The organism is Rhodococcus sp. IEGM 1366 (assembly GCF_033142425.1).
GTDB classification, from domain to species: Bacteria; Actinomycetota; Actinomycetes; order Mycobacteriales; family Mycobacteriaceae; genus Rhodococcus_F; species Rhodococcus_F globerula.
In genome coordinates, this window is sequence record NZ_JAWLRZ010000008.1 from 166,160 (window position 1) to 279,539 (window position 113,380).

Genomic DNA, 113,380 nt, shown 5'->3' on the forward strand with positions numbered 1-113,380 from the left:
CGGCTCGTCCGCTCGTCCTTCGGCGCGGGGGCGGGCCCGGACGGGGGCCTCCTGGGGGGCGGCGGGCGTGGGCGCGCGGGGGGGGGTGCGGGGCCCCGCCGGGGGCGCGGGGGGGGGGGGGGGGGCCGCGCCCCCCCCGCCGCTCGACTCGGAAGACACAGGGGTAGTGCAGGAAGCCGAGGCCATCGTGGAAGAAGCGACGCTGGCTGACCAGTTGGCAGAACGCACTGCAGACCTGCAGAGCTTGCAGGCACAGTTCATGAACTACAAGCGCCGCGTCGACCGCGACAAGCAGGTCGACATCGCCAACGCGAAGGCCTCCGTAGTGGGAGTGCTCGTCCCGATCCTCGACGATCTGGATCGTGCACGCGCACACGGAGACCTCGAAGAGGGTCCCCTGCGAGCCCTCGCGGACAAGCTCAACACCACCCTCACGGGTCTCGGCTTGAGCGAGTTCGGCGCCGTGGGAGACGCTTTCGATCCCGAACTGCACGAAGCTGTGCAGCACGAAGGTGAAGGAGCCGACCCGGTCCTGAGTGTGGTCATGCGTAAGGGCTACAAGTTCGGTGACCGCGTCCTGCGACACGCGATGGTAGGCGTTGCCGATCGAGTGGGCGAGCAGCCTGCCGACGGCAGCGCAGGCGCAGAAGAAGAATCAAAGTAACAGCGAGAGGAGGAGACGCCCAGTGAGTCAACGGGAGTGGATCGAGAAGGACTTCTACAAGGAGCTGGGCGTCTCGTCCTCAGCTTCGGCCGACGAGATCAAGAAGGCGTATCGCAAGCTGGCTCGGGATCTGCATCCCGATGCCAACCCTGACGATCCCAAGGCCGAAGAGCGCTTCAAGGCTGTCAGTGAAGCGAACACGATCCTGTCGGATCCGGAGAAGCGCAAGGAATACGACGAAGCCCGAAGGCTCTTTGCCAGTGGCGGATTCGGCCCCCGGGCGCAAGGCGGCGGTGGCGGATTCAACCCCGGCGCCGGCGGCTTCGACATCAACGACCTGTTCGGCGGCGGTGCCGGCGGTCAGGATTCGGGTCTCGGCGACATCTTCGGTGGATTGTTCAACCGCGGCGGCGCCGGTCAGCGAACCTCGTCCGCTAATCGTCCGCGTCGGGGCAAGGATCTCGAAACCGAAACCACACTCGGGTTCCGCGAAGCGGCGCTCGGTGTCACGGTTCCGCTGAGGATCACCAGCCCGGCGTCGTGCACCACCTGCCACGGCAGCGGCGCAAAGCCGGGCACCAGCCCGCGAGTGTGCCCGCACTGCAACGGAACCGGTGTCATCAACCGCAACCAGGGTGCTTTCGGATTCAGCGAGCCGTGTGACGATTGCCGGGGAACCGGTTCCATCATCGACTCGCCCTGCGAGGACTGCCACGGCAGCGGCGTCACCAACCGCACCCGCACCATCACGGTGCGCGTGCCGTCCGGCGTCAGTGACGGTCAGAAGATCAGGCTCAAGGGCAAGGGTGAAGCGGGACTCCGCGGCGCTCCCGCCGGCGACCTGTTCGTCAACATCCGGGTGCGTCCCGACTCCGTGTTCGGACGCAACGGCGACGACCTCACGGTCACTGTGCCGGTGAGCTACGGCGAACTGGTTCTCGGCACCACACTGTCGGTACCGACGCTGGAAGGCCGTGTCGGCGTCAAGGTTCCACCAGGAACTGTGGACGGGCGTGTTCTGCGGGTTCGCGGACGCGGTATTCCGAAGCGGCCTGAAGGAGCCGGCGATCTGCTGGTCACTGTCAAAGTGTCCGTCCCGCAGAAGCTGGACGACGCGGCGATCGAAGCGCTCGAGACCTATCTCGAAGCAGAGAAGGCGAGCGGATTTGATCCACGGGCCGGGTGGGCCGGTGTGTGATGACCGAGCAGCCGAAGAATCAGAGAGACGTATCGCTTGACCCCGATGCTCAGATCTTCGTAATTTCCGTGGCCGCCGAATTGGCGGGCATGCATGCGCAGACCTTGCGCAACTACGACCGTCTCGGTTTGGTGACCCCGCACCGCACCACCGGTGGCGGGCGCCGTTACTCCCCGAGAGATGTTGCGCTTCTTCGTGAGGTGCAACGCCTTTCGCAGGATGAAGGCGTCAATCTTGCCGGAATCAAGCGGATCATCGAGCTGACAAATCAGGTCGAGGCTCTGCAGCATCGAGTTCGGGAAATGGCTGAAGAGATCGCCAAGGTCCATGCCGGCTACCGCCGGGAACTGGTGCCGATACCGCGCAACAATGCGTTGGTGGTGTGGAAACCGCGTAATCAGCGGTAGCGCGTAGCAGCACGAACTTACGGCCCGGTGGCCTTTCGAATCACAGGATTCGCAAAGGTCACCGGGCCGTTTTGCTGCGTTCTTTTGATGATTTTCATGTACTTCCACCCAGCGGGAATTACCCTGTCGAGACGGCCTGAATGTGCATAGCGTTCGCCTGGATGGCCCGTTTGACGTTAGCCAGATCACATCCTATGCTTCGAACCCAAGCAACCGCTTGCTGGATTATCAAGCGGGTGCTTGGTCGACTGATGCCTAAAACGGGGTGTGTCCATCGGTCGGGCTAATTCCACGTCAGGTATTCGCCTGACGTTCGATACAAATGGGTTCTAGGAGTGCGGACATGAAACGTCGGCCTATTCTTGTGGCGGCAGTTGCTGCGACGGCGGCTCTGACTCTCGCGGGTTGCAGTGGCTCCACCGATTCGGAAGGCGGAGCGGACTCGCCCTATCGGGTTCTGCTGACCGGTGGTATCAGTGCTCAGGGCGTTCTGGCGGCGAACTCACAGACGTCGCTGCTCGCGACCAAGGCCGGCGTTCAGGTCCAGAACGCGGCCGGCGGTATCGATGGTCGTCAGATCGAGTTGACGACGGTGGACGATGCAGGCGACGCGACCATCGCGGTGACCAAGCTGCGTGAGGCGATCAACTCGGGCAACAAGCCGGACCTCTACCTGAACTCCGGCCCGTCGTCCATCGCGGCTGCGGTGCTGCCGATCCTCAAGCAGAACAACATCCTGTCGATGAGCATGGCGCCCTCGCCCGATTCCACGGACCCCGCGAAGTTCCCGCTCAACTTCGACCTCGCCCCTGGTGCGACGGATACCGCTCGCGGAATCTCCGAGTACGCAAAGACCAAGGGCTACACCAGTGTCGGAGTTCTGCACGGCAGCACCGCCTACGGTGAGCTCTTCGGCGAGGAGATGACAACCGAGCTCGGCAATGCCGGGCTGAAGGCCGCCGGAAACGAAGAGTACGACGCTGCCGCTCTGGACATGACGGCGCAGTTGCAGTCGCTCAAGAACTCCGGGGCCACGGCCATTGCGTTGGACGCGTACGGCGCCCCGCTCGGATACGTCCTGCAGAGCCTCGAGCGTCTGGGCTGGGACGTACCACTGATCGGCAACACGTCGGTCTCCGCGACCAACCTCATCGCCAATGATCCGCCTGCCGGCGTCCTCGGCACTCCGCAGGTGAAGAACCTGGTGACGCAGGTGTTCACCAGCACGGTGTTCGATCCGAACAACGAACTGGTCAACACGATGGTGGACACGATGGCATCGCTGGGTTCCATCCCGTCCACGCTGATTCTCGCGGACAACTACGACGCGTTCCCCCTGGTTGCGGCCGCAGCGGAGAAGGCCGGCAGTTCGACCGACCCGAAGAAGCTTGCCGAAGCACTGGAAACCTCTGAGGTCCAGGAGAATGCCAAGACGGCGTTCCTCTCTCGCTACAATTTCAGTGCCGACAACCACGGTCCGAACCCGAATACCAGTGAGCTGCAGTTCATCAGCCCCACGAAGATCCTCAACGGCCAGTTCGGAAACCCGGCCGCCTCATGACAATTCTGTGGTCCGGGTTGGCGCTCGGCGCGGTCTACGTGCTCGTCGCCATCGGATACAACATCGTTTTCGTTTCCTCCAACACGTTCAACTTCGCTCAGGCTCAGCTGATGATGGTGGGCACGTTTGTCGCCTACACCGGGTTGGTCACTCTGAAACTCCCCGTACTCGTGGTGGCGGTCATGGCCACCGTGACGGTGATGCTGTTGGCAGCAGTGGAGGAGATCATCGCGATCAGACCGGTCGCCGATCATCAAAATCAGTTGGTGACAACACTCGGCGTTGCCACCCTGCTCAACGGTGCGACGCAGTTGATCTGGGGCAGTGAGCCTCTCACGGTTCCGTTCTTCGGCTCCAACGATCCCATCACCTTGCTCGGCGGCCGTACCTACCCGGTGGAGATCGCCCTGCTGGTCGCGGCGATCGCACTGGTCATCGGCTTGAGCTACGTCTCGAAGAAGACGATGACGGGTCTGGCGCTGATCGGAATCTCCGAAGACCGTGAAGCGGCGATGCTGCGCGGAGTCAACGTACGACGGCTGGCACTGGGAGCGTTTGCGTTCTCGGGCGCCTTGGCAGGTGTCCTCGGACTCCTGGTCGGTCCCAAGACGTTTGCGGTCGCGACCTTGGGTGCCGCGCTGGCACTGAAGGGGTTCGTGGCGTTGGCGATCGGCGGATTCGGCTCTCTGCCAGGCGCTTTGATCGGCGGGCTGACCGTCGGTCTGGTGGAATCGTTCACCGCGCTGTGGGCGGGCAGCCAGTACAGCAATATCGCCGTCTTCACGGTGCTGATCGTCATCTTGATGGTCAAACCGGCCGGATTGTTCGGCAATGTCCGAGAACGGGTGGTATGAAATGGTAAGCGCGTGGCGGACTTTCCGTTCTCTTCCGAGTTGGATCCTCCCGCTGGTCCTGGCCGTGGTGATCTTGCTGCTGCCCGTGATGGGGCTCGACCTGTCGACGTCGCGGCAGATTCAGTTGGCGTGCATCCTGGCGCTTGTCGTCAGTGGCTTGAACCTGAGCCTCGGCTTTGCCGGTGAACTGGCACTCGGGCAGGCCGCGATGTACGCGGCCGGCGCCTACACCGCGGGTCTGATGTCGCAAGCCGGTCACACCGACATCCTGGTGCAGCTCGCTGCGTCCGGTGCGGTGGCTCTGGGCGTCGGCATTCTGACCGGTGTTCCCGGTCTGCGCCTGGGCAATTGGTCACTCGCCATGACGTCGTTCTTCCTGGTGCTGCTCGTGCCCGACGTACTGGCGATCTTCGGCGGTAAGACCGGTGGCCGAAACGGCCTCACCGGCATGGAGCCGCCGACGCTCTTCGGTTCCGAACTCGACACCCAGCAGTACTACATGGTGGTCGTCGTCGTGACCGTTCTCTGGTTCGCGGTGATGCGCAACCTCGTGGTCTCACGCCACGGCATCGCGTTCCGCACGCTCAAGCAGTCGCCGGTGTTGGCGTCCTCGCAGGGTGTGTCGGTGTTCCGGATGAAACTGCTCGGCTATGCGATCGGCGCGTTCCCGGCCGGTCTGGCGGGTGCGTTGTTCGCCAACACCGACCTGTTCATCTCGCCGGAAGCGTTCGGGTTCACCTTTGCCACAGCAGTTCTGGCGGCATCGATCCTGGGCGGCGCGGCAAGTGTGTACGGCGCCGTGGTCGGTGCCGCGATCATGCAGCTCGGCCCCAACCAGTCGACGGCGTTCCAGGAGTACTCGCTGATCTTCTACGGCGGTTTCCTGATCATCGGTGGTGTGTTGCTCTCGGGCGGTTTGACGAAGGTCGGCCGCTCGCTGGTCTCGAAACTCGATCGCAGGGCGGGTCTGGGCGCCGTAGTTCCGAAGGAGGATGGCAGCGCCGCAGTCGAACTGGCGCCGATCAACGGTGCTCGGTTGGTGGTCGACGGGGTATCGAAGGCGTTCGGTGGCAACCAGGCACTCAACGCTGCAACCCTGAGCGCGGAGGCCGGTAAGGTCACCGCGTTGATCGGACCCAACGGTTCGGGTAAGACGACCATGCTCAACATGATCTGCGGGTTCTACACCGCAGATGCCGGCGTGATCACGATCGGTGACACGGTGGTCTCCCAATCCTCACCGCACACGGTGGCGCGTGTCGGTGTCGCTCGAACGTTCCAGACTCCGACGATTCCCGAGAACATCACGGTCCTGGAAGCTGTTGCCTCCGGACGCTATTCGGTGCACCGCGCCTCGATGGCGTCGGCTGTGCTGCGGCTACCCAGCTTCCGCAAGGTCGCGAAAGCAGACATCGTCGAAGCTGAGCGGGTGCTCGAGTTGGTCGGGATGTCGCACCTGCGCAACGAGATTGCGACGTCGTTGCCCTTGGGTATGCGTCGTATGCTCGAAGTTGCCCGCGCCGTCGTCGCCGAGCCGAGAGTCGTCCTCTTCGACGAGGTGGCATCGGGACTCGACGAGGACGAACTCGAACGTCTGGCAGATCTGATCCGGGTACTGCGCGATGCCGGTGCCACAGTGGTGTTGGTAGAGCACAACTTCCGGCTCGTACTCTCGCTCGCCGACGAGATCGTGGTGTTGGCGCAGGGTCAGGTGATCGCCACCGGCGATGCTGCGGCCATCGAACATCACCCACGCGTGCTCAGTGAGTACCTCGGGGTGAAATCCGGTGACGAACAAGCGCTACTCGAAGAAATCGGTGCCGTCGACCATCAGAGCAGTGAGGTGAAGTGATGGAACCGATTCTCAAGGTCCGCAACCTGCAGACCGGGTACGGCGATCTGCGGGTCGTCTGGGATGTCTCGTTCGACGTCTATCCCGGCCAGGTCACGGCTCTGCTCGGCCGCAACGGCGCCGGCAAGACCAGCACGTTGCGCGCTCTGTCGGGGCTCAACAAGGTGGCGTCTGGAACCGTCGAGATGGACGGCGCCGACATCACCGGAGTTCCCGCGCACAAGCGGGTGCGCCAGGGGATGGCCTATGTGCAGGAAGGCAAACGGGTCTTCCACAAACAGACCGTCGAGCAGAACCTTCTCCTCGGCGGGTACACCCGCAAAGTGAAACGCGGCGAACTCATGGAATCCGTGGAATCCATGTACGAGATGTTCCCGATCCTGGGGGAGAAGCGTGCGCTTCCCGCCGGTTCCATGTCGGGCGGCCAGCAGCAGATGCTCGCGATCGGCGCAGCGCTGATGGCGCAGCCGAGGTTGCTCCTGCTCGACGAACCTTCGGGCGGTCTCGCTCCCGTGATCGTCGGTGAGGTGATGGACCGCGTCCAGCAACTCAAGGAAACCGGGTTGGCGGTCCTGCTGGTGGAGCAGGCCGTCGAAGCGGCGATGAGCGTCGCCGATCACGTGACGGTCCTCGATATCGGCAAGGTGGTTCTCGACGCCGACGCCAAGGACATCGACGACCTGGCAGTTCTCAAGGACGCGTACTTCGGACGCGTCTGAACAGCAGCGAAAAGGACTTCAGCCCGGCCACCACGGCCGGGCTGAAGTTGTCTCCCGCTCCGTGGCACGGCCCGTAGCCAGCCGTCGAGCATGCGCCTACCGTCGTCGAACAACTCCTGTGAGAGGCAAACTCGATGACTGCTCCTGATGTGCTCGCTCCGGCAAAGCTCGGTCCGGTGACCCTGCGAAACCGCATCATCAAGTCCGCAACGTTTGAAGGCAAAACTCCCGATGCACTGGTCACTGACGACCTGATCGAATTTCATCGGCGCCCGGCAGCAGGCGGCGTTGGAATGTCTACCGTCGCGTACTGCGCCGTTGCGCCCGAGGGGCGCACGGAATACGGCCAACTATGGATGCGGCCCGATGCCCTGCCTGGACTGCGACGGCTCACCGACGCGATTCACAGCGAAGGTGCGGCCGCGTCCGCTCAGCTCGGACACGCCGGCCCGGTCGCGAATCAGAAGTCGACCGGACTGCCCGCACTTGCACCGTCGAGCTCATTTAATCCGTTGAGCATGAGAATGATTCGCACCGCCACCACCGCGGACATCACCCGCATTGCTGCCGCACACGGCAGCGCCGCACAACTTGCTGTCGAGTCAGGATTCGACGCAGTCGAAATCCACTTCGGCCACAACTACTTCGCGAGCTCGTTCCTGAGCCCGAAACTGAATCGTCGCAAAGATTCCTACGGTGGATCGCTCGAGAACAGGGCCCGGGTTGTTCTCGAGACCGCGCGCAGCGTTCGTGACGCTGTCGGCGACAAGATTGCGATCTTGGCCAAGCTCAACATGGATGACGGTGTGCCAGGCGGATTCTGGGTGGACGAAGCGATTCAGGTGGCGCAGTGGCTGGAGGCGTCCGGCAGTGTCGACGCGTTGGAATTGACCATGGGTAGTTCGCTGCTCAATCCGATGTACCTGTTCAAGGGCGACGCGCCGATCCGTGAGTTCGCTGCCGCGATGCCGCAACCGGTTCGACTGGGTGTGCATCTCGTGGGTAAGAGCATGTTGCATGCGTATCCCTACAAGCCGCTGTTCATGCTGGAAGAGGCTCGGCAGATCCGTGCTGCGGTGAAGTTGCCGCTGGTGCTGCTCGGCGGTGTCACGGACAAGGCGGGGATGGATACCGCGATGGCGGAAGGATTCGAGTTCGTCGCGATGGCCCGCGCCTTGCTCCGTGAACCCGACCTGGTGAATCGGATTGCGGCAGAATCGGATACCCGATCGCTGTGCATCCACTGCAACAAGTGCATGCCGACTATCTTCAGCGGTGCGCGCTGCGTGCTGGTCGAGCGCGCCTGAACGCTCCAGAACGGCCGCGACCCGACATCTTCGTGATGTCGGGCCGCAGCCGTCCGAAGGGTGAATTTACTCGGCTTCCTTGATCCAGTCCGTGGCATACATCGTCATGGGACCGAAGAACTCGTGAACGACGTCGTTGACCGCTTCGAGTCCGCTTTCGCTGTTTGTCATGATCACAACACTGCGACCTGTCTCGGGGTAAGCGATGAAGAAGGCTTTGAACGCGCCGTTGTCGCCCCAGTGCCAGATCGCCTTCCCGAGTTCATTTTCCTGCAGTCCGATGCCGAGGCCCCACTTGATGTGGTCGATCGCGTCTTTGTTGCTGCCACCGTGGTCAGCGCTGCCGGCAGCGGTGAACATCATGTCCCGAGTGGCAGGTTCGAGTCCTTCGCCTGCGAGAAGTGCTCCGCGCAGGAACTTCGAGTAGTCGCCGGCCGTCGTCTTCAGGGTGTACGCGACGTTTGCCCGGGGAAAATTGCGCAGGGCCTTTGCCGTGCCGTCGGCGGTATGACCGACCGCGGTGACGGCCTCGAAGGCCGGGTTGGTCAGTAAGTCGCTGCTTGTCATTCCGAAACGCTGGAAGACGCGCTGCGAGGCAAGTTCCGCAAACGGTGTGCCGGTGAGCGACTCGACGGTCTTCTGCAGGTAATAGAAGCCTTCACCCGAGTATGACCACTGGGTCCCGGGTTCGAAAGTAGTACTGACCGGCGTGGTCTCGAACTCTGCACTCGATGGGCCCGTCGCCCAGTTGGGCAGGCCGGTGGTGTGCGTCAGCGCCATTCTGGCGGTGATCTTGTGGGCTGCAGGATCGGCCGCGATGCGTGGGTATTCAAAATACTCGGACAGTGGCCGATCGAGATCGATGACACCCTCGTCCACCAGTTGGAGGACAACGTACGACGCCACCACTTTGGTCAGCGAGGCGGCCTCGAAGACGGTATCCGACGTGACGGCGTTGCCGGTCTCGACGCTCGAGACACCGTAGTTGAACTCCTGTCGTCCCTTGCCGTCCGTGTACACGACCTGTGCTCCGGGAATGCCATGCGCGGCAAATGCTGCGTTGATTCGCTGCGCTAGCGCGGGATCCGTGCTTCCGCTCAGGGAACCGGTATCGAGAAAGGCAGATCCGGTGGTAGGGAAATTGATCGGCTGAGCCCCGGCGCCGACTGCGGTCGAGATAACGATTGCTATGGAAAATGTTGCGGAAAGTGCAGGTATTAAAACCTTGCGTTGAGCGGACTTCACAAAGACCTTCTTCGAATACAGGGCTGATGGGACTCCCGAATGTTAGGAGACCCGTTTGCCTGTTTTCCCAGGTGTAACTGCGGGGGCATTAACTCTCAACGCGATTGAAACGAGTCAGGCGTGATCATGACTGCCCATCCACCGGGAGAAGCCGTTCCGGAACCGATGGAGCAACTCGTACCGTTTTCAGCATGACCGATCCTGATATCTCCACCGCACCACTCGACGTCGTAGTCATCGGCGCCGGCGTCGCAGGCCTGTACGCCATGTACCGACTCCGCAAGCAGGGACTGCGTGTCCACGGCTTCGAAGCCGGCTCCGGAGTTGGTGGAACGTGGTACTTCAACCGCTACCCGGGGGCTCGCTGCGACGTCGAGAGCTTTGATTACTCATTCTCATTCTCCGAAGAGCTGCAACAGGATTGGGACTGGAGTGAGAAGTACGCTGCGCAGCCCGAGATTCTCGAGTACCTGGACCACGTGGCGGATCGGTTCGACCTGCGGAGCGGGTTCACCTTCGACACGCGAGTGAAGAGCGCGCAGTTCGACGAGGAATCGGCACTGTGGCGGGTACACACAAACGCCGGGCACGACGTCACCTCACGTTTCGTCGTGTGCGCCACTGGCAGTCTCTCGACAGCGAACATGCCAGACATCGACGGGCGAGATTCCTTCGCGGGGGATGTTTTTCACACCGGGTTCTGGCCGCACGAAGGCGTCGACTTCACTGGACAGCGAGTGGGTGTCATCGGCACCGGATCGTCGGGAATCCAGTCGGTGCCTCTGATCGCCGAGCAAGCCGATCATCTGTATGTGTTCCAGCGATCGGCGAATTACAGTGTCCCGGCTGGAAACACACCTCTTGACGACGCACGCCGCGCCGAGATCAAGGCAAGCTATGCCGAGCGTCGTGCGCTCAGCAAGCGCAGCGGCGGCGGCTCACCGTTCATCTCGGACTCGCGAAGCGCGCTGGAGGTTCCCGAAGACGAGCGAACCGCAGCGTACGAGGAACGTTGGCGCCTCGGGGGAGTGCTGTTCGGCAAGACATTTGCCGATCAGACCAGCAACCTCGAAGCCAATGACACGGCACGCGAGTTTGCCGAGTCCAAGATCCGTTCCGTTGTGGAAGACCAGTCGATCGCGGATCTCCTGATCCCGAACGACCATCCGATCGGTACCAAGCGCATTGTGACGGACACGAACTACTACCAGACGTACAACCGGGACAACGTCACCTTGGTCAACCTGAAGAAGGCCCCGATCGAAGCGATCGACGCGACCGGGATCAAGACCACCGAATCTCACTACGACCTGGATGCGCTGGTGTTTGCCACCGGATTCGACGCGATGACCGGTGCACTCGACCGAATCGACATCCGTGGACGCGGCGGGGAAACGTTGCGTGAGAACTGGCATGCCGGGCCGAGAACGTATCTGGGACTCGGGGTCAACGGATTCCCGAACCTCTTTGTCGTGACCGGACCAGGCAGCCCGAGCGTTCTGTCGAACATGATCCTCGCGGCAGAACAGCACGTCGACTGGATTGCGGACGCAATTGCCCATCTCGACGCGAATAATCTGACCACCATCGAACCCAGCGTCGAAGCAGTCGACGGATGGCTCGAGGAGTGCTCACGACGAGCGTCGGCCACACTGTTTCCTTCGGCCAACTCCTGGTACATGGGTGCAAACATTCCTGGCAAGACGCGGATCTTCATGCCCTTCATCGGTGGGTTCGGCGTCTACAGCGACATCTGCGCGGACGTTGCGGCGCAGGGATATCGAGGCTTCGAACTGAACAGCGCGGTCCACGCATGAGGCGGCTCGAGGGCGCGCGGGTACTGGTGACCGGGGCGGCCGGCGGCATGGGGCGTGCGCACTGCATTCGGCTCGCCGAGGAGGGTGCGTCGGTGATCGCGTTGGATATGGCGGCGTCCGGACTCGATGAAACAGCTTCGGCCGTGCGTGATCTCGGCGGCGCGGCGGTCACGGGCATTGCCGACATCCGCAACTACGAGGAACTCGCAGCAGTGGTGGCGGACTGCGTCGCCGAAATCGGCGGACTGGACGTCGTTGTTGCCAACGCAGGCGTCTACGACACGCCCGGACCTACGTGGACCATCGACCCGTCCGTGTGGAACCGTTCGCTCGACGTCAATCTGACCGGAACCTGGCACACCGTGAAAGCGTGTGTTCCGCACTTCGGTAACGGCGGATCTGTTGTTCTGGTCAGTTCGACGGCAGGAATCAAAGGCATTGCCGGAGCGGGTCATTACAGTTCCGCCAAGCACGCCGTCGTCGGACTGGCTCGAACCCTGGCCAACGAGTTGGGAGCGCAGAGTATTCGCGTCAACTCAGTGCATCCGGGTTCGGTGCGAACACCGATGATCATCAACGAACGGGTATTTGCGAACCTGTGTCCGGGCATCGAGAATCCCACGGAATCCGACGCCGCGGCCGTCCTGAGTGCTCGAAACTTGTTGCCAGTGCCGTGGGTTGATCCGGTGGACGTGAGCAACGCCGTGCTGTTTCTTGCGTCCGAGGAGTCCCGCTACATGACCGGTTGTCAGTTGGTGGTCGACGCCGGCCTGACCCAGAAGGTGTGAACTGATGAGACTCGAGGGAAAGATCGCGCTGGTCACCGGTGCGGCAAGGGGAATCGGACGGGCTCAGGCCGTGCGTTTTGCCGAAGAGGGCGCAGACATCGTCGCGGTCGACGTGTGTGCCTCGGTGGACACGACGCTCACGCCGCCGTCGACCGAAGCTGATCTTGCGGATACCGTCGCGCAGGTAAGGGCTCTGGGACGGCGCATCGAATCAGCGGTGGTGGATGTTCGTGATCTCGAGGCGCTGCGAAGTGCTGTCGATTCGGCGGTCGGATCACTCGGTGGACTCGACATCGTCTGCGCAACAGCGGGTATCACGTCTTCGGACAGTGCCTTGGCGATGTCGGAAGACATGTGGCAGACGATGCTGGACGTGAACCTGACCGGCGTGTGGCACACCACTGTCGTCGCAGCGCCGCATCTGATCGCGCGGGGTGGGGGATCGATGACGCTCACCAGTTCCATCGCCGGGCTCAGAGGGCTCGTAGGTGTTGCGCACTACACGGCAGCCAAGCACGGCGTCGTGGGCTTGATGCGGTCACTGGCAAAGGAATTGGCGCCGCACAACGTGCGGGTCAATACGGTGCACCCCACCAACGTGGATACTCCGATGATTCAGAACCCGGCGGTGAGCAGTAAGTTTCGCCCCGATCTGGAAAATCCGACGCGCGAAGAGTTCGCCGAAGCAGCGATGACGATGAACATGCTCGCGATACCGTGGATCGAGCCGGTGGACGTGGCAAACGCCGCGCTGTTCCTCTCCTCCGACGAGGCCCGCTACATCACGTCCGTCGCATTGCCCGTGGACGCGGGTAGCTCGTCCCGTTGAGATCCGTCACGGTGTGTAGCGTCGGTTCCACCTAACCGAAAGGCACACACCGTGACGGAACGACGCTATCTCGAAGTGACAGTCGGGTCGAACATCATCCTGGTGCTCGACCACCGCACCGTCGAGGTGTTCGACCGGACCGCGGCGAGCACCAGTGAGGTATGCCGCTGGCACGTCGAACACATTGGGGTTAAAGCAAAGCCGACGAAGTCAGGTCTGAAACTGACGATCGGCAATCGGCTTGCCGACGACTCCATTGCCGTCGCCGGAGCGCGTGCTTCTCTGACGGTTCCGCCGGACGACGAGGCGGCCGTGATCGCGTTCTTCGACGCGGTCAAAGCCGCCCGCTCCTAGCTCAGGCGTCCGCACTGACCCGGGTGGCCGCATGGGCACCGGCAACACGACCGAACGCGAGGGCGTCGGCGATGTGGAACCCGCCGTCTTTGGCTGCGCTGTACGTGGAACTGACGGTGCCTGCCGCGTAGAGTCCGGAAATCGGATTACCGGCGGTGTCGAGTACACGCGAGTGGCCGTCGCGGCGAGGGCCACCGTTGCTCCACCCCAGGAGCGGCGGCCCGGATACGGCGTAGAACGGCGCAGTGACAACGGGAGCCAACGTCGCGGGGTCCCGACCGAATGACTCGTCGACACCAGCAGTGCATGCCTCGTTGTAGCGTCGCACACTCGTTTCCACGACGGCGGGGTCCAGGCCCAGCTTGTCGGCGAGTTCGGCGAGTGTGTCCGCCTTGACGATCCACCCCTTGTCGATCTCGGTTTGGTTGTCTGCGCTCCACTCGTAGCCCTCGTCGAGAACTAGACGCCCGACAGCCAGTACGTCGCGGCCGGGGCTCAGTGGCCCGGCCAACCTCATGGATTCGTCGAACACGATGTTCATCGACCGGACCGGAAAGTGTTGGTAGGAACCTTCTTTGAACACATGGCCGTGGCGCATTTCGGCCGACTCGCAGGTGAATCGGCGTCCCTCCTGGCTGAGGAACACGTAGTTGTGTGCGTTCCACAATGCGAGGTAGTGCCCGGACGGATCGTCTGTGTCGCCGGAGATTCCGGTAATGGTCATCATGTTGTTCATGTGCCACAGGTCGGCACCAACTGCCTGGGCCATGCGATGGCCGTCGCCGGTTGCCGACGGTGATCCCCAGATTTTCGGGTTCTCGAGGCGGAGGTAGTCGCGGACCATGGCCGGGTTGGCCTCGAAGCCGCCGGTCGCCAGGATGACACCCCGACGCGCGTACATCTGCGAAGTTGTTCCACCCGAGACGGTTTCGACTCCGATCACTGCTCCGGACTCGTCCGTCAGCAGTGCGGTCGCCTCGGTGTCGAATAGTGTTGTGATGCCGCGTTCCGCGAGGGCCGAGACGAGGAAGCGGTAGAGCAGTTCGTTGCCCATGGCCCCACCGATGGTGTCCATCCCTGCGTAACAAGAACTTCCGTCAAGTTCGGCGTACTCCGCCGTGGAATGGAACTCACCGGACATCGATACCGGTGCATCCAGCTCGCGCAGCCAGTCCGAGAGCCCGTGTGTGTTCTCGGCCCACGCGTCGATCACGTCGTCGGCGACGGTGAACGAGCCGTTCAAGGCGCGCAGGAACGTTCGGGCTGCAGCGGGATCCTGGTTGACGAACCATCCACCGCCGGACAATCGGGTGTTACCGCCGGCGTTGTCAGGTTCGCACTTCTCCAGGATCACCACTGATGCGCCGTCAGCGTGTGCTTGCAAAGCTGCAGCCGATCCTGCAGCTCCCGAACCGATGACAATTACGTCGAAATTGTTATCCATGTCACAAAGCTATGGCGCCTGAATTGCGTCGTACATGTAGCTTCCCAGTGAGCGAGAGAAGTCCTGTTCAGTACAGGGAGCCGGGAACGGGATAGCTGCGCTCGCTCATTTCGACGGCTCCGGCGTCGGCAAGGTCGTTGATGGTCTGACGCAACGACGAGCACGAACGCTGTGCATACGGATTATCCGACGGGCGCGCAAGTTCCGGGCAGACCTGCTCGGAATCCTCGAGCCACTGCACGCTGGTGTGCGCGTTGCTGTACTTCTCGATGAGTACTCGGTTGCCGCAATTGCGGCAGCTGACCTGCCGCATCAGCGTACGGCCATGTCCGACATCGCCCAGAACGCGCGCGTGCTGGTGATCTTGGCGTTCTCGTCGAAGGTCATCACGTCGATGGGGGAGACCTCGTAGATCTTGTCACCCATCGGTGTCACGACGCGGAAATGGAACGCCGCGCTGGAACCGCTGACGCGCAGGGTCAGGAGTTCGATCTCCTGCGTGCGACCTTCGAGGGCACCGAAGAATGCGGCAATCGCCTCGCGGCCGACAACGGGTTCGCTGCCCACGGGATCCTCGAGAGTTCCGTTCTCCGCGTACAGGGCTGCGATGTCTGCGCTCGATCCGCGGGAAACCGCGTCGAGGTACGCGGTGACGGTCGCGGTGATCGCAGCGGTGATATCTGGTTCGACAGTAGTCATCGTCGTAATCCGATCAGTTGTGTCCCGGTGAGGCCGGCGGTGGGCGCCGACCTCACCGGACGTTATCGCTTCTGATCGTCCCTATCGCCGATGTCTCCCACGCAGCGGGACGCCCAGTTCAGACGTCGGTGGCTTGTCGGAGGCTTATGCGTCGAAGCGACCGAAACCGCCACGGTAGAAGAGCAGCGGGCCGTCGTGGCGCAGCACGGTCAGATCCGTGATGCGTGCAACGACGATCGTGTGATCGCCTGCATCGTGCTCGTTTTCGATGGTGGCTTCGATACGGGCCAGGGCGCCGTCGAGGGCAGGCGCGCCGTTGGAGCCTGCTTCCCAGTCGACACCACTGAACTTGTCAGTGCCGCCGCGAGCGAAAGCCGAGCACATGTCCTTCTGATCGTGCGCAAGAACGTTGATGCAGATAGATCCGGCTTCACGCAGTTTCGGCCAACTCGTCGACGTCTTGGCCGGGCAGAACGACAGCAACGGAGGATCGAGAGAAACCGAGACCAAGGACTGGCACGTGAATCCGAGTGGGGATTCACCGTCGTGGGCGGTGATCACCGTGACGCCGGTGCAGAAGTTGCTCATCACGTCGCGCAGTGTGCGCCCGTCCAGCGCCGGCGGTGCGGCATTTTCTACGGACATGTGTCTCTCCTCGATCAAAGCTCTGCAAACAGGGTGTGAGTCCCTACGATGTGGGGCAACGGCGAGGTAATCCAGCGCCAGTCCCACTCAATGGCAGCAAGAACACTTCTGCCCAGGATCCCGCTCCACCCGGTCGACTCAGCACTCCCGGTCAGTAGAAGCGCTGCCCTACGGGTTCGGGATGAACCCGTCGAGTCCGCCGGACGGTGCAATCAGTTCGAGTCCGTCCGGCAGCGTCGGGTTGATCATCGGCGCGAGTGGCGCAACAGCCGTCGACGTCATGACGCCCAAGGTCGAGAAGATTCGTCCGTCCGGAGTGACCGCCAGAATCCCTTCTGTGGTGTCGGTGGCGAAGCCGATGTTGCGCATGCCCTTTCCGGTGGCCGGATCGATGTCGACGATGGCGGACTTCACCGGCACCGAGACGGGGTAACCCTGGATCGGGACGTCGTAGCCGTAGAAGACTTCGATCAGAATTGAGCCGTTCACAACCGTCGGGTTGCCGTTGCCGCGCACGATGGGCGCGCCGTACACGTCGCTGACCGGGAGCGTTGCGTTTGTCAGCTCGCTGAGATCGGCGTCCCAGAGCTTTGCGCCTGCGGCACTGTATGCCGAGAGGACGCCGGGGTTGGTGAGTGCGTAGATAGATCCTTGCGCGTCCACGGCTACCGCGGCAGCGGCAGCGCCGGACGGAGCGTTCCAGAGTTCCTTGCCGGATGTAGCGTCGAACGCATAGAGGAGTCCCTCGTCGTCACACGTGTAGACGGTTTTGCCGTCGGGCGAGATAACGGGACTCGAACCGCTACCTGGGCCCATCTGCGCCGCAAAGGCAATGGAAATCGAGCCGGGGGCACCGTTCTTCGGTGGGGTGATGTCGAGGCCGTAGAGCGCGCCCTTGTCTTGTTCCTTGTCGGTTGCCGCGACGTAGACGCGTCCGGTCACCGAGTCCACTGCGGGAGTGTTTGCGCTCTGGACTATGCCGCCCATGATGATCTGGAAGATGGGATCCTTGATGACAGGGTCCATCATTCCGCCGGCCCACATGTTCGGTGACATCGGAGTTTTTGTGTGCCGCTTGGCTATTGAGCCGGGAAGCTGGAACACGGGTGCGCGCAGCTCTCCGGTGGCCCGATCGACCACCATCACCTGACCGAACACGGTGGTGCCGAAAACTGCACCGTCCTTGGTGAAAGCGGCTGTGACAAAGGGATTGATCGCCCGCGATCCGTCGGCAAAGGGGTTGGGGCTGGGCGCTGCCGGTAGGTCGATGACCCAACGCAGGGCGCCGCCACTGGTGTACGACCACAGTTGATCTGCGTCGCTGACAAAGATGTTGCCGTCGGCGTCGATGATGGGGGAGGAGATGATCGCGGCCGAGTCGACGCCGGTCTTGCCGCTCCACGCCGGCGTTTCCCAGACGATGGTGCCGAACTTGTCGAGCACGTGGAGGTTGGCGCTGCCCTCGGCCTTGCCTGTGGTGATGGCCAGGTTTCCGTTGGGCAGCATTGTGGGAGCGGTGAGAATCGAGGCACCCTGCAGAGCTGTCCACCGGGTGTAACTCTGCGCGGGTTGAACCCCCAGTTGCTGACGACGATTGCTCGAATCGCCGTGCAGGGTAACCCAACCTGTGTCTGCGTAGACAGATGTGTCGGGTTCGAGGCTTCCGTCGATACTTCCGGTGCTGCTTCCGAACCCTGTCGCGAGCACCGTCGTAGCGGCAACGAGTAGGGATCCGAACCTGGCCGGGGTCATTGATCTCAAGGGGCTCATTAATACTCCTTATTAGTAGTAATCGGAAAGGTACACTAAGCGCCATGAGTACGGGAGAGCTCTCGACCAAACAAAAACTTCTCGAAGTCGCGGAAGAACTCTTTGCCACGAAAGGGATTGAAGCGACCCTGGTCGGTGACATCGTTTCGGGTGCGGGTCAACGCAATCCGTCGGCGTTGCGGTATCACTTCGGCTCCCGCGAGGGCATACTCCAGGCGATTCGGGAGAAGTATCTGGTGCAGTTGGAGTCTCGACGAACCGTGATGCTGGCAAACTGGCAAGGCGATGTCACCCCGCGTGAGTGCGTCGAACTGATCGTGGCGCCGCTGGGGGAGATGCTCACCAGCGAAGCGGGCCGCAGATACCTGCGCATTCTCGGCCAGACCATTTATCAGCTCGAACCCGAGCAGATAGATCAGGTACCGCCGAAGTATCCCAGCCTCGTCAGATCCATCGAGTTGCTGCGCGAATCCATCGGCCACCTGCCCGGCCCGCTGGTGGACGAGCGTGTGCGCGGCGCAATTCTGCTTGCCACCGCAATGCTTGCCGTCCGGGCACGTGATCTGACCGGGCGCCGCCGATTGCCGCTCTCGGCGGCGGACTTTCAAGTGAACGTCATCGACATGACGACAGCAGCCTTGACCGCCAATTCGTGAAACTCTCCCGCTAAGCGGGCACCTCGGTTTGTGATGCACCTCACCTGGTCGTTCGATTGTTAGACTCCTGTCCGTGTCCGCAACCGAAGACGTGTCCAGAGGACTTCCCGCAACGAGTTGGGCGGTCCTCGGAACGCTCACGTTCGGTGAGGAGCTGACAGGCAACGATCTCAAGAAATGGGCCGACTGGAGTGTCGGGTTCTTCTACTGGAGTCCGTCCATCAGTCAGGTGTATGCCGAGCTCAAGAAACTCGAGAAAATCGGGTTCGTGGAATCGCGGGTCGTATCCGAACCGGGAGTGCGGGGTCGGCGCCTGTACGCGATTACCGAATCCGGAACCGAGGCAGTGCGCACCTGGTCACGCGAAGCTCCTGTGGAGGTTCCCGTACTCAAACACGGTGTCATGCTTCGACTTTGGATGGGGCATCTCAATGACCCGCCACGGCTCAAGGCACTTGTCGGTGCGCATATCGCCAATGTGGAGGAGCAACTACGACGCGCGGAACTTCACGCAGACCACGCAGAAAACGAGCCCGCGTGGGCGTACTCCGTCATGACATTGCGTTGGTCGGTACGCTACTTCCGGGCTGAAATCGACCTTGCGCGTGAACTACTCGACGATATCGACCGGGCGTCGGCAGAATTTGCCAAGGTCGCCGAATATGATCCCCTCGGGTCACCGATCCCGGTGTCGCCTGGCCGATGGAAGGACATCGAAGATCATGTCCTCTCACTCACCCAGGATCAGCGCGATATCTGAGTAACCAGCTGCCCTCGGTCATGACCAACGTGTTGCTCACGCCCTGGCAGCGGTGGGCAGGTTTCGCAGCAGCTGCCGACGCTGCAAAGTCGGTGTGACAGTGTGAGATCCACCGTCGATGGCACGCCAGATCGCAGACGCGGCCATGCGGACGGGTGCTGCACTGATGTGATCGTTACGTAGCGCCTTCGTCGGCCCACAAATCGACACTGCGGCAACTGCCCGTCCGGGCAGTCCGATCGGTGCCGCCAGACAGCTGAAGCCGGCCAACCCACTCCCACTTTCGAAGGCCACACCGGCCTCCCGAATCCGGGCACGCTGGGGATGCGTTGTGGATTGTGACTCGAATGCGAGCAGCGCCTGCCCCAAGGCAGTCGTGGGAGCATGACGCCGTTCCCCGACGCGCGTCGGGACAGCGGCGGCCAGGCGCCCGCCGATCTTCTCGAGATACACCACATCGGAGCCGTCGAGAATGCCGAGGTGAACAACAAATCCAGTGACGCGATACAGCTCGTGCAGCAGTGGCAACGCAGCTGTGTGCAGGCGATCCTGGTGTACGGCGAGTGAGCCCAGCTCGACCAGGCGCATACCGAGCTCGTAGTCGCGGCCGTCGCGCCGTAGCCATCGCATCGAGACCAGCCGCTCGAGTAGGCGGTGGGCGGACGACCGAGGAAGGCCGGTGCGGCGAACAATCTGGGCGAGTGTGAGGCGGCCAGGACCGTCGAAGGTGTCGAGGACGAGTGAGACGCGGTCGAGAACGGCAGTGGGTGTCGAGTCAACCCCCAGGTCGGCGGAATCTAGCTTCACGGTCGCTACTTGGGACTCCAGTGCCATAGTCATCGCGTCCACTACTCCTCTTCGATGAAAATCTGTGAGCTGGCTATTTCAATTAGAAATAGTGTCATATGACTCGCGATTTGTGAAGTGAATCACGTAAACGTCCTGCATCTGGGCGTAGGGGCGTGGCGCGCTCGGGTTTTTGTGGGCGCCATTCCTGTCGACTGGGTGATCCGGCGCGCATGCGTGTCGCTTCGGTTTCAGATGTGCCCGATATGTCTCTTGATTCGAATAAGTGTTCGAGTATCCTTGTGGTCAAGGGTGGGGAGGCTCTGATGACCACGGTCAGCGATTTTGTTTCGGTGGGGGATGTTGTAGCCGGTTCGGCTGCGGGTGTGCGTTGCAGGTTGTGGCAATTGCGCCCGGCGGAGGTTCGTGACGTTGCAGTCTGTGTTTCTGCGGAAATTCTTCGGTTGGAAGCGATTCGGGTTGCCGCAGTCGATGAGTTGGCACTCAACCCGGATGAACAGGTGCTGTGCTACCGCGGTGTTGGTCGCTGGTTGGCGGCGAACACGATGCTGCAGAACGCAGCCGGCAACAAAATTGCCGCCCTCGGTGCCGCGTTGCGGGGGTTCCCGGACATTACTGCCCAATTCGAGGCCGGGGATCTCTCGCTCGATCATGCGGCAATAATCGCCTCGTTCTGCGAATCACCACCAAAAGGTATGCCGGAGAAGGCTCTACCGTCCTGCATGGCAACCCTGCTCGCCGCGGCATCCGGGGTGGAGGCGACCACCCTCAAACTGCGGTACGCGATTGCAGTTCTCGAGCGGATCTTCGAATCCGACGACACCCCGCCCGGTGAGGACGACGACCTCAACGTCTTGCGCATCGCTCCGACGCTCAACGGTCGGGTCGCGATCAAGGGCGATTTCGATGCACTCACCGGTGAAATGTTGTTGTCGGCACTCTCGGGTTTGTCGATGCCGAAACCGGCCGCGGATGGGACCCCAGATCAGCGGTCGGCTGCCAAGCGCACCGCCGACGCGTTCACGGAGTTGATTCGCCGGTATCTCGACAATGCCATGACCGGGGTTGATGGTGGGCAGCGTCCGCACGTGAACGTGCAGATCACCGCGAAAGACCTTGCCGAGCATCGGGAATGCACCACCATGCGCAGCGATATCGCACCGGATTTCGATGAGCCTGATGTCGAAGATCTGGACGTCGGATACATGCCCTGGATGGGACCACTGAGTGTGAGCCTTACCCGAATGCTCGCCTGCGATTGCATGCTCTCCACCATGTTGATGGACGGCAACGGCGCACCGCTGGATGCGACCCCACACAAACGCCTCGTCACACCCGAGCAACGCACCGCGTTGATTGCCCGGGACAAAGGCTGCGCCTTCCCCAACTGCGATGCCGTACCGGCCTGGTGCGACGCCCACCACATAAAACCCTGGTCAACCGGAGGCTTGACGGTGATGGACAACCTCACCCTCCTTTGCCGTAGCCACCATCGGTTGATCCACAGCACCAGCGGGTTCCGCGGCATCTGGGAAATCAAGATGGGCGATGATCACAAACCGTGGTTCATCCCGCCGGCCGCGATCGATCCGAAACAACGTCGCCGACGCTCCACCACCCGCCAGGGACCAGTCCACCGAGACTGAATTCGGCTCTGCCGGAACTGAATACCGTGTGTGAGCTTCGCATCACCAGGAAAGACGATGTGAAGCCAACACGCATGCCTACGGGGTCCGAACACAGGAAAAGGGCTTGCGCACAAATGTGCGCAAGCCCGTCCCGGTAAAAATTTACATCGCTTGCAATTTACATCGCTGCCAGCGGTTCGCTGCCCGACCAGTCATGGCCCCAGTAACTGTCGGCGGTGATCTCCTCTGCCGAGTAGGAGTCCTGATCCACCTTCGATCCCTCGGTGCCGAACTCGATGTCCCAGCCGCCTGGTGCCCGGACGTAGAACGAGACCATCTTGTCGTTGGTGTGTCGACCCAGGGTCGAGGACACCGAGAATCCGTCCTTCACCACCCGGTCGAGTGCCTGGCCGACGGCGTCGAGTGTGTCGACCTCGACCATGATGTGGATCAGGCCGGGCGCGCCGCCGTGCGGGGCAGGGCACAGCGCCAAGCTGTGGTGGCGTTCGTTGACCCCGAGGAAGCGGATGCGCAGGGGGCCGAACTCCGGCGGCGCGGGCAGGCGGAATGCGCCACGCGGATAGAAGCCGAGAACATCGGTGTAGAAATCGAAGCTCGCAGCGCTGTCCATGACCGGGAGAACAACGTGGCCAAGGCCCTGTGAGCCGGTGACAAATCGAGAGCCGAACGGTGTGACTACCGGGCTGTGATCGAGGATCGCGCCGTGGAAGATTTCCACCGTTGCGCCGCCGGGATCGGTGAAGGTGATGACCTCTTCGACTCGGCGTGCGTCGGCCTCGGCCAGGGGAAGTTGCTCGACCGCGGTGCCGAACTTCTCCAGTGCGGCCTGAACGCGTCGTAGCGCGTTGCGATCGGCCACCTCCCAGCCGATGCTGACGATCTCGTCGCGTTCGCCCTCGACGATGACGATGCGGGCGGCGCGCTCGTCGAGTCGCAGGTACAGCGCGTTCTCGTCCGGTCCGCTGCCCTTGGCGAAGCCAAGAACGTCGAATGCAAAAGTGCGCCAACGGTCCATGTCGTTGGTGGAGATCTTGACGTAGCCAAGTCCCTTGATGTCGGTGTGCGTCATCGTGTGTTGTTCCTTATGTCAGATCATCGCCCGCAGCGGGCCCTGCGGATCGGCGCCGAGGCGGCTGAGGGAGGCAGCGTGGAATACGGTGCCGGGGACGTGGATTGCGTGATGCTGGCCGGCATGGGCGTCGCGCCAGAAGCGCTGCAGTGGCTTGTCCATGCGAAGAGCGTTGCCGCCGCAGCGCGGGTAGACCTGGTCGATGGCATTGATGGCGCGCCACGCAGCCTGAACCTGGGTCTGCCGACCTTCTGCGCGCTGCTCGAACGTCACTTCCTTGCCTGCGTCCACGCGATCCCACATGCGATCGACATTGGCCAGCAAGGTGTCTCGCGCCGCGCGAATATCGGCTGTTGCCTGGCCGATGGCGAAGAGCGTGTACGGATCATCCTTGATCGCGGTGCCCTGGGCATTGATGCGATCAGCCTGGTATTCGTTGGCGTGGAAAAGCATTCCCTCGCAAATGCCGATGGTCGCGGCTGTGATCCCGAGTGGGAACATGTTCGACCACGGCATCAGGTACAGCGTCTCGGTGCGTCCGTACTTGCGTACAGCGGTACCGTCGATGACCTCGTCGCAATCCATGACGCGGTAATCGGGAACGTACGCGTCCTTGACCACAAGATCTTTCGACCCCGTGCCGCGCAAACCCATGGCGTCCCACGAGTCTTCGATGATCTCGTAGTCGGTGCGCGGAATGATCACGTGCAGCATGCGGGGCGGCATTTCCATGTTGCCGTCCTTGTCGCAGGCCATAGCGCCGAGGAACGCCCAATCACAATGGTCCGTACCGGAGGAAAACTGCCAGCGGCCGGAGAACTTGTACCCACCGTCGGTGGGAATACACATGCCGCCGGGCATATAGGGAGAGGCCATCCAGGTATCAGGATCGGAACCCCAGATTTCCTGCTGAACCTTCGGATCGGCAAACGCCAACTGCCACGGGTGAACTCCGACGATCCCGTGGACCCAACCAGCCGACGGATTCAGCGACGCCATCCGCATTACGGTTTCCGCGAACTCGCGCGGATGTGCCTCCATGCCGCCGTATTCCTTGGGCTGCAACATCCGGATCGACCCGGCGGCCTTCATCTTCTTGGCGGTATCGTCGGCCAACCGTCCGATTTTCTCGGCCTCGATACCTTCTTGGAAGATGTCGTCGGCCATCAAGTTGATCTGTTCGAGCACTTCGTAACTCATGGTCACCCTATGTTGTGTTGTGTCGTGTGGTCTCGGTCAGCACGGGCTCTGATCAGGACGTGGTCTGAGGTGCCTGGGCTTCCCGGGCTGCGACGTTCTCGGCAACTTCCTGCTTCCAGCTCGCCACCGCTCGGGTGGTGTCGATCTCGAACTCGAAGCGCTTGGTCATGTCTTCGGTGACGTCCTCGACATCGGTGTAGAACTGGTTGTACCAACGCCGCAACTGATATACCGGGCCGTCTTCTTCGGAGAGAAGTGGATTGTCGATGGGAGCCTTGTTCTTCCAGATCTCCACGTCCTGAAGGAATCCCGTCTCGACGCCCTCGGTGAACTGCGCGGCCATAGCCGCAGTGTCCTCGTCGCTCATTCCGGGAAGCTTCTTCACCATGGCGCCGTACTGCAGCACGAAGGCGTTGTTCGAGATCGGGTAGTGGCAGTTGATCAGAACGGTCTCGATGATCTGACCGTTGGCCTCGCTCTTGAGCCAGTCGATCATGTACGACGGACCGAAATACGACGCGTCCGAACGAAGAACAGCGTTGGGATCGCCGTAGTTCGTGCCGCTGATGACATCCTCACGTCCCACCGACTCCATGTACTGGCTCGCGACATGACCTTCGAAGATGTTCTTGAAATACCGGGGGAAGGAGTAATGGATGTAGAAGAAGTGCGCCATGTCCACGACGTTGTCCACGATCTCGCGGCAATGCGAGCCTTCGATGGTGAGCGTGTTCCAGCTCCAGTCGCTCCACTCGCTGCTTCCGAACCCCTCGATCTCGGGGATGGTGACTTCTGCGGGTGGGGGATTGCCCTGGGGATCGTTCCAGACGAACAGCTGGCCGTTGCGCTCGAGTGTCGTCCATGCACGGGTCTTGGCCAGCGGCGGAACGCGTCGTGCGTACGGAATGTCCGTACATTTTCCGTTGCCGCCCCAACGCCAGTCGTGGAACGGGCACGCGATCGAATCGCCCTTGACCGTGCCCTGCGCCAGGTTGCCGCCCATGTGACGGCAGTAGGCGTCGAGGATCTTGATGTCGCCCTTGCTGTCGGCGAAAACAACCAGGCTGGTGCCGAAGATTTCGATCTGGTGTGGCGTTCCGTCGCGATACGTCTTGCTGAGTCCGAGGCAATGCCACCCCCGAGCAAATCGCGCCGGGGGAGCCGCCGCCTCGATTTCGCGAATTTCCTCGTCTGCCGTTGTGGGTGAGTCCGTGCTGAGCGACATGTCTTCCTCCGAGCCGCGTCCGACGACGCTGTCAGTGATGTGATCCACCCCATAGAACCGTTGGCGTGGTTGCCTCGGATACGGGCATTCCCGCTGGATGGAACACTTACTCTTGGGACCGGAAACTCGCCCCGCGTCGCATGATGTGGGAGCGATCGAGTTCGGCGATCTCACGTACGCCCATGAGCGTCAGAGTCCGAGCGATCTCCTCGCGGAAAATCTCGAGAACGTGCGCGACGCCGTCCTCACCGCCAACCGCCAATCCATACACGTACGGTCGGCCGATTCCGACCGCGGTCGCGCCGAGTGCAAGTGCCTTCACCACATCGCTGCCACGACGAATGCCGCCGTCCAGGTAGACGGGAACGCCGCCGGATCCGCCCACTCGATCAACCACCGCAGGCAGTGCTTCGATGCTCGAGAGCGCGCTGTCGAGTTGGCGTCCACCGTGATTCGACACGACAATTCCGTCGGCACCCAGTCGGACAGCAGCAGCGGCATCATCCGGATCGAGAATGCCTTTGACGTACATCGGACCGTCCCACAGATCGCGGATCTTCGCCAAGTCGTCCCAGCACAGTTCCGGTCGCAGGAGACTGACCTGCTTCTGCGCCGATCGCACTGCGGCGGCGGCGCCTCGCTCGTCGACCAACATGCGCGACGAGATTCGCTGGTGTTTGAGGAAGTTGTAGGCCCAGCGGGGTTTGCGGGCCGCGTCGAGGACGCGGGACGGCGAGAGAGTGGGCGGAATCCCCATGCCTCGCTTACGCTCCCCCTCCCGGTTTCCGGTCACCGGAACGTCAACCGTCACGAACAACGCGCTGTACCCGGCGTGGTGTGCGCGGTCGATGAATTTCTTCGCCAACGATTCCCCGGTGCGGACGCTGGTCCACGGGTAAAGCTGGAAGAAATGGTTCTCGGAGGTCGCGTCCGCGATCTCCTCCACTGTGTAACTGGATGCCGTGGAGATAACCGCTCGCGTGCCAACGCGTTCGGCTGCCCGAGCGGCAGCTCGTTCACCGGTCCACTGGATCAGTCCGGTCATTCCGGTGGGAGAGAGGAAAACCGGGAGATCGAGCGCTGTGTTCCCCACTTTGGCGGACAGCCCTTGACCTTCGTTTCCGGTCAAAACCCGTGAGCGAAGCGCCCACTTGTCGAAATCATCGACGTTGGCGCGCAGCGTCAGCTCGTCCTCGGCGCCGCCGTCGACGTACGCCCAGATCATCGCGGGCAGTGCCTTGCGGGCACGTTCGCGGTAGTCAGCGACGGTTATCGGTGACGTACGTGAGGACAGAGTGAATGCAATGGCCGACATGGAGACACTCAATCACCGGAGAATCGCCCGGTTACTGCCTGATCCCGCTCGGTGGAACTTACCGATCCGAGTGAGCAGTCTCTGCCACGGTGACCCACGCCCTGCCCGCGGTTACGCCTGCGTCATCGGTTGCACTCACGATGAAATCGGAAACATACTCCGAATCCTTGAGATAGCGGGCGACGGCAGTGCGGGTAAACGTGAGACGCGAGGCATCCGAGACGAAGATCCGGGTACGGAATCGACGGACACTGTCGGCATCGAACGAGGCGTCGACGTGCGCGGCCAGTGCGGACGAAGTGCTCGCAGCGACAGGACCTTTGATGTCGCAGGCGACTCCCGACGCGTACACCTCGGCAACCAGGTGCCCGTACACGTCGCGGTAGTCGATGGTCCGGGCGATCCGCGACGGGCCGCCGTCGGTGGACGAGATTCGTTCGAGTGAACGAATACTTCCCACAACAGTGTCCGTGGGGCGTGGCGGGCCGAAGAACACCACATCCTGTTCGTCTGTCGACGCGTCGATCAAGCCGGCGGATGCGTCGTACAGCGTCGAAAATGTCGGCAGCACCGCGTGCGCCAAGGGATTCTCGTCGACAAGCATTGCAGTCACGATAACCTCCGTTTCCCCCGGCCAGTCGGCCGTTCGAGTGGGTGATGGCAACGCTAGTGACCATCGCGGCTACCACAGCATTTGCTCCCGCTGATCGGGAATATGTGCAGAAGTGCCCTGTAGTGCGGCTGGGACGTGGCCGTGGTTTCGGTGGGCGAGACATCAGTTTCTGGCGGTATTGCGCTCGTTCCACCGTGCGGGAGATCCTCTGTCGAGCGGGCTGTAGGCCGAATAGTGTCACCCGAAAATTCGGCAGAGCAACGCGTCACTGCAGGTTGCGAAGGGAATGTGATGAAACTCGAAGAATTGCGCGACGGAACAGCAGTGATCACGGGAGCCGGAAGTGGAATCGGCGAGGGTCTGGCCCGCGAAGCTGTCAACCTCGGAATGAATGTCGTCCTGGCGGACATCTCCGCCGAGCGCCTCGAGGCTGTGGCGACCGATCTTCGGGCAGACGGAGCCCACGTGCTGACCGTCCCGACCGATGTCACCGTCGCCGCAGATGTGGACGCACTGGCCGACGCGGCCTTCGCGGAGTTCGGTGCCGTGACACTCCTGGCCAACAATGCAGGCCTCGAATCCGTCGGGTTCACGTGGGACATTCCGGCGGACGAATGGCGCCGCGTCATCGACGTCAACCTGACCGGGGTTTTTCACGGCATCCGCTCGTTCGTCCCCAGAATGGGAGCCGACCCGCGGCCTTCCCACGTCGTCAACACCGTCTCGGTCGGCGGTGTGGCGATCACACCGAAGATGACTGCGTACGCGGCCTCGAAGCACGGTGTGCAGGCGCTCACCGAAAGCCTGTATCTCGAATGTGCCGAACAGTTTCCACAGATCCGCGTCTCGGTGTTCAGTCCGGGACAGGTTGCCACCAGGATTTTCGAGGACGTCGCGGTGCGCCCGCAGTCCGGGTCGGATACCGAGTTCTGGCGCGAGAACATCAGAGAAGGTATGTCGCCCGCGGCCGCAGCCAAAATCTACTTCGACGGTGTTGCGCAGGAAGAGTTCTGGATACTCACGCACCCCGATTCGTTCGACCGTCTGGCCGCAAAGCGGGCCCAGGTTCTGACCGGAAAACTACGTCCGGACGCACTTTTCGACGGCCGGAACTGAAAGGTACTGCTATGACGAACAAGGCACCTAACGTACTGATCGTCTTGGTCGATGACATGGGATTCGGCGCCACCTCGCCGTTCGGTGGGCCGATCGACATGCCCACGGCGCAGCGGCTCGCAGATGACGGCCTGAAGTACAACAGGTTTCACACCACCGCACTATGTTCGCCGACCAGAGCGTCGCTGCTGACCGGCCGAAATCCACACGCGGTGGGGTTCGGTACTGTCACCAACTTCGAGAGCACAGACCCCGGATACAACTGCACAAGGCCAGACAGTGCCGCAACGCTCGCGATGACTCTGCGTGAGAACGGATACAACACAGCAGCATTCGGAAAATGGCACCAAACTCCGGGTGTCGAGACGGGGCCGGCCGGACCGTTCGATCGTTGGCCAACCGGGGAGGGGTTCGAGCACTTCTACGGATTTCTCGGCGGATCCACCGACCAGTACTACCCGGCTCTCTACAACGGCATCACCCCGGTTGACGCCCCAGCAGGTCCGGAGGAGGGCTACCACCTCTCCGAAGATCTCGCCGATCGCCTGATCGACTGGGTGGGCCACCAGCAGGCGGCCGCGCCGGACAAACCCTTCTTCACGTATCTGGCTCTGGGAGCGACACATTCACCCCTTCAGGTCCCGGCGCAGTGGAGAGACAAATACGCCGGGAAGTTCGCGCACGGGTGGAACCGTCAGCGCGACATCACCGTGGCACGCCAGCACGAGTTGGGCGTCGTACCGGAAGACGGACAGCTGACGGCGTGGCTGGATTTCATTCCCCAGTGGGATTCGATGAGCGACGAAGACCGTCGCGCGGCGGAATTGCTCATGGAACTGTACGCAGGTTTTGCCGAGCACACCGACGCTCAGGTCGGACGGGTGATCGACGCACTCGACGACATGGCCGCGCTCGAAAACACCTTGGTTTTCTACATTCTCGGCGACAACGGTGCGGCCGGTGAAGGCGGCATGCTCGGCACCGCCAACGAGGGCATCCTGTTCAACGGCCTGAATGACACGTCGGCGCGGATCATCGACAAGAGTGCGGAATTGGGTGGACCGACCACAGCTCCGCAATATCCGATCGGGTGGGCGCTGGCGATGGATACGCCCTACCAGTGGGTGAAGCAGGTCGCGTCGCATTACGGCGGCACGCGAAACCCGTTGATCGTGCACTGGCCGTCCGGCATCGACTCGGGTGGCGAGATTCGCGAGCAATGGCACTTTGTGTCCGACGTCGTTCCCACTGTTCTCGAGGCTGCGGGAATTGCGCAGCCAGAGACTGTCGGCGGCGTGGCGCAGCAGCCGATGGACGGAGTGTCGATGCTCTACAGCTTGAACGACCCGTCGGCGCCCGATCGGCGAACCACGCAGTATTTCGAAGTATTCGGCAACCGCGGGATCTACCACGAGGGGTGGGTGGCGTGTACCGCTCACCGCGTACCGATGCAGGTGGCATCCGGTGACAAGCCATTCGAAGACGATGTGTGGGAGCTGTACGACACGAATACCGACTGGACCGAGGCCGCCGACCTGGCGTCGACCCGGCCGGACAAACTTGCCGAGCTTCAAGCGGTGTTCGAACGCGAGGCGGTCCGAAACCAGGTCCTGCTCGACAACACTCGCATGCAGAGGATGCGCAAGGGGTCGGTGAAGCCGGCGCCGAGTTCGCACACCTATCCCGGGTCGATGCCACCCTTGCTGCCGGACGCGGCACCCAAACTGTTCAATCGTTCGCACGCGATCACGGCGAACGTCGAACTGTCGGAGGCGGGGCGAACCGGCGTTGTCGTGGCTCAGGGTGCTCGCGCCGACGGCGGATGGAGTCTGTATGTGCACGACGGTGCCCTGACGTACTGCAACAACGTCGCGGATCTGCATGTGCAGCACGTTCGTAGCCGGGTGGTGATCGAACCCGGCCAGCACGACCTGCGGATGGAACTGCACTACGAGGGCGACGGATTGGGCTCCGGCGCGCAGATCGTGCTTCTGGTGGACGGCGCCGTTGTTGCGTCGGATCGGATCGAGCGGACGACACCGTTCTACATCGGCGGAACCGGCCTGCTGACAATCGGGCGATGCCACGGCGTCGCAATCACTTCCGACTACACCGATCGAGATCGTTTTGTAGGGACGGTGCGATCCGTTCGGGTCGATCTGGATGATCTGCCGCCGCGCGAAACGGAAGCGGATCTCGCGCGGATTGCGTTTGCGGTGCAGTAGGGCCGTAGGCCCCTCTGGAACCTGTTCCAGTTTTGTGCGATTGTGGATAACGTATTCGTGACCGGGAGCACATCTCGATGACGGCAGGCCAAGCAGAAGGAAGACCAGATGACAGACGAGTTTGCTGACCTCCACCGACCGATTTACGGTCCGGACCTGCTCATCACCGCCCTCGAACGGAACCACGACAAGCCGGCGCTGTACATCGGCGACGTTGTTCTCACCGGCGGACAGATGCGCGATCAGATCAGCTGCTTCGCCCAGGCACTCGCGTCGCTCGGAATCACCCAGGGCACCAGCACGGCGATGCTCTCCAAGAATCGTCCCGAAGTACTCATCAGCATGGGCGCCACCATGATCACCGGTTGTCGCGCCAGCGCTCTCAATCCGATGGGCTCCCTCGACGACCACAAGTACATCGTCGACGACGCCGAGATCGAGACCCTCATCTTCGACCCCAACGCTTTCGAGGACAGGGCCGCCGAGTTGAAGGCGTCGTCGCCGTCGTTGACCACGATCCTGTCGATGGGCCCGTCGGAGATCGGCATCGACATTCTGGCTCTCGCGGCAACTTTCGAGCCGAAGCCGCTCAAAGCCGCGCACGTCGACGCCGAGGACGCCAGCAGCATGGTGTACACCGGCGGCACAACCGGAAAGCCGAAAGGTGTTATCGGGTCGTTCCGTTCGGGCGCGGCGCTCAACCAGATCCAGATGTCCGAATGGCAGTGGCCCGAGGAGAATCGCTTCCTCATCTGCACGCCGCTGTCCCATGCCGGTGCCGCGTTCTTCACTCCGACGCTCCTGCGCGGCGGCGCGCTGATCGTGCTGCCCGCCTTCGAGCCCGGAGCAGTTCTCGAAGCGATCGAAAAGTACAAGATCACGGCAACCATGTTGGTGCCCACCATGATCTACATGCTCATGGACCATCCGGATTTCGAGAAGCGGGACGTCTCGAGTCTGCAGACGCTCTTCTACGGCGCATCCGCGATGTCACCGGCCCGCTTGCAGGAAGGAATCAAGAAGTTCGGTCAGATCTTCTTCCAGTTCTACGGTCAGAGTGAGTGCGGCATGACCATCTCGGTGCTCCGCAAGGAAGAGCACCTCGCCGACGACCCGGTCCGACTTGCCACGTGTGGCCGCCCGGTGCCGTGGCTCGACGTCCGGCTGCTCGACGACGATCTGAACGAGGTGCCGCAGGGCGAACTCGGTGAGATCTGCGTCCGAGGTCCTTTGGTCATGAAGGGGTACTGGAAGAAGCCCGCCGAGACTGCAGAAGCATTCCGCGGTGGCTGGCTGCACACCGGGGACATCGCGCGCAAGGACGTCGACGGGTTCCTGTCCATCGTCGATCGCAAGAAGGACATGATCGTGACCGGCGGTTTCAACGTGTTCCCGCGAGAGATCGAGGACGTGATCTCCGCGCACCCGTCCGTCGCGTCAGTGGCCGTGGTGGGTGTGCCGGACGACAAGTGGGGCGAAGCCGTCAAGGCGTGCGTGGTCTTGCGCGGCGGGCTCACCGTCAGTACCGAAGAGCTGGTCGAGCGGGTGAAGGCGGCCAAGGGATCAGTACACGCACCCAAGAGCATCGACTTCGTGGACAGCCTGCCGCTGACACCGCTCGGCAAGCTCGACAAAAAGGCTCTGCGCGCGCAGTACTGGGAGACCAGCGACCGCGCTGTGTAGTCGTAGGAGTGAGCTGGCAGTAGGAGTGAGCTGGCAGTAGAAGTGAGCACAGTTTTCCTCGAGTGAGCAGCCCCTGCAGCAGGATGCAAGGGCTGCTCACTTCGCAAAAAGGGTGCTAGCTCGCAGCGTCTCCAGACCTCAGCGTGTCCAGGTCTCAGCGTTTCCAGACGTAGCGTCGTTCCGGGCGGCCCACCACTCCGTACTTCAGGGATGTGGTGGACTGCCCGCTCGCGCACAGGTGCTCGAGGTAGCGACGCGCGCTGGCCCGCGAGATGCCGACGCGTTCGGAAATGTCTGTCGCCGAGGCAGGTTCCGCTTCTCCGCGCAGTGCGGTCTCGACCAACTGCAGGGTCTCGGGACTCAGGCCCTTCGGCAGGGGTGCTGCCACAACGCCGGCTACACCGAACGCTTCGTCGACGGCGGTCTGCTCGGCTTCACCCGCGCTGTCGAGGTTCGCGTACGTCGATCGGTACCGTTCGAGACGGTCACGGAGAACGTCGAATGTGAACGGCTTCATCAGATAATGCACGACCCCGCTGCGTAGTGCCTTCTTCACCGAGCCTGCCTCGCGCTCGCTGGTGATCACCAGAACGTCGAGTTCGGGAACCAGCTCCCGGAACGGAGCGATCAGATCGAGCCCTGTTGTTCCGGGCAGGTGGACGTCGAGAAGCACCAGATCGGGAACCAGGTCTCCGACGGCAGCCAGCGCGGCCTCGGCGGAGTGCGCAACACCGCATACCTCGAAACCGTCTATCCGCGAAACAAATCCGCTGTGCACACGCGCGACCATGAAGTCGTCGTCGACTACCAGAACTCGGATCATGCGCTCTCTCCGTCATGTAGGACTGCGGTGAAAACCGTCCACTCGAGACCCTCCGCCGCGCGGGTGCTCACGGAGACGTCACCGCCGCGCCGCCGACATGTCAGCCGCACCAACGCCAACCCGAATCCGTGACCGTCGCTCGATTGTCCCTTGGTGCTCCAGCCCTGGCTGAACACCCGCTCTCGATTTTCGGGCGCGACACCGGGGCCGGCGTCCTCGACACGCACTTCGACGGAGGCGCCCGAGCTGCGAATGGACAATCGAACCGTGCGCCGCTCCGTCTCCGACATTTCAGCGACGGCATCGACGGCATTGTCGACGAGGTTTCCGACCACCGTCGCCACATCGCGCCCGAGCGCGCGTTCGAGAGTGCCCAGATGCGAATCGGCAGACAAGTCGACGGTCACCAATCCCTGTGCCGCCGCGCCGATCTTGGCAATGACAAGCGCGGCGGTGCCCACATCGGCGATCTTGTCGGTGACCGCCGCGCTGATCTGCGCCCGCTCCATGGTCAAGCCTTCGACGTAGCCGACAACTTCGTCGTATTCGCCCAGTTGGATGAGACCGGAGATGGTGTGCAGTTGATTGTCGAACTCGTGAATATGGGCGCGCAGTGCGTCGGTGCTGGTTTTGGTGACGTCGAGTTCTTCCTCCACAGCCCGCAATTCGGTGCGATCGCGGAACGTGGTGACCGACCCGATGGTGCGGCCTTTGGACTCGATGAGCACGGTGTTGAGAACAAGCAGCCGATCGCCGACCAGAACCAACTGATCGGATTCCGTTGTCCCGGAGGTCAGAACGCTCTGCAAGCGATCGTCGAGTCCCAGGTCTCGGACGGATTTGCCCGCGCTGCCGTAGGCGATGTCGAGAAGTTGGTGGGCGCTCTCGCTCATCAGCACCACTCGTCCCTGCGCGTCGAAGGCGATGACTCCCTCCTTGAGTCCGCGCAGCATTGCCTCGCGGTGGCGGACAAGATCGAGGATCTCGCCGGGCTCCATGCCAAGTGTCTGCCGTTTGACCCTACGGGCCAACAGGATCGAGCCGACTGCGCCGATCACCGAAGCAACTGCGAGATACACCAGGAGGTTCGGCGCCGACTGCAGTAGGCGGGTCCAGATCGACGGGTACTCGATCCCGACTACGGCGCTGCCGATGATCGAACCCTCGTTGCCGAGAATCGGAACCTGCGCTTCGACGGCCTTGCCGGAGGACGTGTCGACCAGTCCCGTCTCGGACCGGCCCTGAGTCTGCGGCACAGCAGTGCCGACATCGCCGGGACGCGTGGAGATGACAACGACGGCGTCTCCATCGGCAAGGGACACGTACGTGACGCCGGAGATTGCGCGCACCGAGTCGACAGATCCCTGCAGCCCCGAGCGAATACGGGTCTGAGCCCCGGGGAGTAGTTCTCGCACTGCCGGATTGGCGGCAAGCGACTCTGCTGCCGAGAGTGCGCGGCGCCCCTCCTCGCGCTGGAAACTCGCCGACGACTGCGCAAGCGAGAGCGCGGTCACGCAGAGAAGAACCGCCACGACGATCAGGAGTTGTAGTTCGAGTAGCTGTGTCGCCAACGTCTGTCTCCGACGGCGGAAGCGGGCGCGCAGCGGTATGCGTTCGGCCTGCGCGTTTCCTGTGGACACCTGCCAGACCATAGCGCGGTAGTCGGGCGCCGGGAAAGTGGCTGTTTGTGAGCACAATGAGCACAAAGCACTTTGCGTTCCCAATGGTGACTCCAGTCACAAAGTGCGCCAGTATGAAATCTGTTCACACATCGAACCAGGCAGGAAAGGACAACATCATGAGTGCATCGACGCGGCTGAGCAGGCATATCGCCCTGCTGGCTGCTTGCGCGATGGCTCTCGTGGCGGCGATCGGATGCACTCCGGTCGAGTCCTTCCTCGCTGGTGGCCAGGCAGGAGCCAGTTCCGAGGAATTGCGCATCCTGGTGCCGTCGGTTGCCGGTGGCGGTTACGACCTGACCGCCCGAACCATGGTGCAAGCCCTTGCCGACGAGGGAACCGCCACCGCCGACGTCGTGGTTCTGCCCGGATCGGGTGGCATCGTCGGACTCAACCGGTTGGTTCTCGAACGGGGTAACTCCGATCTCCTCATGGTGATGGGACTCGGTGTGCTCGGATCCGTGGAGATTCTGCCGTCCCAGCACACGCTTGCCGACGCGACCCCGATCGCGCGGTTGATGGACGAACCGGAAGCTGTTCTGGTTCCGGCAGATTCGCCGTTCACAACCCTGGCGGATCTGACATCGGCGTGGACCCAAGACCCGTCGTCGATCTCGATAGGCGGGGGTTCGAGCGAAGGCGGACCGGACGGGCTGTTCCGGCTTCTCCTGGCACGGGCCGTCGGCGTCGATCCGTCGCTGTCCCCGTCGCGCACGTACGACGGCGGCGGTGAACTGCTCCCAGCGCTATTGACCGGGCAGGTCGATGTCGCGGCAACCGGTCTCGGTGAATACCTGGATCAGATTGCGGCAGGAACGGTTCGGGTTCTTGCGGTCAGTTCACCGCAGCGCTCCCCGGCGGTGGACGCGCCCACCTTGGCTGAACTGGGCGTCGACGTCACCTTCACGAACTGGCGAGGCCTCATGGCGCCGCCTGGGCTGACCGACGATCAGCGACTGCGTCTGCAGACGCTGGTGACGGACTTGACGGCCAGCCCGCGATGGAACGAGCTTTCCCGCCGAAACGGTTGGAACAGTGCAGTTCTCACCGAACCCGAGTTCTCCGAGTTCCTGCAAGATCAATCCCGGTTTGTTGCTGCGACTTTGGACCGGTAGGGCGTCAACACAGAAGTTTCGTTTCAACCTCAGTAGGACATCAGCTGGATTTGCTGTGCCTTCTTCTCCTCGTTCCATACGCAAAGGAGCTCACCATGCTCGTCACACTCGGCTTCCTCATGGTTGCGGTGTTCATGTTCCTCATCCTCACCAAACGTGCAACACCGGTGGTGGGACTGACACTGGTTCCCGTGGCCTTCGGATTACTTGCCGGAGCGGGCCTCGGTATCGGCGACATGATCACCGACGGCATCAAATCGCTTGCCCCCACCGCGGCGCTCTTGTTCTTCGCGATCATATTCTTCGGCATCATGATCGACGTCGGGTTGTTCGATCCGCTCGTGAAGTTCATTCTCCGGTTGGTGCGTGACGATCCGATGCGCTTGGTGGTCGGCACCGCAGTTCTGGCGATGGTGGTCTCCCTCGACGGCGACGGTTCCACGACGTTCATCATCGTGACGTCCGCGATGTTGCCGCTCTACCTCAAACTCGGAGTCAGTCCGGTTGTGCTGACAGTGGTCGCCGGGCTGTCCAACGCGACGATGAACATCATTCCGTGGGGCGGTCCCACCGTCCGGGCCGCAAGCGCCTTGGGACTTTCGCCGTCCGATGTCTTTGTTCCGATGGTGCCGTCGCTGATCGTCGGATTGATCATGGTGCTCGGGTTTTCGGTTCATCTCGGGATCATGGAGCGTCGCCGGATCGGGACTTTGGTCCTCACTTCTGAACGCATCCTCGAAAAGGTCGGAAACGGAGGAACTTCCAGCGCCGGCAGTGATAACAGTGGCAATGCCGACGACAGTGACGACGGCGGCGACACCGGACGCTTCATCGACGGCCTCGACCCCAAGCGGGATACTTTGCGGCCGAAGCTCCTGTGGTTCAACGCCGCGCTGACGACTGTCCTTCTGGTTGTTCTCGTCATGGATGTGCTTCCCATCCCGGTGCTGTTCATGATCGCGTCGTCGATCGCTCTCGCGGTGAATTTCCCGGCCGTCAAGGATCAGGGTGAGGCGATTGCCCGGCACTCGGCGAGCATCGTGTCCGTTGTCGCGATGGTGTTGGCGGCAGCTGTGCTGACCGGCGTTTTTCAGGGCACCGGCATGGTCGAGGCAATGGCCGAATGGCTCCTGCAGGTCATTCCCGACGCGATGGGCTCCCACCTGGCTGTCATCACCGGCGTCCTGAGCATTCCGCTCACGTTCTTCATGACCAACGACGCCTTCTACTTCGGCGTACTGCCGGTGCTGTCGGAGACGGCGGCGCAGTACGGAATCGAGCCGGTGGAGATGGCTCGGGCGTCGATCACCGGGCAGGCAGTACACATGCAGAGCCCGCTGGTCCCGGCGATTCTGCTGCTCGTGACGTTAGCTGGTGTGTCTTTGGCGGATCACCACAAGAAGGTCCTGTGGCGAGCCGGCCTCATCTCGATCACGATGCTCGTGGTCGGAGTTGCGTTGGGGCAGATCCCGTTCTGAGCGTGATCACGTGTGGAAGGGGCATCGACCTTGGTCGGTGCCCTTTTTCTTCGTCACGAAGTTGGGGCGGATCGAGAGATCTGGCTCGTCGTAGAGGCGATGGAACGTCGGGGTGAGAGAACTGGACATCGGCGGGTTCACCCAGGACCAGTCCGTCGGGCACTTGCGTCCCGCCTTCTCTTCGCGCGCGATGTGGTCGATGAATTGTTTTGCGACAGTGTGGTGGTCGACCATGATGACGCCGGCCTTGCGATAGCTGTGAATAACTGCGCGGTTCAATTCGACCAGAGCACGGTCCTTCCACAGAGTGCGGTCGTGGCTCGTATCGAGTTCCAAATGCGATGCCACGGCGGGAAGCATGTTGTAGCGATCGGTGTCGCTGAAGTTGCGGGCGCCCACTTCGGTACTGACGTACCAACCGCTGAACGGAGTGCAGGGGTAGACGATTCCGCCGATATCGAGATTCATGTCCGAGACTGCCGGAACGGCGTGCCATTTAAGGCCCAGGTCAGCGAACCACGGGTAGTCGGGATGCTCGATGGGTACCTCGAGGACAAGGTCTGCAGGCACGTCGAAGTACTGCAGTGGTTCGTCCGGAACCGAAATGAGCAGGGGTAGAACGTCGAACGGCGTTCCGGCGCCCTTCCATCCCATCGACGTAACCTGTTCCGTCAGGTCGACGTGCCACGGGTCGCCCAGAATTGTGCCGTCCGGCTGCCGGTAGCCGGCGTAGCGGATCAGTTGCGGGCTGAGGATGCGGTACTCCTGCCCGTCCTCGCGGGGAAGTGGTCCGACGGTGACTACGGACTGGAGTGCGCCGCCGTTGGTCGAGAGTCGCAGGTGTTCCCAACAGGCTTCCGCCAGTGCGTATGCGGTGATGGCATCGCGGGCGTCGATGAGCTTGAGGGTGCGCCAATGTGCGCGTCCGACGCACCGTGCGTGGTTGCGCCACGCGAGTTTGGCTCCGACCAGAAGTTCTTCGGCGGTGTGGGTGTACGTTCCGGTCCGATGCAGTTCCCGCAGCGCTTCGTGTCTTCTCGACGTCGGCAGGTGGCTCAGTTCCGGAGAGTCGAAGAACTCCACGCACTCGAGTTCGCGGCGTTGAAGATCGGTAGGCACCGGAGGATGTGATGCGAGCGGAGTTGAAGGAGCGCTACCTGTTGGCAATGCATCCGGTCGAACAATATCCACGGCACGACTCCTGTTTGGCTGGTTCGGATTTCGCTGGACGTTAGCTCAACTGTCGAGCGTGTCGAAACCCTTGCTTATTTTGCACCCCCCAGCGAAAAAGGGACGGGCGTACCGAAAAAATCGACGTGACGTGTGACATATATGGCCAAACATTTACGAGTTGGACATTTGTGACATAAGCTCCCCTCGGAAAGTTTGCGGCTGGTCTGCCGCGAAAAATCGGGACGAGGATAAGCGTGGATTCGCAAGCAATTTCTCTGGTCCGGTCGAGCTTCAAGTCCATCGTCGCTGAAGAAGGCGGCCCGGAGCGGCTTGCCCGGACCTTCTATTCGCTGCTGTTCGCGCGCTCACCGGAGACACGCGAGTTCTTTCCGGCTGCAATGGACGTGCAGCGTGACCGTCTGTTCACGGCGATAGCTTACGTTGTCGAACGACTCGACGAGACCGACGAAATTCTTGAATATCTCGCGCAATTGGGCCGCGATCATCGCAAATACGGTGTAACGGACGAGCATTACCAAGCCGTCGGCAATTCGATGATCGAAGCCTTCGAGCTGTTCGGCGGCGCCGAGATGTGGACCGACGAGGTCGACAGCGCCTGGCGCAACGCCTTGGCTGTCATCTCCGCAGCCATGATGGACGCGGCAAACGCAGAAGACGGACCGCCCGCCTGGAGCGCCACGGTAATCGAGACGCGCACCGCGATCAGAGGAGTCGCGATCGTGCGACTCCAACTAGATCAGCCCATGGACTACCGACCCGGTCAATACGTCAGTGTGCAGGTTGGCGCGCGGCCCCGGATGTGGCGATACCTTTCCCCGGCCAATCCGCCGGACGGATCGGGAATCATCGAGTTCCACATCCGTCAGGTAACCGGCGGCTGGGTCAGCCCCGCAATGGTCACGCAGACCACCGTCGGAGACATCTGGGTGATCGGGTCACCGATCGGCGGCCTCGGAATTCCGGAGAACACCAAAGACCTCCTGATGATCGCGTCGGGAACCGGCGTTGCACCGCTGCGCGCACAGATCCTGGAACTGATCCGTCGCGGCAATACTCGCAAGGTTCACTTGTTCTACTCCGGTGCGCATCCGTGCGATCTGTACGACCTCCCACATCTGTGGGCCCTCGCCGAGCGACATCCCTGGCTCACCATCGTCCCGGTCTCGGAAGACGACACCAATCCGTGGTGGCACACCGAGACCGAACCGCTGTCACCGATCGGAATGCCGAAGCGGATGACCGGAAAAGTCGGCAAGGTCGTCACATCGTTCGGGAACTGGGCGGGATGCGACATTCAAGTCGTCGGCAACGAATCCGTCGTGAACAGCACTAAATTCCGGCTCCGGGCCGTCGGCATCGACGCCGCGACCGTCCGCAGTGATCCCACGTACTGACCGTCAGTAAGGGTCGAAGCTTATGGCCTCGGCCGGCGTTCCCGTCGCAATCAGCCGATCTCGCGTCGAACGCACCATCGCAGCCGACCCACACACCAACACCTGGTGCTCGGTGAAGGCCCCGTACGACGAGACGACGTCGGCAAGCGTTCCCTCCACCAGATGATCCTCGCCGAAACCGATGTCGACGCCGAGCCTTTCGGCCCAGCCGTCGGGTGGGCCGGCGTCCGTGAGATCTTCGACGACGGGAATCGGTTGCAGCCACGGCAGTTCGTGGGCGAGTATCCACAGCATGTCCGCCGCGTACAGATCGCGAAGCGTTCGACCGCCGAAAAACAGGTAGACCAGCGGCGGATTCGGCGACTGGGCCAGATCGAGGATGATCGACCGCATCGGCGCCAAACCGGTTCCGCCCGCGATCATGATGACGGGCGGACCGTTCTCGTCGACGGCAAGATTGCCGCGCGGATCGATGATCGTCCACATGTCGCCGGGTTGAGTGTCCTTGACTATCGCACCGCTCACCCAACCGCCGGGAACCGTCTTGACGTGGAACTCGAGCTTCCCGTCCTGCGACGGTGGCAGCGCGGGGGACAGCCGGCGAAGCAAGCGGGCATTCTGCGGCACGCTCACATCCACGTATTGACCCGGCCGGAACGGCACGACGTCGCCGATCAGGCGAACCACGGCCAGATCCTCACGCAGGCGGTGATGTTCGACGACAGTGCTGGTCCAGGATCGTGAAGTCATGGATGTCTCCTGAAAGTCAGTAGAGCGGGTCGTGCAGGATCTGGTCGATCGGAGTGCCACCGGCCCGCAACGCGTAGATCGTGGTCTTGATCATCGACGGTGACCCCGAGATCTGGATCTGACGGTCCGCCCACGAACCGAACCGCGCAACGACCCGACCGATAGGGCCGGTCAGGCGTGAATGCATACCGAATGGCGGCTCGAGTGCCGGCCCGCTGTGCCACCACGGATTCTCGGCTTCCTCGGACACCGGTACGACGGTCAGCCACGGGTTGCTGAGCGAAATGTGCCACAAGGTCTCGAGATCGTAGAGATCACACGGGTAGCGTCCGCCGACAAAAAGATGAACACGCGGATTCTGCGCTCGCTGAGACATTTCCATCACCTGAGCGCGCAGCGGCGCGATCCCGGTGCCCGAACCGATCATCAGGACGTCGCGGTCGTGTGTGAAGTCCACTTCCAGGCCGCCGAGCGGAGTGGACATGACCCATTGGTCGCCGACATTGGTCTCAGTGACGATTGCCGGGCTCACCCAGCCGCCCGAGACCTTGCGGACGTGGAACTCGAGTTGGCCGAAGGGATTGGTCGGAATGGCGGGGGAGTAGTACCGCCACATTCGGGGGCGTTGGGGTACCTGCACCCCGACGTACTGACCAGCGCCGTACGGAATGGGCGGGTCGGTTTCGAGGCGCACTATCGCAAGATCGTCGAGCACCCGTTCGTGGCTGACGACGGTTCCGCCCCACAGCGCCGGGGTGTTATCGGACTCGGCGCCTTCCGCCATCGTGCTCACGACGAACTCGGTGAACTCGGACCAGGCCTCTTCGAGTTCGGGTGTCCACTTGTACCGGCTGTGGGCGCTGGTCCCGTGCATCGACTTCACGGCGCGCCTCATCGCAACTCCGGCAGCCCGGTAGTGCTCGCGTTCGACACCGTAGCGACGATGGTCGAGGCCGAGTTGAGTCAGGAATTTCCGGATCCTGCGCTGCTGCGGCAGGTTCTTCACGACAAATTCGATAGCGGTGACAAACCTGTGGCCTTGGGATTCCATCCCGGCCGGGAACAATGAGCGGTACAGAGGATGCTCGGCAAAGAGGGCCGTGTAGAACAGAGCTGAAAAGTGGGCGCGAGAGTCGTCGTCGTCGGCCAGAGCGTCGAGGCTGGATTGCAGGCGGGCGATCACCGTCGGATCCAATCGACACCCCTTTCGCAACAGCTGCAACTCTCGTCCCAATTCTAGTACGGCTCGAATTGTTACAAACGATGGCGAACCCGCCTGGCCAAATCAAACTTGAGCGGAATAGACTCAAGTTTGTCCGCGTTGAGCATATTGACACGGCCGCACCACCACCCGGAGCGGCCCACAACTTCGACTTCGACGCGCTTGTGGCGACCGGAGCCCGGCCAGAAAGGTGACAAGTGGACTCGTTCACACCAACAACCAAGACCCAGGCTGCGATGACGGCTGCACTGCAGTCGGCGTCGTCGGCGGGTAACCCCGACATTCGACCGGCACACCTGCTGGTCGCACTCCTCGACCAAACCGACGGCATCGCCGGCCCGCTGCTCAAAGCAGTGGGCGTCGATCCCACCGTCGTGCATCGCGAAGCTCAGAGCATGGTGGATCGCCTGCCGAAAACCACCGGTGCGAGCTCGACGCCCCAGCTCGGGCGTGAAGCACTCGCGGCGCTGACCTCCGCGCAGCACCTCGCCACCGAGATGGACGACGAGTACGTCTCCACCGAGCATGTGCTGTACGGACTTGCCGACGGTGATTCCGACGTCGCGACCCTGCTGAAGAATCACGGTGCGACACCAATCGCGCTGCGTGAGGCGTTCACCACAGTTCGCGGGAGCGCGCGTGTCACCAGCCCGGAGCCGGAAGGCACCTACCAAGCGCTGGAAAAGTACTCCACCGACCTCACCGAAGCCGCACGCAGCGGCAAGCTCGACCCGGTGATCGGCCGCGACACCGAGATTCGACGTGTCGTGCAGGTGCTCTCGCGTCGCACCAAGAACAACCCGGTACTCATCGGTGAGCCAGGCGTCGGCAAAACCGCGATCGTGGAGGGCCTTGCCCAACGCATCGTCGCGGGTGACGTCCCGGAATCGCTGCGCGGAAAGACCGTCATCTCCCTGGACCTCGGGTCCATGGTGGCCGGTGCCAAGTATCGCGGTGAATTCGAGGAGCGCCTCAAGGCAGTTCTCGACGACATCAAGAACAGCGCCGGACAGGTCATCACCTTCATCGACGAGCTGCACACCATCGTCGGCGCCGGAGCCACCGGTGAATCCGCGATGGACGCAGGCAACATGATCAAGCCGATGCTCGCCCGCGGTGAGCTGCGGCTGGTCGGTGCCACCACGCTCGAGGAATACCGCAAGTACATCGAGAAGGACGCCGCACTCGAGCGTCGCTTCCAGCAGGTACTCGTCGGTGAGCCCTCGGTCGAGGACACCGTCGGCATCCTGCGCGGCCTCAAGGAGCGCTACGAAGTGCACCACGGCGTGCGCATCACCGACTCCGCGCTGGTAGCAGCCGCTTCTCTGTCCGACCGCTACATCACGTCGCGGTTCTTGCCGGACAAGGCAATCGACCTCGTCGACGAAGCAGCGTCGCGTCTGCGCATGGAGATCGACTCGCGTCCCGTCGAGATCGACGAGGTGGAACGTACAGTCCGCCGACTCGAGATCGAGGAAGTGGCACTCGAGAAGGAAACCGACGACGCGTCGAAGGCGCGGCTCGAAAAGTTGCGCCAAGAACTTGCCGACGACCGCGAGAAGCTCAGTCAGCTCAGTACTCGCTGGCAGAACGAGAAGCAGGCCATCGACTCGGTGCGCGTGCTCAAGGAACAGCTCGAATCCCTGCGAGGAGAGTCCGAACGCGCTGAGCGTGACGGCGATCTGGGCAAGGCAGCCGAGCTGCGCTACGGCCGCATCCCCGCGTTGGAGAAGGAACTGGAAGCCGCAGCAGAGGCTTCCGGCGCCGCCTCCGACGGCGATGTGATGCTCAAGGAAGAGGTCGGGCCGGACGACGTCGCAGACGTGGTCGCAGCCTGGACCGGCATTCCGGCCGGCCGAATGCTGGAAGGCGAAACCGAGAAGCTGCTCCGAATGGAGTCCGAACTCGGCAAGCGCGTCGTCGGACAGACTGATGCCGTCGTCGCCGTCTCGGATGCGGTTCGCCGCGCCCGAGCAGGTGTTGCCGACCCCAATCGGCCCACCGGTTCGTTCCTGTTCCTCGGCCCGACCGGCGTCGGTAAGACGGAGCTCGCCAAAGCCTTGGCGGACTTCCTCTTCGACGACGAGCGCGCGATGATCCGCATCGACATGAGCGAATACGGTGAGAAGCACTCGGTGGCCCGACTCGTCGGTGCCCCTCCGGGATATGTCGGTTACGAAGCCGGCGGCCAGCTCACCGAAGCAGTTCGGCGACGCCCGTACTCTGTGGTCCTCTTCGACGAGGTCGAAAAGGCACACCCCGACGTGTTCGACGTCCTGCTCGCAGTGCTCGACGAAGGCCGACTCACCGACGGTCAAGGCCGCACGGTGGACTTCCGCAACACCATCCTGATCCTGACCTCCAACCTGGGATCCGGTGGAACACGCGAGCAGGTCATGGACGCGGTACGCCACGCGTTCAAGCCCGAGTTCATCAACCGTCTCGACGACGTGGTCATCTTCGACTCGCTCTCCGAAGAGCAGTTGGAGCACATCGTGGACATCCAGCTCGAGCAGCTGCAGAAGCGTCTGGCCGCGCGTCGACTCACCCTCGAGGTGAACGGGGCGGCTCGGATGTGGCTCGCGGTGCGCGGTTACGACCCGCTGTACGGCGCTCGGCCACTGCGTCGACTCGTCCAGCAGTCGATCGGCGACCAGCTCGCCAAACTGCTCCTGGCCGGCAAAGTCCAGGACGGAGACACCGTGAACGTGGGTGTCAGCGAGGACGCGGACCAGTTGGTTCTGTCCTGACCGTTCTGCCGCTGATGCGTTAAGCGAATGCCCCGTCGATCCATGCGGATCGGCGGGGCATTCGCGTTTTCTCTACCCTGGTTTTGTCGACGTTGTTTTTGTCTACGCTGAACGGCTGGATTCGCGTACGGCAGATGTGGTCCGCACCCGTACGTCCGAAATGAAGGTGGCCAGGAATGACTGATCAGAACGATCCGCGTAAGTCGGACCAGCCGACCGAGCATTTCGAGATTCCCGAGCAGTACCAGAACCCACAGCAGTACCAGAACCACGGGCAGCAGCAGTATCCGTACGGTGGGCCGGATCAGAACACCGAGTATCTGGGCCAGCCGAACCAGCAGGGCCAGCAGGGTCAGCCCAACCCGACGCAGGCGTTTCCGCCCTACAACCCGCAGTTCGATCCGCAGGCCCCGCCGCCGGGCGCGACGCAGGCGTACCCGACATACAACGCGCAGCAGTACGGGCAGACGCAGCAGTATCCGGTTGCGGGCGGAAGTGGCGGCGGGGTGCCACCGGAGCAACCATTCTTGGACAGTGGGTCGCCGGATGGTGGGAAGCGACGCAAGCTCGGGACCTGGATCGCCGCGGGAGTTGTCGGCATCCTGGTTGCCGTCGTCGCGATCATCGGGATTTCGTTGTTCGGTTCCTCGGGTGAATCGGGAACGCAGACGGCATTTGTTCCGCCAACCAGCACGGTGGCGCCGACGACGCCCAAACCTACGACCACCGCACCTGCGCCATCGCCCACATCCTCGCCGCTCGAAAACCTGCCTGGCGGACTCGGTGATGTCATCGGCCAAGCCGGCGGAGCTGTCGGCACAGTGGTGTCCAACGACGGCGGCACCCTGGTCATCAACTCGATCGGTGGATCTCAGACCACCATTCTCACCACACCTGAGACGACGCTGATCGCGTTCAACCGATCATCCGTCGCTGACCTGCAACCGGGTGACAACGTCGTCGTCGACGGCACCCCGGTGGAGAACGGCACGATGACCGCAAAGACGATTCTCGATACTTCATTGCCGTCGTTCGGCAACTGAGCCAGCGTGTCGTCGCGCTTATGAGACTTGGATCGAGGGGTTTCGCCGCACCGAAGGTAACGCCGCCACACCGATCAGGTGACAGTTCTCGGGGTGTTGCGGGAGGTTGTCGTCGGAAGTCGCTAGGCTGGCTGTGATGACTGGAATGTGGTTCGGACTCGCATTAGTGGCACTCGCAGGCGCGGGTGCGCTTCTGTACGTCGATAGAACAAGACGTGATCAATCCGGCCGCGTACGTCAGATTTGGGCAAAGGCGCAGGGCTACACGTACACCGGTGCTGATGATCAGCTTGCCGGCGAGTGGCATCGCGCAGCGATGGCCAAGCAGGACTACCTGACCGCAACCGATGTTGTGCGTGGCACAAGACGAGGTGAGCAGTTTGTGCTCTTCGACCTCGAGGAAACAGCAACCATCGTGGCAGTTCGACGCGAAGTCGGGTCTGACGTCGACATTGATCTACGGCTCAAATCGACGGCACCGCCCAAGGACGGCGACCTCAATCTCCTGGGCGCAATCGGTCCGCGCGTCGTGTTTGCAACCGACCTCGAAATCGCTCGCCGGGTCTGTGACCAGCGTATGGTCGCCTTCACCGAATCAGTACCCCCGGCAATCAGCATGCTGTGGAGCGAAGGTCGCTGGACCCTCGGCTCCCTTCCGGTCTCGAGCACCGGCCGCGATTGGGATGCTGCCATCGAAGCTGTCGCACGGCTGTCCGGCATTCTGCACGTACTCCCTCCCGTCACGGATCCGCGTGAACTCGAAGTCGATCACGACCCGACCCGGCCCCGCCCCCGCAGCGACAAATCCGATGCACCGCTGAACCGCGAAGCGCCGCAGGCCGTTCGTAGTGCACCGCAGGCACCGCCGGTCGTTCGTGGCGCACAGCAGACACCACGCCGGGAGGCTCCGGAGTCGCAGCGTCGAGAGGCTCCAGAGTCGCAGCGTCGAGAGGCTCCAGAGTCGCAGCGTCGAGAAGCTCCAGAGTCGCAGCGTCGAGAGGCTCCAGAGTCGCAGCGTCGCGAGGAGTCGGACGTGCCCCGTCGAATCGCCCCGGAATTGCCCCGCCGGGAGTTTCCCGCCCCGTCGACCACGCCGAAACCCAACCCCGGCACACAGCGCTCGGGAACCGTACGCCCCGTCGATTGAGCCGCGTGTAAGCCCACCTTTCGAGGCCTGACGCACTAGCGTGGCCGGTATGTCGTCATCGAACTCGGATCGCCCCGCGCGTCCTGTAGCCCTGGTCACCGGCCCCACCTCAGGTCTGGGTGCCGGGTTTGCCAAGAAATATGCGTCGCTCGGCTACGACCTGGTGCTTGTTGCACGGGACGAAGTGAGATTGCGTGATCTTGCCTCCGAACTGTCCTCGATGTTCGGTACCGAATCCGAAATTCTGGTGTCCGACCTCGCCACGGAACCTGGCCGTGACGCGGTCGCCGACCGATTGGCCCGCGGCGTCGACGTTCTGGTCAACAACGCCGGGTTCGGTACCTCCGGTGAATTCTGGACCGCTGATCCGGCACTTCTGCAAGCTCAACTCGACGTCAACGTCACCGCCGTCATGCGCCTGACCCGTGCGGCGTTGCCCAGCATGATCGCGTCGGCGAACGGGACGATCGTCAATGTCGCAAGTGTGGCGGGATTGCTGTCCGGGCGCGGTTCGACGTATTCGGCCAGCAAGGCCTACGTGATTTCGTTCACCGAAGGATTGTCCGGCGGCCTGGCCGGAACCGGCGTTCGGGTTCAAGCGCTGTGCCCGGGGTTCATCCGCACCGAGTTTCACGAGCGAGCCGGAATCGAGATGTCGTCGATCCCGAAGCCGATGTGGTTGAGCGTCGATCAGGTGGTCGCGACGTCGATGAAGGACCTCGGCGACAACAAGGTCATCAGCATTCCCGGGATTCAGTACAAGATCCTCACCACTGCCGGGCGTCTGGTTCCGAAGGGCTTGGTTCGTAAGATGACCAACCTTGTCGGACGTGGGCGGGGTAGGACGTAGATACAGGTCGCGCGGAGATTATTGCCTCGGCGCTGTGGTCGGTAGGCTGAGCACTCATGAGCGATCGTGAGGATTTGGCTGCGCTGGTGCGCGAACTGGCTGTTGTGCACGGAAAGGTGACGTTGTCTTCGGGCAAGGAAGCCGACTACTACGTGGATCTTCGCCGCGCGACGCTTCACCACAAGGCAGGGCCGTTGATCGGCTCACTGCTGCGTGAACTTGTTGCAGACTGGGATTTCGACGCGGTTGGCGGTTTGACGATGGGTGCAGACCCGGTCGCGATGGCAGTGATGCACGCGCCCGGCCGTCCGATCGACGCGTTTGTCGTCCGCAAGGCTGCCAAGGCCCACGGAATGCAGCGTCAGATCGAGGGACCCGATGTGGTCGGCAAGCGTGTTCTGGTTGTCGAGGACACCACGACCACGGGCAACTCTCCGCTCACCGCGGTGAAGGCACTTCGTGAAGCGGGCGCCATCGTGGTCGGTGTGGCAACCGTGGTGGATCGCGCGACCGGCGCCGACGCCGTAATCGGTGCAGAGGGCGTGGAATACCGCTCGCTTCTGGGCCTGGACGATCTCAACTTGGGCTAGCGCCCCCGTGCGCCTTTCTGGTAGTTCGCGCTACCGGAAAGGCTCACAGGGCCGAAGGCCTTGCCGACGTGATCATCGATCGCAGCTCGGCCAACCCCACGGTCAGGCGTTCGATCTGCTCGGGTTCGAGGTCCGCAAAATGCGGAATCAGGGCATCAGCGATGGCATGTCGACCGTCGGCTAGGGTCTTTCGTCCCACATCGGTCATCGCGACCAGTACGGCGCGGGCGTCGTCCGGATCCGGGCGCCGCTCGACCAACCCGCGCTCACCGAGTGTGCGCATCACCGCAGTTGCGGAGGGTTGTGAGCAGTGATCGATCTTGGCGAAGTCGCTGATCCGCATTTCGCCGTATTCCTCGAGCAACGCCAACGCGCGGAGCCAGGTCCGGGGGTAACGGTCGGCAGCAAGTGACGTCGCCATTTTTGTGAAGCGATGGGTATTGCTCACCAAGTCGACCAGTAGGTCGTGCAATCTCTGTTCCTGATCGGGCACGTTCGAATCCTTCCATAAGGTAATGATTGTGTAAACGAGTCTTTGGCGACAGTTGGTATTCGTTCAGGGGAGATGTGCAACCACAGTCGACCTGACCAATTCTTCGATGACGAGGTCAGGGGTCACGAGGCTCAGACTGCGGTTCGCGGCCAACACTGCAATTCCGTGCGTTCCCGTCCAGATCTTCAGTGCGGTCGCGTTCGGATCCGAGGCTTGGTCTGCTTCGGCAAGAGTCCGCAGAGCCTCGAAGAGTGGAAGCGACGTTGCCCGGAGGTTCGCGCCGGCGCCTTCGAGTAAATCGTGGCGGAACATCAGCTCGAACATCGCCGGTCGATCCTGCGCAAAAGCGACGTATTCGATTGCGGCAGAGATCAATCGGTGTCGCGCAGGCGTGGGGGCGTCGAGTATCGGTGCGAGTCGTGCCCCCAAGTCACGTAGGCCCTGTGAGGCAATCGCCGCAAGTAGGCTGTTGTGTGTCGGGAAATAGCGTCTGGGCGCCCCGTGTGACACGCCGGCTCGACGGGTTATCTCTCGTAACGTCAGGGCGGCGAGGCCGTCGGTGTCGAGAATGTCGACGCCCGTGGCGACGAGGGTGTCGCGGAGTGTGGTGGCAGACATGGGAGACAGTGTCTACCATCTAGGTGCGTAGACAGTGTCTACTCTCACTGATTGGGGTGTTGGCGTGCTGTATCGACTGTTCAAGTACATCTTGATAGGACCGGTTCTGTGGGTCTTCGGACGCCCCACGATCGAGGGGCACCGCAACATCCCGAGAAAGGGGCCGGTGATACTTGCCGGTAATCACCGGGCTGTTGTCGACTCGTTCTTCCTGGTTCTGAAAGTGCGCCGACGGATCACCTTTGTCGCCAAGAGCGAGTACTTCACCGGTTCCGGCATCAAGGGCGCGTTGCAGCGCTGGTTCTTCGGCGGCGCAGGTCAAGTTCCCATCGACCGCAGTGGCGCTGACGCCTCGCGCGCCGCACTGGATACTGCCGTCGGAATCCTCGAACGGGGTGGTGTGTGGGCGATCTATCCCGAGGGAACACGATCGCCGGACGGTCGCCTGCACAAAGGCAAAACGGGGGTGATCCGGGTTGCGCTGGAAACGGGTGTCCCCGTTATCCCGGTTGTTGTTCACGGCGGCGACGCGGTGAACCCGCCTGGCACCAGGATGTGGCGATTCAGCAAGGTGCACGTCAGTGTTGGCAAGCCGATCGACTTCTCCCGCTACCGAGAACTGCGGACCCATCAGGCTGTTGTACGCGCGGCAACCGACGAGTTGATGGCGGCACTGTGCGAGCAGTCCGGGCAGGAATACGTCGACCTGTACGGGGCTGACGTCAAATCTCGTGATTCCCTCTGAATTACCCAGTACGGTCGTCTTGGACGCGTAACCAACAGCGCGCAACCAACAGGAGGACTGGGCATGGCAGGCAAGTGGGGCATCGAGCACGCGGTTTTTGCGGCGGCAACGGCGGCAACGGTGGCTGGGGCGGTGCTCGGCAACGAGCGTGTTCAGCAGATTGCCAAGCCGTTGATTGCGCCGTCGCTCGCGGTCAGGGTGCTGCGCAAGCGATCCGAGACCGATACCGCCGATACTGCGCTGCTCTTGGCAGGTCTTGCTGCGGCAACGATCGGTGATGTGTTCATGATCGACCCGGATAACGATGCTCGCCTGGTGAAGGGTGCGTCTTCGTTTGCCGTCATGCAGTCGAGCTATTCGGCGCTCCTGTTGCGTCGTGGTGCCAGGCCGACGAGGGCTGCGCTCAAGCCTCGGATGAGCGGGTGGTCCACGGCTTCCGGGTTGCTGCGTGCAAAAGCTCCCGAGGTCTCGATGCCGTTGACCGCGTACGGATTGCTGCTGGGAACCACGTCGACGTTGTCCGCAGATCCGGCTTTGGCACCGGGGGAGAAGACGGTGCTGGACGTGGTGGTGCCTGGCCAGGAGCGGCGATCCTGGCTGGGTGTGGGCGGCGTGCTGTTCACCGCATCCGACGGTCTGATTGTGGTGCGACGCTTGTTCATTCGCGGCAAGGCCGGCCGCGCGGCCGCTGAGGGTGTGATTCTGGCGTCGTATGCGGCTGCTCAGTTGATGCTTGTCGAGGGAATGCTTGCTCTCGGTCGCAAAAATGCCTGAGCGGAGCATCTTCATCACCGGGGCGGCGTCGGGAATCGGCCGTGAGGCCGCGTTGTTGTTTGCGCGCAAGGGTTATCGGGTTGGCTGCTATGACATCGACGAGTCCGGGTTGACGGCTCTGGCCGCCGAGATCAACGGGTTCGGGGGTGTGGCCGTGACCGGCGCACTCGACGTGACGGACCCGGCGCAGTGGTCGACACAGTTGGCTCACTTTGTCGGTGCGTCGGGTCGACTCGACATCCTGGTCAACAACGCCGGTGTTCTGTCGTCGGGGAAGTTCGAGAGTATTTCCCTTGCTGCGCATCGCCGCATGGTCGATATCAACGTCACCGGCGTTCTCAATGGGACACACACGGCGTTTCCGTATCTGCGCGATACGCCGGGTGCTCAGGTCGTGAATATGTGCTCGGCATCGGCCATTTACGGACAGCCTGAACTGGCGACATACGGGGCCACGAAGTTCGCGGTCCGGGGGCTGACGGAGGCACTCGACCTCGAATGGGCCGAACACGACATCCGAGTGATTGCACTGTGGCCTCTCTTCGTCCAGACGGCCATGGTCACCGGAATGGATACCGGTTCGACGCGATCACTTGGAATCAAGCTCACTGCAACGGAAGTCGCGCAGGAACTCTGGGATGCGACGCGCGGCGCCGGACGCATGCCCAAGGTTCACTATCCGGTGGGAGGGCAAGCGAAAGTGCTTCTTGCCGCGTCGCGATTCTCGCCTGCGTGGTTGTCGAGGTTGACGAACAAACGTTTAACCGGAACGTAATCGAACTCGCGATATAGTTCGGAATCGTTTTGTGGGCCGGGTTGAGGCAGAAGACATGGGTGGAGGTAGTCGCGGTGGTTCGTGTCCGGGTGGGATTGCTGTGTCTGAGTGTGGGTTCGGCGGTACTGCTCACTGGTTGTGGCGGTGACGCGCAGTCTGCGCCGACGCCGACCACGCAATCCAGTACGGCAGTCTCGACCACGCCCCAGGTGACGACGACCGTTCCGGTACCTGTCACAACGACGACGATCCCGCCCACAACTGTGCCGCCGACAACCACATTGACGGACGTGCACTTCGAGCGCAACGAGTCCTACTACTTCACTACTCCGGACGGGAACTTCCAGTGCGGCATCATCAGATTGCCCACCCGCATCGAAGCCGGGTGTGAGGGAACGACAACTCCGGTGCCGCCGCGCCCGGACAGTTGCATGGTGAACTGGGGCAACGGAATTCGTGTTCAAGATGAGGGTGAAGGTGCCTTCATGTGCTCTGGTGGCCCGGTGTACATGTCCGGCGGACCCGAAGCTGATCCGGTGCTTCCGCCCGGAACGCCACTGTCTAAGCTGGGCTTCACATGTACTACCACGGCGACGGATGTCTCGTGTGTCAACGAGCAGACCACACACGGATTCACCGTGGCTGCCGATTCCAACGAGGTGTTCTGATGTCCGACGTGAGTGTAGAACCGGCCGACGAGGTCGGTCCGACAGAATGGGGCGAAAACCCGAACGGTGTCGGCCCGTGGGCGGAGTTTCACGGGACGGACCTCCCCACCGACGAGCGTTACGACCCGCTGCTTCTGCTGGAGGGTGACCGTCGAAACGTGTTGGACGAGTACAGGTACTGGACACGCGAGGCGATTGTCGATGACATCGACTCGCGGCGTCATCCGATGCACGTGGCCATCGAGAATTTTGCGCACGACGCCAACATCGGCACCGTGGTTCGTACTGCCAACGCGTTTGCCGCAGCGGCCGTGCATATCGTGGGCCGGCGACGGTGGAACCGCCGCGGCGCCATGGTCACCGATCGGTACCAACACATCGTTCACCATGCTGACATCGGCGAGTTGGTCGAGTACGCACGTGAGAATTCGCTCACTATCGTTGCCGTCGACAACACCCCCGGATCGGTACCACTCGAAACCGCGAGCCTGCCGAGAGACTGCATTCTGCTGTTCGGCCAGGAGGGTCCAGGAGTGACCGAACTGGCGAAAGAGGTTGCGTCCATGACGGTATCGATTGCACAATTCGGCTCGACCCGCAGCATCAACGCCGGCGTCGCGGCAGGTATCGCGATGCATGCCTGGGTGCGGGAGCACGCGGATCTTCGTAACTCCCGCTGACCTTGCCGGAGTCTGTTAGCTGGGTAGGCGCTAGCGCCGCAGGCTCCGAGGGGACAGGATATGTCTTATGCAGCAAGTGTGGGCGGAACGCGCAGATGCGGCCGAAGGAGCCATTGTCAGTCGGCATCTGCGACGGTTGTGGGCAATGCCGAGAACAGCGCTGGGTGTCGTGGCGTGGCCGGCGGTGCGCCGCGAGCGCATGTTCCGCCCGTGGCATTACTGGTGGCAGGCGCATCTGCTCGATACTGCCGTCGACGCGCTCGAACGTGACCCGACGCCCAAGCGTCGTCGTAGAATTGCCAAGGTTGCCCGCAGCGTCCGCGTCCGCAACGTCAGGTCCTGGACCAACAGCTACTACGACGACATGGCCTGGCTGGGGTTGTCGCTCGAACGCGCCCAACGGCTGTTTGCACTGGACCATCGCAGCGCCGTACAAGCTCTCGAATCTCAACTCTTCGACTCGTGGTCGCCGGAGGACGGTGGCGGAATTCCCTGGTGCAAGGGTTCCGATTTCTACAACACCCCGGCCAACGGCCCGGCCGGGATCATGCTTGCTCGGACTGGCAAGCTGTGGCGAGCTCAGGCGCACGCCGACTGGATCGAGGAGACTCTGCGTGATCCCGAATCGGGCCTGATCTTCGACGGTGTCCGCCGCGACGGAACGCTCGAACGGGCCATTTACTCGTATTGCCAAGGAGTCACTCTCGGCCTGGAGACGGAACTGGCGATACGGTTGGGTGAACCGAGGCACCGCGAGCGGGTTCACGCCCTCGTCAACGCGGTCTACGACGGTTTGACCGATCGCGGCGTCATCACCGGAGGCGGCGGCGGTGACGGTGGCCTGTTCAACGCGATCCTGGTGCGGTATCTGGCGTTTGTCGTGGTCAACCTGACCTGGGAGAGCAACGAGGACATTCGGGCGAAGGAGATCGCGGCGCAGATCGTGCTGGCGTCGGCGGAAGCCGCCTGGAAGAACCGCCTCGAGGTCGAGGGGTTACCGCTGTTCGGTCACGACTGGACTCGCGATGCCACACTGCCGAGGCTTTCCGGGGAACTGGCGACGTTCACGGGAGGTTCGGTGCGATCGTCGAGCGTCCCGGAGCGTGACCTGTCAGTGCAGTTGGGCGGCTGGATGCTCATGGAAGCCGCATACGTCGTCTCAGCCGCGGGATATCCGCGTAAACGCTGAGCGCCAGAGCCTCAGCCGCGTAAACGCTGAGCGCCAGAGCCTCAGCCGGGCAAACGCTAAAGGCGTCAGTCCAGAACTTCCTCGACCTCGACGTCCTCGGCGGGGCGGGCCATTTCCTTGCGGTACTGCCAGATGCCGAGACCGGTGCCGACGACCAGGCTCACAGTCATCACGATCAGGACCGCAGGCAGGAGCCAGGGGACACGATCGAGGAACGAGCCGCCGTAGAAGCCGATCAGCAGCAGTACCGGCGCCCAGATGATTGCGCCGATGGTGCTGGCCACGGTGTACCGCGTGTGGTTCATCTTGGCTGCGCCCGCGACCATGGGGCACAGGGTGCGTATCCAGGGGATCCAGCGGGCGATCAGGACAGCCCAGAAGCCGTGTCTCTCCAGCAGGATGTTGACCCGGTGCAGGTTTTTCTCGGTGAAGTATTTGCCACCTTTGCGGGCCTTGATGTGGTTGCCCGTTCGGTGACCGATGACGTACCCGACCTGATTGCCGGCAATGGCGGCGATCATGGCGCCCACCGAGAGAGCCCACACGTGTCCGGCGCCGGATTCGTGGCCGGCCAGCACAATTCCTGCGGTGATGAGGAGAGAATCGCCGGGAAGGAACAACCCCAGAATGATCGCGCATTCGATGAAGACGAATGTCACGACGATGATCCACACCAGCGCAGGACCAGCGGTTTCGAGGGGACCGAAACTGCCGGACGCGAGTGTCATGGTGGTCAGTTTCTTGCCTCGGTTCTGGTGATCAGTGAGTCGGTTCCTCGGTCACGGATTCCGAATTGTCCGTAGTTGAAGTATTCGCCGTTTCACCGCGTCGTGACGCGAGAAGGCGCTTTCCGATTTCGAAAACGATCGGCAGGACAGACACCAGGACGATCAAGATGAAGATGTAGTCGACGTTGTCGCGGATGAACTCGATCTGACCGAGGAGGTAGCCGAGCATCGTGACGCCGGCACCCCACAGAATGCCACCGACGATGTTGTAGGTGAGGAAGAGTGAGTACTTCATCTTCGATGCGCCGGCGACAACCGGTGCGAAGGTACGCACGATCGGCACGAAGCGGGCCAGGATGATGGTGACCGGGCCGTGCTTCTCGAAGAACGCGTGCGACTCGTCGATGTACTTCTTCTTGAAGAACTTCGCGTCGTCGTTCTTGAACAGAGCAGTTCCACCCTTGGCGCCGATGTAGAAACCGACCTGGTCACCGAGGATCGCGGCAATCGGAATGGTCACCAACAGCACCCACAACGGCGCGAACGGTTCGATCTCGGTGGACTTGGACGCCGCGATCAACCCTGCGGTGAAGAGGAGGGAATCGCCGGGCAGGAGCGGAAACAGTAGGCCGGATTCGATGAAGACCACCAGAAGCAATCCCACCAGAACCCACGTTCCGAAGGAGTTCAAGAGGTTCACGGGATCGAGGAAGCCGGGCAGCAAGGCCAGGTTCGTCACGGATTCAGTTGCTGCCTGCACATTCACGGAGGCCAGACTACCGGGAGCGTCTGAGTGTTTCCCACTGCTGCAGGTCACCGCGTCGTCCACGTCACGGCGAGACCGCAAAGAGACGTGGCGACCACGACTTGCCATACTGCTAGGACCACACGAAGCGCTTTATACATCGTCGAGCGCTCCGAACGACACGTAAATGGAGGACTCCCGCCGTGCCTATCGCAACTCCCGAGGTCTATGCCGAGATGCTGAGTCGGGCCAAGGAGCATTCCTTTGCCTTCCCCGCTATCAACTGTGTCGGCTCCGAATCCATCAACGCAGCCATCAAGGGCTTTGCAGACGCCGGCAGTGACGGCATCATCCAGTTCTCGACCGGCGGTGCCGAGTTCGGTTCCGGTCTGGGCATCAAGGACATGGTTACCGGTGCTGCTGCACTCGCCGAGTTCGCGCACGTGATTGCCGCCAAGTACGACGTCACCATCGCGCTGCACACCGATCACTGCCCGAAGGACAAACTGGACACGTTTGTGCGTCCACTGCTCGCCATCTCGCAGGAACGCGTCAACGCCGGCCGTAACCCGCTCTTCCAGTCCCACATGTGGGACGGTTCGGCTGTCCCGATCGACGAGAACCTGGCGATCGCCAAGGAACTGCTTGCACTGTCGAAAGCTGCAAACATCATCCTCGAGGTCGAGATCGGTGTTGTCGGCGGCGAAGAAGACGGCGTCGAAGCCGAGATCAACGACAAGCTGTACACCTCGAAGGAAGACTTCGAGAAGACGGTCGACGCTCTGGGCGTCGGCGAGCAGGGCAAGTACCTCCTCGCTGCCACCTTCGGCAACGTGCACGGTGTGTACAAGCCGGGCAACGTCAAGCTCAAGCCCGAGGTTCTCGACGAGGGCCAGCGCGTTGCCGCAGCGAAGCTCGGCCTCGCTGCCGGCTCGCAGCCGTTCGACTTCGTGTTCCACGGTGGATCGGGCTCGCTGAAGTCCGAGATCGAGGATTCGCTGAACTTCGGCGTCGTGAAGATGAACGTCGACACCGACACGCAGTACGCGTTCTCGCGTCCGATCGCGGGACACTTCTTCACCAACTACGACGGCGTCCTCAAGGTCGACGGTGAGGTCGGAAACAAGAAGGCTTACGACCCGCGCAGCTACCTCAAGAAGGCCGAAGCAGGCATGACTGCTCGTGTCATCGAGGCGTGCAACGACCTGAAGTCGGCCGGCCGCTCGGTGTCCGGAGGCTAGAACTGCTCGATCGAAAAACTGTGCGCGCCCACGAAGTCGACGACTTCGTGGGCGCGCACAGTTGGTTATGGTTCGAGTGTTTAACCGGTCTGGCTCGGGTCGCAGACCTTCCAGGTTCCGTCCTGGCGTTCCAGATCGAAGGTTCGCCACGACCGTTCCCCGGTTGCCGGGATGCTCGCCTCAACCTGGGCGATAGCGGTGTCGTCGGTGATTCGGACGGCGTCGACGGCGCTGACCTGGGGAATCGTCTTCTGCGCTACCGCATTCTGGTGGACCTGGGCAAAAGCGTCGTCCGGAACGGACTGGTAGTAGTCGGCGAGAGAACCACACGTTGCGGTGCGCAGTGCGGCAATGTCACCGGACGCGAGAGCGTCGACGTACGTGCTGATCGCCGTTTGGACCTGAGCTTCCGGTGAGTTTCCCCCGCTGCTGCTCTCGGACGAGACATACAGTGCGACGCCGATCGCGGCCACGATGGCGACAGCGGCTGCTCCCGCGGCGATGTACCACCCCTTGCCACCGCGCTTCGCCTGCTCCGGCGCGGCCGGCTCGATTCGAGTGGGAAGAGGCTGCTGCGGCGGAATTCCGGCTGCTACTCCGACGCGCTGCGGCGCGGCGCGGACCGGCTGTGGTGCCTTGGGCTGCGGCGACGGACGTTGCGGCGACTGACGTTGCGGTGCCTGGGGCGGCGGCATCTGGGGCTGCGGTGCCTTGGGAATGGCTACGGTTGCGGGCTCAGGCGCCGGGGGCTTCGGAGATGCCTTGGGGATCGCGACGGTGGCGGGTTCAGTCGGCGTCGAACTTTCCGGCGCCCCCTGTTTTTCCGGCGCTCTCTTTGTCGAGTTGTCGTCTTTCGAGTCCGGCACCGGTCATCCTTCGGTCTGGGGCAATTGACGTCCCCAGCGTAACGATCGGTCGAATCCGGTCGTAACGGCGACCACGGGTGAGGCGGTCCGGTGCCCACGGACCGCAGCGGGCACAATAAGCCCATGACCCAATTCGGTGACCTGCTCGGACCCAAGCCCACTTTGCTTCCCGGCGACGACGACGCAGAATCGGCCCTGCTCAACCACGCTGATCCGGCTCAGGTAGCGGCTGATCATCCCACTGCGTCCATCGCGTGGGCGTATCTGGCCGAGGCCGCATTCGAGAGTGGCGCAACCATCACCGCGTACGCCTACGCGCGTACCGGTTACCACCGCGGACTCGATCAGCTTCGTCGCAATGGTTGGAAGGGCTTCGGGCCCGTCCCGTACAGCCATGAGCCCAATCGCGGTTTCCTCCGTTGTGTAGCAGTGCTGGCCAAGGCCGCGCAGTCGATCGGTGAGACAGACGAGTACGCCCGCTGCCTGGACCTGCTCGAGGATTGCGACCCCAACGCTGCCGAAGCGCTTGGCGTCGGTTAGCAGTTTCCGTCCGAGCGCGTCGAGCATCAAGGACCGCGCTCGCAAGTCGGGGCGCCGGCTGAGAACGTCGGCGCTACCGATTCTTCAATGCGCACTGGCCGCAGGGTTGGCGTGGTGGGTTGCCACCACGGTGATCGGGCACCACGCGCCGTTCTTTGCGCCCATTGCCGCTGTCGTGTCGCTCGGGCTGTCGTTGGGTGCTCGCCTGCGTCGCTCGTTCGAGTTGGTGGCCGGTGTGACGGTCGGCATCGGTATCGGCGATCTGATCATTTCCGGTATCGGCAGCGGCGCGTGGCAGATCAGCCTGGTGGTGGTGCTGGCGATGTCGGTGGCGGTCTTGCTGAACAGCGGCCCCATCTTCTCGATGCAGGCCGGTAACTCGGCTGTGCTGGTGGCGACGTTGATTCCGCCAGGGGGTACCGGCGGAATCGACCGCATGATCGACGCACTGGTCGGTGGTTTGGTGGGCATCGCGGTGGTCGCGATCATCCCCACACATCCCGTGCGACGCGCTCGCAAGGACGCGGCGGCGATTCTCGCGACGTCGTCGGAGGTGCTGGCGTTGGTGGCCGACGGATTGCGAGCCAACGATCCCGAGCCGATAGTGAAGGCTCTCCGCAAGGCCCGCGCGACGCAGTCGGCGATCGACGGATTGCGCACCAATCTCAAAGGCGGGCAGGAGATCAGTCGGATCTCGCCGCTGTACTGGAACACTCGCCCGCGGCTCGAACGACTCATGGCGACAGCCGATCCCATCGACAACGCGATGCGCAACATTCGAGTTCTGTCGCGGCGTTCCCTGACGTTGGTCAGGGACGACGAAATTCTCGATCCGCGTCTGGTGACGCAGGTGGAGAAATTGTCCAAGGCCGTCGACGTCTTGAGGGAAATGATTCTCGCGGAACCGGGGGAGCAGCCTGACCAGGCGGAGGCCGCCCGGGTGCTGCGTTCGGTGGCCAAGGAATTGAAGCCGGCAATTGTGGAGACGGCCGGTCTGTCTGCGACGGTGGTGTTCGCGCAGATCCGCTCGCTGGTTGTCGACTTACTGCAGGTGGCGGGGATGAAGCGTATTTCGGCAATCGCTACGTTGCCGCCCACTGTGGAGAAACCGGCGTACCAGCCTGAACACTGACCTTTGTCCCGCTCACCGAGCAACCCGTTGTATATATGCGAATGTATGCATATGATCGGGAGAACTCAGGAGGTAAGCGGTCATATGGGGTCAGGGCACGGTCATTCTCACGGTCACACGGCGGCAGATTCGGTCGGAGTAGGACCGAGTCCGACGCGCATCCGGAAGATGGTGATCGCACTCGCGATCCTGGTTGCCTTCCTCGTTCTCGAGGCGACCGTCGGCTTGCTCATCGGCTCACTGGCTCTGCTCGCCGACGCCGGCCACATGCTCACCGATGTTGTCGGCATGGCCATGGGGTTGACAGCGCTCCTGCTCGCCAAGAAGGGGAGTACCACCGCTGCACGGACTTTCGGCTGGCATCGCGCCGAGGTCCTCACAGCGATGGCCAACGCGGCCATGCTCTTGGCCGTTGCGGCGTGGGTGATGTACGAGGCCATCGGCCGCATCGGTGACGAACCCGAGATTCCCGGCGGCGCTCTCATCATCACTGCCGCAGTTGGGTTGCTCGCCAACATCGTGGTCATGCTCATGTTGCGCGGCGACTCCAAGGACAGCCTTGCGGTACGCGGCGCCTACCTCGAAGTGCTCGCGGATGCCGTTGGCAGCGTTGGTGTTCTGATCGCCGGCGCTGTGGTCCTACTGTTCGGCTGGACGTGGGCAGACATCGTTGTCGGTGTGCTCATCTCGCTGTGGGTGGTTCCCCGCGCACTCAAGTTGGCGGCCGCGTCGCTGCGCATTCTGACGCAAGCGTCGCCGGCCGATGTCGATGTCGAAACCGTCGAAGCCGATCTGGCCGCACTACCCAACGTCAAGGGCGTGCATGATCTGCACATCTGGACCCTGACGACGGGAATGGACGTTGCCACAGTGCATTTGACCAGCGACGCCGATTCTTCCCACGTTCTCGAATCCGCCCGCGCGGTCTTGGAAAGTCACGGGCTTTCACACGCGACCGTGCAGGTGGAATCGTGCGCCAACGGCGAGCATTGCGAGAAGAACGTCACTTGGTGAACCGGGTGATCTCCTTTCCCGGCTTCCAGAGGTCCACGTACATATGTTCGTCGTCGACCGTCGTATGGACTACCTCGTCGATGTCGAGGACAAAGAGGTGCAGGGGTTTCGGAACCTCGTAGGTATAGCTGGCAAGCACAGTCTCGAACTCCTCGCCGGTCACCTCTCGTGCGGTTCCGGCGATCTTCGCGTCGCCGCCCTCCATCGTGTGCTCGCCGGGATTGCTGTGGAGGGCGTAGCGCCCGTCGCGGATGAGGTCCTTTGCCTTGAGAGCGCCGAACATCGATCCGAGCACCAGACGCCCGTCGAGCATTTCCACCTCGGTGCCACTGACCCGCGGTGAACCGTCCTTGCGCAGGGTTGCGAGCACGTGATGCTTGTGGGCCTTGAATCGAGCTTCGACGGCTGTGGCTAGGGCGGGAACTTCTTCGGAGAACTGCTTCCAGGTGACCATGACGGTCATTCTGCACCCCTATTCCTGACAACTTCTGTCAGTGATTCTCGGTAATGTTCGCTCCATGAGATCCGCGCGCCTGCTTCAACTCATGTTGCGATTGCAGGGCAGTCGAGGAGTTGTAGCCGAGCAGTTGGCCGGCGAGTTCGGGGTGTCGGTACGGACGATCTACCGCGATGTGGCCTCGTTGTCCGCTGCCGGTGTGCCGATCTGGACCGAAAGTGGCCCGGGCGGCGGTATCCGCTTGCTCGACGGCTGGCAGTCCAAGCTATCGGGAATGACAGACGACGAGACGTCGGCGCTGATGCTGCTGGGCGTGCCGTCCATCGCCGCCGATCTGGGCCGGACGGATTCCGCGGACGCCGCGGCCGCAAAACTGCTGGATACGATGCCGCCGAGCCTGCAGAAAGGCGCGCGGTTGTGGCAGGACCGCATTCTTGTGGACGTCCCCGGATGGTTCGGTGGCAGCGACGATATCTCGGCACTGCCGACTATTGCGTCCGCGGTGCTGGATTCACGCCGGGTACATTTCACTTACCGTGACAAACAACGGACGGTTGATCCGCTCGGTCTCGTGATCAAGGCCGGGGTCTGGTATCTGGTGGCACGTCTGGGCGGTCGAACTCTGTCGTTTCGGGTCGGCCGAATCACCGGCCCCGTGGTGTGTGACGAATTATCCGACAGGCCTGCGGATTTCGATTTGGCGATATGGTGGGCGGCATCCATGGCGGAGTTCGACCGTTCGCTGTTGCGTTTCAGCTGTCGGATTCGATTGTCGCCCAACGGTTGGCGAAGACTCCCCGATGCGGTGGGAGTCGAGGCGTCGCGAGTGGTGCCAGGTCCACCTGATTCGGCCGGATGGATGGACGTCGAATTGAGATTGGAAAGCCCTGAAGTTGCGCTCTCTCAGTTGATCGGTTTGGGTGCGGACGTCGAAGTGCTGGAACCGTTGTCGCTGCGCGATGCAGTGTGCGCGGTGGCGGAGCAGATGGCGGCGCGCCACAGGCACATCGACTAGGCCGTCGCCGATCGCTTTGCCAGCACGCTCGTAATGCCCAACTGCGCTGCGACGATCACCGCACCGACCACCAGGCCGAGAGCTGCAGATGCAAGAGTGTTGACGATCCATGCCAGGACTCCGCCGACACCGGCAATATCCTTGACCGCTTCTTCGCCGTGATGAACGGCGTCGTAGAGGGGATGGAAGCCGAGTTCGTCGATGCCGACCAGAAGAATGTGGCCACCCACCCACAGCATTGCGGCGGTGCCGACCACGGAGAGCACCGACATCACGTGCGGCATGCCGCGAACGAGCCCGCGCCCGACCTTGTGAGTGAAACCGGACGACGACTCGGCGATGCGCAAACCGATGTCGTCCATCTTCACGATCAATCCGACAACGCCGTAGACGACAACGGTGATCACCACAGCGACGACGGCAAGAATGATCAGTCGGCTCCAGAAACCTTCACCCGCGATGGTGTTGAGTGCGATCACCATGATCTCGGCCGACAGAATCAGATCGGTACGCACGGCGCCGGAGACAACGGCCTCTTCGTCACGAGGATGCTCGTCTGCGCTCTCGTGATGGTCGCCGTGGCCGAAAATCGCTCCCCAGATTTTGTGGACAGCTTCGTAGCTGAGGTAACAGCCACCCACCATCAGCAGGGGAGTCAGTAGCCCGGGGAGGAACTGGCTGAGCAGCAGCGCGATCGGCAGAATGATCAGCAGCTTGTTGCGCAACGACCCGATCGCGATGCGCTTGATGATCGGCAGTTCGCGTTCGGCCGCCAAGCCGCGCACGTACTGCGGAGTGACAGCCGCGTCGTCGATCACCACGCCGGCAGCCTTGGCGGTTGCCTTACCGGTCGCGGCAGCTACGTCGTCGATCGACGCTGCTGCCATCCGAGCCAGAGCGGCGACGTCGTCGAGCAGGGCAAACAGTCCGCCGGCCATCACAAACCTCCAGTGGAATCAGTGGAAAGGGGTGGCCGGACGGATCCGGTAACGCAGTTGCTTGATCGCACGAAGTCTCTATCCCATGAACGTCGGAGGCGGCGGCAGGTCACCTCGAACGATACCGGCGACTTCGCAGCGTGAGTAGCGCAGACCCGACGTCAACTCTGCAGAGATCGTTGCGTTAAGGGCTTCCGGGCTAGTTGTTCGCGTGCGAGACTGCACAGGGGATCGACCGAATGGGATCGACCGAATGGGGCATCATGCGCGAACCGGACACAGCACAGGTCGCCAAGAGTTTCGACGCGATGGCGACTCACTACGACCGACAGATCGGACGCTTCGAGCGCTTTGCACTCGGTGACGCACGTAGATGGGCAGTCGACAAAGCGCGCGGCCGCGTCGTCGAGATTGCCGTGGGTACCGGCCTGAACTTGCCGCTCTACGGTAAGGACGTCGACTACGTCATCGGAGTGGATATCTCGAAAGCGATGCTCGATCAGGCCCGCGCCAGGGTCTCCGAGGGTGTGAGCACCAGCGTCGACCTTCGGTACGGAGACGTGCAGGAACTGGATATCCCCGACGAGTGCGTCGATACGCTGCTGTCCACCTACGCGTTCTGCACGATTCCTGATCCGGGCCGAGCTGCAGTCGAGGCCTTCCGCGTTTTGGTGCCCGGCGGTCGATTTGTTCTGGCGGAACACGGGCCGAGCACCAATGTTTTTGCGCGGGCCGTGATGAAGGTGGTCGAACCGCTTTTTGTGCGTTTCGGTTCCGACCACCTCACTCGCGATCCCATCGGATACCTCGAGGACGCGGGTTTCCTGATCGACGAAGTGCAGCGCAGCGGACGGGGCGGGGTCGTGTTCCGAGTAGTGGCGAGCAAGCCGGATCCCGAATGGACGGCGTTGGGTCACTGACTGACGGTCCGGACCTTGCCGGACTACTCGACGGGTATGCCTTGCCGCGGCACCGACTTCGTGCCGGCGGTCTCCGAGCTGGCGGTATCCGTGCTGGAGGTGGGAGTCATCCCGAGTGATGCGACTGCGGATGCAACAGCAATTGCGACGATGACCCACCAGGCTTGTCGGAAGGTGCTGTAGTCGACCGCGCTTCCGAGGACTGCGATCAGGATGCTCACGCCAAGCACAGTACCGATCTGACGGCTCATGCTGATGACGGCGCTGCCGGTGGCCGATCGCGCAGCGGGCAGGTCGGCTGTTGCCTGCGAGAGGATGGTGGGCAGAGCGAGGCCGACGCCGATCCCGGTGATGATCCACCCCGGCAGCAGTTGGGTGGCGTAGTGCGGTGTCGTGTCCACCGACAGCAGGACAAAAAGCGTGCCCGCAGCCCAGAGCGCGCTGCCCAGAGCGGCTACTCGGCCGGCGGAGTATTTGCGGGTGAGGGCTCCGCCCACGATGGCAAACAACGGAACCATCATCGGACCGGGAGCGACGGCAAATCCGGTTCGCAGTGCCGAGTATCCCCAGACTTCTTGCAACCAAAGGATATTCGCGAGAAGTCCGGCCGCGAATGTGGCGCTGAACAAGATGGCGGTGATATTCGACCAGGCAAACGAGCGGACTTTCAGGAGGTCCGGCGCGATCAGCGGAGCGGAGTGGCGGGAGTTGCTCCACCAGAAGGCAATCAGAGTGACCGCGGCGAGCGCAAAGGCAGTAACGATGCGCGGGTCTGTCCATCCCCAGTCAGGACCCTGAACCAGTGCGAGAGCAAGAGCGCCGATACCGACGGTGAGGAGTGCGGCGCCGGCCAGGTCCATTCCTGCATCGGGGTCCTTCTCCGCGGCATCCGGGACAAGTCGAACGGCGAAGTAGAGCAGCACGATCCCGATGGGAACGTTGATCAGGAACACCCAGTGCCACGACGCCTCCACGAGCATGCCGCCGACAACGGGGCCGAATGCCGCTGCCGCAGCGCCGGAAGCGGCCCAGATGCGAACGCCGGATTGGCGTTTCGCGGCCGGGAGTGCGTTGATCAGAAGTCCGAGGCTGGCCGGGGTGAGTGCTGCAGCGCCCACGGCCTGGACGATGCGGAATGTCACGAGCATCCACAGTGACGGGCTGAAAGCGCAAGCGGCACTGGCGAGAGTGAAGAGTGCGAGACCGGCGATGAACGCTCGTTTGGGGCCGATGCGGTCAGCCCAACGCCCGAGTGGGATGAGCAGTGCGGCGTAGACGATTGCGTATCCGTTGAGGATCCAGCTGAACTCGCCGAGTGAATGTCCGGGAAAGCTCTTCGCGATGTCGCCGAAGGCCACATTGACGACAAAGAGATCGAGGCTCGCAACAAATGGTGCTCCCGACAGGATTGCCAGAAGTGGGCCCGTCCTGACGGGCTGACTGTTGAGTTCCATAGTCAGGAACCTAAACCCTGGCTATGGCAATGGCAAGTCAGGGAGTAAGGTGATGAGTATGGACGCAGTGCGACTGACCGGAGTCTTGGCGGATCGGGACGCGTGGCAAGCCACGCATTGCTCGATTGGCCGCGCAATGGAAGTGGTCGGCACGAGGTCGGCGATGCTGATCCTGCGTGAGGCTTATTACGGCACAACCCGTTTCGATGATTTTGCGTCGCGGGTCGGTATCACCGAAGCGGTAGCGTCGGCGCGTCTGAAGGATCTCACTGCCGCCGGCATTTTCGAGCGTCAGCCGTACAAGGAGCCCGGGAAGCGCACCAGGCACGAGTATGTGCTCACCGAGATGGGCCGGGATTTACTGCCGGCGGTGCTGGCGCTCATGCAGTGGGGCGACAAGTACCTGCACGGGGGCAGGGGTGGGCCGCTCAACGTTGCCGACGACAGCACTGGTGAACCCGTGACGGTCGACGTGCGCAACCAATCCGGCCACGTCGTGCCACTGGGGGAGTTGCGGGTGTCCGTGAACGGCGCTCGGGTGCGCGGCAACAGCTAATCGTCGAATATCGATTGGCGATCCTGTTGAGCAAGGTGGTCATCGGAGGATTCGGTCGAGATACGCGCGGCGCTGGGTGTCGTCGTAATCCCCGGGTGGCCGGTTGCGGGTGACGACACGCTTAGCGACTTGCAAGAGACGTTCAGGTGCAGCTTCCTCGAGCGTTCCTATCGGTGCCAGCCAGCGCGGGACTGTGACCTCGCGACCTGGTCGGCGTGCAGTGTCGGCGATGGCGCGACCTACCTGTTCGGGTTGCAGCGTGGGTTGCAGATCGAGCGAAACACCAGAGGTGAGTTCGGTGTTGACTGCCGCAGGCATGATCGTAGTGACCGTGACTGCGGTGTGGGCAATTTCGGCGCGCACAGCCCGCGACAGGGCGGCAACGGCGAACTTGGTGGCGCAGTACACCGCGATTCCTGGTGTGGTCACCTTGGCGGCCATTGATGCGACGTTGACGATGTGGCCGCAGTTGCGGGCCAACATGTCGGGGAGGAAGACGTGCATGCCGTTGATGACGCCGCCGAGGTTGACCGCCACCTCCTGATGATGGCCTTCGAGGCTTTGGTCCACGAACGGACCTAGCCGCATGATTCCGGCATTGTTGACGAGCATCCGAACCGGGCCGTCGGCGCTGGCGGCAGCCCAGAACTTTCGCAGACTTTCCCCTTTGGTGACATCGAGATGCATTGACTTGGCATCGATTTCAGCAGCGGTGCGGGCGGCCTCCTCAGTGTCGAGGTCACCGATCCACACTAGTGCTCCCCTGCGAGAAAGTTCAGCAGCAGTGGCACGTCCGATGCCGCGGGCTGCGCCGGTGACACAGACGACGGCCCCGTCGAGTTCGATCATGACCGCACCTCCTCGTTCTCGAAGTGGCGCAACGCAAAGTGGGCGATAGTACGAATCTCACCGGTGTGCATCGTGAGCAACGCTCTACCGAGGTACAGCCCTGGTAGCAACTCGACGATCTCGTCACGGGTGCGTTTGATCGGGAAGGTCCGCACACTCGGATTGCAGTACTCCTCGATGCCGGAGTCCAGCGCGATCACGGGAATCTTGGGAGTGACCAGTCCGACATCGGCGCTGTAGCGAAAGTCGAAGCCCACAATCTCCGGGCCGGCCCGACGCAGGCCGCGATAGAGCGGCGCGATCACCCGCATCGCATAGCGCGCCAACGGGATCAGTCGATTGAACCCCGTACCTGACTCGGCGTTGAACGTCTTGCCCTGCCACGTCGGGTTGATCGCGAGCAGCGGATTGGCCAACGCGGCCTCGGGAACATTGAAGAGTTTGCCCACGATCAAACCTTCGTAGGCACCGTCGAGCTGCGCGGGCCGTGTTCCGGCGGCAAACAACGCGCCGATCTGGTCGCGGCGGTCGGCCCTACTCAGCTCACGTAGGTACCGCCATCCCTCTACTCGCGCTCGACCCGGCGCGTGTTTGGAGAGCTCACGCAACTCGGCCAGTATCGGCCCGATCACCGCTGTGACGGTGGAGGGAAGTTGGGTGGCACCGGTAGCAGCAGGCGGTGTGGGTGACATCGATGAACGTCCTCTCGGTAGCCGATGAACTATTCTGGTACCAAACTGTGCCAAATATGGTCGACAGGTGTCAAGGGCCCTACGCAGCGAACGAGACGAGGCGAATGCCACTATGGCTGTCATGAGTGCCCAGCCTGCGCGGAGCTACGGCGGAATCGATGCCGGCGAGCGGGTGCGGGTTCGCCGCAACCAGCTCATCGACGCCGCGCTGGGAATCATGGCCACTGACCAGTGGCGCACCGCGACGGTCGCCAGGGTGTGTTCCACCGCTGGGCTGAACAAACGCTATTTCTACGAAAGCTTCGACACCCTCGATGCACTGGCGGCGGCCGTCGTCGAGGAAACCGCACGTCACGTAAGCGAGAGTGCCGTCCTCGCGTTCGCAATGTCAGCAAAGAAGTCCCTGCAGGAGAGGGCCTTTCAGAGCATCGACGCTGCGGTGCGAGCCCTGGTCGAGGACCCTCGTCGCGCCAGGGTGCTCTTCGACGCGGTTTCCGCGTCCCCTGCGGTGTTGGCCCACCGGGCCGCGGTCGTTCAAGGCCTCGCGACGATCCTGGTTCAACACGCCCGCGAAGTTCACGATGTAAAACTCGAACGAGACAGCCTGGCCCGAGTTACGCCGGCGTTCCTCGTCGGCGGCACCGCCGAGGCGATCATGAGCTGGCTCAACGGCACTGTCGATATCACCCTTGAGCAACTGATCGATGACCTGAGCACGCTGTGGCTGATCACCGGCAACGGCGCCGCCGACCACGCCCGCCGGCGACTGCCCGAGGAAAAGCCGTGAGCATTGCAGAGGCGATCCGCGTCATTTTCTTACCCAAGGGTGGTTTGCCTGTGATGTGACGGTTGATCCGGCCACCTACGGTGTCCCAAATTGAACTCCGCTGCGCTCCGCTCTGGAAAAGCGCTGATTTGTTTAAGGGATGGCCGCCGCGGCGTTCTCGACAGTCGACTGCTTATCGAGAAGTGTGACTTGATCGCTATTTAAGGACACGATGGAGAGGTCGCCTACCCAGGTGTCAGCCCGATCCGTGGCGAAGCGAGTGCGCCTTCTGTCACGGAAACGTAAGTGCCGAAACGTATCCGATGAATCACCCGTGCAGCCTGCATTGTGGTGAGGCTCGATCAAAAGTTCCATGACCACCCGAAAATTCAGGTGGAGGATGACCGCTCGAGGCAATCTTGTTTGTCCATGGCTGCCGCGCCGCCGCTTCGCGCTGGCTTGCCAGCGGATATACAGTCGACTGTCTCGACGACCGAGTTCGCGTTCGCGCTCAATACCACCGAAAACCCTTGACGCTGGTGGTTAGCCCCATTGGGTGTTCATCTTGTTCGCGAGCCATTCTGCGTCCGTCTGGACCATCGGTCCGTGCAGGCAGTAGTGGCCGCCGTTGTCTTGGACGTAATGGGTGTAGCACTTGTTTTCGTATCCACCGTGTCCTGCGATGCGGGGCCCTGTAATGAATCAGGCGGTGTTGGTCTCGGTCATGGTGGTTCCTTCCGGAGAGTCCGTAGAGTCGCTCCCCTCGACACGGTGTTCGGGGCGACTTGTGCGACGACTTTCTTGGCCGCTCGGGGAGTGAAACACCCCTGAAACACCTTAAGCAGTTTGGGGAGGAACCTGGCTTGATCAGTTCGTGGCGGCGAGTTGGTCGGTGTCGAATCTTTCGTGGCGGGGCTATGCGGTCGAGGTGACGACGGGTGGCGTCGAGTTTTGGGCGATCGTTTCCCAGCTGAGGGTGGGGTCGGCGAGTTTGCGTCGGGCGGTGTCTTTGACGTTGTGGGGGAGATCGGAGGTTGCGATGAACTGTTCGAGTTCGGCAAAGAGGTCCGGCTCGAGTGAATATTCTTGGAACCTGTCCGAAATGCCTCTTGAATCGAACGAACGTTCGAGTATCATTGTGGTCAAGGGTGGGGAGGCTCTGATGACCACGGTCAGCGATTTTGTTTCGGTGGGGGATGTTGTAGCCGGTTCGGCTGCGGGTGTGCGTGGCAGGTTGTGGCAATTGCGCCCGGCGGAGGTTCGAGACGTTGCCGTGAGTGTATCTGCGGAAATTCTTCGGCTGGAAGCGATTCGGGTTGCCGCTGTCGACGCGTTGGCGCTCAATCCGGATGAGCAGGTGCTGTGCTACCGCGGTGTGGGGCGGTGGTTGGCGGCGAATACGATGCTGCAGAACGCGGCCGGTAACAAGATCGCTGCCCTCGGTGCCGCGTTGCGGGGATTCCCGGATATTGCTGCGCAGTTCGAGGCCGGTGACCTTTCGCTCGATCATGCGGCAATAATCGCCTCGTTCTGCGAATCACCACCAAAAGGCATGCCCGACAGAGCGTTACCGTCCTGCATGGCAACACTGCTCGCTGCCGCATCCGGCGTGGAGGCGACCACCATCAAACTCCGGTACGCGATTGCGGTTTTGGAGCGGATCTTCGAATCGGATGAGACCCCGCCCGGTGAGGATGATGATCTCAATGTGTTACGGATTTCGCCGACGCTCAACGGGCGCGTGGCTATCAAGGGTGATTTCGACGCGCTGACCGGCGAAATGCTGTTGTCGGCCCTCTCGGGTTTGTCGATGCCGAAACCGGCCGCGGACGGAACCCCGGATCAGCGATCAGCTGCCAAACGCACCGCCGACGCCTTCACGGAACTGATTCGCCGGTACCTCGACAATGCCATGACCGGTGTTGACGGCGGTCAGCGTCCGCATGTGAATGTGCACATCACTGCGAAAGATCTTGCGGAGCATCGGGAATGCGCCACCATGCGTAGCGATGTCGCGGCGGATTTCGATGAGCCTGATTTCGAAGATCTTGATGTCGGGTACATGCCGTGGATGGGCCCGCTCAGTGTGAGCCTGACCCGGATGCTCGCCTGTGACTGCATGCTCTCGACGGTGTTGATGGACGGCAAGGGTGCGCCGCTGGATGCGACGCCGCACAAACGCCTCGTCACACCCGAACAGCGCACCGCGTTGATTGCTCGGGACAAAGGCTGCGCCTTCCCCAACTGCGATGCGGTACCTGCTTGGTGCGACGCCCACCATATAAAACCGTGGTCAGTGGGCGGTCTGACGGTGATGGACAATCTCACCCTCCTCTGCCGAAATCACCACCGATTGATCCACAGCACCAGCGGGTTCCGCGGAATCTGGGAAATCAAAATGGGCGATGATCACAAACCCTGGTTCATCCCGCCGTCGGCGATCGACCCGAAACAACGACGCCGACGCTCCACCACCCGCCAAGGGCCAGTCCACCGAGACTGAATCCGGCCCTGCTGGAACTGAACACTGCTCGTTTGCTTCGCATCACCAGCCAGACGATGCGAAGCAAACGAGCATGCGCAGGTTCGGAAATTCCGTGGCGATCTTCAGCCGTGCGTTAGCTCAAGGACTTCTTGAACCCGATGTGTGAGGCGACAAATCCGAGGCGTTCGTAGAACTCGTGGGCTTCTGTCCTCGTCTGGTCGGAGGTGAGCTGAGCGAGGAATGCGCCGCGCCGTGCCCCCTCGTCGCATGCCCAACGCAGCATTGCGCTCCCGATTCCCTGGCTGCGGTGATCCTCGTGCACCCGAACGGCCTCGATCTGCATCCGGGTTGCACCCATCCGGCTCAGTCCGGGGATGAAGGTGAGTTGCACGGTGCCGATCACGTTGTCGTCGGCGGTGGTGACAACAACAAGCAGGTGTGCGTCGTCGGCGTCGATCTTCTCGAAAGCCTTCTCGTAGATCGTCCGGGCGTCGGGATTTGTGGTTTCACGAGTGGACCCGATGGGGTCGTCGGCTAGAAGGTCCACCAGGGTGCCTACGTCGTGAAGCTCTGCCTTTCGGATGGTGTAAACCGAATTGCCGCACTCTATCGACGCCGAAATCATCAGTGGTGCTCCTGTTGAAAAGTAAATAGACCGAAATGTCAGGTTCTCATGTCGGCGTTCAGCATTGTTCGGAAGGGTGCGATCTCCGTCACGTCCAGAAGCGCATCAACGAATTGCCGGCCGCCGCGTAGTTCCCGGGTACCCCACTGAGTTCGAAGATCCAATAGATCGCGTCGAAAAAGATCACGTTGACCTGAGGGACAAAGAGAACTGCGACCAGAAGGAGTAATCCATACGGTTTGAACTGGTCGAGTTGCGCTCGGGTCGTTGGCTTCAGGAACGGTTCGAGCGCGCCGTAGCCGTCCAGTCCGGGAACCGGCAACAGGTTGAGGACGGTCGCCATCACCTGCAGGAACGCGAGGAAACTCAACCCCGCCCAGAACGTCACATGCTCTGGTCCGGATCCATACGTGCGTATGACAACAAGCAGGACTACGGCGGCGATGGCGTTGGTTGCCGGACCGGCCAGGGAGATGCGGGCCTGGACTTTGGGCGAGAACATCCCGGTGCGCAGATAAACCGCACCGCCGGGCAAGCCGATACCGCCAAGAGCTATGAACAGCACCGGGAGCCCGATCGAGAGCAAAGGATGGCTGTATTTCAACGGGTTGAGCGTCAGATATCCACGGGCTGCGACGTCGGTGTCGCCGTGACGGCACGCAATAAAGGCGTGCGCAAACTCGTGGAGACAGAGAGTCACCACCCAACCTGCGACGACAAGAACAAAAACCCCGGCCCCGCCGGCCACCGAACCGCGTTCGGAACTCCAGGCAACAACGCCGCCGAGGACAGCGATGGCCACGACCCCGAGGAAGACGGGGCTAGGCCGCACGGCTGACCTCGCAGCGCCCGTTCTCACCGGACCAACAGCCAGGTCTTGTCGTGGCGGTAGAAGGTCGAGCGTTTGAGGTCTCGGGGGTTCGGAACACCGTCGCGCACGAGGTGGGCTGCGGGCGCTCCCAGTTGGACGGCTCGACCTTCCAGCCACCGTCGCCCAGCCCAGCGACTGCGGCGATCAACGGACGCCCGGATGCCTGGCAGCTTGGGGCTCGGAACAATCCGGACACCCTGCACAGTGCCCGAGAAGAGTTTGTTGTCGTCGACATACGCCTCACCGATCAATTCCTCGGTTCCACCTGGGCCGGTGACCGTGGCAGCGCCGACCAGCGCTATTCCGGCGTCGTCGCGAATCAGTGGCACGACGTGCGCGGTGCCTTTGAGTGCTGCGCGGGCAGCTTTTGCGCCCGTGGACAGTCTGTACGCATCGGTGGCGTCCGACCGATCCTCCGTGACGTAGGCGAGTTCGACGTCCAATAGCTCGAGACGCATCAGTCGCGTCAGCACCGCGGCAAACGCCGCGTCCGTGCCGACCACAATCAAGCGGGGTTCGGAGACGACCTTCAGTTGTGCCAGGGCCTCACTGAAGTCGTCTTTCTCGGGCACCTCCGGCAGCGCGAACGACGTGACCTCGCCCAACGGGAGAGGCACGGGTGAATCGCCACATCTGAGTACCACTGGGGTCAACGCGCGCTCCTAGCTCGATCATGACTTTGTCGGCGGTGGTTGCACCACCGACACCGCTCACCTGGCTGGGGAACAGTCGTCGGAATTGCAGACCACGATCCTAATGCGACGTCGGGTACAGACCGACAACTGCGACAACAACGAGCCGATTTCTGGACCGAAGGGTTTGATCGTGTGCTCTGGGCTAGACTTCTCCTTCGGTCACTGCAACAGCTCGGCTGCACAAGAGTGCGCGGATTCAGGCAGTACCAATGCGGCGGGACAACTGCTGCACGTCGACCGTAGGAGACAACGTCATGCCGGCAATCGTCCTGATCGGCGCCCAGTGGGGCGACGAAGGTAAGGGCAAAGCTACAGATCTACTGGGCGAGCAGCTTCAGTGGGTCGTGCGATACCAGGGCGGCAACAATGCCGGACACACCGTAGTTCTGCCGAACGGTGAAAAATTCGCACTGCACCTCATCCCGTCCGGAATCCTCACACCGGCCGTCACCAATGTCATCGGAAACGGCGTCGTGGTGGACCCGGGAGTGCTGCTCACCGAACTCGCGGGCCTGGAATCGCGCGGCGTGGACACGTCCCGCCTGCTGCTTTCCGCCGATGCGCACCTGATCATGCCGTACCACGTGGCCATCGACAAGGTCACCGAACGCTTCCTCGGTGCCAAGAAGATCGGCACCACCGGTCGCGGAATCGGCCCGTGCTACCAGGACAAGATCGCTCGCGTCGGCGTACGGGCAGCGGATGTCCTGGACGAGAAGATCCTGACCCAGAAGGTCGAGGCGGCACTCGAATTCAAGAACCAGGTGCTGGTCAAGATTTACAACCGCAAGGCTCTTGATCCCCAGCAGGTTGTCGAAGAAGTTCTGACGCAGGCGGAGGGCTTCAAGCACCGCATCTCGGACACGCGACTCGAACTCAACCTCGCTCTCGAGCGCGGCGAGACCGTCCTGCTCGAGGGTTCACAGGGAACGCTGCTCGACGTCGACCACGGCACCTACCCGTACGTGACGTCGTCCAACCCCACTTCCGGTGGCGCAGCGGTTGGTTCGGGCATCGGCCCCACCAAGATCACCACTGTTCTCGGAATCCTGAAGGCGTACACCACACGCGTCGGCTCGGGCCCGTTCCCGACGGAACTGTTCGACGAGTTCGGTGTGTACCTGGCCGACAAGGGCGGTGAGGTCGGTGTCACCACCGGTCGTGGCCGCCGCACCGGTTGGTTCGACGCCGTAATCGCCCGCTACGCAACGCGCGTCAACGGCATCACCGATTACTTCCTGACCAAGCTCGACGTGCTCAGCAGCCTCGAGACGGTACCGATTTGTGTTGCATACGACGTCGACGGTGTGCGTCACGACGAAATGCCGATGTCGCAGACCGACATTCACCACGCCAAGCCTATCTACGAAGAGATGCCGGGTTGGTCCGAGGACATCTCGAAGGCTCGCACGTTCGAGGAGCTTCCGCAGGCCGCGCAGAATTACGTGCTTCGACTCGAAGAGCTGTCGGGTGCGTTCATGTCCTGCATCGGTGTCGGCCCCGGCCGTGACGAGACGATCGTCCGCCGCGAGGTCATCCGCTAGGAATTGTTTGTCGAAATCCCCGTTCCTTTCAAGTAGGAGCGGGGATTTCGTGTTTCAGGCTCGCTTCGACAAGTATTCGGTGACCGTCGTCCAATCGGGAAACTTGGTGGTGCCGAACTTGATCCACTCGCCCTCGAACCTGTCTGCGCCGTTGGCTCCGCGATCGTCGACGAGGAAGTCGCCTCGGTTGAGGTGCTTGTGGTGCGAGAGGATCAACCGCTTGTACGCGACGCTGCCTTCTTCCAGTCCGAGGTGTTCCTGGACCCACAGGACCTTGTCGTGCCACGCGGTTGCGTTCTTCCAGGGCGCAGTCGACAGGATGTAGGTGTCGAACTGCCGCGCTAGTTGGTGGTACGCGTCGATCGCGCCGTCGAGGGGATCCATACGCGAGAAGATGTGTGGGGCTTCGTCGAGGTCGTTTTCGAATTTCTTTCGCACATTGTCGGTCAGGCGATCGATGCCGGACTGGAAGTTGACGAGGGTGTTGTCGAGGTCGATGTAAAGAATCTTCTTGGATTCAGACTTCTTGGATTCAGGCATCTGCGCCTTTCTTCGAGCAGAAAGAGTCCAGTTTTATCGAACTGGACTGAGATCAGTGAATTCTTCCCCCTCATCACAATGGCACGGGGGTCCGACAGAGTTGTTCTCGGACCGTTCGCCGACCTCGCCGAAGATGCCGCCGAGCGGTGCTGCCAGGCGAAACTGTTCCACTCGAATGTATGTACCTTCACCTTCTGCGGGCGCAAAAAAGTACACGACGGCCACAAAGAGTCCGATGCCGATAAGCGTTGCGAAGGTAGTCATAAGCTCATCATCAGGTACACTGGTATTGAATTACATAGCCAAGTACTCGATACTGGACCGCATGATGACTCGAGTTCTCGGTGCCCGTTCCCTTGCGCGTGATCTCGGGTCCTGGCAGGAGGAATCGGGACGACGGCCCGCCTACCGCGCACTGGCCGACGGTATTCGCTTACTCGTGCACGACGGGCGCGTTCCGTTGGGCGTGGCTCTGCCGAGCGAGCGTGAACTCGCAACCGTGCTCGAACTGAGCCGCACCACGATCACGTCGTCGTACTCGGTTCTGCGGGACGAGGGCTATCTGATCAGCCGTCAGGGTTCGCGCAGCACCGTGGCGTTGCCTGCCGGTGCGCGGCCGAACGGCTTGATGTTCCGCCAGCACCAACCCGGCCCGAGCGGTGCCGTCGTCGATCTCAGTTATGCCGCGATGGCTGCCCCGGCCGAGCAGGTGCAGCAGGCGTATGCGTCTGCGCTGGAGTCACTTCCGCAGTTCCTGCCCACTCACGGCATGGAGCCGATCGGCATCGCAGAACTGCGGGACGTCATCGCTCGTCGTTACACCGCACGCGGCTTGCCCACGACACCCGAGCAGATCATGGTGACCTCCGGCGCCCAGCACGCTTTGCGGTTGTTGTTGTCGGTGCTCACCTCTCCCGGCGAACGGGTGCTGGTGGATCACCCCACGTATCCCAATGCGCTGGAAGCGATTCGGCGCAACGGGGCCAGGCCCGTTCCGGTTCCGGTGCGTCCGGAGTTTGCCGCCGCCGGAGCCTGGGACCTCGACGGAATCCGCAGTGCTGCAAGGCAAACCGCTGCCCGTATGGCCTACCTGATTCCGGACTTCCACAATCCGACGGGTCTGTGCATGGATTCCGCCGGGCGCGCGGAGCTTGCCAAGATCGCCCACGAGACCCGGATGACGCTTGTCGTCGACGAGACCATGGTGGACCTGTGGCTCGATGCGCCGCCGCCCGCTCCGGTGGCAGCGCACGGCCGCGGCGCCGCGAAGACGGATGTCGTAACCCTCGGTTCCACCGCGAAGTCACTGTGGGGCGGCTTGCGCGTCGGCTGGATTCGGGCCGACCCCGCACTGATCACCCAGCTGGTGGGCGCTCGCGCGGCTGTCGACCTCGGTACCCCGGTCATGGATCAGCTTGCCGCGGCATACCTCCTCGCCGACGACCACTCGCTGCTCGAGGAGCGTCGCGCGGTCCTGCGCGAGCAACGATCGGTTCTGCTCGACGCGGTAGCCGAGCGACTCCCGGACTGGAGCCCCACGATCGGCTCGGGCGGAATGTCGGTATGGATGCGCATGTCGGCACCCGTGTCGACTGCCTTGGCGGCGGTGGCGCCCAACTTCGGAGTGCTCCTCGCAGCCGGCCCGAGATTTGGCGTCGAAGGTGCTTTCGAGCGGTTCATCCGTGTGCCATACGCACGTTCGTCGGAAGATCTGATCCGCGGAGTCGCGTCCATCGCCGCTGCATACGACACCCTTGCGACCGATCGGGACGCTGCAGACCAACGCCTCGTCGTCGTCTGAGCGGCTAGCCTGCGCTCGCGCGGGTACCCACCTGGAAACCAAGGTGAATCCAGGAGGTTTCGATGGCAACCGTCGAAGGGGTCAATGCAGAGGGAGCTGGGGCAGGGGGCGCCGGGGCAGAAGGCGTCAGCGAATCGGAGGCATTGGCGGAACGGATGTTCGCGGCCGCGATCGGCGCGGCAGAACTGCAAGCGGTCTACCTCGGAGATCGGCTGGGCTGGTATCGCGCGTTGGCTGACTTCGGGCCCCTCACGTCGACGGAACTGGCTGATCGGACGGCAACCGTGGAACGGTATGCCCGCGAATGGCTGGAACAGCAGGCTGTGGCCGGGTACTTGGACGTCAATACGGATGCCGACCGTCGATATACGTTGTCCGCAGCACACGCCGCAGTACTCGTAGATCCAGAGAGTCTGCTGTATGTGGCGCCGATGGCCCGATTGTTCGTGGCGACGACAACGTCGATGCCCAGACTGCTCGACGCGTATCGCCACGGCGGCGGGGTGACCTGGGAGTCCATGGGCGTTGACGCGCGCGAGGGGCAGGCGTTGCTGAACCGCCCGATGTTCCTGCGCCAGTTGTGCCAGGAGTTCTTGCCGATCATTCCCGATCTGCACACCACGTTGACCGACGGGGCGAAGGTCGCGGATCTCGGAATGGGGGAGGGATGGTCTTCGGTGGCACTGGCTATCGGATACCCGAAAGTCGAGGTTCACGGCTTCGACGTGGACGCGGCGTCTGTGGCTGCGGCGCGCCGGCATGCGAGCGACTACGGCGTCGACGACCGTGTGCATTTCTCGTTGGTCGATGTGGCCGGCCAGGCCCCTGAGCAGGAGCGGGTGGAATCGGGTACCTACGACGCTGTTTTTGCGTTCGAATGTCTGCACGACGTGCCGGACCCGGTCGGGTTTTTGTCCACCGCCCGGTCGATCGCGCGCCCCGGCGCACCGGTGATCGTCATGGACGAGCGCACAGCGAGTTCTTTCGATCCCAATGCCGGGCAGGTGGAGCAACTGCTCTACGGGTATTCGCTGACTTGCTGCCTGCCGGACAGTCTCTCCCACCCCGGAAGCGTCGGGACGGGAACGGTCATGCGTAAGTCGACACTCGAAAGTTTTGCCCTGGCAGCAGGTTTCGAGCGAGTGGATGTGCTGCCGATCGAGCACGAGTTCTTGCGGTTCTACCGATTGGGCTGACGCCCTGTGCGCCTTTCCGGTAGCCGGAACTACCAGAAAGGCGCACGGGGCCGAAGGCCCTAGGTCAACACGGGGCCGAAGGCCCTAGGTCAACACAGAGCCGAAGGCCCTAGGTCCAGACCGTGTCGATATCCGTCGCCTCGCGCGCCGGCGGCGACGGAACGCTCGCCGGGGTGCGGGAGAAACGCGGTGCCGGAGCGTGCTGGGTGACGCCGTCGAGTTCGATGAGCGAGCCGCGCGCTGCGATGTGCTCGTTCGACGGTGCTTCCGCGAAGGTCAGTACCGGCGAGACGCACGCGTCGGTGCCGAGGAAGATCTTGGCCCACTCGTCGCGAGTCTTGGACAGGAACTTCTCCGTGAAGAGTGCCTTCATGTCGTCCCATTTGCTGGAATCCATCTGATGCGGAAGCGTCGACGGATCCAGTTCGAGGCCTTCGAGCAGCAGGGCGTAGAACTGCGGCTCGATGGAACCGACGGCCATGTACTTGCCGTCGGAGGTCTCGTAGGTGTCGTAGAACGGCGCACCGGTGTCGAGGAGGTTGACACCACGCTCGTCGGACCAGACGCCGCGGCCACGGAAGGCCCACATCATGTGTGAGAGGGCGAGGGTGCCGTCGACCATGGCCGCGTCGACTACCTGGCCTTTACCGGAGATCGAACGCTCGACCAGGGCGGACAGGATGCCGAAGATCAGGAACATGGAACCGCCACCGAAGTCGCCGACCATGTTGAGCGGCGGAACGGGACGTTCACCCTTGCGACCGATGGCGTTGAGGACGCCGGTGAGGGAGATGTAGTTGATGTCGTGGCCGGCGGCGCTCGCGAGGGGGCCTTCCTGGCCCCAGCCCGTCATACGCCCGAAGACGAGACGAGGGTTGCGCTCCAACAGCACGTCGGGTCCGAGCCCCATACGTTCCATGACGCCGGGACGGAAGCCTTCGATGACAACGTCGGCGCGATCGACCAGGTTCAGGACCTTCGCGACATCCTCGGGATCCTTGAGGTTGGCTTCGACGACACGACGGCCTCGCTTGATCTGGTCGGAGGCGTTGGCGTCCTGAGGAATCTGGCCTGCGCGTTGCACGATGACGATGTCGGCGCCCATGTCGGCGAGCAGAGTCGCTGCGTGCGGTCCCGGTCCCAATCCAGCGAATTCCACGATCCGAATGCCCGCGAGCGGGCCCTTCTTCTCCACAGTTTCTGCAGACACACGAACTCCCAATTCAGACGGCGACAACACTTCTGACCCGACGGTAACCTGTCGGATCGATCAGGTGTGCTCCGGGGCACGGTGTCTACGCAGGGAGGCGTCGGTCACTAGACGGCGGCGCCTTCGAACTGAGCGTTGTAGAGGCGGAAGTACGCTCCGCCGTGGGCGATGAGTTGATCGTGTGTGCCTTGCTCGACGATCTGGCCGGCCTCCATGACCACGATCAGATCCGCATTGCGAATCGTGGACAGACGGTGCGCGATGATGAAGCTCGTGCGACCGGCTCGCAGTGCCGACATAGCGTGCTGGACAAGCTGTTCGGTGCGAGTGTCGACCGAGCTGGTCGCCTCGTCGAGAATCAGCAGCGACGGTTCGGACAGGAAGGCGCGGGCGATGGTGATGAGCTGCTTCTCGCCCGAACTGATGTTGGACGCTTCCTCGTCGAGCACGGTGTCATAGCCGTCGGGCAGGGTGTGGATGAAGCGGTCCGCGAACGCCGCCCGGGCTGCCGCTTGGATCTCGGCTTCGCTGGCACCGATGCGTCCGTATGCGATGTTTTCGCGGATGGTGCCGCCGAACAACCACGTGTCCTGCAGGACCATGCCGACGTGCGAGCGGAGGTCGGCGCGCCGCATGTGTGCGATGTCGACGTCGTCGATGGTGATCCGGCCCGAGTCGACTTCGTAGAACCTCATGATGAGGTTCACCAACGTGGTCTTGCCTGCGCCGGTGGGACCGACGATGGCGACGGTCTGTCCGGACTCGGCAGTGAGGTTGACGTTCTCGATGAGCGGGACGTCCTTGTCGTACCGGAACGAGACGTTCTCGAACACGACGGTGCCGACGGTGCGGTGACGGCCGGCCTGCTCGGGGAGGACGGGGTTCGCGATGTCCGGAGTCTGCTCGGGTTCGTCGAGCAGTTCGAAGACGCGTTCCGCCGACGCGGCCCCGGACTGCAGACTCGACGACATCGAGGCGATCTGGGTGAGCGGTGAGCTGAACTGGCGGGAGTAGACGATGAACGCCTGGACGTCGCCGAGGGACATGTTGCCGCTGGCCACCTTCAGGGCACCCACCACTGCGAGCAGTACGTAGGTGATGTTTCCGACGAAGTTCATGACGGGCATGATCAGGCTGGACAGGAACTGTGCGCCGAACGATGCGTCGAGAAGTTTCTTGTTCTGTACCGCGAATTCGCGCTCGGCCTCGATCTGATGCCCGTAGACGCGCACCAGATCGCGACCGCTGTAGGTCTCTTCGATCTGCGCGTTGATCTTGCCGGTTTCTTCCCATTGCGCTTTGAACAGAACCTGCGCGCGCTTGGCGACACGGGCAACCAACACGACCGACACGGGAACGGCGATGAGTGCGATCAGTGAGAGCATCGGCGAGATGACGAACATCATGGTGAGGACGCCGACGACCGTCAGCACCGAGGTCAGCAGCGACGTCAGAGTTTGGGACAGGGTCGACGAGACGTTGTCGATGTCGTTGGTGACGCGGCTGAGAACTTCACCGCGAGGCGTCCTGTCGAAGTACGGCAACGGAAGTCGGTGAATCTTCGCTTCGACCTCCGCACGCAACTTGTAGATCGTTTTCTGCACGATGATGTTGAGCAGGAACGCCTCCACCCAGGCGAGCAGCGACGCCATCACGTACACACCGATGGCGATGAGGATGACCTTGCCGATGGCGTCGAAGTTCAGCCCGACGCCAGGGACGACGTCGGCAGAGTTCTGAACCAGGTCGGCGAACGTCGAATTACCGGATGCACGAATGGCTTCCGCGGCCTCGTCACGGCTGATGCCGGCCGGCAAACTCTTGCCGATGAATCCGGCGAAGATGAGGTCGGTGACGTGACCGAGGATCTTGGGAACCGCGACGGACAGCGAGATACTGCCGATCGTCGAGAGCACCACGACGAATACCGCGATCTTGTGCGGCTTCAACAGGCCCAACAGCCGTTTCATCGTGGCTTTGAACTGCTTGGGTTTGGTCGCGGGTGTGGTGGACGCGGGCTTCGGCGCCGGGGCATCCGGCTTGGGCTCGTCGCCGGGGGGCGGTTCGACAGGCGGTGGTCCGGATTGTTGTGGTCCGGACTCTTGTTGCCCGGACTGGGGTGGACCGTACAGGGGCTGACCGTACAGGGGCTGACCGTACTGTGGCGCAGGTTCGGCAGGCCGCGGTGTTTCCGGCTCCGCGGGGATCTTGGCAAATACGACGGTAGGAGCGTCGTCGAAATACTGACGATTGCCCGGACCGAAATTTGGGCCTTGCGGAATGGTCATGCGCTCATCTCCGCGGGAATCTGGGAGGCCACGATCTCTTGGTACGTCGGGCAGTTGGCCAGCAGGAAGTTGTGGTCGCCGAGTCCGACGGGAGCGCCGTCCTCGAGGACCATGATCTGGTCGGCGTCGATGATCGAAGACACGCGTTGCGCGACGACGATGACGGTGCTGTTCGTCGTAATCGCGCGCAGCGCTGCGCGAACGGCCGCGTCGGTGTGCATGTCCAGGGCGGAGAAGGAATCGTCGAAAATGTAGATCCGCGGTCGGCGGACGACGGCTCGGGCGATGGCCAGGCGCTGCCGCTGGCCACCGGAGAGATTCGATCCACCTTGCGCTATCGGGGATTCCAGGCCCTGCGGAAGTTCCCGGACGAAGCCGTCGGCTTGCGCGACGGCGAGTGCAGCCCAGATGTCGTCGTCGGTGGCTGACGGATTTCCGTACCGGATGTTGGTGGCGACCGTGCCGGCGAACAGGTAGGTCTTTTGTGGGACGTACCCGAAGTTGGTGAACAGTTCGTCCTGATCCCAGCCGCGGACGTCGAGCCCGTCGATCAGAACCGCGCCGGCTGTGACGTCGAAGAGCCGGGGGATGAGGGAGACGAGGGTGGATTTTCCGCTGCCGGTGCTGCCGACGATCGCAGTGACGGTCCCAGGTAGACAGCGCATCGTCACACCGCTCAGAACCGGAGTCTCGGCACCGGGGTAGCTGAATCCGGCTCCGCCGAACTCCACGACGCCGTAAGGGTTGGTGGGGCGCAGCGGTTGGGACGGTGCCGGGACCGATGGCTTCGTGTCGATCACTTCGGTGATGCGGTCGGCGCAGACGGCGGCCCGTGGAATCACGACGGCCAACATTGTTGCCATCACGACGGACATCAGAATTTGCATGACGTACGCGAGGAACGCGCTGATCTGACCGATCTGCATGTCACCGGTGTTCACGAGGTGGGCACCGAACCACATGACCGCAACGCCGGTCAGGTTCGCGATCAGCATGACCGTCGGCAGGAGAACGGCTTGGTATCGACCGATGAGCAGGGCCGTGTCCGCAAGTTCCTTGTTGGCCTGATCGAAGCGCATGGTTTCGTCGGGTTCGCGAACGAACGCGCGAATCACGCGCATACCGGTGAGCTGTTCACGCAGTGCGCGGTTGATCTTGTCGATGCGGGCCTGCATGGTCCGGAAGTGCGGAATGAGGCGGGCGACGACCACTGCGACGGTGATGCCGAGTAGTGGCACCGAAATGGTCAGGAGCCACGACATCTGCAGATTCTCGCGTAGCGCCATGACTATGCCGCCGATGCACATGAGTGGTGCGCTGACGAGCATCGACGACGTCAACATCACCAGCGTCTGGATCTGGAGGACATCGTTGGTATTTCTGGTGATCAGTGTCGGTGCGCCGAAACCGGAGAATTCACGGTCGGAGAAACTGCCGACGGCCTTGTAGACGGCGGCCCGGACGTCGTGACCGAATCCCATCGAGGACTTTGCCGCCAGATACGTCGACGCGACCGAGGCGATGATCGACGCCAACGAGACCATCAGCATGATTCCGCCGGTCGACATGATGAATCCGGTATCACCGCGGGCGACGCCGTCGTCGATGATTCGGGCATTCAGGGTCGGCAGGATCAGCGACGCAATGGCACCGAAAAGTTGCAGCGCCAATACTCCTGCGAGCAACCAGCGGTACGGCGGCAGGTACGCCTTGAGCAGTTTTGCTAACACGGCGATCCCGATCTGGTTGCCACGCGTTCAGGATTGATCACATGCACACGGTATGACAGATCGCGGTCGGTGCGGGCACCGACTCTTACCTTTGCGGCCTTTTGTCCCAATCAATTGTGATGTCGATCACATTTGAATTTGAAGTTGAGTTCGAGTCACATGTCTTGATCTGGGGCTTTACAGATCACCGCGAACTGTCACGCGAGTCTTTTTCCTTAAACAAACTGGACGTATGTATTTCTCCTGACTGCAAAGGCTCTCGGCGGATCAAATGTGCGCCACGTCATAAATCTCACGCAAGGAGTTCAGTTATGGGTTCGGTCGAAAACCTTCTCGAGGCAAACGGTATGGGCTGGAGTCTGCTCAAGCTCCTTCCGCTGGTGAACATGCTCAAGACCATCCAGGGCCTCGATTCCGCCAGCTCGAACTCCTGACGTTCGCGCGCACGGCAATCTTTCGTAACGACACAGGAGTAGTCACATGACCTCGATCCAGAATCTCGACGCCTTCCTCAAAAGCGTTCTCGCTTTGGTGACCAAGCTGAACGCCGGATCGGCAGATTCTTCGGGTTCGACCGGTTCGGCTGCCGAGTAATTTCTCCAGCCTTTCCGATTCATCAACTGCATTTCTGAGAAAAGAGGAACCGACATGGGTTCGCAAGAAGAATTCAGCGCCGTTATCAAGAACCTCTTCCCGGTTCTCAAGGACCTGCTCACGGCTATCGGCGGTGGCTCGCTCACTCCGGGAACCGGCTCGGCCGCTGAGAAGTAGGTCTGAGAAGTAAGTCCCGTTTGCCCGAAAGTGTGGCTCGCAATTGACTCCGAGCCGCACTTTCTGCATTTCTGCTGTGATGCACATCACAATTTGCACTCTAATTGGCGTTGGATTACCGTCTTGATCTGCAGTTTTGATGACAGGTGTTACTTCGAGTCTGTGATGGTAGCCACACGGTAGCTAGACAAGTGTGTTTCTGCGGTCTATAAATGCTCTCAGCGCTTGTTAGTGCGCTGCATCACAGCACGGGATGTCGCAGGGGGCGACCGCATATTTCACCCCTGTGGCATGAGTTCCCAGACTGTTTCGGTCACCGCCTGCGGCCGAAACGTCGCTGAACATTTCACATCACCTCTACGCACCAGGAGAACTCCTATGTTCGGATCACTCAGCGCACTCGGACCTCTGCTCACAGCACTCGGCGTTTTCCTCAAGTCGGTAGACACCTCTTCGCTCGAGGGCGACTCGGGATCCTCGGGATCCAGCGGATCTGCTGAATAAGACCAACCGCCAACAAGACCTATCAAGTGCCGAGTCCTCGGTACTGTGATGGTCGGTCACTTCGCATTGCCCTCTGACCGCGTCATCGGTCAGAGGGCAATGTGGTCTGAACGTGACGATAAGATTTGGCAGTCGCCCGATACGCCTTTTCTGGAGCGACGGTGAGGTGACGAATGACAAGGATGGGCCGAGTAACGCGGCTGCTGGTTGTCTTTGTCGTTGTCCTGCTTGCCGCGCTCATCGGAATTCTCACGCGGCCGCCCGGACTGCTCGCCACGTTCTGGTGCGCCAATGCGTTGCTGCTGGGAATGATGGTGCGGTGGCCGATTCTGATCGAGTGGCCCACGTGGATTGCCGCCGGCGTCGCTTATGTGAGCGCTGATCTGCTGACCGGCAACACTCTCTCGATGGCAATTCAGTTGAACGGTGCAAACCTGGTCGGGGTCACCGTTGGTGTGTTGTTGCTCGACTACCTCAAACGCACCCCGTTCCGCTTGGTCGATTCAACGTCTCTGATGTGGATGGTTGTCGTCGCCGGACTCAGCGCCTGCGCTACCGCGGCAACAGCTGGGCTGATGGATTGGGTCTTTCGAGGTGAGTCGTTTGCCGACACGCTTGTTCACTGGGGCAGTACGGAGTTCATGGCCTATCTGCTGGTGTTACCTCTGATTCTGTCCATGACCATTCCGTCCAGCATTGCGGAGACCCGCAGCAAGACGACTGTACGGGCAGTTCTCGCCATGACAGTCCCGTTGCTCGCTACCGCCGCTTGCATGCCGATCGCGCTCAGCATCGAGGGACCGATTGCCCTTCTCCTGCCCATCCCCGCGCTGTTGTGGTGCGCTACCCGGATTTCGGTTCCGAGTACTGCGTTGGTTTCGGCAGTGTGGTCGGTGTGGTCGCTCATGATGGCCGACGCCGGCAGGCTGGCTCTCGGGGAACAGAGTGGCGCAAACGTGAACGAGGCGGTGATCACGTCGATAGCGGTCACTCTGGTTGCGTTGGGCCCCATCGCTGTGGCGTGTGCGACGCAGGAGCGTCGGGCTGCCGAGCGTGAGCTGTTCCGCGCAGTCGAATACGACTCTCTCACCGGAGTCCTCTCGCGCGGGCCTTTCCTGCGTCAGGCCGAAGAACGACTCCAACAGGCAACGCAGACGGCGTTGCCTATCGGATTGCTGATGCTCGATCTCGACCACTTCAAAGCCGTCAACGACACATACGGGCACATGGTCGGCGACAGTGTTCTCGCCGATTTCGGTGCCCGGATGGCAGAACGCGTCTCCGATACCGATCTGGTCGGTCGACTCGGCGGTGAGGAGTTCGCGGTCTTGCTCACCGGTTCCAGTTTCGCCCGTGCGACCGAAGTCGCCGAAGAGATCCGACATGCTCAGGTCCACGACTCGGCACGATCCGGGCATGACAGCACCGTCAGTATCGGACTCGCTTGGACAGATGACGCGACACCCACCTTGGCGTCGCTGATGGTCGCCGCCGACGCAGCCCTGTACGAAGCCAAGCATGCAGGCCGAAATGTCGTGAAAGCCCAGAACGTTAGTGACATCGTGAGTGGCGTCGTGTCTGAGCGGATCACCAGAACCGCGTGAGTTCCGCCATCGCGTCCTCTGGACACGCTGACCTGCATCGGGATTGGCATATAGTCGCAGCCATGCAGCCTGATTCAACGCCGTCGGACCTTTCGGCGCCCTCGGACCCTTCCTCGCTTCCACTCCGATTCGGCACTCCGCTCGCCGAGAACGCGATCAGAGTGATGATGTTGGGATCGGGTGAACTGGGCAAGGAAGTTGTCATCGCGTTGCAGCGATTGGGCGTCGAGGTTATTGCAGTGGATCGGTACCCGGACGCACCCGGGCACCAGGTTGCGCACCGGGCTCACACCGTCGACATGACCGATCCCGATGCACTGCTGGCCGTGATCGAACTGGAGAAGCCGCATTTTGTGGTGCCCGAGATCGAGGCAATCGCGACCGACGCGCTGGCCGTCGTCGAAGCGCGGGGTGAGACCGTCGTCATTCCCACGGCCAGGGCAACACAGCTGACCATGAACCGCGAAGGTATCCGGCGGCTTGCAGCCGAGGAACTGGGCTTGCCCACCTCGCCGTATGCATTTGCGAATTCACTCGACGAGGTTCGGGCTGCCACCGAACTCACCGGTTTTCCGTGCGTGATCAAGCCCGTCATGTCGTCCTCCGGCAAAGGGCAGTCGACGGTGCGCACTGCCGACGAACTCGAGTCAGCGTGGGATTACGCGATGGCCGGTGGGCGCGTCAATCACGGCCGGGTCATCGTAGAGGGCTTTGTCGATTTCGATTACGAGATAACACAATTGACGGTCCGGGCCGTGGGCAGTGGCGGCGAGGTCGAGACGTCGTTCTGTGAACCGATCGGTCACCTGCAGCAGTCGGGCGATTACGTCGAATCCTGGCAACCGCAGCAGATGTCGGCGCTCGCCCTCGCGGCCGCTCGCGAGGTCTCCGAGAAGGTCACGTCCGCGCTTGGCGGTCGCGGAATCTTCGGCGTCGAGTTGTTCGTCAAGGGCGACAACGTGTACTTCTCCGAGGTGAGCCCACGTCCACATGACACCGGACTGGTCACGCTGCGCACACAGCGGCTCTCCGAATTCGAATTGCACGCCCGCGCCATCCTGGGGCTCCCCGTCGACACGACGCTCACCTCACCTGGTGCTTCAGCCGTCATCTACGGCGGCGTCGAAGCGCAGGCAATCGGATTCGACGGCGTCGCAGAGGCTCTCGCGGTGCCCGAGACCGACATTCGGTTGTTCGGCAAGCCGGAAAGTTTCACGCGTCGACGGATGGGCGTTGCCGTCTCCACTGCCGCAGATGTCGAGACAGCTCGCTCCCGTGCACGCGAGGCGGCGTCGAAGGTTCGCCCCGTCGGATGAGTCCGGCTGCGGAAGTTGTTGTCGGGCTGGCAATTCTGATCGGCCTGATCGGGGTGGTTGTGCCGATCATTCCGGGAACGCTGCTCATCTTGGCAGCAATTCTGGTGTGGGCCTTGATGACCGGTGGCGCGACCGCGTGGACGGTGTTCGCGTTGGCCGCGCTGGCTCTCGTGATCACGGGTGTCGTGAAGTACACGTGGCCCGGTCAGCGAATGCGTGCCGGGGGAGTGCCAAACCGCTCTGTCATGGTGGGCGGGCTTGTCGGCATCATCGGATTTTTTGTCGTTCCGGTGGTGGGGCTGTTTCTGGGATTCATCGTGGGAACGTATGTCGCAGAACTCGTGCGCTTGCGCAACGTCAACATCGCGTGCGCATCGACGCTTCACGCTGTGAAAGCTGTGGGGTTGTCCATGGTGGTGGAGTTGTTCGGTGCGTTGATCGCGGCCGGGCTCTGGTTGGGCGCAGTCGTTTTCGTGTGAGCAGATTTCAGGAGTGAGCAGCATTTCGGGCGTGAGCACTGGCTCGTTCACACCGATACCAGGCGCGGGCGTTGCCACCCATCACCGCCGGAAGATCGTCCCCGACGGCGTCGGCGATCACGTCGAGATCGTGGATCTCGAAGGCCCGGCGGGCGCGGGTGCCTGGCAGGTCGGTGCCGAACATCAGCGCCTGGGGATTGACAGCGTGGATTTGACGGAGCACGTCGCCGACGTCGGAGATGGTGGTGCGTCCGAATCCGGTGGCTTTGACTCGGACTCCGCGGTCCACGAGGTTGAGGAGATACGGCAGGCCGCGCGTCGACATGCCCAGGTGGTCGATCGACACGGCCGGAAGCTTCGCGAAAACTGGTTCGAGCGAGAGAAGTAGCGTCGCGTCGACGTAGAACTCGGCGTGCCAGCCGGCCAAATCGAAAGCCCGGTTTGCCAGGTCCGCGAGTTGACGCAGATCTGTTGCGCCGCGTCGGAGATTGAATCGGACTGCGCGAACACCGAGTGCGTCGAGGTCGACTATCTCTTTGTCGGTGACGTCGTCACCGAGTGCCGTGACGCCAACCCAGCCGGGGCCGAGTTCCGCGAGTGCCGTTTTGAGGTACTCCTGATCAGTGCCCTGATACGACGCCGTCACCACTGCTCCACCGTCCACACTCAGCCCCTCGAGAGTCGCCACCCTGGACCGGTAATCGGGGACGGTGAACGGCTCGGGCAGGTAACCGTGATTCTCGACCAGCGGAAAGCGCGGGTCGATGATGTGAACATGGGCGTCAAACACGTCATTCATTTTGCACGCTGTCAATATGACCTCGAACAGACGACCGGCCCGATGTGACCTGGATCGCTACGTGGCGAATTTCGGTCATATCGGGCCGGTCTGTCTGTGATGCCTGTGGTTATGCCTTCTCGGGCTCCGAGGCTTTCAGCATGTCGTGACGCTCGACGACCTTGATGCGCTCGCGGCCTTCGGGTTCGCCGAGGCTGCGCTCGTGTGCGTCGAGGCGGTACCAGCCCTGCCACGTCGTGTACGGCACCTGCTTGCCTTCGAGGAATTCGATGACGGCGTTCTCGTCGGGGTGTGCGGCGCCGGTGAAGTTGGTCGAGTCCTCGAGGAGGTTCGCGACGGTTTCGTTGGCGTCACCCTTGGTGTGGCCGATGAGGCCGACGGGGCCGCGCTTGATCCAGCCGGTGACGTAGGTGGCCGGCATGAACCGGGCTGCGCCTTCGGCGGTGTCGTCGGCGACGACGCGTCCGGCGTCGTTGGGGACGGTGCCGGCCTGGTCGTCGAACGGCAGCTGCGTGACGTTCTGTGACAGGTAGCCGACGGCGCGGTACACGGCCTGAACATCCCAGTCCTTGTAGGTGCCGGTGCCCTTGACGTTGCCGGTGCCGTCGAGTGCGGTGCGCTCGGTGCGCAGGCCTACTACCTTGCCGTCTTCACCGAGAACCTCGGTGGGGGATTCGAAGAAGTGCAGGAACAGCTTGTGCGGGCGGTTTCCGACGTCGCGGATTGCCCAGTCCTGCAGTGTGTTCGCGACCATGTCGACCTGCTTGGAGTTGCGGCGAGCCTGCTCGGAGCCCTCGTCGTAGTCGATGTCCTCGGGGTCGACGATGACCTCGATGGTCGGGGAATGGTCGAGTTCACGCAGTTCGAGAGGGGTGAACTTGGCCTGCGCGGGGCCGCGTCGTCCGAAGACGTGGACCTCGATGGCCTTGTTGTTCTTGAGGCCCTCGTAGACGTTGGCGGGGATCTCCGTTGGGAGCAGTTCGTCGCCGGTCTTCGCGAGGACGCGGGCGATGTCGAGGGCGACGTTGCCGACGCCGAGGACGGCGACCTTCTCTGCGGTGAGGGGCCATTCGCGGGGGACGTCGGGGTGGCCGTCGTACCAGGAGACGAAGTCGGCGGCGCCGTAGCTGCCGTCGAGGTCGATGCCCGGGATGCCGAGGGCGCGGTCGGCATTGGCGCCGGTGGAGAAGATGACGGCGTCGTAGAACGACTGGAGGTCGTCGAGGGTGATGTCGGTGCCGTAGTCGATGTTGCCGAGGAGGCGGACCTGCGGCTTGTCGAGGACCTTGTGCAGGGCGGTGATGATGCCCTTGATGCGCGGGTGATCAGGTGCGACGCCGTAGCGGATGAGACCGAAGGGCGCTGGCATGCGCTCGAAGAGGTCGATGCTGACACCGCGGCCGGAGACTGCGGTATCGGACTTCATGAGGGCATCGGCGGCGTAGATGCCGGCGGGGCCGGCGCCGACGATCGCGACCCGGAGTGGGCGGTTGGAGTCAGTCATCGTAAAGACAGCTACCTTCTTCGAAGTTCGGACAACGTATCGACAAGTATCCAATTTAGCCGAACCTAAGCACCGTGGAGTGTTTGCGGTTCGACCCGGTTCACACTTTCACCCCAACGGGCGTCGGTAAACCGTTTCTTTCTTTCAATTCTCCTGCAAGTGCGGTTCGAAGCGGTAGGGGTCCACTACTTGACGGGCCACAAGCTGAGCTTGTGGGGGAGTATTGGTTTCATGAATGACCAGCGCGACGATTCCGGCAATTCCGAAAGCAAGACAGCATCGGCCGGGCCGTTCATCCTGGCAGTGGCAATTGTCGCGCTGATCCTCGGCGGAATCTTCATTTCGTCCTGGATGTCCCCGGCTGAGGAAAACGTCAGCGAAGAGGACCGCATCAGCCGTGTGGTCGCGGACTACGTCGCAGCTCACAACGAGAACGACACCAAGACGCTCCCGAGCCTTACCTGCACAAACTTCGATCCGGAGACCGGACCACTCGCCGATACCGAAGGTGACGTCGAGATGCAGGGCATCAACGAATCTGTGGTCAGCGGCGACCGCGCGACTGTCGATGTTCGGCTCTCCGGTGGCGGCCAGGATCAGCGCGTCGAGGTCTGGACACTCACCCGCGACGGCGAAGGCTGGGATATCTGCACCTGATCGCCCGCACAATCCGGTCTTGTGAAAACATGGACAACGTGAGTTACGCAGGCGATCTGACGCCGGAGCAAGCCTGGGAGCTGCTCCGCGAAAACCCCGAGGCAGTGCTCGTCGACGTGCGCACCGACGCAGAGTGGAAGTACGTCGGTATCCCCGACGTCACGTCCCTCGGCAACTCGGCTGTGCAGATCGAATGGGTGAGCTACCCCAACGGCGCACGCAACGACAACTTCGTCGACGAGTTGAAGGAATCCGGTGTTGTTCCCGGCTCCGGGAAACCCGTGATCTTCCTGTGTCGATCCGGTCAGCGATCGATCGGGGCCGCAGAAAGTGCGACAGCGTCGGGCATCGGTCCGTCGTACAACGTGCTCGACGGGTTCGAAGGCGGTTTGGATGCCGACGGACATCGTGGAGTTGTAGGTTGGCGGGCCATCGGCCTGCCGTGGAGGCAGCAGTGAGCGGAATTCCCCAGGGCGGCGCATTTCAACGAGCGTTGCCGGACGACGTAGGTCTTGGCACGCTCGGTGTCCGCGGCGGATTGATGCGAACGGGCTTCGAGGAAACCTCCGAAGCACTGTTCCTCAACTCCGGATTTGTCTACGAGAGTGCAGAAGCCGCCGAACAAGCCTTTACCGGCGAAGTAGACCATTTTGTCTACTCCCGCTACGGCAATCCGACGGTCAAGATGTTCGAAGAGCGTCTGCGCCTCATCGAAGGCGCAGAGGCGTGCTTTGCGACGGCCAGCGGAATGTCCGCCGTATTCACGGCGTTGGGCGCACTGCTGGGCAACGGTGACCGATTGGTCGCTGCTCGCAGCCTCTTCGGTTCCTGCTTTGTCGTATGCAACGAAATCCTCCCGCGCTGGGGAGTCGAGGTTGTTTTTGTCGACGGTGAAGACAATGCGCAGTGGGAAGAAGCGCTGTCGGTACCGACCACGGCAGTATTCTTCGAGACACCGTCCAACCCCATGCAATCTTTGGTGGACGTACGACGCGTATCCGAACTCGCTCATGCCGCCGGTGCAAAGGTAGTCCTGGACAACGTCTTTGCGACGCCGCTCCTGCAGCGAAGCTTGGACTTGGGCGCCGACGTCGTGGTGTACTCCGGCACCAAGCACATCGACGGTCAGGGCCGCGTCCTCGGTGGTGCGATCCTCGGAACCGAGGAGTACATCAGCGGTCCCGTTCGAGAACTGATGCGGCACACCGGACCTGCGCTCAGCCCGTTCAACGCCTGGACGTTGCTCAAGGGCCTCGAGACCATGCCGGTTCGTATCCGGCACTCTGTGGCGTCGGCCCTCGAGATCGCCGAATTCCTCGAAGCGCACCCGGGCGTCAAGTGGGTCAAGTATCCGTACCTGACTTCGCACCCGCAGCATGAACTCGCGAAGGCTCAAATGAGCGGCGGCGGAACAGTTGTCACGTTCGAGCTCAATGCGCCTGACGGCGAGGGCAAGAAGCGGGCGTTCGAGGTTCTCAACGGCCTGCGCGTCATCGACATCTCCAACAACTTGGGTGACTCCAAGTCCTTGATCACCCACCCCGCGACCACGACGCACCGGGCCATGGGTCCGGAAGGCCGTGCAGCAGTGGGTCTTACAGACGGCGTTGTGCGTCTGTCCGTCGGGCTCGAAGACACTGTCGATTTGTTGGCTGATCTGAAGCGAGCCCTCGGCTAGTTGTCGACGCAAGACCAAATCGCTCTGTTCGTGCACTCAGACGAACAGAGCGATTTTGTGTTATCCGATCGGTTGTTGTTGCGTGACCAGCTTGAACGACGGAATCGAAACGCTCTGATTCTGACCACCGTTGTCATTGCTCCGCATGAACTGGAACAGAACGATGACGTTGATGACCTGTCCGTTGTAGTCGCTCGTGAAGTCTGTGATGTCCGCGTTGGCGCTGTCGGACAGGAAGACGTTCACGTCCAAGTACGGCGCCAGGGCGCCGCCGATTGTTCCGGTCTGTGCGACTACGTCGGCCCGCAGGCGAGGACCGGTGGCGGATACTTTCGAATTGCAGGAGTAATAGACGTCCTGGCCGGGAAAGGTTCGGAAGGTCGAGATGTCTGGGATCGCTGTATAGGGGGCAGTATCGTAGTTGCGATAGAACCACCCCGTTGCAGTGGGTCCGCCAGGTCCCACGGTGCATGGTCCGAGGGAAAGGGTGCCGGCAGTAACCGTCTTGGAGAGCACAGTTGCGGAATCGTTCCACGAAGCGAGCGTGCCACTTCCGCCGAGAAGAACCGCAATCGCCGCGGTGGCCGCCAGGGCGCCTTTCCACTGTTTCTTCATTTGCTCACCAGCGCAGCAATTTCAGCGGGGAGTTCACCTGTGGGCGAGGTGGACGTCCACTGCCCTGCGATCTTACTGACCTTACGAGGTCCGCTGGATCCGAGTATCCACAATTCGTCAGCGCCAGTGAGCCAATGCAATTCGTCGTCGAGGCCAACTGAGGTGCGGAAGATCTCGGTTCCCGACGAGTCGGTGATCGAGGCAAACCGGCCTGATTCACCAGTCACTATTGCAGCGAAATAGGTGCCCGAGTCACTGGGATCCCCAACTGGGACAACCGCAGTCGTTGTCGAAGTAGTTGGCAGGGTGGTTGTGGTTGTGGTTGTGGTCGGCAAGGTCGTGGTCTGTGTTGCTGTTGTTTCGTTGGTTGTGGTTGTGGTTGCGGTAGTTGTCGTTTCAGGAGGGGTCGTCGGTGTCGGAGATGATTCTGTTGCCGAGGTCGACGTGCTTGTTGTCGTCTCGCCGGCAGACGACGTTGTGGGTGCGGCCGTAGTCGTCGACGTTGTTTCGGGAGCCGTGGCGGGTGCCAGTCGGGCGGCGAACCCTGTAGGAACGGTCTGCGCGCCCTCTTTGACACATTTGGTTCCGGTTAGTGTTCCGACGGTAAGAGGGACGGGGAAGAACGTAGTCGACACCAGCGAGCCGATCTTGGTGTAGATCTCCGCCGTGTACGCGCCGTCGGCGAGAATACCGAGCAGACCGACGCTTACTGTCGTGGTGAGGGTACTGATGTTGTCCGTTGTACTCGCAATGGACGATGGGCTGTTCTGCCGAACGATGACCTTGTACGTGTAGGGGCCACCGGCAGGTGCAGTCCAGGAGAGTGTGGAGGACGCCAACAGTCCTAGGACGCTCACAGTAGAACAGGTAACACTTGGAACCCGAGGAGCAGTGGCTACCGAGAAGGTTGAAGCCGCCGCAGCTGGGTCCTGAAATGCCGCAGCAGTTCCCGCGGTCTGGGCAATGCCGAGCGAGACGGACACGAGAGTTAGTCCGGCAATCGTGGTTTTCACGAGCGTGCCCGATCGGGTTGCACGCGAAGGGGTATCCGATGGTGAAGAGATAACGTGTCTGTTTGTCGTCTCGATGCTTTCGCCAGTCGGAGGCTCCGGGCGGTTCGGTCGAGGCCCACCGGGCCTGAACGCGATCATCAGCAGGATTCCGGCGAGAACACCGCCGAGGAAGACGCCGATCGGTCCGGATGCCCAGGACACGAGGTAGCCAAGTTTGTTCATGCTGAACAGAACTCGATCAACGGTTGTGACGTAGTACGTCTCGATGTCAGCCTCGGCGTTCGCGTCACCTTTCAGAGTCAGTACTACGCCCGCAGCCTGCGGAGCAATGCTGTCGACGCGGTGGGTAATCCGAGTGCCCTGAGTATTGGTCACGCTGACAACGTCACCGACGGCGATCTCATCGGCAGGTGTTGATCGAGAGAAAGCCAGTGCGCCTGTGCTGATTTCAGGTTCCATGGAGCCCGATCGGAAGACGAGCGGCTTGATCCCCAGAAACAGGCCCGCCGCCGCGATCACGATGCACAGAACTCCGGCGCATGCGCCGATCGTGAGCGCGAGATCCCGAACGCGACCGCGTCGATGTGAATGCTTCTCTCGGGTCATGGCGCGCTCACACCGACGTTGCAGTGAAGTTGAATGTAACTGTCACAGTGGTGCCTTGGACTGTCGTCGGCGCTGCCGCGTCCAAAGCCACGAGAAAGCAGATGTCGTCGACGCCGGAGGTGGCGGGCAGTGAACGAGTGCCGATGATGTTTGCGCTTGTACCCCCGTTCACGAGGGACGTATTTGCGATGATCGACGTTCCACTGCAGGTTCCGACATTGCTGGCATTGGCTGCGGTCCCTCCCGAGTACGTCGAGACTTTCAGGTACGGAGCGAGAGTAGACGTCGTCGATGTTGTATTGGCGGTGTAGGTGAAGGCTACAGACCCTTTGTTCTGAACTGGCAGCATGGCTGCAATGCTCTGTCCCGGAGACATATTGGCTTTCGTAAGCGCGACGAATGCGTATGCGGTGGGGTTTCCTTGGTTTCCGTTCAGTTGGAGATCGATGGTTCCCGTACTGAATGCGCCCGAGGTGGCTGTAGCTGTGTCGGTCCACGCAGCCATGGTTCCGACCGCACCTGTTCCCAGAACCATCCCGAGTGCGAGTAGTGCGCGAACCCGCGCACTACTGAGCATCATTCGAACTCTGCTGGGCGTGTTTTCAGAGTGTCGTGACATGTCCGGCGCTTTCGTTGTGTGACGCGGTGGCTGTTTCGGATAGCTGGATATCGTCAGACATCTGAACGTCGTCGACATTCGCGGCGCGATTGCGTCGGTCTCTGCGGCCCTCACGCGTTCCACTGACAAACATATAGACGGCATAAGCGGCGAGAGCGGTGACAACAATGCTCAGGATGATCTTGCGTTGCTCCCCGGTCAGCCAGCTGTGCACGTATCCGAGATACGGAAAGCTGTACCAGACCTTCCCTCTGATCTGTTCCGGGATTACCGGTTTTTCATCCGGAATGGAGTTGGCGTCTCCCTGTGTGGTGAAAACTCGTTCGCCGCGGGTGTTCTCACTGATGGCGACGATGCGATGTGTCACGACAGTCGGCTTTCCGGACTCCAACTGAAACGTGATGGGAGTTCCGATCGCGAGATCGTTTGCGTCTGCTTCCTTGACGACAATCAGGGAACCAGGCTTGTAGGTCGGCGACATCGAGCCTGTCAGAACCGTATATCGCTGCGCCCGAGCAAGGTACGGCACCACGATTGTTGCAATGATCAGCGCGCTGAGGACAAGCAGAAGCAGCCAGCTGGCAATGGAAGTGATCCACCAGATAGGTCCGCTTCGTTGTGCGCGGTGCTGTGCGTCCATCAAAATCCTCACTACGGCTGCGTGCGTGGGGGAACGAATTGTGTGCCCTTGAAGTTCAAGGTTGCGGTAGTCGACTGACCTTGTGCGGCACTTGCATTGACGGTCGCTCGCAGACACCACGTTGACGACGTGTTCGGTGAAAGAGTGGGCCTGGGTGTCGGTAGCGGAGTCGCTGGGTACTTGGCCGCAGTCAGCGTCCCGGTGTAGAGCTGCGTGCCGGTGGGCGTTCCTGTTGTCGGGCAATCGGCATTGCTGCCTACCTGCCACACCGTGAGATTGAGTTTCGGTTCCGGCTGCGACTGGCTTGCCGAGGTCAGTTCGTATTCGACGATCATCGGAGTGCGGTTCGCGATGGTGATGGGTTTCTGGGAGTAGGCGCCCAGACTCATGGCGGTACCTCCGAAACCAGTCATCGTGTAACTCTCGGTCGCACTCGCGTAATCTGCGCCCAGGCGTAGGACCAACGTGTCTGCTGTCATTTGCAGCCCGGACACTGGAGTCTCGGCACGCCACAGGGCGCCGGTCTGTTGTGCTGATGCAAACATCACCACGATGACCGACGCACCTGCGAGTGCCCCCCAGGCTTTAGCTCTCACGGTTTCGCAGCCTCAGGGATTGATGGCTGTTTGCTCGATCTTGAGCGCGAGATCCGTCAAGTTGATCGACGCACCCTGAGCAACAAGGTCGTTCACGTTGGCGAATGTGATGACAACCGTGACGGCCACCGCGTCGCCGTTGTTGGCTTCTGTCAGGGGGCTCGCAGCGGTCACGACATTGCCGTCGACGGTGACAGTGGTCTCGACATCGATGTTGGCGAGGAGCTCCCCGGCAGTGGCGCCGGTTGCCGCTGTCGTGCCAGCTGTGATCGAAGCGGGATCCGCCTCGATGACGGCGTTCAATCGATCGCCGATTGCGGTGATCGATGTGGTGCAGTTGTACTCGAGCACCTCGGTCGGGACGATTCTGTATGCAGCAAGGTCTGCGGTGGGAATGGCAATGGTCGTCGGGTTCGTCGACGCCCATCCACTGGTGCCTGCAGCTGCGACGCAATCTGCGATTTGCAGCTCGCCGGCGGTAATGGTGTTTCCGCCGATCGTCGAACTGTCGCTCCAGTATGCGAGTGAACCTGCGCCGCCGAGGAGTAGTGCGCCCGCGGCTGCTGCCGCAATCGCACCCTTTGTCTGTTTCTTCATGGAGAGCTCATTTCTGGGGAGTCCGAATTGGGTCGTTCAGAAATGAGTATCAGCCATGGCAAACGATTCGTTACCGGTTTTGAAAAGAATATTTCGCCCAAATTGAAAATTTAGGTTTGAGCTGGGAAAAGCCGCCTACCTGCGACTAGTCACCAATCCGTTAGTTCAACCTTGAAGAATTCTCCCGTTTGTCCAACTCGACAAAGGTTTTACGTTTCCTTTGTTTTGCGTTATTCATTCGTCTGGTTAACTACCCGTTCTATTTAGGCGATATGTCCGAATTGTCTTTACTTAGTGCTACGAAAAGGGTCCGTTGTATTTCCGACAAGGGAGGCGACGGATTCCAGAACAATGGTGGGGCGGTAGGGATACAGCTCCACGGACGCCGGTGTCGAGATCCCGGTCATGACAAGGATGGTCTGCAAGCCCGCCTCCAGGCCGCACACGATGTCGGTGTCCATCCGGTCGCCGATCATCAAGGTGTTGGCGGAATGAGCGCCGATGGACCGCAATGCTGATCGCATCATGAGGGCATTCGGCTTGCCGACGTAGTACGGGTCGCGTCCCGTGGCTTTGGTGATCAAGGCGGCAACGGAACCGGTGGCAGGTAGCGAGCCGTCTCGCGACGGTCCGGTGGCGTCGGGGTTGGTCGCGATGAACCGCGAGCCTCGCTCGACCAATCTGATCGCGGTGGTGATTGCCTCGAACGAGTAAGTGCGGGTCTCTCCCAGGACGACGTAGTCGGGATCGCTGTCCGTCAGGACGTATCCGATGTCGTGCAGTGCCGTGGTCAGGCCGGATTCGCCGACCACATACGCGCTGCCTCCCGGTCGCTGATTTGCGAGGAAGGTGGCGGTCGCCAGCGCTGAGGTCCAGATGGACTTCTCCGGAATGTCGAGACCGGAGTTGAGTAGGCGTGCCCGCAAGTCTCGCGGAGTTCTGATCGAGTTGTTGGTCAGCACCATGTACGGGATGTTGTTCGATGCCAGTTCGGCGAGGAACGTGTCCGCTCCCGGCACCAAGTGCTCTTCGTGAACGAGGACTCCGTCCATGTCCATGAGGTAGGTCCACTGGGGTTCATTCGCGGTTGTGGTCATGTCTCAAGTATGTGGGAACCGCGTCCGACGTGGGCGATCAAGCGAGCAGGCGCCACAGTCCGATCAGGCCGACGACGACAATCGTGTACCGCAGCGCGGTGGGGGACAGGCGTCGCCCGTAGCGGGCGCCGAGTACACCTCCGCCGAGTGAGCCGACTGCGATCAAACCGGCTGCTGCCCAATTGATCTGGTCGAAGGCCAAGCTGATGTACATCACCGCCGCGACGATGTTGACGAGCAGTGAGAGCAGGTTCTTCGCGCCGTTCATTCGCTGCAGGGTTTCGGGAAGGATGGCACCCATCACACCGATCAGGAGAATGCCCTGGGCGGCGGTGAAATAGCCGCCGTAAATGCCGACGGCAAACGTGCCGGCGGTCAGGAGCATCAACCTCGAGGTCGACAACGTTGTCTCTTCGGTGGAGCGCTTCTTCGCCCAGGCCTGGATGCGTGGTTGGAGAAGGACAAGAGCGAGCGCCAGGATCAGCAATACCGGAACGATCGTCTCGAATAACTTCTCAGGTAGGTGCATCAGCAACCACGAGCCGAATAGCGCCCCGGCGAGCGACGCCGGAATCTGCCACCGAAGCCGGTCCCATTGCCCTGACAATTCGCGTCGGTAACCCCAGGTGCCCGAAACGCCGCCGGCGACCAGGCCGACAGCATTGGACATCGTCGCAGTGACCGGAGGCATACCGAAAGCCACGAGGGTGGGGAACGTGATCAGGGTTCCACTGCCCACCACGGCGTTGATCGCCCCGGCACCGATACCTGCCACGAGAATAAAAAATGCGTCCAGTCCGCTCACTCCGCAGACGGTACTGCAGGGTGATTCGGGGATGAGCGGTGGCTCGGGGCATCGGATACGGCTCATTCATCCAACACTGCATTCGCCGCTGTCGGGAGGCTTGCGATCAGCCTGATTTCAACGCGCATAGATCCCTATTTCCCTTGTCTCGCAGGGAAATACAATATTTGACGACCGTGGATTCAGCGTCTAGTCTTTGCTCACCATCTCGAGCGACCGAGAGACCTGGCTCATCGACGTCGCAGCAACCCCCCGAGTGATCGGGAGCGGGTGCTTTCTGCCAGGACCGATGGAAGGCATCACATGGGTATCACTCGCTGCGCCGGTATTGCTTCGTGCGCCGGTTCGAACGCGTACGCACCGCACCGTCGACGTCACATCGACCTGCGTCGTACCGCGTCGTGTCACTGTCGCTGACCGAAATTCTCGGCACCAAAAATTCGTCGCGCAGCATTCCCATTTTTCGAAAGGTCTATTTTGTGATGTCCACTCCGTCAGGCAGTGCGCTGTGAGCGCGCCGACCGAGATTCGTCCCGAGAAGTCGGTAGCCGAGCCGCGGCTTTCCGACTCGGAGCTTGTTGTTGCCCGCACATGGCATCCGTTCCAATGGGTGGTCAGTGCGATAGTGCTGATCTTGCTGGCCCAGTTCATCCACGGTCTTGTGGTGAATCCCGGCTGGGACTGGCCGACGTTCGCGCAGTACTTCACCGCGAAATCGGTGCTTGCCGCCTTGTGGGTGACGATCAAACTGACCTTGTGGGGAACGATCCTGGGGTTCGGTCTCGGAGTCGTGCTGGCACTTGGCCGACTGTCGAATAATCCGGTTCTGCAGGTGATCGCCTGGACCTATATCTGGGCGTTCCGCTCGATCCCACTGATCGTGCAGTTGCTCTTCTGGTTCAACATCACCTACCTCTACCAAACGCTCTCTCTCGGAATACCGTTCGGGCCGGAGTTCTTCACGTTCCAGACCAGTGGCGTCATCGGCGGATTCACCGCAGCTGTCATCGGTTTGGCGCTGCATCAGGCTGCGTACTCCGCGGAGATCATCCGCTCGGGCATCATCTCGGTGGATCACGGTCAGATCGAAGCCGCTCATTCGCTGGGGATTCCGCGCCGGCGCCAGTTCTTCAAGATCATTCTGCCGCAAGCGATGCGGGCAATTCTTCCCAACGCCGCGAACGAGGTGATCGGGCTGTTCAAGGGAACGTCCATCGTCTCGACCATGGCAATCGCCGAACTGTTCTACCAAGTACAGGTCATCTTCGGGCGCAACGGACGAGTGGTGCCGCTCCTGATGGTTGCAACACTGTGGTACATCATCCTCACAACGTTGCTTTCCATCGGCCAGTACTACGTCGAACGTCATTACGCTCGCGGCTCCGCTAGGGCTCTCCCGCTGACGCCTCTGCAGAAGGCGCGCAACAAATTCAACGAGATTCGTGATGCGCGTCTCGACATTCCGAGAGGTGCGACCCGATGACCGCGGAATTGCTCGAAGACAACGTCTATGCCGTCGAGGCGCGTGGCATCCACAAGTCGTTCGGTGCGCTGGAAGTGCTTGCCGGCGTTGATCTCCTGGTCCGCAAGGGCGAGGTGACCGTTATCCTCGGGCCGTCAGGTTCGGGAAAATCCACTCTGCTGCGCACCCTGAATCACCTCGAGAAGGTCGACCGGGGAACAGTGCGGATCGACGGGGAACTGATCGGATACCGGCGCAAGGGAAATCGGCTACACGAACTGCGCGATCGCGAAATCCTGAAGCAGCGCTCGCACATCGGTTTTGTGTTCCAGAACTTCAACCTGTTTCCCCATCTCACCGCTCTCGAAAATGTAGTGGAAGCCCCGCTGTCGGCACAGAAGCGTGATCGCGACGACGTGTACCGAGAGGCAAGGGCCCTACTCGAACGAGTGGGTGTGGGAGACAAAGCCGATCAGTATCCGCGTCAACTTTCCGGTGGCCAACAGCAGCGCGTTGCCATTGCCCGAGCCCTGGCGCTGCGGCCGGCTGTGATTCTCTTCGACGAACCGACGTCGGCGCTGGACCCGGAGCTGGTTGGTGAAGTTCTCGAAGTTCTTGCCCAGCTTGCCCGTGACGGTGCAACATTGATCATCGTCACGCACGAAGTCGGCTTCGCCCGCGAGGTGGCGGACACCGCAGTCTTCATGGACGGCGGCGTCATCGTCGAACAGGGCCCGCCCTCGCAGGTGATCGACAATCCCGTCCACGAACGGACCAAAGCATTTCTCTCCCGCGTTCTCTGACGCTCAGACACATTTTCCGAAAGGCACACACTGATGTTCTCCCGATCCCGCCGCGCGACCTTCCTGATCTCGGCTCTCGCCACAGTCGGACTGCTCAGCGCTGCGTGCAGCAGTGCGGACGCAGAGTCCGAGGGTAGCCAGGGCACCGCCGCCGCGGGTTACAACCTCACCGCCGAGCAGAATCGCATCACCACAGCGAAAGTCGATTCCATCGCTGCCGAGCTTCCTGCGGAAATCCGCGACAGCGGCACGCTGCGAGTGACCGGTAGCGCCGGATCCGCTCCGCCGCTTCGCTTCTACGCCGACGATGACAAAACCCTCATCGGTTCCGAAACGGACTTCGCCTACCTGATCGGTGATGTACTCGGGTTGAAGATAGACCTGCAGACGGCTGACTGGGCACAGAACTTCGTCCGGATAGACTCCGGTGAAGCCGACGCGTTCCTCTCCAATGTGACTGTCACAGAGGAGCGTAAGGAGAAGTACGACTTTGCCACCTATCGCCTGGACACCCTCGCATTCGAGGCCAAGAAGGGCGCCGGGGTATCCATCACCGCGCCCAAGGACATTGCCGGGCTGAAGATCGCGGTGGGTTCCGGCACCAATCAGGAAGCGCTGCTGGTCAAGTGGAACGAGCAGAATGTTGCGGCCGGCCTGGCACCAACCGACATCTCGTACTACCAGAACACAACCGACTACTACCTCCCGCTGCAGTCCGGCCGCATCGACGCCTACTTCGGACCGAACCCGTCGTCGCAGTTCCATGCCAAGCAGTCGGGTGAAACCGAGGTGGTCGGGGAGTTCTCCGGTGCGGGTGACACCCTGCAAGGTCAGATCGCTGTGCTGGTGAAGAAGGACAACGGACTGATCAAGGCTATTAACGACGCCATCAACCACACCATCGAGAACGGCACGTACCAGCAGATTCTCGAGCGCTGGAACATCACCGGTGAAGCCGTCGACACGTCGCTGATCAACCCGCCCGGTCTCCCGAAGACCAAGTGAGTATCCGTCGATGAGTGAGATAGTCGATGTGATCGTCATCGGCGGAGGGCTTGTCGGGTCCTCCGTCGCGTGGCGGCTCGCGGCGCGCGGGCACAGCGTCGTACAGCTCGAGCAGTACACGCCGGGGCACAAGCACGGTGCGTCACACGGCACGTCACGTATCTACAGGCAGGCCTACGACAATCACCTGTACACCGGGCTGGCAGCGTCGGCTCTACCGCTGTGGCGGGAGTTGGAAACCACAACGGACATCGGGTTTCTGGAACTGACGGGCGCCGTTGATCACGGGCTGCCCGCTGCGGTACTGACCAAGTCGCGGGTACTTGTCGAAGCGGGCATCAAGGGTGAGATCCTCACTCCTGCACAAGCGTCGGCCCGCTGGCCGGGGCTGCGATTCGACACGACAGTCCTCCATCACCCCGACGCGGGCAGGCTGCACGCGGACCGCGCTGTCGTCGCCCTCGAAGCGGGTTCGCGACTCGAGGGAGCTGACGTCCGCCACGACACGCGCGTCCTGGCAGTTGCCGAGGCGTCGTACGGCGTCGACGTGATCACGGAGGGCGGGACGCTGCGAGGGCGGCACGTCGTTATTGCCGCCGGCGCGTGGACCGCGGAATTGATCGGGCGAAGCGAACTCGGCGCATCGGTCGTGTTGCCGACTTTGCGCACGACGCAAGAACAACCGGCACACTTTGCGCCACTCGATCCGGGAACCGCGTGGCCGAGCTTTGTCCATCATCCCGGTGCAGAGCTGGACACAGCCGGGATCTACGGGCTCGGTTCCGAAGACGGCATCAAGATCGGCGAGCATGCGACGGGGCCGGAGGTGACTCCGCAGACTCGCAGCTACACGCCCGACATCGCAGGCGAACAGCGTCTGGTCGACTATGCCGAAGCCTGGTTGCCGGGTGTCGATTCGACGCAGGTCGAGTCCCTGACCTGCCTGTACACCAGCACACCTGACAGCAATTTTGTGATCGACAGGGTCGGTGCGATCACCGTCGCCGCAGGTTTCTCCGGACACGGATTCAAATTCGGGCCGGCGTTGGGTGAGCTGGTGGCTGATCTGGTGGAAGGAAATGCTCTGTCGCCGCAGCAATTCCAGTTAGGGGTGCGGTGAATGCGGCGCAAGGAAACCGAAAGGAAGATCACATGAGTGTCGAGATTGCGGGAATCGGCGGCGTAGAGGTGCGATCGGTGTCGCAGAACGATCCGCTGGCAGCGCCGCTCATCGCGGAATTGGCGCTGGAATACAGTTCGCGATACGGCGGTACGCGTGACGAGATATTCGAAGATCTCACCACCTATCCGGCCGAGGAATTTGCGCCTCCGCACGGAGCGCTGCTGGTTCTCACGCTCGGTGATCAAGCCATCGCCGGTGGCGCGTTTCGTCAATTCGATTCCACCACTGCCGAACTGAAAAGAATCTGGACGTCAGCGTCCTTTCGTCAGCGTGGCCTCGGAAAGATCGTCGTCCGGGAGTTGGAGTCCGAGATCGCAGCTAGGGGATATCGCAGGGTCTATCTCACAACCGGTCCGCGCCAACCCGAAGCGGTCGCGCTCTACTTGTCCTGTGGCTACGCACCGCTGTACGACACTGCACTATCACCGCTCGAGGTGGGGATTCATCCATTCGAGAAGAAGCTGCAGGTACGGCATGACTACGACCGGCGGGTATCGGCATGAGCGCGGCGGGGTTCCCGAAAATGTGGCGTAGCCTGCAATTCCTACTGAACGAGTTGACAACTCGCGATCATCTCGTAGACTTGCGAAAGACCATCTCGAGCGACAGAGAGACCTGGCTCAATGAAGTCGCAGCAACCCTTCGTGTCATCGCGTGAGGGTGCTACCGCCAGGATCGATGGAGGAATGAAGTAATGAAGGCAGTTGAAGGCGGTTTCGATACCGCGTGGTCGCGTCGTCACGTAGACCTGTGCCGCACAGCAGGATCGTTCTGTACTCACTGACCATGGCCGCGATGTTTGCCGTCGTAGTTGACCCTGGTCAGTCTCTCGAGGCTCCCGCACGTGGGTAAGCCTGTTTTCTCTTCTCTTCGTAGCTGATTCGTGCTTGCTTGCCCCGTTCTCCGGTTGGCGACAAGCGCGCTTTTCCGCATGCCTCTTTAGGAGTTCTTGGTGTCTTCACGCTCAATCGGTGCGCGCTCACGCGTCACCGTCGCCGCTGGTATCGGCGCTATCTCGGTTCTCGGCACCGTACTTGCCGGTTGCAGCACCAGTAGTGGCGACACCAGCGCCGACGCCGGTCCGGCCCAGTCAGGTGGAACCCTGCGCTACGGACTCTCGACGGCGCCTACCTGCGCCGACCCCGCACAGGCGGGCACGAATCAGACCGTGTATGTCACTCGTACCGTGGTTGATTCGCTGACCGACCAGGATCCGGAGACGGGTGAGATCACACCGTGGCTGGCAAAGAGTTGGGACATCAGCCCCGATGCAGCAACCTTCACGTTCACGTTGCGCGACGATGTCACGTTCAGTGACGGCACGCCGGTGACGGCGGACTCGGTCAAGAAGAACTTCGACGTGGTCAAGGATCTGGGCCCGAACGCCGCGCTGGCAAAGAGCTACCTGTCCTCGTACACGGGCACCGAGGTTGTCGACGCACACACGGCCAAGATCAACTTCTCGGGGCCCAATGTTCAGTTCCTGCAGGCAACTTCGACGCCGCAGCTCGGCATTCTGGCGGACTCGACCACGGCGCTACCGTCGGAGCAGCGTTGCGCCGGGGCAGCTGTTGTCGGATCCGGCCCGTTTGTCTACACGGATTGGCAGCAGGATCGCTCGGTCGCGATCGAGAAGCGCGCCGGGTACAACTGGGCCTCGGATGTGACCGGCCATCAGGGGGAGGCGTACCTCGACGGAGTCAACTTCACGGTTGTGCCGGAGTCGGGAGTGCGTGCGGGCAGTGTCGCATCGGGGCAGCTCGATGCGGTCAGTGATGCACTGACGCAGGACGCTCCGCAGATCGAAGCGGCAGGCGGACGAATTCTCACCCGGCCCAATCCCGGGGTGAGCTTCTTCTTCCAGCCTAACGTGAGCCGCGGTGTTCTTGCCGATCAGGCTGTGCGCCAGGCGATCATCCCCGCTGTCAATCGGCAGGAACTTGTCGACACGGTGCTGGATCCGTCGTTCTTCCCGGCGACGAGCCCACTTGCGCACACCACTCCGCTCTATGCCGATCAATCAGGTGTCGTGACCTATGACGCTGACAAGGCGGAAAGGCTACTCGATGCGGCAGGGTGGAAGGCCGGTTCAGACGGAGTGCGTGAGAAGGACGGCCAGAAACTGACTTTCGCGATTTCCTTCAGCCCGGCGTTCGCCGGCAACCAGGCAATCCTCGAGCTGGTTCAGCAGCAGCTGCGGAAGGTGGGTGTGGATGCGAAGCTCAACCTGCTGTCCAACGGGGAACTCACCGAGAAGCAGACTTCGGGTGACTACGATGCTGTGTACTACAACGCCACTCGTGCAGATGCGGACATTCTTCGGGCGTCATTCGGCATCGACGGTCGAAACCTCAACAAGCGCACCGCCGATCCGGAACTCGACAAGGTATTGACGGAGCAGCTCGCAACCACCGACACAACGGCACGCGGTGAATTGGTCGCTCAGGCACAGGAACTGATCATCGATCGTGGACTCTCGATTCCGACGATCGAACTGTCGCAGGCAGTCGGCGCTGGAGCCTCGGTGCAGGATCTGAAGTTCGAGGCCTCCTCACGTCTGCAGTTCTACGACGCATGGTTGTCGGGTAAGTAAGTCATGACGCGATACGTACTCGCCCGACTGGGGCAGGCTGCGCTGGTCCTCTGGGCAGCGTTCACCATCTCGTTCGTGATCTTGTTCCTCCTGCCGAGTGATCCGGTCAGCATGGCTGCGGAGTCGGCAGGGCAGGGTGTGGCGGTGGATCAGGCTGCACTCGAACAGCTTCGAGCGCGATACGGCCTGGACCAGTCGGTGTGGGCGCAGTACTGGACTTCGTTGACCAATGCGCTGCGCGGTGATTTCGGCACGTCGATCTCCACCGGTCAGTCGGTGACGGATGCGATCTTCTCGGCGCTGCCGAGCACGTTGGTGCTGGCAACCACGGGTTTGGTTCTTGCTGTGTTGTTCGGAGTGTCGATCGCGTTCTTTGCTACCTACACCCGTAAGCGCTGGCTCGCGAACCTGCTGTTCTCGCTGCCTCCTCTCGGTGTGGCAGTGCCTACCTTCTGGGTGGGTCTGATTCTGCTGCAGCTCTTCTCGTTCCGGTTGCACATCTTCCCCGCATTCGGAGACAAGGGATTCGCGACGGTTATTCTCCCGGCGATCACCCTGGCGATCCCGACTGGCGCCGTGATCGCGCAGGTGCTCACGACCAGCCTGCAGTCGACGCTGCGTTCGCCACACGTGGAGACCGCGTACGCCAAGGGTGCAAGCCGGTGGCGCGTGCAGACCCGTCATGCGTTGCGACTCGCGAGCATTCCGGCATTCACCATTGCCGGTGTGCTGGTCGGAACTCTGCTGGCCGGTTCGGTGGTCGTCGAGACGGTGTTCTCCCGCGCCGGAGTCGGGCGTCTGACTCAGACGTCGGTGATGGCGCAGGACACTCCGGTAGTCCAAGGCGTGGTTGTCTTTGCATCCTTGGCATTTGTGCTCGTCAACCTGGCGGTCGATCTCTTCTATCCGTTGATCGACCCACGCATTATCTCGGCCAAGACGTCCGACACCGGGAAGTCACAGTCCGAAAGCTCGACAGATCTGGAGCCGGCGCATGTCTGACACGTTGATCGAACCACTCTTGCTCGATCCGATACCGGAGGAGAAGTCACCGGCTACCACGCGTCGGACAACTTCGGTGATCCGACGGATCAGTAAGCCGGGTCTGCTGATTTCGGTGCTGATCGTGGCTCTGGCCATAGGCTTTGCCGTGGCACCTGGCGTATTTGCCAGTGGCGACCCGTTATCCGGCGTGCCGGCCGACAAGTTGCAGGGACCGAGCCTGGCGCACTGGTTCGGAACGGACAACCTGGGACGAGATCTCTACACACGATTTGTGCACGGCGCTGCGTTGTCCTTGACCGCGACTCTCGTGGCCGTCGGTCTCGCGTTGATCGTCGGATCGTTGATCGGGCTGATTGCAGGATTTGTCGGTGGGGTTGTCGACGCAGTGCTGATGCGCATCGTCGACGTTCTGCTCTCGATTCCTGCCTTGCTGTTGTCGCTGGCACTGGTCACGGCACTGGGTTTCGGCACCATCAACGTCGCGATCGCAGTGGGTGTGGCGATGGTCGCGAACTTCGCCAGGGTGATGCGTGCCGAGGTGATGCGGGTACGCAGCGCCCAGTACGTCGAGGCGGCTTTCGGTTCGGGAGTGCAGTGGCTCGGAGTTCTGCGCCGCCATATCCTGCCCAATTCGTATGCGCCCGTGATCGCATTGTCTGCGGTCGAATTCGGGCAGGCAGTACTTGCGGTGTCCGCGTTGAGTTTCCTGGGCTTCGGAGCGGTACCGCCCACCCCGGAATGGGGATCGCTGGTGTCCGAGGGGCGGAACTTCCTCGCCAATGCTTGGTGGATGACAACACTTCCCGGCCTCGCCATTGTTGCCGTGGTCATCTCAGCGCATCGCATCGGACACGAGATCGAAAGGAGCAACCGGCGATGAGCACAACGCAGGATCAGTTGCTTTCCGTTACCGACCTACAGATCTCCTACGGAGCCGCACCCGCGGTACACGGCGTGAGTTTCACGGTCGGCCGAGGTGAAGTTGTTGCAGTGGTGGGTGAATCGGGCTCCGGAAAGTCCACAACAGCCCATGCGATTCTCGGACTGCTCTCCGGCAGCGGACACGTCACCGGGGGCAGCGTCGAGTTCGAGGGCGAACGTATCGACGACTACTCGGACCGGGCCTGGCAGAAAATCCGTGGTGCACGTGTCGGTTTGGTGCCGCAGGACCCCACAACGTCACTCAATCCGGTAACCCGGATCGGTGATCAGGTTGCCGAAGTCCTCCGTATTCACGGCCTGGCCGACCGACGGAAAGCGCGGTTCGACGCCATCGAGGTGCTCGAGCGCGCGGGAATCGATCGTCCGGAGATCCGAGCACGGCAGTACCCACACGAACTCTCCGGCGGTATGCGGCAACGAGTTCTGATCGGCATCGCGCTGGTCGCGAACCCGGCACTGATCATCGCCGACGAACCCACCAGCGCCCTGGACGTCACGGTCCAACGACGGATCCTCGACCACTTGGACGAGCGGATCGCCGAATCCGGTGCCGCAGTTCTCCTCATCACACACGACCTGGGAGTGGCCGCCGATCGCGCGGATCGGATTCTGGTGATGCACGACGGTCGGATCGTCGAATCCGGGCCCACCGAAACGATTCTGGGAAATCCTCGACACGACTACACGAAGAAATTGCTGAGTTCGGCGCCGAGCCTGTCATCGGGACCCATCGATCGTCCGGTCCGAGCGCACGCAACTCCGTTGCTGACTCTGGCGGGGATCACCAAGCGCTTCACCGTCGGACGAGGCAGTGCTATCACCGCGGTCAACGATGTGTCGCTGACCGTACCGCGTGGACAGACAGTGTCGTTGGTGGGGGAGTCCGGGTCCGGGAAATCCACGACGGCGCGCATCGCAGTGCGGTTGGAGCAGGCGGATTCGGGAACCATCACCTTCGACGGCGCGGATATCAGCAAGGTCAAGGGCAGCGATCTGCGTGAACTACGCCGCAAGATCCAACTCGTCTACCAGAACCCGTACGCATCCCTCGATCCCAAGCTCTCGATAGTCGACATCGTGGCGGAACCGTTGCGTGCCTTCAAAGTCGGCACTCGAATTCAGCAGCAGGCCCGCGCCGCGGAACTACTCGACCAGGTTGCCCTGCCCGGGCAGTTCGGCAGCCGCAGACCTGCCGAACTGTCCGGCGGGCAGCGGCAGCGTGTGGCGATTGCGCGAGCACTCGCACTGAAGCCCGATCTGCTTGTCCTCGACGAACCGGTATCCGCCCTGGACGTTTCGGTGCAGGCACAGATTCTGGCGCTCCTCGACGAGTTGCAACGCGAACTCGGATTGACGTACCTCTTCATCTCGCACGATCTGGCAGTAGTGCGGCAGATCAGCGACATCGTCGGTGTCATGCAATCCGGCCAGCTGGTCGAAATCGGCACTACCGCAGAAATATTCGACAATCCCCGCCACGACTACACCCGAACACTGCTCGGTGCCATCCCCGGGCGGGACCACGCAGCCGGAAAGGCCGAACATGTCCGAGCATAATTCCGCAGCATTTCTGATCGGCCTCGAATTCGAGGGCACCGGTGTGCACCCCTATTCGTGGCGCCGCGAGGATTCGCGGGCCGAAGAAGTGTTCACCTCGTCCTACTGGGTGGACCTGGTGACCGCCGCCGACCGGGCAGGCGTAGACCTGGCCTTCTTCCCGGATTCGTTTGCCCTGCAGACCCAGGGGCAGCATGCAACGCGTGGTCGACTGGAAGCAGTTGCCACAGCTGCCCGATTGAGCGGCGTGACCTCGCGGATCGGGTTGGTTCCCACCGCGACCGTCACCCACACCGAACCGTTCCACATCTCGAAAGCGATCGCGAGTATCGACTTCTCGTCTTCGGGCCGGGCGGGTTGGCAGGTAGAGGTATCCGACACTGACGCGGCTGCATCACTGTTCGGCCGAAAGGCCGTGCAGAGCGAACACTCGCTGTGGGAGGAAGCATCGGAGGCCGTCGAGGTGGTCAGCCGGCTGTGGGACAGCTGGGAGGACGACGCCGAGATCAGAGATGTGCCGACCGGACGATTCATCGATCGGGACAAGCTGCACTACATAGATTTCGAGGGCAAGAATTTTTCGGTCAAGGGGCCGTCCATCACGCCGCGCTCACCGCAGGGGCAACCGCTGATCGTGGTGGACGCGAGCAAGCCGCAGGCGCGGCAGTTGGCAACCGAGCGAGCCGATCTCATCCGCATCTCCGCCGCCGACCTGGGTGAGGCGCAGGCCACCGCCCGGCTGGTCCACGACAAAGCCGCGGAGAACGGCCGTACCGTTCGTGTTCTGCTCGACGTCGATGTTCTGCTCGGTGCCGATCGCGGGGCAGCGGACGACGCCCTCGCCGAACTCGAAGAGTGGGCAGGAGCGCCGTACACGCCGCACTCGGTGTTCTACCGCGGCGACGCCGGCGGACTGACCACGCTGCTTCGCGAGATCAGTGGTTCGGCCGGGCTGGACGGAGTGGTGCTGCGACCGTTGGCCCTGGCAGCCGGGGCAGCGAAGATCACCGCCGATGTACTGCCCGCGTTCAATCCGAGGCCGAACCTCGCCCCGACGCTGCGGGAGCGGCTGGGTCTGGGACTCCCCGTCAATCAGTTTGCGTAGCGGCGAGAAAAGAACAGGAAATTCGATGACACAGAACAAGATTCGTAAGCAAGTTCATCTGGGTGCTCACTTCCCTGGTGTGAACAACACCACCGTATGGGCTGATCCGGCCTCGAAGAGTCAGATCGAGTTCAGCTCGTTCGAGCATCTTGCACGCAGTGCCGAACGCGGCCTGTTCGACTTCTTCTTCCTCGCCGAGGGGCTGCGACTGCGCGAACATCAGGGCAAAATTCACGATCTCGACGTGGTCGGCCGCCCGGACACCTTCAGCATTCTCAACGCGATTGCCGGTGTGACAACACATCTCGGACTTGCCGGAACAATCAACACCACCTTCAACGAACCGTACGAGTTGGCCAAACAGTTCTCCACGCTCGATCATCTCTCGGACGGCCGGGCAGCCTGGAATCTGGTCACCTCGTCGGACGCTTTCACCGGTGAGAACTTCCGCCGCGGTGGATATCTGGAACACTCGCAGCGATACGCCCGCGCCAACGAATTGGTCGACGCGGTGCGGACACTGTGGGACAGTTGGAGTGTCACTCGCCCGCTCGTCGACCGTGAGCGCGGAATCTTTGCCACCGACCAGCAGGTCGGCCAGTTCTCGCACACCGGCGAACAATTCGACATCTCCGGACGATTCGAAGTACCTCGAAGCCCGCAAGGTCACCCAGTTCTCCTGCAGGCAGGTGACTCCGACGAAGGCCGAGAATTCGGGGCAGCCAAAGCCGACGCCATCTTCACCGGCCACGGAACGCTCGAAGCCGGAAAGGCTTTCTACGCGGACGTGAAGGGGCGCCTCGCCAAGTACGGACGGACGCACGCCGACCTCAAAATTCTCCCCGCCGCCACCTTTGTCCTCGGTGACAACGCGGCTGACGCCCAGGAGAAGGCGTATCATATTCGGAGGCAGCAGGTCGGACCGCAGACCGCTATCGCCTTCCTCGAACAAGTCTGGGGCCGAGACCTTTCCGAGTACGACGCCGACGGCCCGCTGCCGAAGGAAGACCCGACGGACGACGTCAACATCACCCGTGGACGCGTCCGTCACGTCAAGGATCCCCGCGCCGTTGCGGACCAGTGGCGAGCAAAGGCCGAAGCGGAAAACCTCAGCATCCGTGAACTGATCATCGATGTGACTGCCCGTCAACAGTTTGTGGGCAGCGCAGCGGAGGTGGCTGCCGAGATCGACAGCTACGTCCAGGGTGACGCGAGTGACGGATTCATCCTCGTCCCTCATCTCACGCCGGCGGGTCTCGACGAGTTCATCGACACCGTTGTACCCGAGTTGCAGGACCGCGGCAGTTTCCGCACCGAGTACGAAGGAACAACTCTGCGCAGCCACCTCGGGTTGCGTCATCCCCACGAGCAGGCCGAAGGAGTTCGCGCATCATGACCGTCACCGAGACCAGAGACACCACCTTTGTCGACGAATGGACTGCGTGGCATGCGTTGCGCGACGCCACCTTTGCCGAGCCGCTCGGTTGGCTGAGCCTGACCGCCCTGCACTGGCTGGTGGACACCGATTCCACTTTCTCGGACCTACCGGGTGCATGGCGGGCCGACGCAGATGCTGTTGTCGTCACCGCGAGGCCGGCAGACGACCTCTCGATCGACGGTGTTGCCGTGGACGGTTCGGTCACCCTGACACCCGTCGAAGGCGCGCCGGGATTGATCGTGAACCAGGGGCCCCGTCGAGTCGAGGTCATCCGCCGCACCGGTGAGGTCGCTCTGCGCATTCACGATCCGCTTGCACCGGCTCTGGCGCAGTTCAGCGGTATCCCGACCTTCGATCCGAATCCGCAGTGGCGCATCGACGCTGTCTTCACCGCTTTCAACGAGGCTCGAACAGTGACGACGGGCGCCGTCGTCGAGAGGCTCGAACATCACCACGATGCGCGCGGAACAATCAGTTTCGAGTACGACGGTGAAACTCGGACTCTGATTGCGTTCGCCGGCAAAGACGACGGCTTTCACATTCTGTTCACCGATGCGACCAGCGGGGTGACCACCTATCCGGCAGCGCGTTCGCTGCACGTAAGCCCACCAGTGCCCGGTGGTGCGGTAGTCCTCGATTTCAATCGTGCGTCGAATCTGCCGTGTGCCTTCACCGATTACGCGACGTGCCCCGTAGCCCTCGCGGAGAATCGCCTTCCGTTTGCGGTCGAAGCCGGCGAGAAGATTCCGGAAGTGCATTGACATGACGGTGCCGCTGTCAGTTCTGGACCTGTCGCCGATCAGCGAGGGCAGTACGGCGCGAGACGCGCTGCGAAACTCGCTGGACCTCGCGCGATCTGCCGAATCCTGGGGGTACAAGAGGTACTGGGTTGCGGAGCACCATTTTGTCGGCGTCGCGAGCTCGTCCCCGGCAGTACTCGTCGGGCTGATTGCTGCTGCCACCAACACTATTCGCGTCGGGTCCGCTGCCGTGCTGCTGGGTAACAACACGGCAGCCGAGGTGGTGGAGGCATTCGGTACC

Annotated in this window: 113 protein-coding genes and 1 riboswitch (1 of these 114 only partly in view); of the genes, 67 read left to right on the plus strand and 46 right to left on the minus strand. The window is 62.0% G+C overall.

Annotation, left to right across the window (positions count from 1 at the left end; translation table 11 throughout):
* The first annotated feature begins 85 nt into the window (after positions 1 to 85).
* The 8 genes from grpE to R4P64_RS24300 all read left to right on the plus strand — a co-directional run bounded on the left by grpE (position 86) and on the right by R4P64_RS24300 (position 8,562).
* Positions 86 to 664, plus strand: a complete 579-nt coding sequence (gene grpE / locus R4P64_RS24265) for a nucleotide exchange factor GrpE (protein WP_317823243.1) — start codon at positions 86 to 88, stop codon at positions 662 to 664.
* A gap of 22 nt (positions 665 to 686) precedes the next feature.
* Positions 687 to 1,862, plus strand: a complete 1,176-nt coding sequence (gene dnaJ, locus R4P64_RS24270) for a molecular chaperone DnaJ (protein ID WP_033235708.1) — start codon at positions 687 to 689, stop codon at positions 1,860 to 1,862.
* Entirely contained in the window at positions 1,862 to 2,269 is a 408-nt protein-coding gene (locus R4P64_RS24275; RefSeq protein ID WP_033235707.1) for a heat shock protein transcriptional repressor HspR, read from the plus strand. The genes dnaJ and R4P64_RS24275 overlap by 1 nt, the downstream gene beginning before the upstream one ends.
* 343 nt (positions 2,270 to 2,612) lie before the next feature.
* Positions 2,613 to 3,830 carry an ABC transporter substrate-binding protein gene (locus tag R4P64_RS24280; RefSeq protein ID WP_033235706.1) on the plus strand — a complete coding sequence of 406 codons (1,218 nt, stop codon included), beginning with the start codon at positions 2,613 to 2,615 and terminating at the stop codon, positions 3,828 to 3,830.
* Complete coding sequence (locus tag R4P64_RS24285) at positions 3,827 to 4,684, plus strand: branched-chain amino acid ABC transporter permease (protein ID WP_033235705.1); 858 nt, start codon at positions 3,827 to 3,829, stop codon at positions 4,682 to 4,684. Before R4P64_RS24280 ends, R4P64_RS24285 begins: the two co-directional genes overlap by 4 nt.
* Position 4,685: 1 nt before the next feature.
* Positions 4,686 to 6,536, plus strand: a complete 1,851-nt coding sequence (locus R4P64_RS24290; protein ID WP_317823244.1) for a branched-chain amino acid ABC transporter ATP-binding protein/permease — start codon at positions 4,686 to 4,688, stop codon at positions 6,534 to 6,536.
* Positions 6,536 to 7,255 (plus strand): ABC transporter ATP-binding protein, encoded by a 720-nt coding sequence (locus R4P64_RS24295; RefSeq protein ID WP_033235703.1) that lies wholly within the window; start codon positions 6,536 to 6,538, stop codon positions 7,253 to 7,255. Before R4P64_RS24290 ends, R4P64_RS24295 begins: the two co-directional genes overlap by 1 nt.
* A 134-nt stretch (positions 7,256 to 7,389) precedes the next feature.
* Positions 7,390 to 8,562 carry an NADH:flavin oxidoreductase gene (locus R4P64_RS24300; protein ID WP_287163755.1) on the plus strand — a complete coding sequence of 391 codons (1,173 nt, stop codon included), beginning with the start codon at positions 7,390 to 7,392 and terminating at the stop codon, positions 8,560 to 8,562.
* A 66-nt stretch (positions 8,563 to 8,628) separates the two neighbouring features.
* Here R4P64_RS24300 and R4P64_RS24305 read toward each other — a convergent pair whose 3' ends face one another.
* On the minus strand, positions 8,629 to 9,807 hold the full coding sequence (locus R4P64_RS24305) for a serine hydrolase domain-containing protein (protein WP_317823043.1): 1,179 nt from the start codon (positions 9,805 to 9,807) through the stop codon (positions 8,629 to 8,631).
* 191 nt (positions 9,808 to 9,998) lie between these two features.
* Here R4P64_RS24305 and R4P64_RS24310 point away from each other — a divergent pair, with 191 nt between their 5' ends.
* The 4 genes from R4P64_RS24310 to R4P64_RS24325 are packed head-to-tail and all read left to right on the plus strand — an operon-like array spanning position 9,999 to position 13,595.
* The gene (locus tag R4P64_RS24310) at positions 9,999 to 11,624 is read left to right on the plus strand and encodes an NAD(P)/FAD-dependent oxidoreductase (RefSeq protein ID WP_317823044.1); all 1,626 of its coding nucleotides are present in this window, start codon (positions 9,999 to 10,001) and stop codon (positions 11,622 to 11,624) included.
* Entirely contained in the window at positions 11,621 to 12,412 is a 792-nt protein-coding gene (locus R4P64_RS24315; protein ID WP_141484906.1) for a mycofactocin-coupled SDR family oxidoreductase, read from the plus strand. The genes R4P64_RS24310 and R4P64_RS24315 overlap by 4 nt, the downstream gene beginning before the upstream one ends.
* 4 nt (positions 12,413 to 12,416) lie before the next feature.
* Positions 12,417 to 13,241 carry a mycofactocin-coupled SDR family oxidoreductase gene (locus tag R4P64_RS24320; RefSeq protein ID WP_317823045.1) on the plus strand — a complete coding sequence of 275 codons (825 nt, stop codon included), beginning with the start codon at positions 12,417 to 12,419 and terminating at the stop codon, positions 13,239 to 13,241.
* A gap of 51 nt (positions 13,242 to 13,292) precedes the next feature.
* Positions 13,293 to 13,595 carry a hypothetical protein gene (locus R4P64_RS24325; protein ID WP_317823046.1) on the plus strand — a complete coding sequence of 101 codons (303 nt, stop codon included), beginning with the start codon at positions 13,293 to 13,295 and terminating at the stop codon, positions 13,593 to 13,595.
* A 1-nt stretch (position 13,596) separates the two neighbouring features.
* On the opposite strand, the gene R4P64_RS24330 is transcribed toward R4P64_RS24325, so the two are convergent.
* From R4P64_RS24330 to R4P64_RS24350, 5 genes are all read right to left on the minus strand, one after another.
* The gene (locus R4P64_RS24330) at positions 13,597 to 15,039 is read right to left on the minus strand and encodes an FAD-dependent oxidoreductase (RefSeq protein WP_317823048.1); all 1,443 of its coding nucleotides are present in this window, start codon (positions 15,037 to 15,039) and stop codon (positions 13,597 to 13,599) included.
* Positions 15,040 to 15,106: 67 nt separating this feature from the next.
* A complete protein-coding gene (locus tag R4P64_RS24335) occupies positions 15,107 to 15,352 on the minus strand; it encodes a hypothetical protein (RefSeq protein WP_033235695.1) in 246 nt (81 codons plus the stop codon).
* On the minus strand, positions 15,352 to 15,738 hold the full coding sequence (locus R4P64_RS24340; RefSeq protein WP_033235694.1) for a nuclear transport factor 2 family protein: 387 nt from the start codon (positions 15,736 to 15,738) through the stop codon (positions 15,352 to 15,354). The genes R4P64_RS24335 and R4P64_RS24340 overlap by 1 nt, the downstream gene beginning before the upstream one ends.
* 144 nt (positions 15,739 to 15,882) lie before the next feature.
* On the minus strand, positions 15,883 to 16,383 hold the full coding sequence (locus R4P64_RS24345; protein ID WP_033235693.1) for a flavin reductase family protein: 501 nt from the start codon (positions 16,381 to 16,383) through the stop codon (positions 15,883 to 15,885).
* Between the two features lie 168 nt (positions 16,384 to 16,551).
* Positions 16,552 to 18,153 (minus strand): PQQ-binding-like beta-propeller repeat protein, encoded by a 1,602-nt coding sequence (locus R4P64_RS24350; protein WP_317823051.1) that lies wholly within the window; start codon positions 18,151 to 18,153, stop codon positions 16,552 to 16,554.
* A 44-nt stretch (positions 18,154 to 18,197) separates the two neighbouring features.
* On the opposite strand from R4P64_RS24350, the gene R4P64_RS24355 reads away from it, so the two are divergent.
* Together R4P64_RS24355 and R4P64_RS24360 are read left to right on the plus strand one after the other, a co-directional pair.
* Complete coding sequence (locus R4P64_RS24355) at positions 18,198 to 18,809, plus strand: TetR/AcrR family transcriptional regulator (protein WP_051730628.1); 612 nt, start codon at positions 18,198 to 18,200, stop codon at positions 18,807 to 18,809.
* 73 nt (positions 18,810 to 18,882) lie between these two features.
* Positions 18,883 to 19,569, plus strand: a complete 687-nt coding sequence (locus R4P64_RS24360) for a PadR family transcriptional regulator (RefSeq protein WP_033235691.1) — start codon at positions 18,883 to 18,885, stop codon at positions 19,567 to 19,569.
* Between the two features lie 36 nt (positions 19,570 to 19,605).
* Here the strand turns inward: R4P64_RS24360 and R4P64_RS24365 are convergent, their stop codons facing one another.
* Positions 19,606 to 20,409 (minus strand): IclR family transcriptional regulator, encoded by an 804-nt coding sequence (locus tag R4P64_RS24365; protein ID WP_033235829.1) that lies wholly within the window; start codon positions 20,407 to 20,409, stop codon positions 19,606 to 19,608.
* 272 nt (positions 20,410 to 20,681) lie between these two features.
* On the opposite strand from R4P64_RS24365, the gene R4P64_RS24370 reads away from it, so the two are divergent.
* Positions 20,682 to 22,022 carry an HNH endonuclease signature motif containing protein gene (locus tag R4P64_RS24370; protein ID WP_317823054.1) on the plus strand — a complete coding sequence of 447 codons (1,341 nt, stop codon included), beginning with the start codon at positions 20,682 to 20,684 and terminating at the stop codon, positions 22,020 to 22,022.
* 160 nt (positions 22,023 to 22,182) lie between these two features.
* On the opposite strand, the gene bphC is transcribed toward R4P64_RS24370, so the two are convergent.
* The 5 genes from bphC to R4P64_RS24395 all read right to left on the minus strand — a co-directional run bounded on the left by bphC (position 22,183) and on the right by R4P64_RS24395 (position 27,447).
* On the minus strand, positions 22,183 to 23,094 hold the full coding sequence (bphC, locus tag R4P64_RS24375; protein ID WP_233364077.1) for a biphenyl-2,3-diol 1,2-dioxygenase: 912 nt from the start codon (positions 23,092 to 23,094) through the stop codon (positions 22,183 to 22,185).
* Between the two features lie 18 nt (positions 23,095 to 23,112).
* Positions 23,113 to 24,294 carry an acyl-CoA dehydrogenase family protein gene (locus R4P64_RS24380; protein ID WP_317823055.1) on the minus strand — a complete coding sequence of 394 codons (1,182 nt, stop codon included), beginning with the start codon at positions 24,292 to 24,294 and terminating at the stop codon, positions 23,113 to 23,115.
* Positions 24,295 to 24,346: 52 nt separating this feature from the next.
* Positions 24,347 to 25,519 carry a Rieske 2Fe-2S domain-containing protein gene (locus R4P64_RS24385; RefSeq protein ID WP_033235827.1) on the minus strand — a complete coding sequence of 391 codons (1,173 nt, stop codon included), beginning with the start codon at positions 25,517 to 25,519 and terminating at the stop codon, positions 24,347 to 24,349.
* A 106-nt stretch (positions 25,520 to 25,625) separates the two neighbouring features.
* A complete protein-coding gene (locus tag R4P64_RS24390) occupies positions 25,626 to 26,834 on the minus strand; it encodes an alpha-hydroxy acid oxidase (RefSeq protein WP_317823056.1) in 1,209 nt (402 codons plus the stop codon).
* Between the two features lie 58 nt (positions 26,835 to 26,892).
* Positions 26,893 to 27,447, minus strand: coding sequence for a hypothetical protein (locus tag R4P64_RS24395; protein ID WP_317823057.1), 555 nt, complete (start codon positions 27,445 to 27,447; stop codon positions 26,893 to 26,895).
* A gap of 291 nt (positions 27,448 to 27,738) precedes the next feature.
* Here R4P64_RS24395 and R4P64_RS24400 point away from each other — a divergent pair, with 291 nt between their 5' ends.
* The 3 genes from R4P64_RS24400 (at position 27,739) to R4P64_RS24410 (ending at position 32,471) form a co-directional block, all read left to right on the plus strand.
* The gene (locus R4P64_RS24400) at positions 27,739 to 28,563 is read left to right on the plus strand and encodes an SDR family NAD(P)-dependent oxidoreductase (RefSeq protein ID WP_116101856.1); all 825 of its coding nucleotides are present in this window, start codon (positions 27,739 to 27,741) and stop codon (positions 28,561 to 28,563) included.
* A gap of 11 nt (positions 28,564 to 28,574) precedes the next feature.
* Positions 28,575 to 30,788 (plus strand): arylsulfatase, encoded by a 2,214-nt coding sequence (locus tag R4P64_RS24405; RefSeq protein WP_317823059.1) that lies wholly within the window; start codon positions 28,575 to 28,577, stop codon positions 30,786 to 30,788.
* Between the two features lie 108 nt (positions 30,789 to 30,896).
* Positions 30,897 to 32,471: an AMP-binding protein gene (locus R4P64_RS24410; protein WP_033235685.1), complete on the plus strand. Its 1,575-nt coding sequence runs from the start codon at positions 30,897 to 30,899 to the stop codon at positions 32,469 to 32,471.
* A 154-nt stretch (positions 32,472 to 32,625) separates the two neighbouring features.
* On the opposite strand, the gene R4P64_RS24415 is transcribed toward R4P64_RS24410, so the two are convergent.
* Positions 32,626 to 33,294 carry a response regulator gene (locus tag R4P64_RS24415; protein ID WP_033235681.1) on the minus strand — a complete coding sequence of 223 codons (669 nt, stop codon included), beginning with the start codon at positions 33,292 to 33,294 and terminating at the stop codon, positions 32,626 to 32,628.
* Positions 33,291 to 34,934, minus strand: coding sequence for a sensor histidine kinase (locus R4P64_RS24420; protein WP_317823060.1), 1,644 nt, complete (start codon positions 34,932 to 34,934; stop codon positions 33,291 to 33,293). Before R4P64_RS24420 ends, R4P64_RS24415 begins: the two co-directional genes overlap by 4 nt.
* A 158-nt stretch (positions 34,935 to 35,092) precedes the next feature.
* Here R4P64_RS24420 and R4P64_RS24425 point away from each other — a divergent pair, with 158 nt between their 5' ends.
* Positions 35,093 to 36,088, plus strand: a complete 996-nt coding sequence (locus R4P64_RS24425; RefSeq protein WP_317823061.1) for a Bug family tripartite tricarboxylate transporter substrate binding protein — start codon at positions 35,093 to 35,095, stop codon at positions 36,086 to 36,088.
* 95 nt (positions 36,089 to 36,183) lie between these two features.
* Positions 36,184 to 37,566 (plus strand): CitMHS family transporter, encoded by a 1,383-nt coding sequence (locus R4P64_RS24430; protein WP_033235823.1) that lies wholly within the window; start codon positions 36,184 to 36,186, stop codon positions 37,564 to 37,566.
* A gap of 6 nt (positions 37,567 to 37,572) precedes the next feature.
* Here the strand turns inward: R4P64_RS24430 and R4P64_RS24435 are convergent, their stop codons facing one another.
* The gene (locus R4P64_RS24435) at positions 37,573 to 38,757 is read right to left on the minus strand and encodes a nitric oxide synthase oxygenase (protein WP_411742703.1); all 1,185 of its coding nucleotides are present in this window, start codon (positions 38,755 to 38,757) and stop codon (positions 37,573 to 37,575) included.
* A gap of 236 nt (positions 38,758 to 38,993) precedes the next feature.
* Here R4P64_RS24435 and R4P64_RS24440 point away from each other — a divergent pair, with 236 nt between their 5' ends.
* Positions 38,994 to 40,154, plus strand: a complete 1,161-nt coding sequence (locus R4P64_RS24440) for a globin domain-containing protein (RefSeq protein ID WP_033235679.1) — start codon at positions 38,994 to 38,996, stop codon at positions 40,152 to 40,154.
* Between the two features lie 3 nt (positions 40,155 to 40,157).
* On the opposite strand, the gene R4P64_RS24445 is transcribed toward R4P64_RS24440, so the two are convergent.
* Both R4P64_RS24445 and R4P64_RS24450 read right to left on the minus strand, forming a co-directional pair.
* On the minus strand, positions 40,158 to 40,904 hold the full coding sequence (locus tag R4P64_RS24445; protein ID WP_317540942.1) for an FAD-binding oxidoreductase: 747 nt from the start codon (positions 40,902 to 40,904) through the stop codon (positions 40,158 to 40,160).
* 16 nt (positions 40,905 to 40,920) lie between these two features.
* A complete protein-coding gene (locus R4P64_RS24450) occupies positions 40,921 to 42,099 on the minus strand; it encodes an FAD-binding oxidoreductase (protein WP_317823064.1) in 1,179 nt (392 codons plus the stop codon).
* 224 nt (positions 42,100 to 42,323) lie between these two features.
* Here R4P64_RS24450 and clpB point away from each other — a divergent pair, with 224 nt between their 5' ends.
* The 5 genes from clpB to pyrE all read left to right on the plus strand — a co-directional run bounded on the left by clpB (position 42,324) and on the right by pyrE (position 48,506).
* Positions 42,324 to 44,876: an ATP-dependent chaperone ClpB gene (gene clpB, locus R4P64_RS24455; RefSeq protein WP_033235677.1), complete on the plus strand. Its 2,553-nt coding sequence runs from the start codon at positions 42,324 to 42,326 to the stop codon at positions 44,874 to 44,876.
* A gap of 176 nt (positions 44,877 to 45,052) precedes the next feature.
* Complete coding sequence (locus tag R4P64_RS24460) at positions 45,053 to 45,919, plus strand: DUF5666 domain-containing protein (protein WP_317823065.1); 867 nt, start codon at positions 45,053 to 45,055, stop codon at positions 45,917 to 45,919.
* 136 nt (positions 45,920 to 46,055) lie between these two features.
* Positions 46,056 to 47,066: a hypothetical protein gene (locus R4P64_RS24465; protein WP_411742704.1), complete on the plus strand. Its 1,011-nt coding sequence runs from the start codon at positions 46,056 to 46,058 to the stop codon at positions 47,064 to 47,066.
* Between the two features lie 49 nt (positions 47,067 to 47,115).
* Positions 47,116 to 47,916, plus strand: coding sequence for an SDR family oxidoreductase (locus tag R4P64_RS24470; RefSeq protein ID WP_317823066.1), 801 nt, complete (start codon positions 47,116 to 47,118; stop codon positions 47,914 to 47,916).
* Between the two features lie 56 nt (positions 47,917 to 47,972).
* Positions 47,973 to 48,506 carry an orotate phosphoribosyltransferase gene (gene pyrE / locus R4P64_RS24475; protein WP_033235674.1) on the plus strand — a complete coding sequence of 178 codons (534 nt, stop codon included), beginning with the start codon at positions 47,973 to 47,975 and terminating at the stop codon, positions 48,504 to 48,506.
* 43 nt (positions 48,507 to 48,549) lie between these two features.
* Here pyrE and R4P64_RS24480 read toward each other — a convergent pair whose 3' ends face one another.
* On the minus strand, positions 48,550 to 48,999 hold the full coding sequence (locus R4P64_RS24480) for a MarR family winged helix-turn-helix transcriptional regulator (RefSeq protein WP_033235673.1): 450 nt from the start codon (positions 48,997 to 48,999) through the stop codon (positions 48,550 to 48,552).
* Positions 49,000 to 49,062: 63 nt separating this feature from the next.
* Positions 49,063 to 49,617 (minus strand): TetR/AcrR family transcriptional regulator, encoded by a 555-nt coding sequence (locus tag R4P64_RS24485; protein ID WP_317823068.1) that lies wholly within the window; start codon positions 49,615 to 49,617, stop codon positions 49,063 to 49,065.
* 64 nt (positions 49,618 to 49,681) lie between these two features.
* Between R4P64_RS24485 and R4P64_RS24490 the strand changes: the two genes are divergently transcribed.
* The 6 genes from R4P64_RS24490 to R4P64_RS24515 all read left to right on the plus strand — a co-directional run bounded on the left by R4P64_RS24490 (position 49,682) and on the right by R4P64_RS24515 (position 54,448).
* Positions 49,682 to 50,362, plus strand: coding sequence for a lysophospholipid acyltransferase family protein (locus R4P64_RS24490; protein ID WP_033235671.1), 681 nt, complete (start codon positions 49,682 to 49,684; stop codon positions 50,360 to 50,362).
* A gap of 63 nt (positions 50,363 to 50,425) precedes the next feature.
* Positions 50,426 to 51,136 (plus strand): lysoplasmalogenase family protein, encoded by a 711-nt coding sequence (locus R4P64_RS24495; protein ID WP_317823070.1) that lies wholly within the window; start codon positions 50,426 to 50,428, stop codon positions 51,134 to 51,136.
* A complete protein-coding gene (locus R4P64_RS24500) occupies positions 51,129 to 51,911 on the plus strand; it encodes an SDR family oxidoreductase (protein ID WP_219112280.1) in 783 nt (260 codons plus the stop codon). The genes R4P64_RS24495 and R4P64_RS24500 overlap by 8 nt, the downstream gene beginning before the upstream one ends.
* Before the next feature lie 74 nt (positions 51,912 to 51,985).
* Positions 51,986 to 52,579 (plus strand): DUF6636 domain-containing protein, encoded by a 594-nt coding sequence (locus R4P64_RS24505; protein ID WP_095887955.1) that lies wholly within the window; start codon positions 51,986 to 51,988, stop codon positions 52,577 to 52,579.
* On the plus strand, positions 52,579 to 53,259 hold the full coding sequence (locus R4P64_RS24510; RefSeq protein WP_172936387.1) for a TrmH family RNA methyltransferase: 681 nt from the start codon (positions 52,579 to 52,581) through the stop codon (positions 53,257 to 53,259). Before R4P64_RS24505 ends, R4P64_RS24510 begins: the two co-directional genes overlap by 1 nt.
* Before the next feature lie 67 nt (positions 53,260 to 53,326).
* Positions 53,327 to 54,448: a glycoside hydrolase family 76 protein gene (locus R4P64_RS24515; protein ID WP_317823073.1), complete on the plus strand. Its 1,122-nt coding sequence runs from the start codon at positions 53,327 to 53,329 to the stop codon at positions 54,446 to 54,448.
* Between the two features lie 65 nt (positions 54,449 to 54,513).
* Here the strand turns inward: R4P64_RS24515 and R4P64_RS24520 are convergent, their stop codons facing one another.
* Both R4P64_RS24520 and R4P64_RS24525 read right to left on the minus strand, forming a co-directional pair.
* Positions 54,514 to 55,176, minus strand: a complete 663-nt coding sequence (locus R4P64_RS24520) for a DedA family protein (protein ID WP_033235666.1) — start codon at positions 55,174 to 55,176, stop codon at positions 54,514 to 54,516.
* 31 nt (positions 55,177 to 55,207) lie between these two features.
* Positions 55,208 to 55,942 (minus strand): VTT domain-containing protein, encoded by a 735-nt coding sequence (locus tag R4P64_RS24525; protein WP_317823076.1) that lies wholly within the window; start codon positions 55,940 to 55,942, stop codon positions 55,208 to 55,210.
* A 182-nt stretch (positions 55,943 to 56,124) separates the two neighbouring features.
* Here R4P64_RS24525 and fbaA point away from each other — a divergent pair, with 182 nt between their 5' ends.
* The gene (fbaA, locus tag R4P64_RS24530; RefSeq protein WP_045064096.1) at positions 56,125 to 57,162 is read left to right on the plus strand and encodes a class II fructose-bisphosphate aldolase; all 1,038 of its coding nucleotides are present in this window, start codon (positions 56,125 to 56,127) and stop codon (positions 57,160 to 57,162) included.
* 80 nt (positions 57,163 to 57,242) lie between these two features.
* Here the strand turns inward: fbaA and R4P64_RS24535 are convergent, their stop codons facing one another.
* Positions 57,243 to 58,028 carry a nuclear transport factor 2 family protein gene (locus R4P64_RS24535; protein ID WP_317823078.1) on the minus strand — a complete coding sequence of 262 codons (786 nt, stop codon included), beginning with the start codon at positions 58,026 to 58,028 and terminating at the stop codon, positions 57,243 to 57,245.
* A 123-nt stretch (positions 58,029 to 58,151) separates the two neighbouring features.
* Here R4P64_RS24535 and R4P64_RS24540 point away from each other — a divergent pair, with 123 nt between their 5' ends.
* The 3 genes from R4P64_RS24540 to R4P64_RS24550 all read left to right on the plus strand — a co-directional run bounded on the left by R4P64_RS24540 (position 58,152) and on the right by R4P64_RS24550 (position 60,714).
* A complete protein-coding gene (locus R4P64_RS24540; protein WP_033235662.1) occupies positions 58,152 to 58,568 on the plus strand; it encodes a DUF3151 domain-containing protein in 417 nt (138 codons plus the stop codon).
* Positions 58,555 to 59,700, plus strand: a complete 1,146-nt coding sequence (locus tag R4P64_RS24545; protein ID WP_033235661.1) for an FUSC family protein — start codon at positions 58,555 to 58,557, stop codon at positions 59,698 to 59,700. The genes R4P64_RS24540 and R4P64_RS24545 overlap by 14 nt, the downstream gene beginning before the upstream one ends.
* 84 nt (positions 59,701 to 59,784) lie before the next feature.
* Positions 59,785 to 60,714 (plus strand): cation diffusion facilitator family transporter, encoded by a 930-nt coding sequence (locus R4P64_RS24550; RefSeq protein ID WP_317823081.1) that lies wholly within the window; start codon positions 59,785 to 59,787, stop codon positions 60,712 to 60,714.
* Here the strand turns inward: R4P64_RS24550 and R4P64_RS24555 are convergent.
* Positions 60,704 to 61,168 carry a pyridoxamine 5'-phosphate oxidase family protein gene (locus R4P64_RS24555; protein WP_317823246.1) on the minus strand — a complete coding sequence of 155 codons (465 nt, stop codon included), beginning with the start codon at positions 61,166 to 61,168 and terminating at the stop codon, positions 60,704 to 60,706. The two genes, R4P64_RS24550 and R4P64_RS24555, sit on opposite strands and share 11 nt — an antisense overlap.
* 64 nt (positions 61,169 to 61,232) lie before the next feature.
* On the opposite strand from R4P64_RS24555, the gene R4P64_RS24560 reads away from it, so the two are divergent.
* Positions 61,233 to 62,186 carry a YafY family protein gene (locus tag R4P64_RS24560; protein WP_317823083.1) on the plus strand — a complete coding sequence of 318 codons (954 nt, stop codon included), beginning with the start codon at positions 61,233 to 61,235 and terminating at the stop codon, positions 62,184 to 62,186.
* Here R4P64_RS24560 and R4P64_RS24565 read toward each other — a convergent pair.
* The gene (locus tag R4P64_RS24565) at positions 62,183 to 63,124 is read right to left on the minus strand and encodes a DUF808 domain-containing protein (protein WP_033235659.1); all 942 of its coding nucleotides are present in this window, start codon (positions 63,122 to 63,124) and stop codon (positions 62,183 to 62,185) included. The genes R4P64_RS24560 and R4P64_RS24565 overlap by 4 nt on opposite strands.
* A gap of 239 nt (positions 63,125 to 63,363) precedes the next feature.
* Between R4P64_RS24565 and R4P64_RS24570 the strand changes: the two genes are divergently transcribed.
* A complete protein-coding gene (locus tag R4P64_RS24570; protein ID WP_033235658.1) occupies positions 63,364 to 64,044 on the plus strand; it encodes a class I SAM-dependent methyltransferase in 681 nt (226 codons plus the stop codon).
* 23 nt (positions 64,045 to 64,067) lie between these two features.
* Here the strand turns inward: R4P64_RS24570 and R4P64_RS24575 are convergent, their stop codons facing one another.
* Positions 64,068 to 65,498 (minus strand): MFS transporter, encoded by a 1,431-nt coding sequence (locus R4P64_RS24575; RefSeq protein WP_317823085.1) that lies wholly within the window; start codon positions 65,496 to 65,498, stop codon positions 64,068 to 64,070.
* 58 nt (positions 65,499 to 65,556) lie between these two features.
* On the opposite strand from R4P64_RS24575, the gene R4P64_RS24580 reads away from it, so the two are divergent.
* Positions 65,557 to 66,054, plus strand: coding sequence for a winged helix-turn-helix transcriptional regulator (locus R4P64_RS24580; RefSeq protein WP_045064086.1), 498 nt, complete (start codon positions 65,557 to 65,559; stop codon positions 66,052 to 66,054).
* Positions 66,055 to 66,093: 39 nt separating this feature from the next.
* Here the strand turns inward: R4P64_RS24580 and R4P64_RS24585 are convergent, their stop codons facing one another.
* Positions 66,094 to 66,903 (minus strand): SDR family oxidoreductase, encoded by an 810-nt coding sequence (locus R4P64_RS24585; RefSeq protein ID WP_033235656.1) that lies wholly within the window; start codon positions 66,901 to 66,903, stop codon positions 66,094 to 66,096.
* Positions 66,900 to 67,595 carry a hypothetical protein gene (locus R4P64_RS24590; RefSeq protein WP_317823087.1) on the minus strand — a complete coding sequence of 232 codons (696 nt, stop codon included), beginning with the start codon at positions 67,593 to 67,595 and terminating at the stop codon, positions 66,900 to 66,902. Before R4P64_RS24590 ends, R4P64_RS24585 begins: the two co-directional genes overlap by 4 nt.
* Positions 67,596 to 67,716: 121 nt before the next feature.
* On the opposite strand from R4P64_RS24590, the gene R4P64_RS24595 reads away from it, so the two are divergent.
* Positions 67,717 to 68,382, plus strand: a complete 666-nt coding sequence (locus tag R4P64_RS24595) for a TetR/AcrR family transcriptional regulator (protein ID WP_033235815.1) — start codon at positions 67,717 to 67,719, stop codon at positions 68,380 to 68,382.
* Between the two features lie 894 nt (positions 68,383 to 69,276).
* On the opposite strand, the gene R4P64_RS24600 is transcribed toward R4P64_RS24595, so the two are convergent.
* Positions 69,277 to 69,507, minus strand: coding sequence for a hypothetical protein (locus R4P64_RS24600; RefSeq protein ID WP_146153428.1), 231 nt, complete (start codon positions 69,505 to 69,507; stop codon positions 69,277 to 69,279).
* Positions 69,508 to 69,523: 16 nt separating this feature from the next.
* Here R4P64_RS24600 and R4P64_RS24605 point away from each other — a divergent pair, with 16 nt between their 5' ends.
* Positions 69,524 to 70,864, plus strand: coding sequence for an HNH endonuclease signature motif containing protein (locus R4P64_RS24605; RefSeq protein ID WP_317823088.1), 1,341 nt, complete (start codon positions 69,524 to 69,526; stop codon positions 70,862 to 70,864).
* Positions 70,865 to 70,979: 115 nt separating this feature from the next.
* Here R4P64_RS24605 and R4P64_RS24610 read toward each other — a convergent pair whose 3' ends face one another.
* From R4P64_RS24610 to R4P64_RS24620, 3 genes are all read right to left on the minus strand, one after another.
* Positions 70,980 to 71,471, minus strand: coding sequence for a GNAT family N-acetyltransferase (locus tag R4P64_RS24610; RefSeq protein ID WP_033235653.1), 492 nt, complete (start codon positions 71,469 to 71,471; stop codon positions 70,980 to 70,982).
* Between the two features lie 88 nt (positions 71,472 to 71,559).
* Positions 71,560 to 72,330: a site-2 protease family protein gene (locus R4P64_RS24615; protein ID WP_317823089.1), complete on the minus strand. Its 771-nt coding sequence runs from the start codon at positions 72,328 to 72,330 to the stop codon at positions 71,560 to 71,562.
* A complete protein-coding gene (locus tag R4P64_RS24620) occupies positions 72,327 to 72,986 on the minus strand; it encodes a hypothetical protein (RefSeq protein WP_033235651.1) in 660 nt (219 codons plus the stop codon). The genes R4P64_RS24615 and R4P64_RS24620 overlap by 4 nt, the downstream gene beginning before the upstream one ends.
* Positions 72,987 to 73,291: 305 nt before the next feature.
* Between R4P64_RS24620 and R4P64_RS24625 the strand changes: the two genes are divergently transcribed.
* Positions 73,292 to 74,581, plus strand: a complete 1,290-nt coding sequence (locus tag R4P64_RS24625) for an adenylosuccinate synthase (protein WP_033235650.1) — start codon at positions 73,292 to 73,294, stop codon at positions 74,579 to 74,581.
* 54 nt (positions 74,582 to 74,635) lie between these two features.
* On the opposite strand, the gene R4P64_RS24630 is transcribed toward R4P64_RS24625, so the two are convergent.
* Positions 74,636 to 75,121 carry a 5' nucleotidase, NT5C type gene (locus tag R4P64_RS24630; protein ID WP_317823090.1) on the minus strand — a complete coding sequence of 162 codons (486 nt, stop codon included), beginning with the start codon at positions 75,119 to 75,121 and terminating at the stop codon, positions 74,636 to 74,638.
* A 33-nt stretch (positions 75,122 to 75,154) separates the two neighbouring features.
* The gene (locus tag R4P64_RS24635; RefSeq protein WP_045064079.1) at positions 75,155 to 75,385 is read right to left on the minus strand and encodes a hypothetical protein; all 231 of its coding nucleotides are present in this window, start codon (positions 75,383 to 75,385) and stop codon (positions 75,155 to 75,157) included.
* A 61-nt stretch (positions 75,386 to 75,446) separates the two neighbouring features.
* Here R4P64_RS24635 and R4P64_RS24640 point away from each other — a divergent pair, with 61 nt between their 5' ends.
* Positions 75,447 to 76,922 (plus strand): PLP-dependent aminotransferase family protein, encoded by a 1,476-nt coding sequence (locus tag R4P64_RS24640; RefSeq protein WP_317823092.1) that lies wholly within the window; start codon positions 75,447 to 75,449, stop codon positions 76,920 to 76,922.
* 155 nt (positions 76,923 to 77,077) lie between these two features.
* A complete protein-coding gene (locus R4P64_RS24645; RefSeq protein ID WP_045066600.1) occupies positions 77,078 to 78,118 on the plus strand; it encodes a class I SAM-dependent methyltransferase in 1,041 nt (346 codons plus the stop codon).
* Positions 78,119 to 78,227: 109 nt separating this feature from the next.
* Here R4P64_RS24645 and R4P64_RS24650 read toward each other — a convergent pair whose 3' ends face one another.
* From R4P64_RS24650 to R4P64_RS24660, 3 genes are all read right to left on the minus strand, one after another.
* Positions 78,228 to 79,328, minus strand: a complete 1,101-nt coding sequence (locus R4P64_RS24650) for a CaiB/BaiF CoA transferase family protein (protein ID WP_033235812.1) — start codon at positions 79,326 to 79,328, stop codon at positions 78,228 to 78,230.
* A gap of 107 nt (positions 79,329 to 79,435) precedes the next feature.
* The gene (locus R4P64_RS24655; RefSeq protein WP_317823094.1) at positions 79,436 to 81,616 is read right to left on the minus strand and encodes an ABC transporter transmembrane domain-containing protein; all 2,181 of its coding nucleotides are present in this window, start codon (positions 81,614 to 81,616) and stop codon (positions 79,436 to 79,438) included.
* Positions 81,613 to 83,346 (minus strand): ABC transporter ATP-binding protein, encoded by a 1,734-nt coding sequence (locus R4P64_RS24660; RefSeq protein WP_033235645.1) that lies wholly within the window; start codon positions 83,344 to 83,346, stop codon positions 81,613 to 81,615. Before R4P64_RS24660 ends, R4P64_RS24655 begins: the two co-directional genes overlap by 4 nt.
* A gap of 311 nt (positions 83,347 to 83,657) precedes the next feature.
* Between R4P64_RS24660 and R4P64_RS24665 the strand changes: the two genes are divergently transcribed.
* The 6 genes from R4P64_RS24665 (at position 83,658) to R4P64_RS24690 (ending at position 88,020) form a co-directional block, all read left to right on the plus strand.
* The gene (locus R4P64_RS24665; protein ID WP_255285212.1) at positions 83,658 to 83,780 is read left to right on the plus strand and encodes a hypothetical protein; all 123 of its coding nucleotides are present in this window, start codon (positions 83,658 to 83,660) and stop codon (positions 83,778 to 83,780) included.
* Between the two features lie 214 nt (positions 83,781 to 83,994).
* On the plus strand, positions 83,995 to 84,117 hold the full coding sequence (locus R4P64_RS24670; RefSeq protein ID WP_255285213.1) for a hypothetical protein: 123 nt from the start codon (positions 83,995 to 83,997) through the stop codon (positions 84,115 to 84,117).
* A gap of 378 nt (positions 84,118 to 84,495) precedes the next feature.
* Positions 84,496 to 84,621 carry a hypothetical protein gene (locus R4P64_RS24675; protein WP_257013114.1) on the plus strand — a complete coding sequence of 42 codons (126 nt, stop codon included), beginning with the start codon at positions 84,496 to 84,498 and terminating at the stop codon, positions 84,619 to 84,621.
* Positions 84,622 to 84,794: 173 nt separating this feature from the next.
* Positions 84,795 to 86,225 carry a diguanylate cyclase gene (locus tag R4P64_RS24680; RefSeq protein ID WP_317823096.1) on the plus strand — a complete coding sequence of 477 codons (1,431 nt, stop codon included), beginning with the start codon at positions 84,795 to 84,797 and terminating at the stop codon, positions 86,223 to 86,225.
* A gap of 62 nt (positions 86,226 to 86,287) precedes the next feature.
* Complete coding sequence (purT, locus tag R4P64_RS24685; protein WP_045066599.1) at positions 86,288 to 87,541, plus strand: formate-dependent phosphoribosylglycinamide formyltransferase; 1,254 nt, start codon at positions 86,288 to 86,290, stop codon at positions 87,539 to 87,541.
* Positions 87,538 to 88,020, plus strand: a complete 483-nt coding sequence (locus tag R4P64_RS24690) for a DUF456 domain-containing protein (protein ID WP_317823098.1) — start codon at positions 87,538 to 87,540, stop codon at positions 88,018 to 88,020. The genes purT and R4P64_RS24690 overlap by 4 nt, the downstream gene beginning before the upstream one ends.
* A gap of 7 nt (positions 88,021 to 88,027) precedes the next feature.
* Here the strand turns inward: R4P64_RS24690 and R4P64_RS24695 are convergent, their stop codons facing one another.
* Positions 88,028 to 88,810 carry an amidohydrolase family protein gene (locus R4P64_RS24695; protein WP_045066598.1) on the minus strand — a complete coding sequence of 261 codons (783 nt, stop codon included), beginning with the start codon at positions 88,808 to 88,810 and terminating at the stop codon, positions 88,028 to 88,030.
* 118 nt (positions 88,811 to 88,928) lie between these two features.
* Positions 88,929 to 90,323 (minus strand): FAD-dependent oxidoreductase, encoded by a 1,395-nt coding sequence (locus tag R4P64_RS24700; RefSeq protein WP_317823100.1) that lies wholly within the window; start codon positions 90,321 to 90,323, stop codon positions 88,929 to 88,931.
* Positions 90,324 to 90,554: 231 nt separating this feature from the next.
* Between R4P64_RS24700 and R4P64_RS24705 the strand changes: the two genes are divergently transcribed.
* Genes R4P64_RS24705 through R4P64_RS24715 form a run of 3 tightly spaced genes read left to right on the plus strand, consistent with a single transcriptional unit; the run spans position 90,555 to position 92,658 of the window.
* Positions 90,555 to 90,980, plus strand: a complete 426-nt coding sequence (locus R4P64_RS24705) for a hypothetical protein (protein WP_172936365.1) — start codon at positions 90,555 to 90,557, stop codon at positions 90,978 to 90,980.
* A 38-nt stretch (positions 90,981 to 91,018) separates the two neighbouring features.
* Complete coding sequence (locus R4P64_RS24710; RefSeq protein ID WP_317823249.1) at positions 91,019 to 91,438, plus strand: rhodanese-like domain-containing protein; 420 nt, start codon at positions 91,019 to 91,021, stop codon at positions 91,436 to 91,438.
* Entirely contained in the window at positions 91,435 to 92,658 is a 1,224-nt protein-coding gene (locus R4P64_RS24715) for an O-succinylhomoserine sulfhydrylase (protein ID WP_175393502.1), read from the plus strand. The genes R4P64_RS24710 and R4P64_RS24715 overlap by 4 nt, the downstream gene beginning before the upstream one ends.
* Before the next feature lie 60 nt (positions 92,659 to 92,718).
* Here the strand turns inward: R4P64_RS24715 and R4P64_RS24720 are convergent, their stop codons facing one another.
* The 8 genes from R4P64_RS24720 to R4P64_RS24755 form a co-directional block, all read right to left on the minus strand.
* On the minus strand, positions 92,719 to 93,273 hold the full coding sequence (locus tag R4P64_RS24720; RefSeq protein WP_052683305.1) for an alternate-type signal peptide domain-containing protein: 555 nt from the start codon (positions 93,271 to 93,273) through the stop codon (positions 92,719 to 92,721).
* Positions 93,270 to 94,892 carry a signal peptidase I gene (locus tag R4P64_RS24725; protein WP_317823103.1) on the minus strand — a complete coding sequence of 541 codons (1,623 nt, stop codon included), beginning with the start codon at positions 94,890 to 94,892 and terminating at the stop codon, positions 93,270 to 93,272. Before R4P64_RS24725 ends, R4P64_RS24720 begins: the two co-directional genes overlap by 4 nt.
* 7 nt (positions 94,893 to 94,899) lie before the next feature.
* Positions 94,900 to 95,469 carry a SipW-dependent-type signal peptide-containing protein gene (locus tag R4P64_RS24730; protein ID WP_317823104.1) on the minus strand — a complete coding sequence of 190 codons (570 nt, stop codon included), beginning with the start codon at positions 95,467 to 95,469 and terminating at the stop codon, positions 94,900 to 94,902.
* 25 nt (positions 95,470 to 95,494) lie between these two features.
* Complete coding sequence (locus R4P64_RS24735) at positions 95,495 to 96,151, minus strand: signal peptidase I (RefSeq protein ID WP_317823105.1); 657 nt, start codon at positions 96,149 to 96,151, stop codon at positions 95,495 to 95,497.
* Between the two features lie 11 nt (positions 96,152 to 96,162).
* A complete protein-coding gene (locus tag R4P64_RS24740; protein WP_317542481.1) occupies positions 96,163 to 96,747 on the minus strand; it encodes a hypothetical protein in 585 nt (194 codons plus the stop codon).
* Between the two features lie 12 nt (positions 96,748 to 96,759).
* Positions 96,760 to 97,344, minus strand: a complete 585-nt coding sequence (locus R4P64_RS24745) for an alternate-type signal peptide domain-containing protein (protein WP_033235638.1) — start codon at positions 97,342 to 97,344, stop codon at positions 96,760 to 96,762.
* Positions 97,345 to 97,631: 287 nt separating this feature from the next.
* On the minus strand, positions 97,632 to 98,441 hold the full coding sequence (locus R4P64_RS24750; protein ID WP_033235637.1) for an HAD-IIA family hydrolase: 810 nt from the start codon (positions 98,439 to 98,441) through the stop codon (positions 97,632 to 97,634).
* Positions 98,442 to 98,478: 37 nt separating this feature from the next.
* The gene (locus R4P64_RS24755; RefSeq protein WP_317823107.1) at positions 98,479 to 99,246 is read right to left on the minus strand and encodes a sulfite exporter TauE/SafE family protein; all 768 of its coding nucleotides are present in this window, start codon (positions 99,244 to 99,246) and stop codon (positions 98,479 to 98,481) included.
* A 508-nt stretch (positions 99,247 to 99,754) separates the two neighbouring features.
* Between R4P64_RS24755 and R4P64_RS24760 the strand changes: the two genes are divergently transcribed.
* From R4P64_RS24760 to R4P64_RS24825, 14 genes are all read left to right on the plus strand, one after another.
* Positions 99,755 to 100,729, plus strand: coding sequence for an amino acid ABC transporter permease (locus R4P64_RS24760; RefSeq protein WP_317542479.1), 975 nt, complete (start codon positions 99,755 to 99,757; stop codon positions 100,727 to 100,729).
* Entirely contained in the window at positions 100,726 to 101,511 is a 786-nt protein-coding gene (locus tag R4P64_RS24765; protein ID WP_033235633.1) for an amino acid ABC transporter ATP-binding protein, read from the plus strand. Before R4P64_RS24760 ends, R4P64_RS24765 begins: the two co-directional genes overlap by 4 nt.
* Before the next feature lie 33 nt (positions 101,512 to 101,544).
* The gene (locus tag R4P64_RS24770) at positions 101,545 to 102,516 is read left to right on the plus strand and encodes an ABC transporter substrate-binding protein (RefSeq protein ID WP_317823108.1); all 972 of its coding nucleotides are present in this window, start codon (positions 101,545 to 101,547) and stop codon (positions 102,514 to 102,516) included.
* Positions 102,517 to 102,526: 10 nt separating this feature from the next.
* Positions 102,527 to 103,636 (plus strand): FAD-dependent oxidoreductase, encoded by a 1,110-nt coding sequence (locus tag R4P64_RS24775; protein WP_317823109.1) that lies wholly within the window; start codon positions 102,527 to 102,529, stop codon positions 103,634 to 103,636.
* A gap of 32 nt (positions 103,637 to 103,668) precedes the next feature.
* A complete protein-coding gene (locus R4P64_RS24780; RefSeq protein WP_033235630.1) occupies positions 103,669 to 104,202 on the plus strand; it encodes a GNAT family N-acetyltransferase in 534 nt (177 codons plus the stop codon).
* Positions 104,203 to 104,289: 87 nt separating this feature from the next.
* Positions 104,290 to 104,384, plus strand: a riboswitch (SAM riboswitch).
* A gap of 9 nt (positions 104,385 to 104,393) precedes the next feature.
* Positions 104,394 to 104,483 carry a putative leader peptide gene (locus R4P64_RS24785; RefSeq protein WP_317823110.1) on the plus strand — a complete coding sequence of 30 codons (90 nt, stop codon included), beginning with the start codon at positions 104,394 to 104,396 and terminating at the stop codon, positions 104,481 to 104,483.
* A gap of 168 nt (positions 104,484 to 104,651) precedes the next feature.
* A complete protein-coding gene (locus tag R4P64_RS24790) occupies positions 104,652 to 106,292 on the plus strand; it encodes an ABC transporter substrate-binding protein (protein ID WP_317823111.1) in 1,641 nt (546 codons plus the stop codon).
* Between the two features lie 3 nt (positions 106,293 to 106,295).
* Complete coding sequence (locus R4P64_RS24795) at positions 106,296 to 107,294, plus strand: ABC transporter permease (RefSeq protein WP_033235628.1); 999 nt, start codon at positions 106,296 to 106,298, stop codon at positions 107,292 to 107,294.
* Complete coding sequence (locus tag R4P64_RS24800; protein ID WP_317823112.1) at positions 107,287 to 108,177, plus strand: ABC transporter permease; 891 nt, start codon at positions 107,287 to 107,289, stop codon at positions 108,175 to 108,177. The genes R4P64_RS24795 and R4P64_RS24800 overlap by 8 nt, the downstream gene beginning before the upstream one ends.
* A complete protein-coding gene (locus R4P64_RS24805) occupies positions 108,174 to 109,796 on the plus strand; it encodes an ABC transporter ATP-binding protein (RefSeq protein WP_317823113.1) in 1,623 nt (540 codons plus the stop codon). The genes R4P64_RS24800 and R4P64_RS24805 overlap by 4 nt, the downstream gene beginning before the upstream one ends.
* On the plus strand, positions 109,783 to 110,901 hold the full coding sequence (locus tag R4P64_RS24810) for an LLM class flavin-dependent oxidoreductase (RefSeq protein ID WP_233364365.1): 1,119 nt from the start codon (positions 109,783 to 109,785) through the stop codon (positions 110,899 to 110,901). Before R4P64_RS24805 ends, R4P64_RS24810 begins: the two co-directional genes overlap by 14 nt.
* A 25-nt stretch (positions 110,902 to 110,926) precedes the next feature.
* The gene (locus R4P64_RS24815; protein WP_045064039.1) at positions 110,927 to 112,297 is read left to right on the plus strand and encodes an NtaA/DmoA family FMN-dependent monooxygenase; all 1,371 of its coding nucleotides are present in this window, start codon (positions 110,927 to 110,929) and stop codon (positions 112,295 to 112,297) included.
* Positions 112,294 to 113,100 carry a DUF1684 domain-containing protein gene (locus tag R4P64_RS24820; protein WP_317823114.1) on the plus strand — a complete coding sequence of 269 codons (807 nt, stop codon included), beginning with the start codon at positions 112,294 to 112,296 and terminating at the stop codon, positions 113,098 to 113,100. The genes R4P64_RS24815 and R4P64_RS24820 overlap by 4 nt, the downstream gene beginning before the upstream one ends.
* Before the next feature lies 1 nt (position 113,101).
* Positions 113,102 to 113,380: the 5' portion of an LLM class flavin-dependent oxidoreductase gene (locus R4P64_RS24825; protein WP_317823115.1), read on the plus strand. It continues 861 nt past the right edge of the window; 279 of the gene's 1,140 nt are visible here — the first part of the coding sequence; the start codon lies at positions 113,102 to 113,104; the stop codon falls past the right edge of the window.

Coding starts and splice junctions, on each gene's coding strand:
- R4P64_RS24635 (WP_045064079.1), bottom strand. CDS start 75,385: ATGACTACCTTCGCAACGCTTATCGGCATCGGACTCTTTGTGGCCGTC.
- R4P64_RS24465 (WP_411742704.1), top strand. CDS start 46,056: ATGACTGGAATGTGGTTCGGACTCGCATTAGTGGCACTCGCAGGCGCG.
- R4P64_RS24820 (WP_317823114.1), top strand. CDS start 112,294: ATGACCGTCACCGAGACCAGAGACACCACCTTTGTCGACGAATGGACT.
- R4P64_RS24555 (WP_317823246.1), bottom strand. CDS start 61,168: ATGGTCACCTGGAAGCAGTTCTCCGAAGAAGTTCCCGCCCTAGCCACA.
- R4P64_RS24570 (WP_033235658.1), top strand. CDS start 63,364: ATGGGATCGACCGAATGGGGCATCATGCGCGAACCGGACACAGCACAG.
- R4P64_RS24700 (WP_317823100.1), bottom strand. CDS start 90,323: ATGACTGACTCCAACCGCCCACTCCGGGTCGCGATCGTCGGCGCCGGC.
- R4P64_RS24670 (WP_255285213.1), top strand. CDS start 83,995: ATGGGTTCGCAAGAAGAATTCAGCGCCGTTATCAAGAACCTCTTCCCG.
- R4P64_RS24750 (WP_033235637.1), bottom strand. CDS start 98,441: ATGACCACAACCGCGAATGAACCCCAGTGGACCTACCTCATGGACATG.
- R4P64_RS24775 (WP_317823109.1), top strand. CDS start 102,527: ATGAGTGAGATAGTCGATGTGATCGTCATCGGCGGAGGGCTTGTCGGG.
- R4P64_RS24805 (WP_317823113.1), top strand. CDS start 108,174: ATGAGCACAACGCAGGATCAGTTGCTTTCCGTTACCGACCTACAGATC.
- R4P64_RS24365 (WP_033235829.1), bottom strand. CDS start 20,409: ATGACTATGGCACTGGAGTCCCAAGTAGCGACCGTGAAGCTAGATTCC.
- R4P64_RS24655 (WP_317823094.1), bottom strand. CDS start 81,616: ATGACCATTCCGCAAGGCCCAAATTTCGGTCCGGGCAATCGTCAGTAT.
- R4P64_RS24345 (WP_033235693.1), bottom strand. CDS start 16,383: ATGTCCGTAGAAAATGCCGCACCGCCGGCGCTGGACGGGCGCACACTG.
- R4P64_RS24335 (WP_033235695.1), bottom strand. CDS start 15,352: ATGCGGCAGGTCAGCTGCCGCAATTGCGGCAACCGAGTACTCATCGAG.
- R4P64_RS24585 (WP_033235656.1), bottom strand. CDS start 66,903: ATGATCGAACTCGACGGGGCCGTCGTCTGTGTCACCGGCGCAGCCCGC.
- R4P64_RS24725 (WP_317823103.1), bottom strand. CDS start 94,892: ATGACCCGAGAGAAGCATTCACATCGACGCGGTCGCGTTCGGGATCTC.
- R4P64_RS24330 (WP_317823048.1), bottom strand. CDS start 15,039: ATGGATAACAATTTCGACGTAATTGTCATCGGTTCGGGAGCTGCAGGA.
- R4P64_RS24275 (WP_033235707.1), top strand. CDS start 1,862: ATGACCGAGCAGCCGAAGAATCAGAGAGACGTATCGCTTGACCCCGAT.
- R4P64_RS24400 (WP_116101856.1), top strand. CDS start 27,739: ATGAAACTCGAAGAATTGCGCGACGGAACAGCAGTGATCACGGGAGCC.
- R4P64_RS24675 (WP_257013114.1), top strand. CDS start 84,496: ATGTTCGGATCACTCAGCGCACTCGGACCTCTGCTCACAGCACTCGGC.
- R4P64_RS24370 (WP_317823054.1), top strand. CDS start 20,682: ATGACCACGGTCAGCGATTTTGTTTCGGTGGGGGATGTTGTAGCCGGT.
- R4P64_RS24785 (WP_317823110.1), top strand. CDS start 104,394: ATGAAGGCAGTTGAAGGCGGTTTCGATACCGCGTGGTCGCGTCGTCAC.
- R4P64_RS24720 (WP_052683305.1), bottom strand. CDS start 93,273: ATGAAGAAACAGTGGAAAGGCGCCCTGGCGGCCACCGCGGCGATTGCG.
- R4P64_RS24680 (WP_317823096.1), top strand. CDS start 84,795: ATGACAAGGATGGGCCGAGTAACGCGGCTGCTGGTTGTCTTTGTCGTT.
- R4P64_RS24290 (WP_317823244.1), top strand. CDS start 4,686: ATGGTAAGCGCGTGGCGGACTTTCCGTTCTCTTCCGAGTTGGATCCTC.
- R4P64_RS24460 (WP_317823065.1), top strand. CDS start 45,053: ATGACTGATCAGAACGATCCGCGTAAGTCGGACCAGCCGACCGAGCAT.
- R4P64_RS24630 (WP_317823090.1), bottom strand. CDS start 75,121: ATGCCTGAATCCAAGAAGTCTGAATCCAAGAAGATTCTTTACATCGAC.
- R4P64_RS24745 (WP_033235638.1), bottom strand. CDS start 97,344: ATGAAGAAACAGACAAAGGGTGCGATTGCGGCAGCAGCCGCGGGCGCA.
- R4P64_RS24385 (WP_033235827.1), bottom strand. CDS start 25,519: ATGTCGCTCAGCACGGACTCACCCACAACGGCAGACGAGGAAATTCGC.
- R4P64_RS24510 (WP_172936387.1), top strand. CDS start 52,579: ATGTCCGACGTGAGTGTAGAACCGGCCGACGAGGTCGGTCCGACAGAA.
- R4P64_RS24705 (WP_172936365.1), top strand. CDS start 90,555: ATGAATGACCAGCGCGACGATTCCGGCAATTCCGAAAGCAAGACAGCA.
- R4P64_RS24430 (WP_033235823.1), top strand. CDS start 36,184: ATGCTCGTCACACTCGGCTTCCTCATGGTTGCGGTGTTCATGTTCCTC.
- R4P64_RS24315 (WP_141484906.1), top strand. CDS start 11,621: ATGAGGCGGCTCGAGGGCGCGCGGGTACTGGTGACCGGGGCGGCCGGC.
- R4P64_RS24625 (WP_033235650.1), top strand. CDS start 73,292: ATGCCGGCAATCGTCCTGATCGGCGCCCAGTGGGGCGACGAAGGTAAG.
- R4P64_RS24515 (WP_317823073.1), top strand. CDS start 53,327: ATGCAGCAAGTGTGGGCGGAACGCGCAGATGCGGCCGAAGGAGCCATT.
- R4P64_RS24540 (WP_033235662.1), top strand. CDS start 58,152: ATGACCCAATTCGGTGACCTGCTCGGACCCAAGCCCACTTTGCTTCCC.
- R4P64_RS24795 (WP_033235628.1), top strand. CDS start 106,296: ATGACGCGATACGTACTCGCCCGACTGGGGCAGGCTGCGCTGGTCCTC.
- R4P64_RS24815 (WP_045064039.1), top strand. CDS start 110,927: ATGACACAGAACAAGATTCGTAAGCAAGTTCATCTGGGTGCTCACTTC.
- R4P64_RS24590 (WP_317823087.1), bottom strand. CDS start 67,595: ATGTCACCCACACCGCCTGCTGCTACCGGTGCCACCCAACTTCCCTCC.
- R4P64_RS24765 (WP_033235633.1), top strand. CDS start 100,726: ATGACCGCGGAATTGCTCGAAGACAACGTCTATGCCGTCGAGGCGCGT.
- R4P64_RS24735 (WP_317823105.1), bottom strand. CDS start 96,151: ATGGACGCACAGCACCGCGCACAACGAAGCGGACCTATCTGGTGGATC.
- purT (WP_045066599.1), top strand. CDS start 86,288: ATGCAGCCTGATTCAACGCCGTCGGACCTTTCGGCGCCCTCGGACCCT.
- R4P64_RS24320 (WP_317823045.1), top strand. CDS start 12,417: ATGAGACTCGAGGGAAAGATCGCGCTGGTCACCGGTGCGGCAAGGGGA.
- R4P64_RS24575 (WP_317823085.1), bottom strand. CDS start 65,498: ATGGAACTCAACAGTCAGCCCGTCAGGACGGGCCCACTTCTGGCAATC.
- R4P64_RS24645 (WP_045066600.1), top strand. CDS start 77,078: ATGTTCGCGGCCGCGATCGGCGCGGCAGAACTGCAAGCGGTCTACCTC.
- R4P64_RS24580 (WP_045064086.1), top strand. CDS start 65,557: ATGGACGCAGTGCGACTGACCGGAGTCTTGGCGGATCGGGACGCGTGG.
- R4P64_RS24485 (WP_317823068.1), bottom strand. CDS start 49,617: ATGTCTGCCACCACACTCCGCGACACCCTCGTCGCCACGGGCGTCGAC.
- R4P64_RS24425 (WP_317823061.1), top strand. CDS start 35,093: ATGAGTGCATCGACGCGGCTGAGCAGGCATATCGCCCTGCTGGCTGCT.
- R4P64_RS24280 (WP_033235706.1), top strand. CDS start 2,613: ATGAAACGTCGGCCTATTCTTGTGGCGGCAGTTGCTGCGACGGCGGCT.
- R4P64_RS24550 (WP_317823081.1), top strand. CDS start 59,785: ATGGGGTCAGGGCACGGTCATTCTCACGGTCACACGGCGGCAGATTCG.
- R4P64_RS24445 (WP_317540942.1), bottom strand. CDS start 40,904: ATGACTTCACGATCCTGGACCAGCACTGTCGTCGAACATCACCGCCTG.
- R4P64_RS24350 (WP_317823051.1), bottom strand. CDS start 18,153: ATGAGCCCCTTGAGATCAATGACCCCGGCCAGGTTCGGATCCCTACTC.
- R4P64_RS24415 (WP_033235681.1), bottom strand. CDS start 33,294: ATGATCCGAGTTCTGGTAGTCGACGACGACTTCATGGTCGCGCGTGTG.
- R4P64_RS24500 (WP_219112280.1), top strand. CDS start 51,129: ATGCCTGAGCGGAGCATCTTCATCACCGGGGCGGCGTCGGGAATCGGC.
- R4P64_RS24340 (WP_033235694.1), bottom strand. CDS start 15,738: ATGACTACTGTCGAACCAGATATCACCGCTGCGATCACCGCGACCGTC.
- R4P64_RS24780 (WP_033235630.1), top strand. CDS start 103,669: ATGAGTGTCGAGATTGCGGGAATCGGCGGCGTAGAGGTGCGATCGGTG.
- R4P64_RS24665 (WP_255285212.1), top strand. CDS start 83,658: ATGGGTTCGGTCGAAAACCTTCTCGAGGCAAACGGTATGGGCTGGAGT.
- R4P64_RS24495 (WP_317823070.1), top strand. CDS start 50,426: ATGGCAGGCAAGTGGGGCATCGAGCACGCGGTTTTTGCGGCGGCAACG.
- R4P64_RS24380 (WP_317823055.1), bottom strand. CDS start 24,294: ATGAGTTACGAAGTGCTCGAACAGATCAACTTGATGGCCGACGACATC.
- R4P64_RS24800 (WP_317823112.1), top strand. CDS start 107,287: ATGTCTGACACGTTGATCGAACCACTCTTGCTCGATCCGATACCGGAG.
- R4P64_RS24355 (WP_051730628.1), top strand. CDS start 18,198: ATGAGTACGGGAGAGCTCTCGACCAAACAAAAACTTCTCGAAGTCGCG.
- R4P64_RS24560 (WP_317823083.1), top strand. CDS start 61,233: ATGAGATCCGCGCGCCTGCTTCAACTCATGTTGCGATTGCAGGGCAGT.
- R4P64_RS24470 (WP_317823066.1), top strand. CDS start 47,116: ATGTCGTCATCGAACTCGGATCGCCCCGCGCGTCCTGTAGCCCTGGTC.
- R4P64_RS24405 (WP_317823059.1), top strand. CDS start 28,575: ATGACGAACAAGGCACCTAACGTACTGATCGTCTTGGTCGATGACATG.
- R4P64_RS24595 (WP_033235815.1), top strand. CDS start 67,717: ATGAGTGCCCAGCCTGCGCGGAGCTACGGCGGAATCGATGCCGGCGAG.
- R4P64_RS24690 (WP_317823098.1), top strand. CDS start 87,538: ATGAGTCCGGCTGCGGAAGTTGTTGTCGGGCTGGCAATTCTGATCGGC.
- R4P64_RS24810 (WP_233364365.1), top strand. CDS start 109,783: ATGTCCGAGCATAATTCCGCAGCATTTCTGATCGGCCTCGAATTCGAG.
- R4P64_RS24770 (WP_317823108.1), top strand. CDS start 101,545: ATGTTCTCCCGATCCCGCCGCGCGACCTTCCTGATCTCGGCTCTCGCC.
- R4P64_RS24310 (WP_317823044.1), top strand. CDS start 9,999: ATGACCGATCCTGATATCTCCACCGCACCACTCGACGTCGTAGTCATC.
- R4P64_RS24300 (WP_287163755.1), top strand. CDS start 7,390: ATGACTGCTCCTGATGTGCTCGCTCCGGCAAAGCTCGGTCCGGTGACC.
- R4P64_RS24565 (WP_033235659.1), bottom strand. CDS start 63,124: ATGGCCGGCGGACTGTTTGCCCTGCTCGACGACGTCGCCGCTCTGGCT.
- R4P64_RS24390 (WP_317823056.1), bottom strand. CDS start 26,834: ATGTCGGCCATTGCATTCACTCTGTCCTCACGTACGTCACCGATAACC.
- R4P64_RS24605 (WP_317823088.1), top strand. CDS start 69,524: ATGACCACGGTCAGCGATTTTGTTTCGGTGGGGGATGTTGTAGCCGGT.
- pyrE (WP_033235674.1), top strand. CDS start 47,973: ATGAGCGATCGTGAGGATTTGGCTGCGCTGGTGCGCGAACTGGCTGTT.
- bphC (WP_233364077.1), bottom strand. CDS start 23,094: ATGACGCACACCGACATCAAGGGACTTGGCTACGTCAAGATCTCCACC.
- R4P64_RS24730 (WP_317823104.1), bottom strand. CDS start 95,469: ATGCTCAGTAGTGCGCGGGTTCGCGCACTACTCGCACTCGGGATGGTT.
- R4P64_RS24520 (WP_033235666.1), bottom strand. CDS start 55,176: ATGACACTCGCGTCCGGCAGTTTCGGTCCCCTCGAAACCGCTGGTCCT.
- R4P64_RS24295 (WP_033235703.1), top strand. CDS start 6,536: ATGGAACCGATTCTCAAGGTCCGCAACCTGCAGACCGGGTACGGCGAT.
- R4P64_RS24640 (WP_317823092.1), top strand. CDS start 75,447: ATGATGACTCGAGTTCTCGGTGCCCGTTCCCTTGCGCGTGATCTCGGG.
- R4P64_RS24285 (WP_033235705.1), top strand. CDS start 3,827: ATGACAATTCTGTGGTCCGGGTTGGCGCTCGGCGCGGTCTACGTGCTC.
- R4P64_RS24610 (WP_033235653.1), bottom strand. CDS start 71,471: ATGATTTCGGCGTCGATAGAGTGCGGCAATTCGGTTTACACCATCCGA.
- R4P64_RS24410 (WP_033235685.1), top strand. CDS start 30,897: ATGACAGACGAGTTTGCTGACCTCCACCGACCGATTTACGGTCCGGAC.